This is a genomic window from Ruegeria sp. BA2, from assembly GCF_056539605.1.
In genome coordinates, this window is the sequence record NZ_JBQFVE010000004.1 from 1 (window position 1) to 113,070 (window position 113,070).

Here is a 113,070-nt window from a genome sequence, read left to right on the forward strand (position 1 = left end):
GGCTCATAACCTGAAAGTCAGAGGCTCAAATCCTCTCCCGAAACCAAGTTTAGGTTCAGAAAACAAAAGCTTACACGCCGCCTCTGGGCGGCTTTGTTCGTTCCGGGACACACCCAACGCAACAATCCCGCCAACTCCCCAATCAACTCAATCGCATACGTCCCATCTTCCGGAATCAATCGAATCCCCGACAATAGGCCGCGAATGATGGATGTCACTTCAGCTTGCGATGATGGATCGCGCAATGCCGTCGTCAAATTGGCGACCCGTTCTCGGTAGAGGTCGGACAAACCGGGGTGCAGCAAAACCGGTGGTTCATCAGAGGCGGACGCGGTCAAGGATGCGAGTTCGGCCTTGCGCGCTTCTAACGCTGTCAGCTTATCCTTCATGCTGGCGTGAAACATGCCATCGCTGATGGCGTCGATGAGATGTGCGATCTTACGCTCGACCTGCGCCAGATCACGTGTCGCCTTACTCCACTCCTGTTGAATGGACCCGGCAAGGCGGTTGTGTTCCTCTTGATAGGCTTTGGTGAATTCCGCGATCAGATCAGGGTGCAGCAACTGTTCCTTGAGGCCGGAGAGAACACGATCCTCCAATTCCGCGTGTTTGATCGCCAACCGGTTGTTGCAGGTGCCTTCGGGCAGATTGCCCTTGGGATTGGTATTCGAACACGTCAAAGCAGTGGTCCTTCTGAAGGAACCTCACGAGGCAATGATAGTGTTGCTTGGCAGGGGAGCGCACTCAACACGGCAAAACACTGACCGCAAAAGGGGTCAGGATCATTGCCATCGAGTGCTCTCATGACGAAGAGCCGCCCTGTTTTCTCCCAATGATTGCGGCCCAGCCTCTAAGGCTGGTGGGTTACAAGTGGCGTCAGTTTATCTACGTTGGGCTTTGATGAAAAATCCACATCCGTGCGCTAACACTCTCGTAACACATTCAAAAACAGCCTGACGAATTACGCTGTGCAACCGGTTCAATCCCAACCTGGTTTTATTACGCACTGCAGCGTAACTGTGATCGGGTCAACTGCCACGCCATCTTCCACCGCGAACATGAAGACCTTTGTGAAACCATTCCGGATTTTTGGCTGAACGGCTTTCGCCGTATCGTTATTTTTTTGGTCTAGGTGCAAGGACGTTATTTTCACCGCACTTCAAGAGCCCAGAAAGCGAGCCTTTTTCGCACCTAGTATCGAACACGCTGAGAAATCTATTTCTCATGTGAAACATGAGCTAAGCTGGATGATGCATGGAGACTTATTTTTTGAGCAAAGCACCGCGCATTATTTCGACATAGTGTACACAGAATGTTTGGCCGAGCGACGGGATTGTCGTCTCGCCGGCTTTGCGAAAAATGACTGGATTAAAAACCCGGTTATACGTGGATTTTTCAATAAGCGTCCTTAGTGGCCCCACTCATCGCGAATCGCGCCATCCAATAAAGTCTTGAAGTCGGTTGTTTTATGCAAATGCCAAAAACCGAATGCGGCCAGACGCTTTCCAGCCTCGCTGTCCGTAGGGTAATGAACACCTAAGACCTCTCGGTTTCGCGCGATGCGGCGTGCAACGTCAAGGATTGGGTTACGTACGACTTCCACATGGGGTGCCCCAGATTTGTGCAAATGGGCCCGACTCATTCTTTGAACAAAGGGAATACAGGAAAGGACGAGTGCGGCCATGTACGCCTCTGTTGCATGCGCACTGGGAAATGCCGCGTGTCCTGGGTTCGGTATCGGCGGCATTAAGGCCGGAGCCAGTTGTGCGGGACGGGGTCTTTCGTATCTTTCCTTGTAATGCATGGCTAGGAATTGTGCGACTCTCATGGCCCCGGCCAGGGCTAGCGTTGTTTTTGGATGCGTCGTCCTGCTGAACGGAACAACGCCGCGAAAGAAAATTCCGATGCCCTGCCGTTGCGCAAGCGCCTCGCTTAGCGCGCCGCCACGATATTCAATCAAGGATACTAGCTCGGTCAGTTCGTCGTCCAACGACACGGGCGTGTGTCCGCTGTAGTCAATGTCATCCAGGTCCGTCCAATTTTCAAACTCGTATTTCTCGTCATCAAATGTAGTACTTTTCGTCAGATTGTCCCAGGCTATGTCGGGATCTGGCCAGTTCAGCCAGCTCTTCTTTTCATGATCAACTTCGCCAGAAACATTGGTTCGTTCAGCAGCAAATTTGGTGACAATTACATCGGCGTATTTGTCTGTTGACCAATGGCTCTGATCGTAGCGTCGGCCAGTGACGAAATTATAAATCTTATGTAACGGGACATAACTCATTTCGCTTGTCGCAGGGTCTTTCTGCCAGGCCTCCGGGTTAACAGCAGGCCATAGGTTTCCGTTCCACCACTCCTGATGTTTCACAAACCCGCTCTCGGCAGGTTCGAGATGGGGGGAAACTCCGATTGGCCGCATGCCGTTTCCAGCGGCCGGTCCCGATCCTCCGCTCAGCGCGTCAAGTGCATCAAGTGCATCAAGTGCATCAAGTGCGTCCAGGGCGTCAAGTCCATCAGCGGTGCCGGGCATAGTCATCTCCTTAAATTGGTCGTTTCAGATTAAAGTAGTTTATCGATTTGGAATTCCCGCAAGGCGATAGTGTTCCAGCAACTTTTCGGAACGCCAAGCTTCCTTAAACGGCAACGGCCCCTTTTGGTATTGTTCGAGTGAAAACTTGGGTTCTTTTTGAAGCAACATCGCAGCGCTAAGCTTAGCGCCTTCGAAGTCGCCAACCGCCACTTTCGAAATAGTAATAATTTTCAAAGTGTTAGTATAATTTGGGTTCTCCGCCATGCTACGTTGCGCCCAAGAAATGGCACTCTCGAAATTTCCGTCTGCATAATGGGCCAGCGCTAAAAAGGAGAAAAACTGAAAGAGTTGCTCATCAAAGGGGGACAATCGTATTGCCTTTTCCGCTGCAGCAATTGCTTCCGTTGTCCTGCCGAGGAAGCTCAATGTAACACTGCGCAAGGAATGTGCTATTGCATTGTTTGGTCCCGCAGAGACTGCCCGGTCCAGGTAGTTTATTGCGGTGTCGTAGTCGCGAATGGTATAGGCAAGAACGTGGCCATAGCTGGCAAGTGCGAGTGCATTTCGACGGTTCAAGCGGATTGCTTTTTGTGCTGCTTCTAGAGCCATCTTACTCTCGCACATTGGATCGGTTGACCAGCCTTGACCTGCGTTGATAGTGTGCCAGCGCGCCAACCAAGCGTAGGGATTTGCAAAGTCGGGGTCTGCTGTGATGGCCGCGTCGAGTTGTAGCTTAGCTTCTTCGAAGCGGGCTCTGTCGAAACTGGAGACCTTGTCCAGTGCGCGTAGCATGTGTTCGTATGCCGTGTAGTTTCCCGGTGGCTTGCGAAGAGCGCGCTCAAGCGTGGCACGTTTCACCTCGGGCGCAACGAGAGCCACGATCTTTTCGATGTATTTGTCTTGAACCAAAAACAATTCGTCGATCTTGAAGACTGACCTGTCAGTCGAGATGATTTCGCCCGTCAGGGCATCCAACAGTTTGGTCTCCGCTCGCATTGCCACGCGAGATTTCTGGATCGCTCCGCTCACAATGAAGTCGACACCGAGATTTTCGCCGATCTCGCGCGGATCGATATGTTTGTGTTCACCTAATGCTCTGACCGAGGACTGCGCGATCACGTTCAGTTCCTGAACACCGCCAAGGGAAACGATGATGTCATCAACGACGCCGTTCGAAAAGTAGGCCTCTTCTTCCTTCGATTCGAACGGCAGGATCGCGATCGACGGTAGGCGCCCAACTCGCGGTATGTGCGCGAAACTTCTACCATCAAGCAGCACGTGAAAGGCATGCACGTCTTTGGAAATGTTGTGCAATTTAAGAGGCCCCGTCGCGTGCAGCTTGTGGTTGACGTTTTCGGTCAACGCGTCACGCAACTGTTTGGTGATAATGACCCCGCCAGCCTTTGACCGCTGCTCAAGCCGTGCAGTGGTGTTCACGCAGTCGCCCGCTAGATCACCATCGGATTCACGTATTACTTCGCCAAATCCAAGCGCGATGCGCATTGTCATGCTCTGCCCTCGGGTGCGCGCCTTCTTTTGCAGGTCAACCGCCCAAGCCAATGCCTGATCTGGCGATTGGAACGCGGCAAGAACACCGTCACCCAGGGATTTGATAAAATCGCCACCGTTTTGAAGAATGGAAGGTACGATCAAATCATTCTTTAGACCGATCCAGCGATTGAAAGTCGCTTGCTCATCCGCGCTCATCTGCGCGGAGAATCCAACAACGTCAAGGAACGCTACGGCGCATCGTACATAATTGATGGCAGGAGCTGGAGCCTCAAAAAGTTGAACTTGTTTTCCCGCAGCCACGCAATACCCCATATCCCAACTACTCAACAGTCGCGAAAAATAGATCAAATTAGTGTATACTGTTTTGGCATAGCACATTTCGTACAGCATTTCAGCATTTCAGAAGGGACGATCATGGAAAGGGCAGCGTTTTCGCTTTTGCATGTCGACGCACCGGCATTGGTTAAGAAATTCGTTAAGGATCTAGAAGTAGACATACCAACTCTATTTTCGGGCGATAATTCCCTTTTTGAATACTTGACTGAAGATGCGCTTGTTCGACTGAGAAACAGAATTGGGACGCAGGACGAAATTCGGGCCTTGGTCAGAGATGAGGCTACATTGATCCAATTCGTCGATGTTGCCGTTCGCCGTAACCCTTACCGCTTCTTCAACTACGCCAGTGACAAAGGCTATATGCTCGACGAAGCCGAACCACCCGGAGTAATGCTGCCCTTCCGCCGAGATCCCAAGGAGATCGGAATATCGACAGCGTCCCCCGCTGTGAACTTCCGGATCGGATTTGCAGAGAACGAGGCACCGGCACAACAACACAGGGCACCTGGCCTTCATGGCAGCGCGACGTTTATGCGCCGTGCCGATGCACTGCGCTTAATGGAGTGCGAGGGTCCACCCAAGCTCCGAAAGAAAAAGCTGCATGTATTCGTTGTTGATCAAGGAATGAGTCGAGAGTATGTGGAGGCGCTCGGCGGGCCGGGCACCTATGGCGGCATGATTTGGTGGGACCTGAGCAATTGGCCTTTTCCAGGCCCTCCACGCTTTCCCCCTAAGCCTGGGCAAGGTGAATTACCCAGAGAGCAGCGGCACCGCTACCGCACTTTGCCACACTGGCATGCCCACATGACGGTGCGCAACGTACTGTCGATTGCCGGCCACAACAGAGGGCTCAGCGCAGGTGAGCAACCCATTGTTTTCTATGATATCCCTGTTATTCCTGACCGCGTTGGGGCGGTGCTAGACACTGCAACCGACATAGCTTTCCAGCAACTCTCTGTACTGATCGCTTCGCCCAAAATTCCGCCTGATGAACCACGCATCATAGTAAACGCTTGGGGTGTCAAGGACCGGTTGCGTGAGCAACCACAAGGAAAACTAACAGAAGACAGCGACCACGGGTTGAACTCTATCATCAACTATTTGGCATCCGACAAGAAAATCCCGGTCGTCTTCGCTGCAGGCAATACCGGTAGCTTCTCGCCAGACCCCGAGGCCGGACCTTACGATCGTGGGCCTGGACGTAGTATATGGCATCCCAATCAATTGGAATTCGTGCTGAGCACTGCAGCTTGTGACTGCACGGGCAAATGGATTGGATCCTCTTCGCAGGGCTCTCCTGGCCCAGGCCTTCTCAATAGGAACCCCAAGCTAAGCACCCCCAGCTTTTTTCGCGAAGATTTAGACGACCATGTCGCCAACACCGGAAGTTCTGCAAGTTGTGGAATGCTGGCTGGCTTAATAGCGAAGATGTTGCGTATGGATCTGGGCCCTGTGGTTCAACAGGAATTGTTTAGTTCGGCAAAGCAGATCGGGCACACAGACCATAGTGAACGACTAGGCTATGGTGTGGCCGTCGACACTTCATAAGGACAATTCGATTTGCTGTTCTTTCCAGATGTCATGGCTCCCGCTAGGCTGTTAAGTCGAACTCGAGGACACGGTGTTTTCGCAGGAGGCAACGTAATTAGGAGAAGAAGAATGCTGTGAAAATGAAACCTAAGGCCTCAATTTTTGCATTTTCACTCTGTCCGACAACGGTGGCTGCGTCCTCCCGCAACCAGCGTCAGAAAATCTCAGAACAGCCCGTGCGATCGAAAAACAGCCCATTGGACAGTTGAATTGTAAGCGCTACATCGCGCCTCCTAGATACCACCTCATCAGCCAAAACCTAGAAGTCTATGATGCCTCCAAAAGATATAGGCATCATGAAATCGTCACTGTGGTTCCAAGAATTGAGAAACAGCTTTCTATCGGCATGTTGCGTCGTTTTGTCGATCATCCCGTAATAATGTCAAAAATATCAGTCGTATCGTCAAGATAGCCCCTGCGAACCGAACAGACCGCGCGCCATACTTAAGAAAATCGAGTAAGGAGGCACGTTTTGAGCTGGAATATTTGCGTAGTCGGTGCAGGTAAGATCGGTCAGATGATCGCAACGATGCTGAAAACATCGGCACATTACTCAGTAACAGTGGCTGATCACGATCTATCGGCGCTCGCTGTGTTCAAACAACGAGGCATCGCGACTCGACAAATTGATGCGCGTGATAATGCCAATTTAGAACAGGGGCTTAGAGGGTTCGATGCGGTGATCTCTGCCGCTCCATTCTTTCTAACACCAGCGATTGCAAGCGCGGCCAAGGTTGTAGGGGCGCATTACTTTGATCTCACAGAAGATGTGGCTGCGACCAACGCAGTGCGTGAGCTCTCGCAAAACAGCAACACAGCTTTCATGCCGCAATGTGGCCTGGCGCCCGGGTTTGTCGGGATTGCAGGTGCTGCGCTGGCAGCCGAATTCGATGAGATAGACAGCTTGCATATGCGGGTCGGAGCGCTACCGCTCTATCCGACGAATGCGCTGAAATACAATCTGACTTGGTCCACGGACGGGTTGATCAATGAATACTGCAATCCCTGTGATGCGATTGTGAACAGCGAAAGAACTAAAACTGCACCGCTCGAAGACTATGAACTGATCGGCCATGATGGGGTGGAATACGAGTGTTTCAATACCTCGGGTGGGCTTGGTACGTTGCCCGAAACGCTTGAGGGTAAGGCGCGGGCCGTGTCATATCGCTCGATCCGGTATCCGGGGCATCGCGACATACTGCGTCTATTGCTGAATGATCTGGGGCTGGAGCGCCGCCGCGATCTACTGAAAGAGATCTTCGAGACCGCCCTGCCACGCACCGATCAGGATGTGGTTCTGGTCTATTGTACCGCCAAGGGGATGGTCGGTGGAACGCTGCGCGAGAAATCCCTGATCAACAAATCCTTCGCCCGCACCATCGATGGGCAGGTCTGGAGCGCAATTCAGATCACCACCGCAGCTGGTGTGCTGGGTGTGGTTGATCTGATGCGCACGGGTGTTCTGCCGTCACGTGGTTTTGTCCGGCAAGAGCAGGTGAAACTTGACGATTTCCTGAACACCGAATTCGGCCGGCTCTATCGCGCCGGCGATGTAACCGAACAAAATAAGGCGGCCTGAAATATGAAAGACGTTGTGATGACTGCTGACACGATTCTTGCGAAATTGGACCTGACGACCGCGGAACTGACAGGTGGGTCGCTGCGCGTGACTTCGCCGATTGATGGGAGCGCTCTGGCCGAGGTGCATGAGACCCCGATGGCCGAGATGGAGGCGATATTTGCCCGTTCGAAAGCGGCGTTCGAGGCATGGCGCGTTGTGCCTGCGCCGCGCCGGGGTGAGTTGATCCGACTGCTGGGTGAAGAACTGCGTGCCGCCAAAGAAGACCTTGGCGCGCTTGTCAGTTGGGAAGCGGGCAAGATTACGTCCGAAGGTCTGGGCGAAGTGCAGGAGATGATTGATATCTGTGACTTTGCCGTGGGCCTGTCGCGGCAGCTATATGGCCTGACGATAGCATCCGAACGCCCCGGCCACCGAATGATGGAAACATGGCACCCGGCGGGGCCCGTGGGTGTGATCTCGGCTTTCAATTTCCCTGTGGCGGTGTGGTCGTGGAACGCGGCGCTGGCGCTGGTCTGCGGTGATCCGGTGATTTGGAAGCCGTCCGAAAAAACACCGCTTACTGCGATGGCCTGCCAGAAGATATTCGAGCGAGCACTCGCCAAATTCGGGGATGCACCCGAAGGTTTGTTGCATACCCTGATCGGAGGTGCCGCATTGGGTGAGGCACTGGTTGCAAGCGAGGATGTGCCGGTGATCTCCGCCACCGGGTCCACTCGGATGGGACGCGCGGTCGCGCCGGTTGTGGCGCAGCGCTTCGGCAAGTGCATTCTGGAGCTTGGGGGCAATAACGCAATGATCGTCGGTCCTTCGGCGGATCTGGAAATGGCTGTGCGTGCAATCGTGTTCTCGGCGGTTGGAACGGCCGGGCAGCGCTGTACCACCCTGCGCCGTTTGATCGTGCATAACTCGATCCGAGAGGAACTGGTGGCACGGCTCAAGAAAGCCTATGCAGGCCTGCCGATCGGTGACCCGCTGTCTGAGGGGACGTTGATTGGACCGCTGGTGGATGAAGCTTCGGGTGCCGCCATGACCGCAGCGCTGGAGGCCGCAAAGGCCGAGGGCGGCACCGTGTTCGGCGGCAACCGCGTGACCGCAGATGTACCCGCTGGTGTCTATATGGAACCGGCTATCGTCGAAATGCCGGGCCAGACTGCGACGGTAAAAACCGAAACTTTTGCACCGATCCTATATGTCATGGGGTATGACGATTTTGCTGAGGCGGTTGAGATCCAGAACGACGTACCGCAAGGCCTGTCATCCTGTGTCTTTACATTGAACATGCGCGAGGCCGAGCAATTCCTGACTGCAGCAGGCTCGGACTGCGGGATTGCCAATGTGAACATTGGTCCCTCAGGCGCCGAGATCGGTGGGGCATTCGGCGGTGAAAAGGAAACTGGCGGCGGACGTGAAAGTGGTTCGGACGCGTGGAAATCCTATATGCGGCGTCAAACCAATACGGTGAACTATTCGGCTGAGCTACCGCTGGCGCAAGGCGTCAAGTTCGATATCTAAGGTACCAGACCCGGCGGTGCCGATACGCACCGCCGGGTCCTAGTCGGCAAACAAGTAATCCAGATTCAGTATCGCCCTGGCTTGATCGGCACCGATTCCCAAGAACTCAGAAATAACCGTTTCGTTCTCTGAAACCTCTGCGGTTTCGCGTAGATGAAACAGACCATCATTCTGAGTGTTTCGGATCAATTCGGATTCGTAAGCCAGCGCGTTGCGTAGGGTGGGCAACAAGCGTGCAAGCGAGGCGTCCGAGCTGTTCTGCCCAGCCAAGCCAACCCGATGCGCATGGCCGGTCAGATAATCGTCAGAATATGTGCACTCGATCTCCAGAACATGTGTGCGGGCCTGATCAGCGCAGAAATCCTGAATGACGTCCAGATTTGACGGATCAACGCACAGCACCAGTTTGTCGCTTTGAAAATGATCAAACAGCATCCGAACAACCGCTCTCCGGTGACGAGATCGCTTTGTCAGAGTCGTTTGAATCCCACCCAAATCGGGCAAAGCCGTATCCGCTTCATCAAATAGGTATTCTATGCAAGGCAAGTTGGTCTCGGACGCGATCTGATCGACCAAACGCTTGGCTACATGCCATTTCTTGCACACGATCAGAAATAGCTCGCGATCTGGTCCCAAAGTATTTCCGGCTTCCCAAAACCGTTGTGTAAAACGTCGCCCGACACGTCCGCGTGTGGTCAGAAAGTGATAGAGATTGCGCCCTTCGTCCGAAATGTGAAACGTGATCCCTTCACTTGCGTAGAGCTGACCCAATCGATCCTTCAGCTCATGCGCTTCGGGGCTGATCTTACGAGCGAACAGGTAACGCTGGCCCAACAGCATATCATAGTGATCATTGTAGAAGGTAACCGGCATGCCGTAGTCGGAAAACATCAGGAATGTCAGCGTACGGTTCTCAATCTCTTGCTTTGGGATCAGATGGCGGACAAGGGTTTGAAAGAACGTCTCGTCCGGAATCCACGTGGTGGAGAAGAAGCGGACCACATCGCGCCTTTGACGCAGGAACTCAAGGATCATCTCGACCGTGCGGCGACGCAAGCACCACCATTGGCTGCCGATCATAACCTGTAGGTCCGCCGGAATCTCGCGGGTCAGGCCAAATCGCTTTTGCATCTCATAAGCGGAATAGAACAGGCGTGGCTGATTGCGTTCGTTGAAGAAGTGGCGATAAACCAGCCGGTCTTCTTTCATACCGGTCTTGATCCAGTTGCTCTCGAAGAAATCATGGCTCTCGATGAAATCCATATCGTTCTCATCGAGAAATTTGTGCACGTATTCGGCGGTTTTGATTGCCATGCAATCGCCGGACAGCATGTAAAAATGCGTGACCCTTGGAAACTGATCCACCGCTGCTTGCAGCGCGTGAAGCGTGGCCTGAACCAGAGACCATTCACCCCATCCGCATTTGATCCGTTTCTTCGCAAATGCAACGTTTGGGTTGTCTTTTAGGGAATCGCGTATGCGCGCGTAGTCGGCGTCACTTGCGCGCGCATCGAAGTGTATTGCCATGCAATCACCGGCAGCCGTCAGCTGGCCGGCCTGAGCGATGATCGCGTCAGGGTCTTTGTGACATAGCAAGATATAGGCAATCGTTGCCATTTGTGTTTCGGAATTCCCGGTTTTTGCTGTTCGCAATCGTGATACTTAGGATGAGCGATTGAATAAACAGAATAATTTTGGTTCTTTGAGCCAATATTACCCGAGTATCGTACTGATATCCGGCCAAGGAGGCGCAGCAGATGGGTTTTCCCGGTACATGGATGACCGAAAGTCAAAGCATGGTCTATCGTGTCGTGCCAAAATGCGCCTGTTCGACGATTGGCCAGATCATGTATTTTTCCGATCATGGCAGGTTCTTTGATGGCGATATCCACGATGCCCAGGACGGGATGCACAAATGGGCCTTCGGCTCCAGCCAGGACCCGATAGCCAGAAACGTGAGGTCACACGAATCTTACACATTCACCTGCGTGCGTAATCCGTACACGCGCATCCTCAGTTCCTTCTTTGACAAAATCTGTGGCATCCAGCGCAACGGCAAACGCTATCGCGGCAATCTAGTGCCGACGCTGATCTACAACTACGGGATCGAAGTCGGAGGCGAGGACGGTAAGGGTGAGTTTGATCAGATCGCCAGCTTCCGCCGGTTCCTGCTATTTGCCCGGGATACGATCCGTTGGCGGCGTCCGATGGACCCTGATATTCACTGGTCGGCCATGTCGGGCCATGTCTCGACCCTGATTTCCAATGGCGGCAGGTACGATCGGATTTTCTGGACTGAGAAATTCAATGACGGCATGCAGGGGGTGCTGGAGCATCTGGAAACGGCGCATCCTGTAAATCTTGCCGAAATCCCGCGCTTTAATGAATCCGAAGGCCATGGCCCCAAACGGGCGCATCCGGTCGAGGATTATTTCGACGATCTGTCGATGCATCTGGTTTATGAAATCTACAAACAGGATTTCGAACTGTTCAAATACGATTTCGAAAATCCCGCGAACAAGATGCCGACGGGTGAGATCGATTTAGACGAGATTCACGCAAAACTCGGTGACTGACGCCAACGCAGAGGCTCCCGCCCCAAAATCCGCGAAGGGTATCGGCGTAGCCGAAGCCATGAAGCGGGTGCGGGAGTTCTCCGCGCCCGCTGGAATTACACCTGGCGGACCGCACCTTTTGCAGCACTGGTTGTCAGCTTTGCATAGGCTTTGAGTGCAGTTGACACTTTGCGCTTGCGCGGTGCAGCTGGCTGCCAGCCTTTTTCATCCTGCTCTTCACGTCGCGCTGCCAGTTCCTCGTCAGAGACAGCCAGATGGATGGTCCGATTGGGGATGTCGATTTCGATCGTGTCACCAGTATTCACCAATCCGATCTCACCGCCTTCGGCCGCTTCAGGCGAGACGTGACCGATCGACAGACCCGATGTGCCGCCCGAGAACCGTCCGTCGGTTAGCAGGGCGCAGGCTTTACCCAGACCTTTGGATTTCAGGTAAGACGTCGGGTATAGCATTTCTTGCATACCCGGGCCTCCGCGAGGTCCCTCATAACGGATCACCACCACATCGCCTTCTTTCACTTTGCCCGTCAGGATGTCATTCACCGCCTGATCCTGGCTTTCGCAAACATAGGCCGAGCCGGTGAATTTCAGGATATTCTCATCAACCCCGGCAGTTTTCACGATACAGCCATCGCGCGCGATGTTGCCAAACAGAACAGCTAGACCGCCATCTTGGCTAAATGCGTGCTCTTTCGAGCGGATCACGCCGCCTTCGCGGTCTGTGTCCAGCTCTTTGTAGCGGTTCGACTGGCTGAATGCTTGCGTCGTCCGGACACCACCGGGGGCGGCTTTGAACAGATCCTGCGCCTGCGGGTTGTTGGCGACCTTGATGTCCCAATTAGCAATCGCTTCGCCCATCGTGGCCGAATGCACGGTCGAGCAGTGGTTATGCAACAGGCCCGCGCGGCTGAGTTCACCGAGGATTGAGAAGATGCCGCCAGCGCGGTGCACGTCTTCCATATGCACATTTTCAGTGTTCGGCGCGACCTTGCAGAGGCAGGGCACCTGTCGGCTCAGGCGGTCCATGTCGGACATGGTGAAATGCACTTCACCTTCGTGCGCGATGGCCAGCAAGTGAAGCACCGTATTGGTCGATCCACCCATTGCGATATCCAGGCTCATGGCATTCTCGAACGCGTCGAACGTGGCGATTTCACGCGGCAGGAAGCCTTTCTCGTCCAGATCATAGTGGCGCTTGGTGATCTCGACGATGCGGCGACCGGCTTCCAGGAACAGCTCTTTGCGGTCGGCATGTGTGGCCAGGGTCGAGCCATTACCCGGCAGCGCCAGACCCAGTGCTTCGGCAAGACAGTTCATCGAGTTCGCAGTGAACATGCCCGAGCATGACCCACAGGTCGGGCAGGCGTTTTCTTCGATGTGCTGAACTTGCTCATCGGTGAAGCGGTCATCCGCTGCAGCAACCATCGCATCCACAAGGTCAATCTTCTTGGCGTCCAGATCGGCGATGTCGATCTTGCCCGCTTCCATCGGTCCGCCCGAGACAAAGATCGCAGGGATGTTCAGACGCATGGCGGCCATAAGCATACCCGGCGTGATCTTGTCGCAATTCGAGATACAGACCATCGCATCAGCACAATGCGCATTGACCATGTATTCGACCGAATCCGCAATGACCTCGCGCGAGGGCAGGGAATACAGCATCCCATCATGGCCCATCGCGATGCCGTCATCCACGGCGATCGTGTTGAACTCTTTGGCAACACCACCCGCTTTCTCGACCTCGCGCGCGACCATCTGGCCAAGGTCCTTCAGGTGGACGTGACCGGGCACAAATTGGGTAAATGAATTCACGATGGCGATGATCGGTTTGCCAAAATCATCATCACCCATTCCGGTGGCGCGCCACAGGCCACGGGCACCGGCCATGTTACGGCCATGGGTGGATGTTCTGGATCGGTACAATGGCATGATGCTGTTTCCCTATTGCCCAAGCTGAGATATTGGGTGTGTACGTTATAGCGCACGTAGCATATGTACGTTATAACGCACAAGACAAATCGCAAGGCACGGCTATGGAATCGGACGAAGTAACGCTGAAATTAAGGGATGTGCGCGCGGCTTCGGGGTTAAGCCTGTCGAAAGTCGCCGAAATGACCGGGGTCAGCAAAGCGATGCTAGGTCAGATCGAGCGCGGAGAATCAAGCCCGACGATTGCGACGCTCTGGAAGATTGCCAAGGGGTTTCAAATGCCGCTCAGCGCGTTGATCGGCACTGCTGCGGGGCGTGACCCGTCTGCCGAGGTGTTTCAGACGGTGACATTTCCCGGCAGTATCTCGGTCAAGATTGTGTTTCCGTTTGATCCGGCTCTTGGGGCAGAGACCTTTCACGTCACCCTGAAACCGGATCAAAGCCATAGCTCTCCGGCCCATGCTCCTGGTGTCACCGAAGAGGTCTTTGTTTTGAACGGCCCCCTTGAAGTCCAGCGGGATGGAGAGTGGGTGACGTTGCAAAATGGACAGGGCTTGCGCTTTGCCGCTGATCTGCCGCATGGCTACCGCGCGGGCCCCGAGGGGGCTGTGTTTCTGAACATGCACCACTATGGGCAACAGGCGGCGGGTTAATCATGACAACATTTCTGAACTCATTGACCATAGCTGATGCAATTGGCTCGTTTGGAGCCTTAATGGTCGTTGCAGCCTATTTTGCGACCCAGATGCGTCTAACGAACTCGGAAGATCTGGCTTTTCCTGTGGTGAACCTGATCGGATCGGTTCTGATCGTGTTTTCGCTGATGCATAACTTCAATCTGGCATCCATGCTGATCGAAGGGTTTTGGATCATCATCAGTGTGATTGGCATCATTCAGCATTTCAGGTTGCGCCGCACAGGATAACGCGGCGCAGGATGTTTAAGCCGCGCTGTGAAGGCGCGGGGTAAACAGGCCGAGCTTGTCCAAACCTTTCATGGACTTGGCTGCCGCAAGCACGGCGAGATCAGCCAGAGGTTCGATCAAGACAACCAGCATGTATGCGCCGCCAAAGCTGACAACGGCGGTCATGTTTTCAGCACCGAATCCTTGACCGTAGAACGCCCAGAATGCCACCCAAAGGACAACGCCACCCTGATAGGCGGTCGAAAGCGCCAGAGCCTGTGAATATTTGAGGTCAACATAAGCTGTATTCGGCGCAATGATGCGGCTTGCCAATGCCTGCAAGGCAAACAACGGCACCAGCAATGTCGTCATGTTCATTCCGAACTGAGGCAGATCGAATGGTGCAAGGAAGAAACCTTGAACAAACAGGCCCAGGATCAGCCCGATCGCGGCCGGAGCGGCCCCGAACAAAAGAAACAGCGTCGAGCCCAGAATAAAGTGAACTTCTGACACTCCAACAGGGAAATGAGGCAGAACTTCGAAGAAAGCAAACACAAGGCCGGTTGTCAGGGCGGACCGCGCGGCTAGGCTTGCGATACCGCTGTTCTTAACGCTCTCCCATGCCAGCTTTAGACTATAGACCCCTGCGCCAGCTGCGGTTGCGTAGCTCAGGACAAGTTTGGCGCCGTGTACGACGCCCGGTTCGATATGCATAGTTTGTTCTCCTTACCGTCACACCCGACGGCAGAAACGTGTTGAAATTGGGCAAGGCCCGGTTTGTGCATGGCAGGTCTCCTGACTCGCGGATTAGGATCGATCCCGGCCTTCCCAACCGATCCTGTCGGTCAGTGGCCTTGATGGGGCGATACTCCGCTTACAGTTGCGGGGGCAGTTCCGGAATTGGCAGTGAATGTCGCACCGGATTCCCTTTTCATCCCGCCGGGAACAACCCTTTGGGAACCATACCGCGCAGATTTCTACCGCAGAATGCTCGGTGTCAAGCACGCCGTGCGTTTGATCGCAAAAAATCGTTGCCTGCCAGCACTCTGACCTGCGGCGTGACTTGAACGTAGCGCCAAGCCCCTATAGGGACAAACCAAGCTCGCTTAGGGGAGGTATTGATGCAGGACGATCCTAAAACCCTCGTTTCCACCGAATGGTTGGTCGCACATCTCAAGGATCCCGATCTTCGGATACTGGATGGGTCGTGGTACCTGCCGCAGCAAAAGCGCGATGCCAAGGCCGAGTATGACGCAGGCCATATCCCAGGTGCGCGGTTCTTTGACATCGACGAGATTTCTGACCACCGGTCAGAGCTGCCGCACATGGCACCTCCGGTCGAGAAATTCATGTCTCGTCTGCGCGCAATGGGCGTCGGAGATGGCCATCAGGTTGTTGTTTACGATGGTGCCGGTCTGATGTCGGCCGCGCGGGTGTGGTGGCTATTCCGGCTTATGGGACAGGAAAATATTGCCGTGCTGGACGGCGGTCTGCCAAAATGGCAAGCCGAAGGTCATGAGATCGAGGACTTGCCCCCGGTGATCCGCGACCGCCACATGACCGTGCGTGTACAGAATCGTCTTGTTCGGAACGTCACGCAGGTCTCGTCTGCTGCGAAATTGGCGGATCACGAGATCATTGATGCGCGCTCGGCCGCGCGCTTTGCCGGGACCGAGGCTGAACCGCGCGAGGGTTTACGCTCGGGCCATATTCCCGGTTCGCGCAACGTGCCATTTGGTCTGCTGATGAACAAGAATGGCACCATGAAATCGCCCGAGGAATGCCGCGCGATATTTGAAAACGCCGGCGTCGATCTGTCGAAGCCTGCAATCACATCTTGTGGGTCTGGCGTGACCGCTGCGATCCTCAGCCTTGCGTTGGAACGCATGGGCAAGAAAGACCACGCGCTTTATGACGGCTCATGGGCGGAATGGGGTGCATTCCCGACCCTTCCTGTCGCAACCGGAGAGAACTGATGTTCGAGAACCTCAAACCGCAGCCAGCAGACAAGATTCTGGCGCTGATGCAGATGTATCGCGACGACCCGCGTGATCAGAAGATCGATCTGGGCGTTGGTGTCTACAAGAATGTCGAGGGCATCACCCCGGTCATGCGTGCCGTAAAAGCGGCTGAAAAGCGCATTTTGGAAGAGCAGGAAACCAAGGCCTATACCGGCTTAGCGGGCGATCCGGCCTATGCTGATGCGATGATCGGTCTGATCTTGGGTGCATCGGTGCCGCGCGCCAATATCGCCGCTGTGGCAACTCCGGGGGGCACTGGCGCCTGCCGCCAAGCGTTTGAGATGATCCGCATGGCCAACCCCTCGGCACGCGTATTTGTGTCGAACCCGACATGGCCGAACCATTTGTCGATCCTGAATTATCTGGGGATCGAAACCGTCCAATACCGGTATTTCGACAGCGAAACCCGAGGTGTCGACTTCGACGGCATGATCGAAGACCTGAAATCTGCCAAGGCAGGCGATGTGGTTCTGCTACACGGCTGCTGCCACAACCCGACTGGCGCCAACCTGAACATGGTGCAATGGCAAGAGGTTGTGAACCTGATCAACGAGCGTGGCCTCGTGGCGATGATCGATATCGCTTATCAGGGCTTTGGCGATGGTCTGGAAGAAGATGCGCAAGCGACTCGTCTGGTGGCCTCATCCGTCAAGTGCTGCCTGATCGCGGCATCTTGTTCCAAAAACTTTGGCGTTTATCGCGAGCGTACCGGCCTGCTAATGGCGATCAGCGATGATCCGGCGCAAACTGCGCTGAACCAATCCACGCTGGCTTTCCTGAATCGTCAGAACTACTCCTTCCCGCCCGATCACGGCGCGCGAGTCGTGACGACAATCCTCAATGATGAGGCTCTGCGTGCCGATTGGGCCACCGAACTTGAAGAGGTTAGGCTGTCTATGCTGGGCTTGCGTCAGCAACTGGCAGATGAATTGCAACGCCTCAGCGGGTCGGACCGGTTTGGCTTTGTCGCTCAGCACCGTGGTATGTTCTCACGCTTGGGCGCGGCGCCCGAACTGGTTGAAAAGCTGCGGGCAGATCACGGTATCTATATGGTTGGCGACAGCCGCCTGAATATCGCTGGGTTGAATGCGACCACCGTGCCAATTCTGGCGCAGGCGATAATTGATGTCGGCGTCTGAACAGCGTCCTTAAAAAAGGAAAACCCGGGCACGACGCCCGGGTTTTTTGTTTGAATATCGGTGGCTGGTTAGCCTTTGGAGAACTCTGGATAAGCTTCCATGCCCAGCTCTGCCATGTCGAGACCGTTGATCTCATCTTCTTCGCTGACGCGGATGCCGATGGTGGCCTTCAGGATTGACCACAGGACCAGCGCGGCGACAAAGGTGAACACGCCGTATGCGATGATACCGGTCAACTGAGTGATCAAGCTGGCCTCACCGTAGAAGATCACGGCGATGGTGCCCCAGATACCGGCGAACAGGTGAACCGGGATCGCACCGACAACATCGTCGATCTTGAACTTGTCCAGCATCGGAACCGCGAAGACCACGATGATACCACCCACAGCACCGATCCACAGAGCGCCGAACAGGGTCGGGGCCAGCGGTTCAGCTGTGATCGAAACCAGACCGGCCAGCGCGCCGTTCAGTACCATGGTCAGGTCGGGCTTCTTGTACATCAGCTGCGTCATGATCAGGGCTGCAACGGCACCGGATGCAGCGGCCATGTTGGTGTTGGCGAAGATGCGCGATACGTCCGACACATCTCCGACGGTGCCCATCGCCAGTTGCGAGCCGCCGTTGAAGCCGAACCAGCCCAGCCACAGGATAAAGGTCCCCAAGGTGGCCAAGGCCAGGTTCGAACCGGGCATCGGGTGCACTTTGCCGTCCTTGTACTTGCCAATACGCGGCCCAAGGATGATGGCACCTGCCAGCGCTGCCCAGCCACCGACCGAGTGTACAATGGTCGAACCCGCGAAGTCCGAGAAGCCAGCCTCGGACAGCCAGCCGCCGCCCCACTGCCATGAGCCCGAGATCGGGTACATAATACCGGTCAGAACAACCACGAAGGCTAGGAACGGCCACAGTTTGATCCGTTCAGCCACTGCACCGGACACGATCGATGCGGTTGCCGCGACAAAAACCAGCTGGAAGAAGAAGTCCGAGCCGACCGAGGCATAGTCCAGCGCAGCTGCATCCGCGCCAACACCTACCGGATCAAGAACGGTCGTCGAGAAGAAGGGGCCCAGCCAACCCGAAATGGTCCAGCCATCACCTGGATACATCAGGTTGAAGCCGATCAGCCAGTACATGATCGCTGCGATCGAAAACAATGCGATGTTCTTGATCATCTGCATGGCAACGTTCTTGGACCGCACCAGCCCGCCTTCGAGCATGGCAAAGCCTGCTGCCATGAAGAACACCAGGAAGCCACCCATCAGGAATAGCAGCGTGGTGAAGATATATTGAGTGTGAAGCGCAGGCTCGCCGCTGGCGGCCTCTTGCGCAAAGCCCATCTGCGGCAACGCGACGATCGCGGCGGCAGGGATGAGAGATTTCATCAGGTTCATTGTCAATCCTCGAATGATGTTGGGTGGGGGCGCCTTACAGCGCCTCTTCGTTGGTTTCCCCGGTCCGCACGCGCAGGGCCTGCTCGACATCGAGGACGAAAATCTTGCCGTCACCGATCTTGCCGGTTTTGGCGGTGGTGGTGATGGTCTCAACGATCTGGTCGGCCATGGTGGCGGGCACCACGATCTCAAGCTTGATCTTGGGCACGAAATTCACGGCGTATTCGGCACCGCGATAAATCTCGGTGTGGCCCGATTGTGAGCCAAAGCCCTTGATCTCGGTCACCATCATGCCGCGCACGCCTGCATTGGTCAGTGCCTCACGCACCTCCTCAAGCTTGAACGGTTTGATTGTCGCAATGATCAGTTTCACGTCTTTCCCCTCTACTACTCCGGCAGTCTGGTATTTTGCACCTGCAGAAAAATGCGCGACCGGGTTTCAGATGGAACATTTTCCGAGGGTAAAAACGGGCAGAAAATCAGCAATTATGCACATTTTTTGCACAAACCGTGCAACATGATTAATAATTGGGCAAACTTGTAAGGGGAAATACCGGAATTTCACACCTCTACATGGTCGATCTGGCGGGGTATGGTGCCTCAAAAGCATAATCGGGCAGAGTTTGAGCATGGCTGAGTCCAACCGCCGCAAACCGCGACTGGTCGCGGACAAAAGGTACCCGTCCAAAGGTCGAAAACCTGCGGCGACCAAGCGGTCTGCGAAACCCGCGGGCAAGAAATCGACGGCCCGAAAACCCGCTGTACGCAAAACAGCACGCAAGAAAACACGCCGCAGTTCCGGTGGAAAAGGGGGCGGTATCTTCCGCCGCATGTTCCGCTGGCTCTGGAGCCTGTTCTGGGGCATCACATGGCGGGTCGGCGCGGTTGCCGGGCTTCTCTTGGCGCTGGCGGTGGGAGTCGTCTACACCTCACTGCCGGATGTGGATGCCTTGCTGGATGGGCGGGCCAAGGGTTCGGTGACCTTGCTGGATCGAGATGGCAAGGTCTTTGCCTGGCGCGGGGATCAGTTTGGTGGCGTGATCACGGCAGATACGGTTTCTCCGCATCTGAAGAACGCCGTGATTGCGACCGAGGATAAACGATTCTATCGCCATTTCGGCGTCAGCCCGCGCGGCGTGGCGAGTGCGGTGCGCATCAACTTGAGCGAAGGGCGCGGGCCATTGTCGGGCCATGGCGGTTCGACCATCACGCAGCAGACGGCCAAGCTGCTGTGTTTGGGCGTGCCTTATGATCCCAGTGCATGGGAATCCGAGGCCGCGTATGAGGCGGATTGCCGACAGGGTTCGCTTTGGCGCAAAGCGAAAGAGGCAGTTTACGCAATCGCGATGGAGGTCAAATACTCCAAGGATGAGATTCTGACGATCTATCTGAACCGCGCCTTCCTCGGCGCAGGAGCGCGTGGTTTCGAAGCCGCCAGCCAGCGCTATTTCGGTATTTCGGCTGCCGAAGTGTCTCCGGCTGAGGCCGCAATGTTGGCGGGGCTTCTGGTGGCACCTTCTCGCTATGCGCCCACGAACAACCTGCAACGCTCACAGGATCGCGCGCGGTTGGTGGTTGGGCTTATGGAGGCTCAGGGCTATCTGAGCAGCGCCCAAGCGAGTGAGGCGCGTAGCCGTCCGGCGCAATTGTCCGAAGCTGCGGCTGCGCGCGCAGGGGGGTATTTTGCCGATTGGGTCATGGCCAGCGGTCCCGAGTTTTTTACCCGCAATACAACCGAAGACGTGGTGATCCGGACCACGTTGGATCAGCGCATCCAGACATCGGCGGAAGAGGCGCTGAAGTTCATTTTCCAGGAAAAAGTGCGCGAAGGCTCCAAAGCACAGGCCGCCATTGTCGTTATGTCCGCAGACGGTGCTGTCCGAGGTATGGTCGGCGGACGCAAGACCCGCGTGTCTGGTGCGTTCAACCGGGCCACACAGGCTCTGCGACAGACCGGTTCGTCGTTCAAACCGTTTGTCTATGCGACCGCGTTAGAACTTGGGTATTCGCCGCTCGACACGGTGATGGACGAGCCGACCTGCTGGAACATCGCGGGATCAGGTCAGTGGTGTCCGAAGAACTACACCAATAAGTTCTATGGCCGCGTGACGCTGGCGGACGCTCTGAAAAACTCTTTGAACATTCCTGCGGTCAAAGTGGCGGATATTTCGGGCCTGGATAACGTCCGCACGGTTGCTAGTGGTTTTGGCCTGTCCAGCGATCTAGCAGAAGGCCTCGCGCTGGCGCTGGGCGCATCGGAAAGCACACTGATCGAGATGACGGGGGCCTATGCAGGCATCCTGAACGGCGGCTCGGCAGTTGAGCCTTATGGCCTGACCGAATTGAAGCTGCTGGGTGAGACCGAGCCTGTCATGGTCACAACAACCGGTATTGGTGAGCGTGTGATAAACGACAAGGCCGCCAAGCAACTGACTTGGATGATGGAGCGCGTGGTTTCAGAAGGCACAGGCGGTCGTGCGAAACTGCCGGGCTGGCAGGTGGCCGGCAAGACCGGCACAACTCAGGCCGCGCGGGATGCTTGGTTCATTGGTTTCACGGCGGATTATGTGGCAGGTGTCTGGATGGGCTATGACGACAATACGCCGTTGTCAGGTGTCACTGGTGGAGGCCTGCCGGCAGAGATCTGGAAAGAAACTATGGTGCGTGTGACCGAAGGTATGACGCCCACGCCACTGCCGATGCTGGCGCCGGATCCACCTGTCAGAACCGCTCAGCCACAACAACCACGTCGCCAGAAAGAAACCGGGCTGGATCGGGCAATCAACAATCTGTTGAAAAATATCTTTGGCAACTAACAAAAAAAGGCGGCGCGCTGGGCACCGCCTTTGGAAACTGATGGATTGTGTAATCAGACGCTTTCGTCCAGCGCCGCCAGAATTGCATCACCCATTTCACTGGTCGAAACCGGCTGAACACCTTCTTCGGCCAGCAGGTCAGCCGTGCGAACACCATCGGCCAGAACCTTTTCGATCGCCGCTTCCAGACGATCTGCTTCGGCGCCCTGATCAAAGCTGTAACGCAGCGCCATGGCGAAGCTGAGGATACAGGCAATCGGGTTGGCTTTGCCCTGACCCGTGATATCGGGGGCAGACCCGTGGACCGGTTCGTACATCGCCTTGGGGCGGCCATTGGCCATAGGGGCACCCAGTGAGGCCGACGGCAGCATGCCCAGCGACCCGGTCAGCATCGCGGCACAATCGGACAGGACATCGCCAAACAGGTTGTCTGTGACGATCACGTCAAACTGCTTGGGTGCGCGCACCAGCTGCATCGCACCGTTGTCTGCATACATATGTGTCAGCTCGACCTCGGGGTATTCCTGGCCCACGCGGGTCACGACTTCGCGCCACAGGATGCCCGATTCCATTACATTGGCTTTTTCCATCGAGCACAGTTTCTTGTTCCGGCGCATCGCCAGCTCAAAAGCGGAACGCGCGGCGCGTTCGATCTCGGATTCGGTGTAACGTTGGGTGTTAATGCCCACACGCTCGTTACCTTCCCCAAAAATGCCGCGCGGCTCACCGAAATAAACGCCCGAGGTCAGCTCGCGCACGATCATGATGTCGAGGCCCGCCACCACGTCTTTCTTCAGCGACGAGAAATCGGCCAGCGCGTCAAAGCACTGAGCGGGACGCAGGTTGGAATATAGGTCCATTTCCTTGCGCAGACGCAGCAGACCGCGTTCGGGCTTCAGGCTGAAATCCAGATCGTCATATTTGGGGCCGCCAACAGCCCCCAGCAGCACGGCGTCGACGTCTTGCGCCTTGGCCATGGTTTCGTCCGACAGGGGCTTGCCGTGCGCATCATAGGCAGCGCCGCCGACCAGATCCTCGCTCACGTCAAAGTGAAGGTCGCGATTGGTGCCGAACCAATCGATGATTCTGCGCACTTCGGCCATAACTTCGGGGCCAATACCGTCTCCGGGCAGGATGAGGAGCGAGGGGTTGGACATCGACAGTCTCCTTGCGTTTTGTCGCACACGCCCTAGCGTTTGCAGCGCATCGGGTCAATGAGACGAACCCGTCAAATCATGAGGAAAACACAGGCTGACACCCGGAAATCCGGCCCCATCGCTGAAAATCGAAACTGTAGGCCATGGCACCTTTGATCTGGAACGTCACACAGGCGAAAACGGAACGCTGGTGATTCAGTATCGCGGCCTGCACTGTCCAATCTGCATTCGCCAGATGGGTGAGGTCGAAGCGGCACTGGATGATTTCGCCGAATTGGGGATCGAGGTGATCATGATCACCACGGATACCGGCGAACGTGCGGCGGAAACGGTTGAAAAAGCCGGGGTGTCGAAGCTACGCGTAGGGTACGGCCTACCTATGGCTGATGCGCGCGACGTCTGGGGGCTGAATATCTCGGTGGCTCGCGAAGGCAGTGCCGAGCCTGCGTTATTCGCCGAGCCGGGGCATTTTTATATCAAACCCGATCAGACGTTGTATTACGTCTGGCAGCAAACGACGCCGTTTGCCCGGCCACCCATTTCGGATATCGTTGGTGGTTTGAAATTCACCCTGGCCAACAATTATCCGGCGCGCGGAACCTATACCGGCGCGTTGTAGTCGGAATTACAATCGGGCCTTCAACCCTTCAGCCAGCAAATCCCAGACCCTGCGAATACGTGGGGTCTGTCGCATCGCCTGAGGCGCGGCCAACCAGACGGGCAGCACCGGAATCTCGACATCAATGTCCAACACCTCGACCTGTGGATCAGCCTGCACAATGCTGAGCTGACTGAACCCCACGCCACAACCTGCGCGGATCAATTCCCAGTAAGCCGTCTGGTTATCGCACCGCGTGGCAAAGCTGTCCCGGCTGGCAGGCCAGCCCTTGTTACGCATCGCGGTAATAATGTCTTCGTTAGTGTCAAATCCCACAAGATCATGCTGCATCAGCTCTGTCGGCGTATTTGGCCGTCCGGCGCGGTCTAAATAGGATCGGGCGGCGCAGAAACACAGCGGAACCTCTCCGATATGTTTGGCAACAATATCGACCTGTTCAGGGCGGTACATTCGTACGGCGATGTCAGCTTCGCGAAACAACAGGTTTTCACTGGCGTCTGAGGCGACCAGATCAAGCTGAATGGCCGGTTCCGCCTGCCGGATTGAGGCGATGATCGGTGGCAGCAGATGGTGCGAGACAAAGACCGAGGCGGTGATCCTGACCGAGCCTTCCAACTGTTGCGCCTGCCCGGCCGCCGTCAGCCCAAGCGCATTGACAGCGCCGTGCATCTGCTGCGCCATCGGCAACACTTGCTGCCCCACATCGCTGAGCGTCAGACCGCGTGCGTGGCGATCAAACAGGGATACGCCGAGCTCCTGTTCCAGCGCATGCACCTGTCGCCCCAGCGTTGGCTGGCTGCGCCCCAGTTGCTTTGCGGCTGCGGACAAGGAACCCGTTTCCGCAACAGCGAGAAAGCTTTGGATCAAGGACCAGTCGGAAAGTCGAAGAGGATTAGCCATTCAAAAACGAATACATAATCTGCAGTTTTTGGCAATTTCCAAAAGCAAGTGAATGACTAGGTTGGTGATGAATGGAGGGACAGATGCCACAGACAGCACTTATTCTCGGGGCTAACGGCCGATTTGGTCGCAATGCTGCCCAAGCCTTTTCCAGCGCTGGTTGGGTCGTGCGCCGGTTTGATCGCCGTAACGAGCATTTACAGACGGCGGCGCGAGGAGCAGATGTTATTGTAAATGCCTGGAACCCACCGTATCCCGATTGGGCAAAACAGGTGCCAGGACTGCATCGTCAGGTGATCGAAGTCGCCTCAGAATATGACCTCACGGTGATTGTACCAGGGAATGTTTATGTATTTGGCGCGGACACGCCCGGCCCATGGTCGACCGATACGCCGCATCTAGCACAGAACCCTCTGGGGCGCATTCGGGTCGAAATGGAAGAGGCGTATCGCGCCTCATCCGTACGAACCATTGTTCTGCGAGCGGGTGATTTCATTGACACCGAGGCTTCGGGAAACTGGTTCGATCAGATATTGATCAAGCACTTGCAGCGCGGTCGCTTTGTGTACCCCGGGAATCCTGATATTCCGCATGCTTGGGCCTATCTGCCCGACCTGACACGCGCTGCCGTTGCACTGGCTGAAATGCGCGATGAACTGCCACGCTTCTGTGACATTCCCTTTGCCGGGTACACTCTGACCGGCAATGAAATGGTGCAAGCATTGTCGCAGTTAGTTGGACAGGAGGTGGTGCTCAGACAGATGGCGTGGTGGCCTTTGAATCTGGCCCGACCATTCTGGCGCTTGGCACCTCACTTGATCGAGATGAAGTATCTGTGGAATACGCCGCACCGGCTGGATGGGCAATTCTTTGATCAGCTCTTACCAGAATTTGCGCAGACCGACCTGATTGAGGCGCTGAAAACGGCGATCCCTGATCGCTCTGCTGATGCGCACCAAGAACAACAAGGGGCGGCTTTGCAGTCATGAATGCTCGCCGATCAGTCTCAGTTCTATCTGTCGAGTAGATCGACCCAAACAAGCCGGTGGCGGCTTGCGCTTGCAGCCACTTCGCGCTCAGCGGTATCAGGCCAATAAATGCCTGCGTTTTGCACTTGCCAATCGGATGACGGCAATACGTAATCCACTCTCATCTCACCAACGCCTTTCCAGAACACGGTTGTGGTGGACCCGGTTGGATCAACAGGTAGGGGATCCTGGATTAGAGGGTCGGACAGAAGGCCTGTGATTGCGGCCTTGCGACCCTCTCCCCTGTTTGGGTCCAGATTGGCGTCGCCTGCAATGATGAAGCGACCAGTGGGTTTGGAACCCAAGTCGCCGTTCAGCAAAAGTGACCAGAGCCGAATTTCATCCTTGTTGCGCAGCCCATTCCGGTCTTCCGTCCCATCAAAGACTGGGGGGCTGGCGTGGAAGGTCATCAGATCTAGACGACCACCTGGGGCCTCAATAGGAACGACCCAATGCGCTGTTGAAGACAGTCTTTGGATGGACTGCGCCTGATCAGAGGGGAATGGCATTCCATCGACAACCGGTAACTGAGACCCGGGCAGATCGCGCCATAGCAGTTCTGTATAGGAAAGGACCTCATCTTTCACGATGGGATAGCGAGACAGCACCGCCAAACCGTTCTGACCTGTAAACCGGCCCCAGCCTTGTGCATCACCCGGGCCTCCGGTCTCACCATCTCCATCCAAATCCAATGTGGTTTCGAACCCAGAATTGGGTTGTTCGGTGAAGCTGTAGGCGTAGACCACCCCCACGTCTTTCATCGCATCTGACAGAGCCGTCAGGGTATGCCCATCGGAATCCCAATCGATTCCTTGTAGGGCAACAATATCAGGGCGTGTTGCCCGCAGCACCTCAATCACCGCGACAACTTGCGAATCTTCGCGCCCGATGTCACGCAACAACAGCCCGGGGCCATCGCGGCTGAGCTCGGTGTTATAGCTTGCAACACGCAGAGTCTCTGCCTGCGCCGCAAACGGCAGCAACAGCAGGGCCAAGGCGCGGATCATGCGACTTGAGTGGACTCGGACGTTGAGTAGGCGCGACGCTTTTCGACGATCAGGCTGGCAATGCGCAGTGTCGCCATGCCGCGCATGATCATACTGGCAGGCAGGAAGGCCCACGCGCAAAGCGTCCAGATCATTGTCTGCGGATTGCTGAGCGCAATCGGGGTGATAAATGCCGCTGTCAGCTTGATCAGAGCGGGAATCAGGAAAGGCAACAATGCCCCAATCGCAATGTTCAAACGCCCGTCGCGTTGCAGGCGCGTGACGACATCGCCGCCTTTGGTCGGATCAAACAGGGGTAGATTTGTCCAAACATTGAAGGCCCCGTTGCCCGTTGGCCATCCTCGAAACTTCACCGTATAGGCGAAGCTGGCGATCGTAACGAGCGCAGCAATGTATGCAGTGCTGGCTGATACGCGTACCAATTCCACAAGGGATTGGCTGGCATCGGCAGGCAGCATTAAAACCACGAGGCGAACAGGGGAATAGGGGAAATCCACCACATTCGCGATCTTCAGGCCAACTGAATAAGCCAGGCCCGTCAGTTCCGAGGGGGCATAGGCGTTTTTGCAGATCAATGTCAGAAAAGTGATCATCGACATCAGGCCAACAAAGCGCAGCCGGTTCACAGGGGGCGCGTCACGAAATTCAATAAAGCTGGGAAAGGCCGAGTTGTATTCTGAGAAGGTTAGGATGAACGCAAGGATCGCCAGAAAGACGACAATCTCAGTCCCATTTGACGTCGATGAAGGCAGGTACAACGCAGGTGTTAGCACCATAAGTGCTACAAGCAATCCACGTATCGCCGCCCCCGTAGTGCGTGCAATCACAATCCGAACCCTTTTTCAAACCGGACTAGTCGATTCTGTGCCGACCTTTCGTCCAACTTGCTCTTACCGCTCGTTCGCCTTCGGCTACCTCTTAGAGGTCAACATGGCTGACAAGCGGTATTTCGCTCAAGTCGGAGTGCAGAAAACACGAGATTTCGGGCAAAATGATGGCGCAACTGGTGCGGGATTGCATCATTTAGGACGCAAATCCGACGTGTATCTCAAAATGATACCTAGATGTAGTGGTTTAGTAATTCTCAACCCCAAGAACGCGAACGGGGCCGCCTCGGCGACCCCGTCAGGTTGAGTATCAACAGATTCGCCCCCAGAATCATACCCAGGGGCGGGCCTGACTGGCGTGATCCTCGAATTTGTCGATGTGATGGTCTTTTTCCATTGTCAGTCCGATATCGTCCAGACCGTTCAGCAAGCAGTGCTTGCGGTGCGGGTCGATATCAAAGCTGATCTCGACACCGTCCGATGTCGTGATCGTCTGATCTTCCAGATGTACAGTCATGCGGGCGTTCTCACCCTTATGCGCGTCATCCATCAGAATCGCATGATGCTCTTCTTCGACTACGATGGGCAGGATGCCGTTTTTGAAGCAGTTGTTGAAAAAGATGTCTGCGAAGCTGGTCGAGATCACGACCTTGATGCCGAAATCCTTGATCGCCCAAGGCGCATGTTCGCGCGACGAGCCGCAGCCGAAGTTGTCGCCAGCCACCAGAATCTCGGTCTGACGATAGGCGGGTTTGTTCAGAACGAATTCCTCGTTCTCGCCGCCATGGTCGTGATAACGCATCTCATCAAACAGAACGACGCCAAGGCCGGACCGCTTGATGGTTTTCAGGTGCACCTTGGGGATGATCATATCGGTGTCGATATTAATCAGCGGCATTGGGGCGGCCACCCCGTGGACTTTTTCGAACTTTTCCATGTCTACACTCCTGCGAGAGAGGGCCGCGCCCGTTTCCCGCGTTTAAGCTTCTTTCGCTTCTGTTGTTTCGTCCTTGGGTGCGTTCTTGACGAAGAACGCCATGAAGACCAATCCGAACCCGTTGAACAGCATCTCAACGCCAAGGAAGATCCCCAGAATGCTCAGCAGCGCCTGAGGTTCCTGCCCGACATAGCTCCAAATGATGCCTGCCAGGATGATCGACAAGATGCCCGAGATCATCGTGGGCCAGAAAAACTGTGTTCCTTTCATCTGGAACGACAGGATGATCCGCGCGATGCCACCTGCCATGAACAGGATCAGCACAACAGTCGCAAGTGTCAGTGTGCCCTGCAGCGGATGGCCCAGAAAAGACCAGCCCAGAAACACCATGACCGCACCCATAATGAGTGACAGAATCTTGTTGCCGGTGCCTTCAACCGTGAAGCCACCAACGATCTGCAATCCGCCCGCGATCAACAGCAACACGCCGGTCACTACCGTCACGGCAACGGATGCCACGACCGGAGCGCCCAGTACGAACACCCCGAATGCTATGGACAAAAGTCCCAGCAGCAGCCATTTGACCCAATCACTCATGTTAGTCTCTCCATCAAATATCTATATATGAGAGACTCTTACATCAATTCACGCACGTCTGTCAGCCGTCCTGTGATTGCCGCTGCGGCAGCCATCGCCGGGCTTAGCAGGTGGGTGCGTCCGCCCCGACCCTGTCGACCTTCGAAGTTGCGGTTCGAGGTCGCGGCACATCGCTCGCCCGGCTGCAGTTGATCCGGGTTCATCGCCAGACACATTGAGCATCCTGCCAGGCGCCATTCGAACCCGGCATCCTTAAAGATCTCGGCCAGACCTTCTTCTTCGGCCTGAGCGCGAACAAGGCCTGAGCCGGGCACGACCATGGCGCGCATGCCGTCCTTGATCTTCTTGCCCTTCAGGATTTCCGCCGCAGCACGCAGGTCTTCGATCCGGCCGTTGGTGCAGGACCCGATAAAGACGGTGTCGATTTCCACATCGCTCAGCTTTTGACCGGCTTCCAGACCCATGTACTCGATCGAGCGGCGGGCCGCATCGACCTTGCCGCCTTCAAAATCCTCGGGATGCGGCACGGATGCAGTGATCGGCAGAACGTCCTCGGGGCTGGTGCCCCAGGTCACGACCGGAGCGATATCTTCGCCGCGCAGGGTCACGACCTTGTCAAAATGTGCGCCTTCGTCGGTGTAAAGCGTCTTCCACCAGTCCATCGCGGCTTCCCACTGGGCACCTTTCGGCGCATGGGGCCGGCCTTTGACATACTCGAACGTGGTCTCATCCGGTGCGATCAAACCAGCGCGCGCGCCACCTTCGATCGCCATGTTGCAGACGGTCATGCGGCCTTCCATCGAAAGTTCCCGGATCGCTTCGCCGCAATATTCGATGACATAGCCTGTGCCACCAGCAGTACCGGTCTCGCCGATAACGGCCAGAGTGATGTCCTTGGCGGTCACGCCCGGCTGCAAATTGCCGGTGATCTCCACCTTCATGTTTTTGGATTTCTTCTGGATCAGGGTCTGCGTGGCCAGAACGTGCTCAACCTCAGACGTGCCTATACCATGCGCCAGCGCACCAAACGCGCCGTGGGTGGCGGTGTGGCTGTCGCCGCAAACAACGGTCATGCCAGGGAGGGTCCAGCCCTGTTCGGGGCCGACGATGTGCACGATGCCCTGACGCACGTCATGCACAGGATAGTAGTGAATGCCGAAATCCTTGGCATTCTTGTCCAGCGCTTCGACCTGAATACGGCTCTCCGGGTTCTCGATCCCGTTTACACGGTCAGGCGTCGTCGGCACGTTGTGGTCCGGAACGGCGATGGTCTTTTCCGGTGCGCGCACCTTGCGACCCGCCATACGCAGGCCTTCGAACGCTTGCGGGCTGGTGACTTCGTGCACCAGATGGCGGTCGATATAAAGCAGGCAGGTGCCATCATCGGCTTCATGCGCGACATGGGCATCCCAGATTTTGTCATAGAGTGTTTTGGGGGACATCGGTCCTCTCCCCGTATGTAATGAGAAATAGCTGGCGAGGTGGCTTAGGCCGCGGATAGGCAGGCCAGAACCGTGCGGGCGGCCCCAAAGAACCGTTCACGCAAGCGTGCGCGGTCTTCCAGATTCTGTTCTTGGGCCACATTGAGTCTCATGCGCCTCAGATATATCGGGGTTTGCTGTCAATCAAGGTGCAATCCGGCTGCGGGCTTGCATCCCTTCACGTGGATGGCCAAGCTGGCAGGCATGAACCAGGATCTGCTACCGGAAACGCTGTCCGAGCTTTATGCCAACATGACGGCAGCCTTTTCAGCACAGTTTGCGACCCTGATCGAGCTGATCGTCACACCCGGATGGCGCCAATATCAGTTGGTGATCATCCTGTTTTTGTGGGCGCTGGCGTTTCTGCTGAAGCTTTTGACGCAAAAGCGATGGGATGCATGGGCCCGTGCCCGCACCGGTTGGCCGAAATGGCGATTGCGCATTCTAATTCAGTTCATGCGGCGTCTAACACTGGTTTACTTCGTCTTGCTGTCCTGGGGGCTCTATTGGGTCATGCAGCAGACAACATGGCCTTCGCGCAGCTATATCATCGGTGTTTTTGCAACGCTTGCGCTGGCCTGGCTGGCGATCGCGCTGGTCTCACGGTTGGTGCGCAACCGGACACTGCGGCAGATCTTCAAGTGGTCGATGTGGGTCTATGCAACGCTGATTGCGCTGGGATTGACGGATGACGTGGCCGAATTCCTTGACGGTGTGGCGATCTCGATCGGCGATCTGCATATCTCGGCCTTGGGGATCATCAAGGCTGTTCTGCTGATCGGCGTCCTGCTGACACTTGCACGGATCGGGACCCGCGCGGCCGAGCGCGGATTGAAGGGCAATGATGACATCACACCTTCGATGCAGGTGCTGCTGGCCAAGGGCATTCAGGTGCTGCTTTATGGTGCGGTGTTCATGGCCGCGATCCGGACGCTTGGCTTTGACCTGACGGGGATTGCGCTGTTGTCTGGTGCAATCGGTGTGGGGATCGGGTTCGGACTGCAGAAAGTGGTCTCGAATCTCATATCAGGCATCATCATCCTGATGGATCGGTCGATCAAACCGGGCGATGTGATCTCGCTGGGCGACACGTTCGGCTGGATCAATGCGCTGGGCGCGCGATATGTCTCGGTCGTTACCCGCGACGGGCGTGAATACCTGATCCCGAACGAGGATTTAATCACCAATCAGGTGGTGAACTGGTCACACTCGGATAAGTTCGTTCGGTTGGATCTGGAATTTGGAACCAGCTACAGTGACGACCCGCACAAGGTGCGCGCAACGGCGATCCGGTCAGTTAAGTTGGTCAAACGGGTGTTAAGCGGCGGCAAGCATGAACCGGTTTGTCACATCACCGGTTTTGGCGACAGCAGCGTAGACTATGTTCTGCGGTTCTGGATCAGTGATCCGACCAAGGGGCTGACCAATATCCGGGGCAATGTCTACCTTGCGTTATGGGACGCGTTTCAGGCCGAAGATATCTCGTTGCCCTTCCCGCAGCGCGAAGTGCGCCTGCTGCCCGACGACGCAGAGGCGCAACAGCTCGCCAAAGAGTGAGGGGATGTCACAGCGCAAACCAGCCCTTTCATTGAAATGTTGCAATCCCCTTGTTACCTTATTAGTACCCCGGCGCCGGGGTTTGGCGGCGCGCAGCAAAGGAGGACTATGTCCTGTCTCTACATACACAGGCGGGTTTGCCCGCCGATGATGGGGCCAGTGTAATGGCCCACTCTCAGTCAATCAGCGATAAGCTGCTTGAGCGTATCCTTTCCTCACTTTCTGATGACAAGGCCGAAGACGTCGTGCAGATCAACCTGCAAGGTAAGTCTTCTGTTGCGGATCACATGGTGATTGCCTCGGGCCGGTCGACTCGACAGGTTTCGGCCATGGCGGAAAAGCTGACGGATCGCATCAAGCAGGAATTCGGTTTCACCTCGAAGGTCGAAGGCAAAGATGCCGGCGACTGGGTGCTGATCGATACGGGCGACGTGGTCGTTCATATCTTCCGCCCCGAAGTGCGTGAGTTCTATCAGCTGGAAAAGATGTGGCTGCCTCAGGGCGGCAGCGCCTCGGCGAATTGAGGCGCCATCCCGGTCTGCATTAACAGGCCGGAGGCGAGAGAAATATGCGTATCAGCATAGTTGCGGTCGGGCGATTGCGTGCCGGACCGGAGAAGTCCCTGCTTGATGATTACCTGACCCGATTTGACCGGACCGGCCGAAGCTTGGGCCTTGGTCTGGCACGGGTGATCGAGGTCGAGGATAAGAAAAACGCTGGCATGGGGGCAGAAGCCGCGCTGTTGCGTAAGGCGCTGCCCAAAGGCGCTGTGATCTGCACGCTGGACGAGCGCGGGCGGGTCATGTCGTCTCCTGATTTTGCGAAAAAACTGGGTGGGTGGCGTGATGCAGGACGTCAGGATTTGGCGTTGATCATCGGTGGAGCGGACGGAATAGACCCTAATCTGCGGGCTGAGGCCGATTTTTCCATCTCATTCGGATCGATGGTCTGGCCTCATATGTTGGTCCGTGTGATGCTGGCCGAGCAACTGTATCGGGCCGCAACGATCCTGTCGGGCGGCCCTTATCACCGGGTCTGACATGGCGCAGCTTTTGATCGTTTATCATTCCCGTACGGGCGGCGCGCGCCAGATGGCCGAGGCTGCCGCCGCGGCCGCGCGCGATGAGGCTGATACAATTCTAAAAACCGCCGATCAGGCCGAACCTGAGGATATGTTGGCGGCTGACGGTTATATCTTTTGCGCGCCCGAAAATCTGGCGGCGATTTCTGGTCTGATGAAAGAATTTTTCGACCGCTGCTATTATCCGGTGCTTGGTCGAATCGAAGGGCGCCCCTACGCGCAGATGATATGCGCCGGATCAGATGGCGAAAATGCCGCGCGCCAGATGGCACGAATCGCAACGGGGTGGCGTCTGAAAGAGGTACAACCGCCACTGATCATCTGCACGCATGCGCAAACGCCCGCAGCTATCCTGGCCAAAAAGACCATACCACAGCAGCAACTTGAAACCTGCCGCGAGATCGGTGCTGCCCTGGCGGCCGGTCTCAGCCTTGGGGTGTTCTGAGCGTTAGTTCAGATCGACCACGGTCGTGTCTTCGCTCCAGCCCCCGACATTGTCGCGGGCCTGAATTTGCACCTGCGTGGTCCCGTCAGGGATAACTACACCGCCCAGTGACCGGGTAAAGGGCTGCTCATTGACATGAGGGTGATGCAGCACACGCATCCCCAATTCGTTACCCTGCATGTCCAGCACCCGCCAGCCATCGGCATAGTCATCCCATCCTGTATCAGGATGACGAATCGTGACGTCGAACCGCCAGGTATCTCCGCTTGAGCGCGCCGAGACCTGTTCGATCGTCGGAGGGTCGGCAAAAGCGGGGCTGGCCAGTAGGGTGCTGAGAATCAGATAGCGCATGGAGCTAAACTATGCGCTCGGGCGCTGCATTGCGATCACGACTCTGTGTTTGGTGGTGCTGTCATCATGACGGTTCGCGACTGCGAGGCAAATTCGCGCCGATAGAGTACGCCGAATGTGACTACAGAGCTCAGTATCAACGCTGCTGGCCCCAATATCCAGGCAATAGAAGCCAACGCAAAGTAGGTGGCCCGTAAGGCACGATTAAAACTGCGTGCCGCCGTGATGCAGATATCGGCTGCCTGAGCGGCACGGGCATAGGCCTGTGGATGATCGGGATCGTTTGGGACGGCGGCCATCAGGATGGCGCAGTATCCAAATAGGCGATGAGACCAAACAAATTTCAGAAACGCGTTCGACAGAAAAAGAAGAATAACTAGTATCTTGACTTCCCACACCATCGCTGGCGCGCGTCCAATCGCAAGATCTTCGGCAACACCGGCAAGGCGTTCAGTATTGCCAAGCAGCGCCAGACCGCCACCAATTGCAATCATGATTGTTGATGCAAAGAACGTACTGCCCTGACGCATGGCCGAGATCACTTGTGCATCAAAAACACGCGGCTGGCGGGTAACCATTTCGCGCATCCAGGCCTTGCGATAATCATCCATCATCAATGAGACAGACGGTTTCTGAGGGGACGGATTCTCGATCTTCCACCCAATCCCAAGCCAGGCGGCGAACAGCAGCAAAACAGCTGCATAGTCTAGTGGAGAAAACAGCAATGCGCGGTCGATCCAAGTCATAGCGCGACACTATTGTTGGATTCAGAAACTTGCCAGCCGATATAATTGGTAATATAATTTTACCAGATGGGAGATCAGCGATGGAAATGCCGATACCAAATCCGGATGTCTTGGCGCGTAAGCAAGCATTGGTCACGCGGCTACAGCAGGTGCTGCCAAAGGATGCTGTGATCCATGACGAGGCCGAGACCCGGGCCTATGAATGCGATGCGCTTACCGCCTATAAATGCCCACCGATGCTGGCAGTATTGCCTTCGACCACGCAACAGGTTTCCGATGTTTTGCGCATTTGCCATGAACTAGGTGTGCCGGTCGTGCCGCGCGGGGCGGGCACGTCATTGGCGGGTGGCGCGCTGCCGACTGCAGATTGTGTTATTCTCGGCGTTGCACGGATGAATGAAGTGCTGGAAGTCGATTACGACAATCGGTTCATCAAGGTGCAATCCGGCCGAACTAATTTGAGTGTGACCGGCGCCGTCGAAGAAGAGGATTTCTTTTACGCCCCCGACCCCTCGTCTCAGCTTGCCTGCGCCATTGCCGGGAATATCGCGATGAATTCGGGCGGGGCACATTGTCTTAAATACGGGGTGACGACCAACAATCTGATGGGAGTGACCATGGTCATGATGGATGGCAGCGTAGTTGAAATTGGCGGCGCTTATCTGGATTCAGGCGGATTAGATCTGTTGGGTGTTATCTGCGGGTCCGAAGGACAGCTGGGTATCGTAACCGAAGCGACGTTGCGCATCCTGCGCAAACCCGAAGGGGCGCGGCCCGTGCTGATGGGCTTTGACGACAATGAAGTGGCAGGCCAATGTGTCTCTGACATTATCAAATCGGGCATTTTACCCGTCGCGATCGAGTTTATGGACCGACTGTGCATCCGGGCTTGCGAGAATTTCGCCCATGCGGGCTATCCCGATTGTGAGGCATTGTTGATCGTCGAGGTTGAAGGATCGGACGCTGAAATCGACAGTCAGCTGACAAAGATCATCGAGATCGCCAAGCGACATAATCCGGTTGAGCTGCGCGAAAGCCAATCAGCTGACGAAAGCGCGCGTATCTGGCTGGGGCGGAAATCGGCCTTTGGCGCAATGGGTCAGATCAACGATTATATGTGCTTGGACGGGACGATCCCGGTCTCATCGCTGCCTTTCGTCCTGCGCCGGATTGGGGAGCTGAGCAAAGACTATGGTCTGCCCGTTGGCAATGTGTTCCACGCTGGTGACGGGAATATGCATCCCTTGATCCTGTTTGATGCCAATAAGCCTGGTGATCTTGAGAAATGTGAGGCGTTTGGCGCGGATATCTTGAAGCTTTGTGTCGATGCTGGGGGCTGCCTGACCGGTGAGCATGGCGTGGGCATCGAAAAGCGTGATCTGATGACCCACCAATATGCGCCTGAGGATCTCGAGGCACAGATGGCGGTGAAAGATGTGTTCGATCCGAACTGGCTGCTGAACCCGGCTAAGGTGTTCCCGCTTGAGACATCTGCCGCGCGCCGGATGGCGGCTGAGTAAGCGGGATCGACTCCTTACTCCTGAGTATTTTTGAAAAGATGAAGTATATGAAACCGAAAACTGAGGCTGAACTTGCAGAGATCGTCGCAGGGCTAAACGGCCCCGTGCGCGTCACCGGTGGCAGCACACGCGGTGTGGATGGGCCTGAGGCCGTACTGAACGTATCGGGTCTTAGTGGAATAACATTGTATGAGCCGGGCGCTTTGACCCTGGTCGCGCATGCCGGAACCTCTGTCGCCGAGATCGAGGCAGCGCTGGAAGCCGAGGGCCAGCAATTGGCGTTCGAGCCTATGGATCATCGCGGGTTACTGGGCACCTCAGGTGAGCCGACGATTGGCGGCGTTGTTGCGGCCAACATTTCGGGGCCGCGCAGAATTCAAGCTGGAGCGTGCAGAGATTTCCTGCTGGGCGTTCGCTATGTCGATGGGCTGGGGCAGGTGATCAAGAATGGCGGTCGGGTGATGAAAAATGTCACCGGATACGATCTGGTCAAGCTGATGGCCGGATCCTGGGGCACATTGGGCGTGTTGTCTGAGGTTTCGTTGAAAGTACTGCCCAAGCCTGAAACCGAGACCACTTTGGCGGTTAGGGCCCCCGATGCGGAAACCGCAGTTGGCCTTATGTCTGCTGCTCTGAAATCCCCCTTCGAAGTGAGCGGCGCGGCGTATGATCCGCAGGTTTCCCAGGTATTGCTGCGGATCGAGGGATTCGCCGACTCGGTTGCCTATCGGACAGGCCGATTGCGCGAAACCCTTGGGTGCGAATGCACCGAGTTGGAGGACTCAGAGACCTGTTGGGCCAATCTTCGCGATGTACGTGGATTTCAGAATCTGGAAGGCGATGTATGGCGTGTTTCGATGAAACCTGGCGATGCGCCGGGTATAGCTGAACGGATCCACGCGGATCGAACGCTCTTTGACTGGGGCGGTGGATTGATCTGGGCTCTGGTACCCAAGGGCACCGATCTGCGCGCGCGACTGGGTCACTTTGGCGGACATGCTACGCTGGTACGTGCAGAGGCTGAAACGTTCAGCGCATTGGGGCGTTTCCAGCCCGACATCAAGCAAGTACAGGCTCTAGCAAAGGCAATTCGTCAAAAATTTGACCCACGAAGCGTGTTCAATCCAGGGCTGATGGGGTAAGCGATGCAGACGAAATTTACCGAGAAACAGTTGCAGGACCCCGCGATTCAGCGGTCGAATGAGATACTCCGGAATTGTGTTCACTGCGGATTTTGCACTGCAACCTGCCCGACATATCAGGTGCTGGGCGATGAGTTGGATAGCCCCCGAGGGCGCATCTATTTGATCAAGGACATGTTGGAGAATGAACGTGTTCCGGACGAAAAGACCGTCAGGCACATCGACCGCTGCCTGTCTTGCCTTGCCTGTATGACCACATGCCCTTCGGGTGTGCATTATATGCATCTCGTGGATCACGCGCGGGAGTATATCGAAGACAAACATAAACGCCCGTTCTCGGACCGGGCGCTGCGTTGGATATTGGCCAAAATTCTACCTTATCCCATGCGCTTTCGATGGGCGTTAATTGGCGCAAAGCTGGGCCGTCCGTTTCGGTTTCTGATGCCGGATGCACGGCTGAAGGCGATGTTGGATATGGCGCCAAGGCATATTCCACCCGTCAGCCGCAACGATGACCCGCAGAGCTTCGCGCCGAAAGGGGCCAAGATTAAACGCGTGGCGCTAATGACGGGCTGTGCGCAAAAGGCGCTTAACACCGAAATCAACAACGCCACGATTCGACTGTTGACTCGATTGGGATGCGAGGTCGTTGTGGCCGAAGGGGCCGGTTGTTGTGGGGCATTGACCCATCACATGGGCAAAACCAACGAAAGCCATGCTTCTGCCGCGGAAAATATCCGGGCCTGGACGCGTGAAATGGATGGTGATGGCTTGGACGCAATCGTCATCAACACTTCGGGCTGCGGAACCACCGTCAAAGACTATGGGCATATGTTCCGCAACGAGCCGTTGGCTTCGGATGCCGAGCGGGTATCGGCCATAGCATTGGATATCAGCGAGCTGTTGGTGCAGTTGGATATGCCTTTCGCTGAGAAGAAAGAACTAGTCGTCGCCTACCACGCAGCCTGCTCGCTTCAGCACGGACAGAAGGTGACGGTACATCCCAAAAACCTGCTAAAAGCTGCGGGTTTTACTGTGTTAGAGCCTGCTGATAGCCATTTATGTTGCGGAAGCGCGGGCACCTACAATCTGATGCAGCCCGAGATTTCCGGTCAGCTAAAGCGGCGCAAGGTGCGCACGCTTGAGGCCAGAAATCCTCATGTGATCGCGGCGGGCAACATCGGGTGCATGATGCAGATCGGATCCGGAACCGATACTCCGGTTGTCCACACGGTCGAACTGTTGGACTGGGCTACGGGTGGTCCTGAGCCGCGCGCACTGCGCGCTGTTGCCAGCGGCATACCCCAATTGCGCTAGCAAATCGCGACATGCGTGCATCAGATTGATGAGAATATTGCGCAGATCCCATTTGCCCTATTTTCGCCCCACCCACAGCATACGAGTCTTGGTCAGACCCCATGACCGGAGACCTGTGTGCGCAACTGGATCACGGCTATTGTATTAGGCTTGTTCCCTTTGTCGGGCCAAGCGCAAGATACCGGGCTGAAACGCCTTGAGACCACCGATGCCGGGCGCGAGTGGATGGCGGTTGGTCGTCTGGATATCGACGGCACCGGGTTTTGCACCGGTTCACTGATCTCGCCCACGCTGGTTTTGACCGCGGCGCATTGTCTGTTCGACAAGGCCACGAAAGAGCGCATCAATCCGGCGCGGATCGAGTTTCTAGCCGGTTGGCGTCTGGGGCGGGCCTCGGCCTATCGTCCGGCGCGGCGCACGGTTGTTCATCCCGAATATGTGTACGGGGGCAATTCATCCGCCACGCGGGTACGCCACGATATTGCGCTGATCGAGCTCTGGCAGCCAATCCGCAATACATCTGTAATTCCGTTTGAAACCGGACGCCGCCCCGCCCGGGGCGAAGAGGTTGGCGTCGTCTCATATGCCCATGACCGCGCCGAAGCGCCATCACTTCAAGAGGTCTGCTCCGTCATCGGGCGGCAGGCCGGAATTCTGGTCATGTCCTGCAACGTCGATTTTGGGGCCTCGGGTGCACCGATCTTTTCGTTTGCGGGCGAACGGCCCCGCATTGTGTCGGTCGTCGCGGCAAAGGCTGAATTACAAGGCCAACGCGTCGCGCTGGGCACTGCCTTGGATGAATCATTGGAGTTGTTGCAGGCCGAGCTTTCGCAAGGTCGGGGCATGAATGCGTCATTGGACAACAACACCAAAAACCTCGGAGCTAAATTCATTAAACCATGACCAGACTATTTCTCAGCATTGTATTGCTATTTTCAATTCTTGCTACGGAATCGCAGGCCCAAACCAGCAACAAACGGCGCCTGACAGATCGCGATGATCTTTACGGATGGGAGGCGGTTGGGCGTCTGGACATTGGTAATCGGGGCTTTTGCACCGGTACATTGATCGCGCGGGATATCGTTCTTACAGCCGCGCATTGTGCTGTGAGCAAAGCCACCGGAAAGCCCTATGCCCCGGGCGAGGTCACATTCCGCGCCGGGCTGAGTGATGGTGAGGCTCTGGCCGAGCGCAAAGTTATCCAGATTGCGACTCATCCCGATTTTGTCGCCAACGCGCCTGTTTCGGCCCCGCGTGTTCGAATTGATGTGGCTCTAATGCGGCTAGAAGAGCCGATTCCTTATTCGATAGCGGATCCGTTCGCCCTTCACAGTGGTCGTATCAGTGACAGTGAGATCAGCGTTGCCTCGTATGGGCAGGGCAGGGCCGACGCGATCATGCGCCAGCGCTCTTGCCGCATTCTTCAGCGTGGGCAGGGTCTGATCAGCTTTGATTGCGACATCACTTTCGGGTCGTCGGGCTCTGCTATTCTGGCGAAAAAGGGCCCGCGTTGGCAAATCTTGTCAGTCGTGTCTGCTGGTGCGTCAGATGGGCGGCGCAAAATCGGGTATGGGATGGAGCTTGCGGATATCGTCTCGGATCTGAAAGCGATTTTGCGCCGTGACGCGCCCAGACCCACAGCGACGATCCGCAGATTGCAGCCCGGGTCGGCCAAGTCCAGTTCAGGGGCAAAGTTCCTAAGCGCCGGCGGGTCTTGAACCGGCTTCAATTACTTCCCATCTGAGTTTTACCGGATCGCCAAAGCTGGGGTCCGGATTGCAACACTGCCCGTCCATACCGGAGGGCAAATTCGTAAATCGCTCAATGATGAGGATATGACATGCGTACGTTTGATTTTGCACCACTTCACCGCGCAACCATCGGTTTCGACCAGATCGCAGACATGATGGACCGGGTGCTGACCAATGATGTGGCTCAGCCCAGCTATCCCCCGTACAACATCGAAAAGACCGATGCTGATACCTATCGCATCTCGGTTGCTGTTGCCGGGTTTTCCGAGGCCGACCTGACGGTTGAAGTGAAAGAGAATTCTCTTGTCGTCGCAGGCAAGAAAGCCGCCGAGGACAAAGACCGCAGCTATCTGCACCGTGGCATCGCCACCCGCGCGTTCGAACGCCGCTTTGCGCTGGCGGATCACGTTCGTGTCACCGGCGCGAGCCATGAAAACGGCATGCTGAACATTGATCTCAAGCGTGAAGTGCCCGAAGCGCTGAAACCGCGCCGGATCGAGATTTCTTCGGCCAATGCCATCGAAAAGGACGTGGTTGACGCCAAAGCCGTGAACTGAGGCTGTTAACCATTTTGCGATAATCTCCTCCTCTCTGGATTATCGCTTCACACGCCCCGCGTTCCTCCAGACGCGGGGCGAAGTGTTTTAGCGCCGCCCAAAGCAAGCACCTCCCACAAAAAATCTGGCAATGGGCGCAACGGTCACGTTAGTCTTTTTCGGGCAAAGGTCCTTGGAGGGCCTGTTCATCGATAGGCCAGAAGGAAACCGTGACCAATGTGCTCGAAACTTGTCTCTGCCGGACTCTTTTGTACTGTAATTGCTATTACTTCGGTAAACACCACGCCTGCGAAAGCAGACGATGCGGGCGCGCTGATTGCTGGCGTCGCGCTTGGTGTTCTGGGGGCCTCGATCGCGAAGCACCATCATCACCATGGCTCGCATTATCAAAAGCACCCCCACCTCTCGCCCGAGGAAAATGCGGTGGGTCTTTGTATGCACCGCACCCATACAGCGATGTCCAATCAGGGGTATTACGCCGTGGATTTCGAGCGCACGCTGTCTTACACGACCAATGCGGATGGTATTGACCTGATCGATCTTGAGGTCGCCCGCTCAAGCGATAGCACCGATGCGCGCAGCTATATCAAGGCGCATTGCGCGATACAGAACGATGAAGTGGTGAACTTCCGGTATTCGAATTACTGAGCTATCGTAGCACCAGACACAAAAAGCCCCACGCAGCACTTGCGCGGGGCCTCTTGTTGATGGGGTCGAGCTTAGTTTCCAGCTGTCACTGACCCGATGGACCAGAACATCGTCTCGCCCGAGGCGTCGTCGACGCCGTCATTGTCGGTCATTACAAATGCCTCGCCCGAGGGCAGAATGGCCAGGCATTCGATCTTGTCCAGAACGTAACCGCCAGTTGAGGTCAGGTCGGGCAGCAGGTCGCGGACCTCTTGCTTGCTGACCACGGGCAGCGCGCCGCCCAGCGGGGCAGGTACCATCTCAGACAGCGGAATGCGGTAGACCTTTTTGGTCACAGCGCGATGGTCATGCTGGTTGTCGCGTTCGATGACATAGACATGATCCCCGAAGGCCACGATTTCCGATAGTCCAACCCAGCCGGTTTCCGGATTCGCCTTGGGATAATGTACGGCACCCCATTTCTTGGTATCGAGATTGTAAGAAACCAGTTTCACGTGGTTCTCAGGGTCGTCCTTCCATTCGCGCTGCACGGCCATCCAAAGGGTGTCTCCAACCTTGGTGATACCTTCAAAGCCAAACCGCTTCTCAACTGCCATGAGTTCTGGCGGCAGGCCAATCTCACCCTTGCGGTCCTTGATCAGGCCATCGGCGCTGACGTGATAGATCGCGTGCGGGATAACGCGGTCGGTGCGGCCTTCGGAGGCGACGTAGAATCCGCCCTCACCGTCCAGCGTGATGCCTTCCAGATCCAGCTTTTGCGCCGGGTTGCCGTCCTGACGGTGGATGCGGATCACGTCCACGATGCGTGCGGGCTGCTGACTGGGGTCGATCTTGAAGATCGACGGCTGGAAGCCGTAGAAGCTGTCATTGACCGCATAGATCATGCCGTCCTCATCAGCGACCAGACCTGACAGAGCACCCCATCCGATCAGTTCATCCGCGCCTTCCGAGGTCAGATGTGGATAGCTGGCGGGGGCGTCCTGATATTCGAAGATGCTGACATGCGCACGTGGGCCACCATCTTCGATCAGGTCTTTTTCGTTGGCCGAGATCAGCAGGTTGCGCTCCGGGATCGCCACATAACCTTCCGGTCCAACCCCCGAAGGCAGCAGCTGTTTCAGCACTGGGTTCGCCGGATCGGTAGCGTCATAGACACCCACGACCGAGGCACGCTCGGCCCCTACAAAGATCATCGGTGTGCCGCCGAAAGTGGCTGCTGTCACGCTTTCCGGCTCTACGCCCTTGCTGTCGGACCGTTTGTCGGGATAGTGGCCGATCTGGATGATGGCTTTCTCGAATTCGGTGCCGTTCTCGTAAACAACGGTGCCGTCCTTGTGGAAGATGGTCCAGCCACGCGAGCCGCCTTCGTAGTCACCCTCGTTGGCAGTGGCGAAATGGTTGTCGTCAATCCATTTCACGGCATCAGGTTCGCGCAGGCGGCCTGGTTGGCTTTCGGTGAAGATCAGCGCGCCGCGTTCGTCGGTGGCGTCGATGCCTTCCAGATCCACGCTGCCGGCCGAGAAATGGCTGACCACTTTGCCATCTTTGTCGACAACCGCGATGTGGTTGTTCTCCTGCAAGGTTATGACGGTTTCGCCAAGGCTGTTGATGTCAACGAATTCCGGCTCGGGGTCGGTGGGTGCGACCTCTGCCAGACCAGTCAGCGAGGCCATTTTCATGCCCGCGCAATCCAGAGCACCGTCTTTCAGCGGCACCAGCGCCAGCGACCCGGCGGGCAGTTGAGGGATGATGCCGTCATTCAGGTCTTCGTCACGCTCGTTTTCGATCGCAACGGCAACAAACTTGCCATCAGGCGCGATTGCGACGCTGTCCGGCTGACCACCCAGATCACACGCACCGGTTTCGGCCTTGCCCGCGATGTCGACCGAGATCAACTTGCCCGACGGGGCAGTGTAGCTCTCGGATGTGTTCACACCCACAAAAGCTGTCGCACCAACTATCCCAACGGATGTCGGCTCACCGCCCACCTCCATCGCACCCAATGGCGCCGGGTTCGCGGGGTCGGTGATATCGACCATCCCGATCACACCCAGTGGGCTATCAGTGTAGACCAGCGTCATGCCATCGGCAGTGGCGGCAATGATCTCGGGCGAGGTTTCGCGGGTGGTATCCGCCCCTTCGGCCATGTTTTTCACAACGGGAAATGACGCAATTCGGTTAAAATTCATCTCTGCCGCAGCCTGACCGGCGGTCAGGGCAAGGGCAGAGGTTAGGCATGCAATGCGCAAAGACATCGGTTGCTATCCTCTCTCACTTGGACGCAAGTGGGATGAACCGGGTTTGTTGCGCGATGATAACAGTTTTACCTCAGTTTCATGACAAACCGAACCGCGGCGTTGCATCAGAGACGCGGCTTGTACCGTAAGCTCGCGCCTGAGTTGTCCTGTCTTTCAATTCATGATCGAATTTGCCAATCTTTGCGGGAATTTAGCATCCAAAGGGATGTAAACAGTCGTAACATTGCCTATATTATTGGGTACATAAGAAAAACAGGAATAGGACAGATGTCGAACCAGCAATTCGAAGCGCTCATTCAGGAAACCCAAGCCAAGGTCCGCGAAAGCCAATCGCAGATCGAAGGGCTGACCTCGCGGATCGAAGCAGCCCGTGCCAAGATCGGCACGGCCGAGGCCGATATCGACATCGAAAATGCCACGCTTGAAGACGTGCACGCCCATACCGAGGTGATGAACGCCAATATCGCTGAACTCATCATGGGGCTGGACGATGTCACAAACGCGTTTTCCAAAGATTTCGACGAGATGCGCTCGAAAACCGGGTGGGAGTCGTTTGTCGGCATCTTCGCCAAGGCCAAATCCGAGTCGATGCGGCAAGAGCGCATGCGTACCGCCAATATCGATGACAAGCTGCAGGACCTGATTGCCAAATCCGACGTGATCGTGAAGCTGCTGGAAGGGCAACTGTCAGTGCTGGAAGAACAGCGCGTGAAGGTCGAGGACAACCTGACCGTTACGCTGGATGACCGCGAGGCCACGGTGGCCGAGCTGGAAGCCTTGCGCGCTGAGATTCAGGGTATGGATCCGACCATCATCACGCTGGAAAACAAGATCAGCGTCGAACAGGATGCTGCCGCCCGCACCCAGTTAGAGACTGAATTGGCCGAATTGAACAAGCAATACAACGCCAAGGTTCAGGAAGAGCAGGTCAAACTGGCCAAGTCGCAGACGCTGGAGCGCTATATCGAAAAGGGCAAAACCTGGGTTGACTCACTGCAAAACCAGGCGGCGACGCAGATGGTGCTGATCAACAAGCTGCAGACAGACACGCAACAGCGCGTAGTGCTGTATGACGCCCTGACCAAATCGCTGAAAACAGCACAACAGCAGGACGTGGCCCACCGTATAAACGAGATCGGCGTACAAACCGACCAAGAAGCGCAAACCGCGATGGCCGCCATCGGCACCGCGACCAACCAGAAAATGGCCGACATGCTTGAGGCGCACGAAGACCACATGGTCTTCGCCCGCGACGTGCTGGAGAAAAAAGCCAAGGCGGACGAACGGTTTGCCCGCCGGTTTGCGTCGATTGTCGAGAAGCATGATAAGAATTTGTATGGTGGCTAAGTGCGTTTCGCTTACCAGCAATTAGTATTGATGGTCTTGAGCCTTGGTCCACTTATGGTTCCAGAGTTTTTGGAAAAGTTGGGTGTATTAGAACATAAGCCGATCTATCCCGAGACTATCCAGATACTGCTTTCGATGGCTTTTGGCGCTTGGCTCATTCGGTTTTTGTGCTGGCTGAGTTGGGGTAGCGAGAGGGGGCTTCGTTTTCAGCGCTTAGTTGGGATTAATCCCGAGGTTGTGCTGCATAGTATTGGCTCGCCGCTATATCGGTGGTGGTTTCACATCGACAAAAACGGGAAGGACTTGGACGCTCCAAGATGACCGATAGAAGCCCCACCCAAGACCATGTCGGCCTGACCGACACCTTCGCCTCGCGCCGATATTTCCGCAAATTCGAGGTGATTACTGTCCACCTCCTACGTGTGGCCGCGACGATGGAGGCAGAGGGGGCGATCAGCAAACAAGAGGTGCGGATCGTGTCGCGCTACCTCTCGGGGCTGCTCTACACCTTCCGCGCGCTCTCCATGAAGTACCTGCTGGTCGGGCGCGATACGGGGCGGTTCTTTGGCAGCCTCGCCATGGACAAGCGCGACAGCGGGTTTCCGGTGGCGGCCGAGCTGCTGACCATGGCTAATGACGCGCAGCAGGCGCAGGTGCATCTGGCGAACATGCCCTCGGAAGATGACCTGAAAACCGACATGGTGCGGACGATCATTGGCGATCAGGAAATCCCGACCAAGCTGCAATTTGCGCTGTCCCAAAGGCTCTATTACGAGGAATTGCTGAAAGGTCAGCTGTTCTGGGCCCGTAATGATCCCGAATGTCACTGGATCGGGAACGAGGGCGAGCGGCGCAAGTTCATGATCCACTGGGCGGTCTATGACAGCCAGATCAACCTGCCGGTCATCTACCTGATGCAGTTGGAGGACAGTGGCAAAACTGCCCTGCCCAAGGATCAACGCCGCTGGCCCGAGGTTCAGGCGCATCTGATGGCGCAGTCTTTGGGTGGGTTGAAACTGGTGACCATCGCGAAAGGCTTTGATCAGGATTTCGACGATCTACACCCCAAACACTTGCGCCGCATCCACGTCGGGCCGATGTATTCCTCGGCCTATACCGAGCAATCCGGCCCTCTGCGGCAGGTGCTGGAGGACGCGCAGTCTCCGCAAGGTGAGGATTGGGCGCTGGCCTGGACCACCGAGGAACTTGAAAGCGAGGAGGTGATCGAAGAGCGCGCAGGGTGGTTCTCGACCGTCGAGCGTGAGATCTTCGCGCTGGACCCGTTTGGTGGCCAGGGGGCTGAGACCGGGGCAACGCGCACACAAAGGTCGATCATCCTGCCTCAGCGACCGTTTCAAGTCTTGGCCGAACGAAACCCGCCGGGCTTTGCTGATGTGCGCAAGTTTGTGGTCAGCAAGGCCGGGCAGGTTTTGAGGTATTGAAGTTTTCGCCTTCGACGAGAGTATTTTTGAAAAGATGAAGCAAGGACGGTTTTGAGATGAGTTTGACGTCAGATCAGATGGAATTGCGTGAGGACGACATTCGCAAGCACTATCCCGCCGCGACCGCCTTGCTGAACGGGTTCGAACACGCTCCGCGAATTGCCAAAGCGGTTGATACGGCTGCTGAACGCTCTCCGGGGGTGTCTACTGGCCGGCGGTTCAGATCGACGACGCCAGGGTTGGTGACACGTCGAACAGTGCGCGCTGATGGAGTGCATCTGGTCGAAAGGATTGAGGCGTCGGATGATGGTGATACGCTGGTCTCGCCACCGCAGGCCACCGCACAGCAGGCTATTCGGCGCGCGATTTCTATCGCTTTGGCCGTGGCTGAGGCATATGCGGACCAAACCCCGCTGGCCGATCTGAAGCGTGCCAATTTGGCGGGGGATTTACCCGCCGCGCGCAAAACCGAGTTCTCGGAATTGCTGACGGCTGAGGCGCTGATCACGTCCCACACATTCGGCAATGCGCTGGCCTATCTGGTGTCCTCGCATCTTGGTGAAACGACCGTCGATCTTGGTGAAATCGAGGAAGTTCTGACCGACAATGGCCAGCTTGCCCTGCATGGCGCGCTGTGGGAGCTGGACCAGACCCTTGCCAAACACGCGCCCGATGATGCGCATCTAATCGCTGCGGCCAGCGCTTATGCTGAGCAGCTGATGGACAAGGTCGCACTGCGCGCGCAATCCGCTGGTCATCTGGCCCCGTTCCAGAACGCCGCCTGGCATATCGAGGCCGATGACCTGACGATCCGAGGGTTCGAGCCCGCGTCCAAAGCGAAATCCACCACCCTGACCATGACGTTCAAGAAGCCGAATGAGGTGGTGGGCAACCATATCGCCAAATATCAGGCCATGAAGCTGGCCAAGATGGTGATGGCCTATGACTTCGACCGCCGCCTAAATCCGTTTGCCGAGCTTGGCGGGTTTATCTTTACCTTTATGGGGGATGGCAAACCGGGTACCGGTAAGACCACCCTGATCCAGATGATGGCCGGGCTGATCAACGACTATTGCCAGAACGCGGGCTATCCGTTCCGCTATCAGAACCTAAGCACAGACAATATCGACAGCTATCAGGGTAAATCCGGCCAGAACGCCAAGGCATTCATAAATACGATCATCGACCCTTCGGTCATCGGGTTCGGCACCATAGACGACATCGACCAACTGGCGGGCAAACGCGGCGACCGGCAGTCGTCAGCCGGTCAACTGGAAATCACCGCCGTTCTAATGGAGAGCTTTGCGGGTGCCAACACCGTCGTGCGCGGCAACTGCACCTTTGGCATGTTCTCGAACTACCCTGAGAATGTGGACGACGCCCTGCGCCAGCGGGCCGGTGCGCGGTTCCTCGTGGACGGGCCGCAAACGCGCGAGGACTATATCGACATCCTGCACCTGCTGATGGGCCGCAACCACGACATCCCGCTGGGCGAACACGAAGCCTTTGCCGCGCAGGAGATCAAAAAGGCCGTCGCCGCCAGTTTCGAAAGCCACTCCCGCCCGCATGAGGACGCGCTGATGCAGGTCTATGATCGGGTTTCGGCTCAGATCGGTCAGATGGACACCATTGCCAAGCTGGGCACCTACCTCAAGGCGATCCAGGCCGCGGATGAGCGGTTCACTGGCCGCGCGATCAAGAACATCACCGACGCGGTCAAGGTCCGCGCGATGGATTTCGAACTGCCCGACGAATGGATGGAAAGTCCCGACCTGTTCCTGTTCCGCGACTACGACACCAAGAAAGCCATGATCGAGGATCTGCGCCAGCCCATCACGGTCGAGATGGTGATGCAAGAGATCAACCGCTACGCCGACAGCGAGTTCCGCTATGCCGACAAGAGCGACGAGGTCGCCATCGAGAACGCAGTCCGCGAGATGAGCCGGATGGAAGAGGCCAAGCGGCGGTATTTGGAGGGGAAAGATCAAGGAACAAACTCATGACAGTGTTCGTAATGGCAACATTTCCGTTGATGTTAATTCTCGGCATTGTGTCAGGCTGCCTTTCGACGAAGCTCCTGCTCAGCCTTGTGTTGCCCGTTGAACCAGGAGAGTACACGGCTCCGATAGTTTTGTTTTGGAGTTTCCTGAGCGTGGCCATTGGTGTTCTGGCCGGGATGTTGCCTTGGTATTTCGGCTTTAATTGGTTCTGGACAGAAGTGGACTTCCGATTTTTCACTGGAGCGTTTCCTTGGACAGAGAACGCTTGGATTGCAATGACGGCACCTATTTGGTTCGGAATTTTTTGGACCTTAAAGTTGCAACGAGTTAGCGGCGAGCGTGCATGATCCGCCTCATCGAAAAAGGCCTGATGTTTGGCAATCTCGTCCACATCTCCAGCCCGGCTCTGGTCGAGCGGTATAACCGCGCACTGCAGCATCTGGCGGGCAAGACTACGGCGTTAACGGATTTCCATGTCGATATTTCGGGCTATTCGCCGGAGGTGGGGATTGAGCTGGAGGATGAGCTCTACCTCAACCCCAACGGGGTTAACCGGCAGTTCATCCTGCTGACGACCGAGCAGAAACGCGCGCCTTTGCTGAACGTCAAATTCTCAACCTCGCGCGATATCCTGCGCGAATTTATAGAGGTGAACGAGGCGCAGCTGTTTGCCCTGACCGCCACCGATGCTGTGGCCGGAGAGCTTGTGAACTCGGTCATCAAACTCAACACTCCGCGCGACCTGTTGAACCTGAGCAAGATCGAGATCGAGGCCGACACCGCGGGCGGCACCCTGCGCAAGGCCCAGCAACTGGCGGGCATGGTCGAACAGTTCAAAACCGAAGAGGATGCTTGGTTCGACGAAGTTCTGATCGCCAAGATGATCGAAACGGCCAAGGAAACCGGCGATGTCACCCGCAACCCGGTTCGCCTGCGCCACACGGCCTTTGAGCAGCGTAATTTCTGGACTGCGCATTTCGGCGGGCTCTATTTGTTTCCCGATCTGGATCATCCGGCGGCGATCTGCATGGGCGCAAGGCCGGATGATCTGAAGATCAAATACACGTTTGATCCATCGCAGCGAAACCAGATTGCCAAGTTTCTCGATTATAACGATTTGGTCGAGCCGATTGTAAAAGCGCGTGGCGTGGATGCGGCCGCGATCCTGCAGCAGAAGATGGATTTCCTGACCATTGACGCCGCTGCCGATGCGGATGTTGATCTTACCGGGCTTGACCGCAGCGATATGCGCCGCCTCGCCCGCAGTCACTCGGACCGTCTGTCCGAGGCCTATCACGGCCTTGCGCAGCTCTTGCGCTGGGCGACGGATGGCGGGCCATGGCCTCGGATCACCTCGGACCACCCGGCCTATTTCTATACCTTGCGCGCCTCGGCTACGCCACATCGTGATCTGGTGAATATGCTACTGGCCGAGCTGGCTCCGCTGGACCCACGGCAGATGTTCATCTGCCACAAAGAGTTGTTTTATAGCACGTACAAGACCTGGCCCGAGGTCAAGAAAGCCTATGTTGCCGATTTCCTCGCGCGCGAGTATCAGGTGGACAAGGCCGGTGCGCGGGCGGCCCTGTTTGGTCATGAACCGGATATGAGCGGTCATGACCGGGTTACCGAGGATGTGATCGCGCGGGTCGGCCCCTGGGGCGCAATCAGGAGGGATTGAGATGTTCGGAGCGATGCGCCTGTTCCTGATCCTGCTGGTGGTCCAGACGATCGCCTATTTCGCGCTGTCCTTCTATTCGCGCGGTGTCAGGCGGCGAAAGCTTGAGAACTGGTGGGATGAAAAAGGCAAAACCGGCAACAAAGAAGCGTTTGTCGCGCGCGGTTTGCACGTCTATGACAATTCGTTCCGGCGCAAATTGATTTTGGGTGTCTATATTGTGCCTTGGGTGGCGATTGGCGCACTGATCTACATCGTGAATTACATGTGAGGGTAACGGCATGGCCTATGTGAAATGGGCATTTATCATCATCTTCTGGGGCACGATCGCCACGATCCTGCAGTATTCATTGCCGCAGCATGACATCGTGCGGATCGTCAACACCTATGAAGAACGTCAGGACCTAAATGACTGGACCCGAATATTCTGGTCCGAGCCTGAGGATCAATCCGCCAGCCTGTCAAACCGCGATGTGCAGTTCATTCAGGCCGTGCGCGCCAACGGCAAACCAATAGTTTATCGCAACGAGGACACCGGCTGGGGCTGGCCGCCTTACTTCAAGTTCGACACGGCGAACCTTTATACGGAAGCGAATGATGCAAAATCGACGAAGGATAACCCCGATTGGGTTGTCGTGACGCATTACGGCTGGCGGAATGAGTTCATGTCGATCTTTCCCAATGCCGTGTTCATCCGCCATGTCGAAGGACCGGATGTTCGAATTATACCCTGGTTCAACATCATTTTCCTGACGCTGTTTGCTGCGCTGGTCTGGGCCATCTGGGTTCGGTGGCGCCGGTTCCGGCAAAAGAAGATCGACCCCGTTCTTGAGAACATGGAAGATGGCCTCTATGCCGCCGGGGACGCAATCGATGAAAAACGCAAAGGATTCCGTCGCTGGCTGGACAGTTGGAAAACTAAGTAGACCGATTTATTGTTCATCGCACAATGAATTCAGCGTGTAACGCCCCGGCGGCTTTGATGGTTTTCAATATGTCAATCATGTCGCGAGGCGACACGCCTAGTGCGTTCAACCCGGCGACCACCTCGGACAAAGTGGTCGCTTCGGGGATTTCCGCAAGGCCGGTTCCTTCTTCTTCCTCGATCCCGGCAATGGTGCGCGGAACCACCACCGTTTCCCCCTGTGCAAACGGGTTGGGCTGAACTGCGATCGGAGCTTCTTCGACCGTGAGGATCAGATTGCCCTGCGATACCGCGACGCGTGAAATTCTGACATCCCGGCCCATGACAATCGTACCTGATCTCTGGTCCACCACGACACGGGCCTTGCTCTCTGGTTCGACCAGAATGTTCTCGATCCGGCCAATGGCATGGGCGGTTGAAACAGCTCGCGTTGCGTCGATGCTTAGCTCGACAGTGCCGGAATCGCGCATGAGTGCGACGGCGCGATTAAACTCAGTGTTGATGGCGGCCTCGATACGGCTTGCGGTGGTGAAATCCGGTTCGCGCAATGCTAGTCTAAGCTGGTTCAGATCGGAAAGCTCAAAATCAATTTCACGCTCCACGCGCGCGCCCGAGGGTATGACACCTGATGTCGGCACTCCGCTGACGACCGAGGCAGCGTCACCCTCGACCGCTGCGCCGCCAGCCAGTACCGTTCCTTGTGCCACCGCATAGATTTGCCCATCCGCTGCGTTCAGCGGGGTCATGATCAATGTACCGCCTAATAGGCCCTTGGAGTCGCCAATGGCGGAAACCGTCACATCAATCTGACCACCGACGCGTGCGAATGGCGGCAAGGTGGCCGTAACCAGCACGGCGGCGACGTTTTTCGGGCGAAAGTCTTCGCCGTTTACGTTTACGCCCAACCGCTCAAGAATATTGGACATAATCTCTTCGGTGAAGGGAGAGTTGCGCAGCCCATCACCGGTCCCGTTCAAGCCCACAACTAGGCCATATCCGACCAGATCATTTCCACGAACACCGTCAAAATCCACCAGGTCTTTCAAGCGGATAGCGCCGGCATTGGCGATACAGGGCAGAATGATCAAAAGAAATGCGAGAATTTTCATCTGAGGAAATTCACCAGCGATAGATTGGAGTTGCGTACGGTCACGGAATAGAGGCTTTCCAGCTGGAACTGCACAGTTTGCAACCTTGCTGCAGTTTCGTACGGGTCTGCAGCGATCAATTCATTCCGCGCATATCCCGCACTGGTTTTAGCGGCTGCGTTACGCGTCGCTGCCTGCTCGATTCGCGCCTCTGCTGCACCAACCCCCGCGCGCAAATTTACTGTCGCATCCTGCGCATTTGCCAAATCCACACCGAGTTGAGTGAACACGGCTGTTCGCAATTCGGGTACCCATCCCAATGTTTCATCCGTAGCTAATGCGGCAACAGCCACGTCGCGCATCGCAGCCTTCAACGCGGGATTAGTGGCAGTGATTGGCAGTGTGACGTGTTCGTTCTCGGTTATCTGCATCGGAGCAAGGGTATTGGCACCACCCTGGTATATGACCGCATCAAACCCTGCCGGATCGTCGAACCAATCTTCTGCAGCCTGTCGAATGTCTGTTACGCCAACCAGGCCAACCAACTCGGCTTGCAAGGCCCCAAGAAGCGCTTCAGCAGAAGGCAGCGGAGTATTGTCGGTCATTGTTCCGGAATAGAGGCTGCGCCCTCCGGCACGCGTATTCAACGCTGAGATCATGGTATCAAGCTCATTCCGGGCTTGAACCGAAGCCTGTTCATGCGTCACGGTTTGGTTGGCTGTACCAAATGACAGCAGCGAAGCTGACATTTCGGCCACCGAGTTGCTGAAAGTGGTCAGGCTTAATTGCATCGCTTCCGTGAACAGTTTTGCCTCGGCAGTCGCGATCGAAAACGCGTCAAGTCGTTCAAGGCTGCGATCCAGATCCAGAAGATGTGAGTAATCACCGGCCAATCGGCCCGAGATATCCTGCACTTGGCCAGTAGACATTTCATAGGACAGGGATTCGATCTGAGATTTTATCTCGGTGCTGCGGGTCCTGAGCGTGAGGCCGCGGGCCAGATCGCCTATAGAGTTCAGTGTCATGTTTATAACCTCAACAGGGTATCCATAAGCTCATCAACTACGGCCACGATGCGGGCGTTTGCGGCGTAGGCTTGTTCGATCTGCATCAGGCGCTGCAGTTCAGCATCGCTGTCTACGCCTTGCTCAGCGACGATTTTTTGCATCTCCAGTTGGGCTTTTGCGGCAAAGCTGCTGCGTTGATCTGCTGCGTGGGCATCTGCCCCAGCCTTTGAGAGCAAGGCCTCGGCGATTTCTGCGGCGCGCATCGATCCTGTGCCGAACCCGCTCGCGGCGAACGGACGCGCTTCGGTCAGAATTGCGCCAAAGGCTTGCAACTGGGTTGCGTCCCCAGGGGCGCCAGGGGTCAGGGCACCAAGTCCGGCACGCAATTTCCAACTGTCACCTCCGGTATCTGGATCCACGGCTGCATTAATTGAAATGCGCGATGCCAACCCGGTTTCCAGTGCGGGATCAAAGCGATTGCCTTCATCGGTGAACAATCCCGAGTTGGTGGCCGCTGAGGTTGGGTCAAGCTCTGGGGTTTCGAAACGCTCGATCAGGTCGCGGGCAACCGCATCGAGATCGGTTTGCGCGTCGACGGCAAGTTCATCCCGAACCGCGAACTGTGCCATCAGCGCACCGCCCTTGATCTGCGCAAAATCGCCGCTTACACGAACAGGTCGGCCATTAACCTCAAGCCCGGATAGCAGACCGTTGGCAACCGTCATATGTGGCATCGTATCGCCGGTTGTCGAGAACGCGAATTGAGCAGCGGTTCCTTCCAGCAGAATAAGCCTACCTTCGGCATAAAGTGAAACCTGATCATTGTCGCGCGCGATCGCGTTAACCGGTACCAGTTCATTGACATGATCAATCAATATCTGACGTTGGTCGAGAAGCGCACCAATGTCTCCACCCGAATTCCGGATCGCTGGAATGCGAGCGTTGAGTTTCTCGATGTCTTTCAGTGCCTGATTCAGCGTATCGACCTGTTTTCCGATCATGCGATCGGCATCAGATCGCACGTTCCGCAATCCTTCAGACGCCTTGTTGAGTGCTAAGCTCAGATCGCGACCTGCGCGCGCGGCTTGATCCAACCGCTGCGCTGAATCGGGCAGGCTGGCTGCTGTGATCAGGCTACTTTCGAATTGAGCAAGCCGTGCTGCAATCGAAGTAGCGTCATCGGCAGTGCCCACGAGTTTTTCATAATCTGAATGAAACTGAGATATTGTCCTGGCTGCCGCGAAATCTGCGTCTGTCTCGCGACGGTTTGCGATGAGCACCGGGTCCTGATGCCGCGTGATGCCGACAACACGGACGCCGTTGCCCGATATTGGGCTGGTCGCCAGCTCCAGCGATCTGCGGGCATAGCCTGGGGTCAGCGCATTTGCGATATTGCCCGAAACAACCGCCGCCCCTCGGCTTGCCGCGCTTAATCCACCCAAAGCGTTGTTCAGTGCTGTCGACATATTCATTGGGCGCACCCCTTTTGTTGTTCAATCACCTGATCAGCGTTTGATATTAGTGGTTTCCTGCAACATCTCGTCCACAGTCTGGATGACCTTGGCGCTGGAAGAATAAGCACGTTGGGTCTGGATCATCGAAGTCAGTTCAGTAGCCACATCTGTGGTTGATTCCTCACGTGCGAATGACACGAGATCGCCTGTCGGCCCTTCCCCGGCGTTCCATAAGAAGAAGGTGCCACTGTCGCGCGAGGGCGCGTAGGTCTGGCTATCCAATGCGGTTAGACCGTTCGGATTAGGAACGTCCGCCAGTGGAATCTGGAACATCCGGCGGCTGACCCCGGTGTCATAGAAGGCGTAAACATAGCCGTTTTCATCGACCTGCACGCTTGTCATGGTGCCAACGGCCGAGCCATCCCGGGTGATCGATACCGGCGCAAATGTATCGGACAGCTGGGTAATGCCATCGGAATCACCCAATTGACCGATATTGATCTCCATCGGGCCACCAGCAACGTTGATGACCATGCTGCCGCTGACCGGATCATACGCCCCGCCAGATATAGCAGTGACGCTGGCCAGCGTACCGCCGGCTGTACGGCTGTCGGTGAAGGTCAGCGTGTATTCCCCGATCACTGCGCCACCTGATGCCGAATCGCGCAAGGTCATCGTCCATTCGTTGCTGCTGCCGACTGCGGGAACTGTCGGCACCAACTCGATATCTACACTTTCGGATTTGCCCAGATTGTCAAAATATTCGACCGACAGCGGTTGGGTGTCACCGGGAGCCCCCGCATCAGTCGCAGTCGCAGGCAGGTTCATGCGCAGATTCATCGATGTTGTCGGGGCACCTGACAGTTGATTGACGCTTAGCTGAATGGGTTCCAGAGCCGCCGGAGTATCGCGCGGGACACTGGGGATTGATCCGTCCGCTGCTGCACGCCAGCCCAACAGTACAAGGCCGGATTGGGTAACCAGATACCCTTCTTCATTCGTGCGGAACGAGCCGGTTGTGGTCAACAGCATCTCATTCGAGCCCGAGGCGATCTGAGAGCTAGGTCTCACGGGCAACATTCCCCTGCCACGCACAGCCAGATCAGTTGAGTTGTTTGTCGTGACCAACGAACCGCGCTGATCAATCAGGCGTTGGCTGGTGGTTCTGACTCCGCCTGCGGAATAGCTGCCGCCCTGGCCGGAGGTAACCATGGAATGAAAATCGGTCTCGACCCTCTTGTAGCCAAATGTTGAAGAGTTGGCGATGTTGTCGGAAATCGTGGCCAACCTGTTGGCGTTGGCCTTCAACGCCGCGACACCGGCATTCAGCGAAGAGGAAATGGTCATCGGCACGCCCTTTTGTTGCGTCTTTCGTCGATGCAACAGGTAACGCACTGGCCCTTAACAGCGGGCTAACAGCTAAAATGCTGTATATCCTTTGATCTCAGGGATTGCGCAGGAAGATGATTTCGATCCGATCGTTGCGCATCGCCATCGGGTTATTGACCGACAGCTCTCGGTCCGCATGCCCGGTTACGCGATCCAACCGATCTGCCCGAAGACCCTTGTTCTGCAGCAGTTGGCGGGTGCTTTGTGCCCGCGCGGTCGAGAGGTCCCAAACCGGGTTTAGCGCCAGCACCACGGGGGCGGACCGGACATGCCCCTCCACTGCGACGGAGTTTGTTACCAGGTCTGACGACCGCGCCACCAATAATGTGAGTGCGCGCATTAATTGCGTCGGCTTGTCCGTATCTGATTCGAACAGCGGCTGATCTGCGGTGGCAAATAGTTCGACCACCAGGCCTTCATCGGTGACGCGGGTTACAATGTGCTTGAGCAGTTTATCGGACACCAGACTTTCCCCGGTTCGTCCCAGTAACTGTGCCTCAAGTGACGAAAAATCCTCGAACGCGCCTTTGCCGCCACCTTTCGCGTCTACGCCGGTGGATCCGCGCGCCTTTTTCGCCTCAGTCGGGTTTCGATTGCTGGCGCCCGAGCCATCCATCACCATGGTCTGTTCCGAGAACATGTTGTCGCCACCAAACGCCCCATCGCCCCCGCCCGAGACCGGATTGACGGGAATCGTCGGCGAAAAGTAATCCGCCAAACCTTTGCGTTGTGTCTCGGTCGTTGCGTTCAGCAGCCACATCAACATGAAGAACGCCATCATGGCAGTGACAAAGTCCGCATACGCGACTTTCCACGCACCGCCGTGGTGACCATCGCCACCCGATACACGTTTCTTCTTGATGATGATTGGCGCCGCATTGGATTGCGCACCCATCTCCACCACCTTCTATTCACCCGTCTTCTGGCGTAGCAGCGTAGGTCTTAAAGTGGGCTTAACACTTAAAACTGTTCCGAATTCTAGACCCGTTGGACCGGATTTGCCCCAGCGCGGCGCAAGATTAAGGATAGCCGATCAAAGCTGTTCTCGATCCCACCCGGATCGGATTTTGCAAAGAAATCATCCAGCTCCTCATGGACTCGAATCGCGCGATCCAGCATCGGATCAGCCCCTTCGGCGTAAAGCCCCGCTTTGATCATGACTTCCGACTGCTCATAGCTTCCGACCAGTTTCCGCGTCTCCGCGATCATTTGATTCTCATCCGCTGTTGCTGCTTTGGGCAAGCTGCGTGACACGGATCGGCTGAGGTCGATTGCCGGAAAGCGCCCACGTTCCGCGATTTCACGGCTGAGAACGATATGCCCGTCCAGTACACCACGCAGGATATCAGCGACGAGTTCGTCCATATCGGACCCGGCCACCAGCACGCTGAAGACGGCTGTGATATCACCTTGCTCGGCGGTACCCGGGCCTGCCCGTTCGCAAAGGTTTGCAATCAACGGGGTCACCGAGGGTGGGTAGCCGCGCAGCGATGGGGATTCACCCATTGCAGCAGCGATTTCCCGGTGGGCTTCGGCAAATCGCGTGACCGAATCGACCAGAAACAAAACGTTCATCCCCTGATCCCGCAGATATTCAGCCATTGACATGGCTGACCAGGCACACCGCCGACGCGCCAGTGCTGACTGATCCGACGTTGCCGCCACAACGACAGAGCGTTTCATGCCTTCCGGGCCTATTGCGTTTTCGACAAATTCATTCACCTCGCGCCCGCGTTCACCCACCAAAGCAACGACCACGGCGTCGGTCTGCACTGAGCGGGCAAGCGAAGCCAGCAAGGTCGATTTGCCAACTCCGGATCCGGCGAACAGCCCGATTCTCTGACCTTGAACAATGGGCAGCATGGTGTTCAGGATCGCCAATCCGGTTTCCATACGTGCACCCAAAGGTTTGCGCGAAACAGCCGTTGGCGGGGCTTGCATAAGATCGCATTCCTGCGTTCCCTGCATCAGCGGTTTGCCATCCAGAGGCTTACCAAACGGGTCAATCACACGCCCAAGCCAGTGCAGCCCGGGCGCGAAGCAAGGCATCTGCTCCAATTTCACAGGGTCCCCAAGGCTGACCCCATCCGGCGCACCTGCAGGCAGCATATGAATATGATCTGTTTCAACATGCAGGACCTCGCCCGGCAAGTCCGGACCATTTTGCCGGCATAAGGTCAGGTGATCTCCGATTCGGGCCTGTGCTGTTAGCCCGCCGATTTCAATCACCCCGCGCGCGACACTTGTCACACGACCGATGTGACGTACCGCCGACATCCTGTCGAATTCACATTTCAGACGCATCGGATCGAGATCAGCCATCAAGGGGTCCTCCAAAGTGATTTGTTGAAAACGGTTTCTAAAGGAATCGGGGTTAAGCCTTGATTGAAATTTATCGAGGGAGAAGCCCCGATGTTCTCTGACCTGAACGTCTTTAAGACAGCGTACGCTATGGCAACCCATGCCGGACAACGACAAGCCGTCATCTCGCGCAACATGGCCAATGCGGATACGCCGGGATACAAGCCTCGCGATATCGAGGCCTTTAAAACAGCATTCGAAAAGACCGGCAGTGAGGTTGCGATGACCGCAACCCGCGCCAGCCACCTGCACGGCGATGCGCGCCCTCAGCCTTGGGCAGAATACACAGCCGCCGAAACAGGTGATCCAAACGGCAATGGCGTTTCTTTGGAAGAAGAGATGTTGAAAGCTGTTGAGGTCAAGCGGCAGCATGACCGTGCATTGGCAATCTACAAATCATCGATCGGCATACTGCGCACCAGTCTGGGCCGGGCATAAGGGGTAAGGTGGATGAGCGACTTTTCCCACTCTCTGAGCGCGTCAGCCAGCGCCTTGCGTGCCCAAGCTTCGCGGCTACGGCATGTTTCCGAGAACATTTCCAATGCGGACACTCCGGGCTATCGGCGCAAGACTGTACCGTTCGAGACGGTTGCGGTTGATGGCAAAGAAATGGTGCAGACAGGGCGTGTCAAACTGGACCGCCGTGATCTGACACAGATTTACGACCCCGGTCATCCGATGGCGGACGCGACCGGCCACTATCGCGGCTCTAATGTCGATTTGATGATCGAGATCGCGGACGCGCGTGAAGCCCAGCGCAGCTATGAAGCCAATCTAAAAATGTTCGACCAGACCCGGCAGATGTCGTCGAGTCTGATGGATCTACTTCGGAAATAAAGGAAAGCCAGAATGGATATCCGCTCACTCACCGCGGCGCAAAGCTATGCGGGCGCACGCCCCGCAACACAGGTTGATCCCGATCATCAGGGCGCTGCGAAAGGGTTGCGAACCGGTTTTCAGGATTTTGCGGCAACGCTGAAACATAGCGAGCAGGTCGCACAATCCTCGATGGTCGGGCAGGCCGATCCGCACGCGCTAGTACAAGCGTTGGCACAGACCGAGCTGGCGGTGGAAACCGCCGTGATCGTTCGGAACAAGGTCGTCGAAGCCTATCAGGAAATCCTGAGGATGCCGGTCTGAACCATGCTGAGCGAAGGTCTGTTCTACGACATCGTGCGCCAGGCGCTTTGGGTTGCGGTCATTACCTCGGTGCCGGTCCTGGTGGTCGCGCTGGTGTCCGGTCTTGCCGTTGGCCTGTTTCAGGCTCTGACCTCGGTTCAGGAAATGACGCTGACCTTCGTGCCCAAATTGATTGCCATCGTCATCGTCTTTTGGATGTCGATGGGATTCATGACCCAGACACTGGTTACCTTTTTCACCGGGACACTGATCCCGCTCATCGCCGGAGGTCGCTGATGGACACCGCTTATACCACCTTGTCTCGCCAAACCGGTCTGATGAATGAGATGCGGATGGTCGCCAATAATATCGCCAACGCGAACACAACCGGCTACCGCCAGCAAGGGTTGGTCTTTTCTGAGTTCGTCCGGGATATGCCCGGTAATCCCTCGCTCTCGCTTAGTCGGGCGCAGGTGCGGAATACGTCGTTGCAACAGGGTGTTCTGACCGAAACAGGCGGTTCCTTCGACTTCGCCATCGATGGCGACGGGTTCTTTATGATCGAGACGCCTTCGGGGAATCGTCTGACCCGGGCTGGCAGCTTCTCGCCCAATGCCGAAGGTGATCTGGTCACCATGGACGGGCACCGGGTTCTCGACAGCAATGGCGCACCGGTCTTTGTCCCGCCCGATGCGGCGACGATTGATGTTGGCAGTGATGGCAGCATGAGCGTCAATGGCCAGTTTCTGGGTCAGATTGGCGTCTACACTGTTGCTAATCCCGAGAATCTGGTGCGCGAGGGCAGTACCCATTTCCGCCCCAGCGGGCAGGTTGATCCCATAGACGAACCGGTCGTACTGCACCGTTTCCTTGAAGGATCGAATGTCAACGCTATCGGCCAGGTAACCCGAATGATTGAGATCCAGCGAGCTTACGAGCTGGGGCAGAGCTTTCTTGAGGCTGAAGACGAACGTGTGCGCGGTGCACTTAAGGCGCTGATGCGCTGATCACCTAAGGAGAAAAACATGCGTGCTTTGAAGATCGCTGCAACCGGCATGACCGCGCAGCAGATGCGGGTTGAGACCATTTCCAACAATCTCGCAAATATGAACACGACGGGCTACAACGCCCGCCGGGCCGAGTTCGCAGATTTGCACTATCAGCAGATGGCGCGCGCCGGGGCGGTCAATGCCTCGGACGGAAGCATGCTGCCTACCGGGGTTCAATTGGGGCTCGGCGTGCGCCCTGCTGCTGTCACTGTCCAACTAGAGCAGGGTGGGCTTTCAGCCACCGGCAGTGATCTGGATATCGCCATCGAAGGGCGCGGATATCTCGAAGTCACAATGCCCAATGGGCAGTCCGCCTTTACTCGCGACGGAAGCCTGAAACGCTCGGCCGAGGGTCTGATCGTGACGTCAGATGGGTTCGCCGTTACGCCCGAAATAACCATCCCGGATGATGCCAGATCGATTTCGATCAACGCTGCAGGCGAGGTCTATGCCTATTTCGACGACACGGCTGAAGGGCAGTTACTGGGTGAGTTTACGTTGGCAAGCTTCTCGAATGCCAAAGGTCTCGAGGCCATCGGCAGCAATCTGTTCAAAGAGACCGAGGCTTCGGGTGCGCCAGTTGTCGGCACTCCGGGCGAGGATGGTCTGGGAACATTGCGCCAGGGCTATCTGGAAGACAGCTCAGTCGATGCGGTGCGTGAAGTCACCGAACTGATCGAAGCCCAGCGCGGCTATGAGATGAACGCCAAGGTTATTTCCGCCGTCGACCAGATGATGGGCGCGACCACGCAGGTACGCTGATGCGGTTATGGACCTTGGTTCTTTGCCTGATGCCATTGACGGGCGCGGCCGAGATCGTGGTACCGAACCGCACGATCCGCGCCAAAGAGGTCATCGCCGCCTCTGATTTGGAAACCAAAGCTGGTGAGGTCGACGGGGCGATCAGCAGCTCTGAGTTCCTGATTGGTCAGGAGGCACGCATAGCCCTCTATCCCGGTCGGCCCATCCGCCCTGCCGATGTTGGCCCGCCCGCGATTGTAGATCGAAACGATCTGGTGACGCTGATTTTCGATCGCGTTGCGCTGTCGATCACCGCCGAGGGTCGGGCGCTGGGGCGCGGGGCTGTGGGCGAGCGTATCCGGGTCATGAATCTGGCCTCCCGCACAACAGTTACCGGCGTAATCCGACCGGACGGACAAATTGAGGTTAAATGATGCCGCGACTTTCAAAACCCCTGATCTTAGTTGTTCTAAGTCTTGCCGCCTGTGGTCGTTTGGATCACCTTGGAAAACCGCCCAGCCTGACGCCGAACACGGAATCGCCTGAACATGTTGCCATGCTTTGGCCCGGGCTTCCGCTGCACAGCCAGCCGCAACGCACCGTCGACCAATCCTCGTTGTGGAGTGGCGGGCAGCATTCGCTGCTGGGCGATCAACGTGCGATGAAGAAAGGTGACATTCTGACGGTTGTGATCGAGCTGGATGAAAAGGCCGAAATATCGAACGACACCAATCGATCGCGTGCTGGGTCAGAAAGCCTTGCCGTGCCCGAACTTTTCGGCCTGCCACAGCGCGCAGGAGAGCGGTTGCCGGAAGGGGCTTCGCTTGATGAGGCTGTATCGATTGACTCGGCTTCGGTCAGCAAAGGAAAAGGGTCTGTCAAACGCAAAGAAAAGTTGACCCTGCGCGTAGCCGCTACGGTCATCGACGTGCTGCCCAACGGTGTCCTTTCGATCAGTGGGTCGCAAGAGTTGCGAGTGAATTTTGAGCTTCGGGAGCTGCTGGTCTCGGGCTACGTACGCCCCGAAGATATCTCGCGCCAGAACGAGATCACCTATGACAAAATCGCCTCTGCGCGCGTGTCTTACGGTGGGCGCGGGCAGATCACCGATGTGCAGCAACCGCGCTATGGACAGCAGATTCTTGATACGCTGCTACCGTTCTGAGGGTCGGTTTGATGGGAAATTTCTTACCAATCATATTCCTGATTGTTGGCCTGGGTGCCGGAGTGGGCGCCGGGATTGCTCTGGCACCTACAAAGAAAACGGATGATTATTCTGAATCTGAGCAGAAACCGAAGGATGACAAAAAGAAACCGTCCAAAGATGAGCCGAGCACTCATGAGTATCTGAAACTCACCAAACAGTTTGTCGTCCCTGTGGTCGCCGACGAGGAGATATCGGCACTGGTGACAATGTCTCTGAGCCTTGAGGTGCGGCCGGGAATTGCGGAAGCCTTCTATGAAATCGAACCGAAGCTCAGGGATCGATTTCTGCAGGTCCTGTTTGATCACGCCAACATCGGCGGGTTTGACGGGGCGTTTACACGGTCGGACAACCTTACAACTTTGCGCAAGGCACTGCTGGAGGTGGCGAGAAAGGATCTGGGTGATGATGTCTCGCAGGTTTTGATCATGAGCGTAAGCCGTCAGGATACTTGAAACTTGTCATGAGCATCCGGGTAATGAACCCGGTTCACTCGAACTGAGGTCTGGCTTGAACCTCGCGTCGTTTGGTCTCGGCCGAGCGACGGTCCAGTTCAGCGATGGCCTGCTTGCGGCCGAACGCGTCCCGTAAATTCTCCATGGCCTCAAGCTTCTGCGATCGCAACCGGGCCAGTTCAATGTTCAGATTTCGTCGCGAAGCCGATCCCCAACCACGCCACAACAAGTCCACACCAGTGACCTGATAACCAACTGCCTGTGCGCTGGATGATTTGACTTCTGCCAACTGTGAATCAAGACGCGTCAATTGTCGAAGCAGCTGGGCTTCGCGCTGCAACAATGGCCGAAGCTTTTGATGCTCTCGTTGGAAAACAGCATCGGCAACAGTTGCAAGCTCACGGATACGGTTTTGTTTCATCAAATCTGAGCCTTTGCTTTCTTGCGCATTGCTTCGGCAAATCGAATAGCGGCGGCGACAGGCCGGAAGTGTTCTTCCGCGATTTCCTGGCCGATCTCGACGGTCGCGTGCAGAGCACGAGCAGTTGGAGGATCCGAATGAATGGGAACATCGGCGACCCCGGCCTTTTCCCGGATCACCGCTGCGATTTCATCGACACCCTTGGCAACACAGACCGGCGCACTGCCCGCTGCGCGCGACCATTTAAGAGCCACCGCGTAGTGCGTTGGATTGACGATCACCACATCAGCTTTGGGCACATCGGCCATCATTTGACTGGTTGCGATATCTTGCGCACGCTGCCGTCGTTGTTGTTTGACATGCGGGTCGCCTTCGGATTCCTTGGTTTCATCCTGGATTTCCTTACGCGACATCCTGTTCTTGCGCAGATGCTCCGCGTGTTGCCAAAGATAGTCGACAACCCCGATTGCCAGGGCAATCGTGATGACGATGAACAGAAATTGCGTGAGCAAATTCATCATCAGCAGGATCGAAGATCGTGCGGGCGCTGCGCTGGCCGTCAGTATCTCAGGCAGGTGGGCGTGCAAAAACAGCGTCAGGCACGTGCCGTAAATCAGCAGCTTCACAAAGCTTTTGGCAAATTCGAACAATCCGCCCCGACCAAATTTGTTCTTCGCATTCGAGATGACCGAGATTCGCGAAGCCCGCGGCTTCAGCTTGTCAGGTGCAAAGATCAGCGCGCGTTGTGCAATCAGGCTCAGCAGCACCGCAGCAGCGGGTACCATGAACAGAGCGGCGACCGGAACCGACGCCGATTTCAGAAGGCCGGCAACGGTAGAGGTCGCTGGGCCGGTGGTCAGCACATCTGCGAATTGATCGGACTGGTCAATCAGCACCACAAAAAGCGTTCCGAGATGTTCGGCCGTGTACTGACCGGCAACCAGCAACGCGACCAGCAGGCCAGAGTATGCTGCCACCACTGACAGATCATTGGATTTTGCCACCTCGCCTTTTTTGCGGGCTTTCTCAAGCTTTTGTGGCGTGGCTTCAAAGGACTTGTCGCTATCGTCGTCTGGTCCGCTCATGGTGTTCCCCCGATGGGATTTTGCAGAAAGGTAAACAGGGCGTCCGACCAGGTGGACAGGATCAGCGGTGTACCCGCGAATAACAAAAACAGCCCAGCGAAGGTGATTGCAGGCGCGCCTACAAAGGCGACCATGAGCTGCGGCATCGCCCGATTGATAACACCCAGTGCAAGATTGTAGATCAATGAGGCAATTACAAACGGCATCGCCAGCGAAAAGGCCAGCGCAAAGCTGCGCGCTATGCGCGTAACGCCCCAGTGCGACAGGTCGGGTGCGGTGGGCAGCACACCCATCGGAAACAGTGTGTAGCTGTTAATCAAGAATTGCGCTGCGCGAACATGAAGGCCCAGCAACACTGCCAGCGCCAAACCAGCCAGTGTCAGCAGGTATCCCATGGCCGGCACGGGCTCGGCTGCGGCTCCGCCTAGAATTTGCGACAAGGATGTGGCTTGTGCTGCGATGGAGCCTGCTGTTTGCAGGGCAAGCACAAAGAGGCGCAAACCAATGCCGAGCATCAAGCCAATCAGGATTTCAACCGCGATCATGCCTGCCATATTGGGAAAAGCCGATGCTGCATCCGTATTGGGGATGGCAGGGACAATGATCATCGTGAACGCAAATGCGACGGCCAGTTTGACCCGTGCGGGGATACTGCGTTCGCCAAATGCGGGCAATAATGACACCATGGCGGATACGCGCAGAAACACCACAAACAGATGCCACAGGTTTTGCCCGACAAGCGGAAACAGCTCTGTCGGAACCGAGATCACGCGGGCACTGTCCCGACCAAAGCTGGGCGTGCCTCAAGCCCTATCTCTTCGAAGGACAGAACAGGGTTGGCGATGCCGCGCGCGTGCATGATTGTGCGCAGTAACCGGCGCCTGCGGGTCGAGGTAACAACGGCTGGAAACAGCCCGTGATCAGCAGACTTGGTCACACTGTCCACAACGCCATCGCCCAGTTTGTTGAATAGGTTTGGCGGCAGGGCCACGTCCATACCTGCGTTTGGGGCATCGATCTGGTAGGTGGCAAATGTATCCTCCCACTCGGGTGCGAGCTGTATCAGGGGGATCGAGCCATCTTCACGCTTCATTTCCGCGACCAGCTGAAAACCCAGCCGCTGGCGGACCAGTTCACAAATCCCCTCGGGTTGAGTGGTGGTCAGTCGCGCTTCGGCGACGCTTTCTAGGATTAGCGCCATATTGCGGATCGAGACCCGCTCATCCAGCAGCAGACGCAGGACCGCGTGCAGCGTATCGATCGGCACTTTGTCGGGGATCAACTCGTCCAGCAGTTTGCGATTGGCTTCGGCCCTTGTCGGATCGCTGAGGCGTGTCATCTCGGATAGCAGGCGGCGCAGGGATTTGAGCGTAAGCAGGCGCGAGAAATTCTGTTTGATGATCTCAAGCAGATGGGTCGCCAAAATCTCGGGTGGTGAGACGATGGTGGCCCCGTTCAATGCTGCGGTCTCTTGGTCCTTGGGCAATATCCAGCGAGCGGGGGCCCCGTAGACGGGCTCGGTCACGTCGGTACCGTCGGGTAGAAAATCGTGCCCGTCTTGCACCAGTGCCAGCACCAGTTCCGAATTCAAAACGCCGCGCGCCTGCTCAACCCCGTGCACTTTGATTACGTACGTTCCGGTTGGCAAATCGGCGCGGTCGGTCAGGCGGATTTCGGGCAGGATCAGGCCAAAGCTTGACGCGACATAGGTCCGCATATTGGCGATACGCGCATCAAGCCCGGTGCCGGGGTTGAGCACCATGCTGACCAGATCGGGAGCGAATTCCAGATGTACGTCATCCAGGTCGAGAATATCACCGATGGCCTGCGAAACAGGGGTGTCAGCCTCGTCCTCCGGTGCCAGCGCTTCGGCCTCGCTTGCATCGCGCTTCCTGATGCCGGAATAGGCGGCATAGCCAAGTACACCGGCCCCTAAAATGAAGGGCAAGAACGGCAGGCCGGGCACGAGGGCGAACAGCACCATCAGGACCGCAACAGTTCCCAACGCTGCGGGGTGCCGACCGAGTTGCGAGAATATCGCGTTGTCAGTCGCCCCCTGTGTACCGCCTCGTGCCAGCAGCAAAGCGGACGCAATCGAGATGATCACCGCAGGTATCTGCGAGACCAGCCCGTCCCCGACGGTAAGGATGGCATAGGTCTCGAACGCAGATGACACCGGCATCCCGTGCACGATGACCCCCATGACCAACCCCATCACGAGGTTGAGCAACGTGATCAGCAGCCCTGCAATTGCATCGCCCTTGACGAATTTAGACGCCCCATCAAGTGAGCCGAAAAAGGTTGTTTCCTGCTGCTCGCGCTCACGCCGTTCTTTGGCTTGCTGGTGGTCGATGGCCCCGGCGGACATGTCACTGTCGATGGCAAGCTGCTTGCCCGGCATCCCATCCAGAGCGAACCGGGCCCCCACTTCGGCCATGCGCGCGGCGCCTTTGGTAATGACCATGAAGTTCACGATTAGCAGGACGCCGAACACCACGAGGCCTAGGAAGATGCTGCCGCCCATAACAAACTGGGCGAAGCCCTCGATCACGTCGCCTGCGGCGTTGGTTCCGGTGTGTCCTTGTCCGATGATCAGCTTGGTCGATGACACGTTCAACGACAGGCGCAGCATCAGTGAGGCCAGCAGGATGGTCGGGAAAGATGAGAAATCCAGCGGCCGTTCAATAAACAGGGTCAGCGTAAAGATCAGGATTGCCAGAGCGAATGACGCCGCCAGCCCCACATCCAACACCCATGCAGGCATCGGCAGGATCATCATTACGATGACCGCCATCAGCGCCAGTGCCAGCAGTATTGTCGGAGAGAACAAGGTGCGGGGATCGATACGAGGCACGAACTGCTCCTAATTAAAAGTGATGAAAGCGGTGGTGGCGCTGGGTTCCGGCACCAGCGAGCCTAGCGCTGTCTGGCCAGTCGGCTGCGTGTTCAGTGGTATGAGCGGGAGGGCTGAAGCGGTGAACGGATCACGCGGGTTACCGATCTGGGAGCCGTCCAACTGTGCCAAAACGGTCTGAAAACGATCAGTATACGCTGTTGCGTGATGCTGCGTGCGTGAGTGGTATGCGCCGGCAGCGGCAGGCCATGTCCCGAGCTCCGCGTAAAGCTGGGCCAGAAATCGCGCGGCATAGGCTGCGTTTTCATCTGGATCGAACATCGCGTCTATCGATCGGAAAGCCTTACCGTGCCAGCGATAGTTGATCTGAAAACACCCGACGTCGAAGCTGCGTACGCCAGATTTGAAGATATCAAACACGTAAGATTTCGCCTCTAACTCAGAGGCGAACCAATATCCCTGACCTTCACGATTGACGGTCCACGGCCATGGCTCCAGCTGTCCGTCCAGTGTGCGGCCTGTTTCCACGCGGGCGATTGCCCTGAGAACATCTAGCGGCACGCCTTCGGCTTGTGCGGCACGCCGAGCAGCACGATCACACAAAGCAGCCACCGATGCTGCAAGCGCGGTTTGCACCAGAAAGGTCTGCGCCAAGAGCGTGGCAATAAAGAGTTTTTGAGTTGGCATTCTGCCGGTCCGGGATTCTGATCAATCCGGGCCAAGCTAGCCACTCACTCGTTTACAGAGGGTTAGCGCGCTTTAGTTTCGATCAATCTTTCGGCCAAAAACGACACTGGTATTGGTGCGTAACACGCCGGGAATGCGCGCGAGTTCATCGACCAGAATGTCGAGGTCTTCAATATGTGGCGCTTCGGCTGAAAGCAGCAGGTCAAACTCGCCGTTGATCGACAGGCACAGTTTCACCTCGGGATAGGCTTCAAGCCGCTTGATGATGCGCGTGGTCTCTTTCTGCTGAACCTCAAGCAGAACGACGATCTGAACGCGTGGTGTGTCTTCGGAGTCGCGCAGGACAACCGAGTATCCTGCGATGACACCTCGCTTTTCCATCCGATTGATGCGTTCATGCACCGTGGTTCGGGCGACGCCAAGTTTTGAGGCGATGTGGGTGGTCGAGTCCCGTGCATTGTGCTGCAAAGCGGCGATGATGCGTCGATCAAGCTGGTCCATTGCGGCTCCGGTTTCAGGCGGCTTTGCCCCGGTTTAGGTTAGTTTGGTGTTCGGGCTCAAGGCTGGTGCGGATATCGGGGATGCAGATCATCAATGATGATCGGATGGGCGTGAGGTTTTGGCCCGGAAAGGTGTGGGTGCTCATCAGGAAGATCGGGGTGGTCGTGGATGATCGCGTCAGTGGCGGGTCGCGGCCACGCCCTGAGCACAAGAACAAGACCCAGAATCGCTGCGGTCGCCGTGCTTGCCATTGCGACAGTTGCGCCATACCGGGTCATCAACCACCCGGCCAATGGATACAGCACCAGCCAGCAGGCGTGGGACAGGGTGAACTGCGCGGCAAACACAGCGGGCCGATCCTCGGGATGGGCCGATCGGGTCAGCAGACGGCCCGAAGGCGTCAGCGTGCTGGAATACCCAAAGCCCACCAACAGCCACGTCGCTGTCAGCAAGCCCAGCGTCATCGGAAGGCTGGCAGAAAGCAGCGCAGCCACCGCCATGGTCCCAGTCGCCAGTGACGCACCGCTAAGCATAACGCGACGGTCGGATATTTGATCCAGCAGCCTAGGCAGAACAAAGGCCGCCAGCATCGATCCCCCACCGAACCCGGCCAGCGCGATGGCAACGGCGCTTTCGGAAAGACCAAGATCGCCGCGCACGATCACGACCGTGTTGACGATGACCATCGAGCTGAGCGCAGCAGCACTCCAACTCAGCGCCAGCAAACCGCGCAGGCGCGGTGTCCTGAGGTAGATTTTGATGCCACGGGTGGTGCGATCATAGATGCCCCGCGGTTCAGTGGGTTTAGGTGAGGGCAGGGTCGCAGACACCACAAGCAGGGCCGAGGCGACAAAGCCGACGCAGGTGCCAAGAAATAGACTGTCAAAGCTGACAAATAGCAGCAAGGCAGCGGCCAGCATCGGGCTCAGCAGGCTTTCCAGATCGTATGCAAGCCGCGACAGAGACAGGGCTTTGGTATAATCCTGCTCGTCTGTCAGCACGTCTGGGATAGTGGCCTGAAATGCGGGTGTAAATCCGGCCGAAGCGGATTGCAGCACAAAGATCAGCACATAGACCTGCCAGATTTCCGTCACGAAGGGCAGGCAGAGCGCGACAACTGCACGCACCAGATCAAGCGCAACCAGCATTCGGCGACGATCGAAACGCTCGGCGAAGGCAGCGGCCAGCGGGGCCACGGTGACATAAGCGATCATTTTGATTGTGAGTGCGGTACCAAGCACCATTCCGGCGGCCTGTCCGGCCAGATCAAAGGCCAACAGACCCAGCGCCACCGTCGCCAGCCCGGTTCCGGTCAGCGCCACAATCTGCGCGGCCAGCAGATGTCTGTAGGTTCGGTTTCTCAGGACGCTAAGCATTTTCGGCAATTCTCATTCGCGACGTTGCCCGAGTAGTTCCTGTGTTGCCCATAAGGTCAAGAGGACGCTTTTCTAAGGACGGCGTTGAGTTTGCGGGCCAAACCGCCTATCTCGGGGCCGAAAGCGCACAAAGGACAATTCCGTGGCGAACCATCTGTATAATAATGACCTGCCGGACGGGTTGGATCTGGGCCCAATAGTGGCCATTGATTGTGAAACCATGGGGCTGAACCCGCATCGGGATCGCCTGTGCGTGATCCAGATGTCCGGAGGTGATGGCAACAGCCATATCGTTCAGGTTGAAAAAGGGCAGACCGAGGCTCCGAACCTTTGCGCGATGCTAGAAAACCAAAATGTTTTGAAGCTATTCCACTTTGGCCGCTTTGATATCGCTGCGATGTATCACACCTTTGGCGCGTTGGCTGCGCCGGTCTATTGCACCAAAATTGCCAGCCGATTGGTGCGCACCTATACAGATCGGCACGGGTTAAAAAACTTATGTCAGGAACTGATCGGCGTCGATATCTCGAAGCAACAACAGATGAGCGATTGGGGTGCAGAAACGCTGACCGATGCGCAACTGGACTATGCAGCATCGGATGTGTTGTACCTGCACCGTCTCAGAGAGGCGCTGGACGGACGATTGGCCCGCGAAGGCCGGACCGAGATGGCGCAGGCCTGTTTTGATTTCCTGCCGATGCGTGCAAAGCTGGACCTCGCAGGCTGGCCCGAAACGGATATCTTTGCGCACTCATGACCGATACCGAAGCATTCCTGAGAACCGCCCGGCAGGTTGTAACCGACGAAGCCCGCGCGCTGGACGTTCTGGCTGAAGGCTTGGATGAGCATTTTGCCGAGGCCGTGCAACTGATCCTGCAGGCCACGGGGCGTATCATCGTCAGCGGCATCGGGAAATCGGGCCATATTGGTCACAAGATCGCGGCCACATTGGCCAGCACTGGCACGCCCGCCTATTTCGTCCACCCGGCCGAGGCCAGCCATGGCGATCTGGGCATGGTGTCGAAAGGTGATGTGGTTCTGGCGATCTCGAACTCGGGCGAAGCGCCCGAGCTGGCTAACCTGCTGGCCTTTACTCGCCGGTTCGGTATTCCCCTGATCGGTCTGTCCAGCAAGCCCGAAAGCACGCTGATGAAGCAGGCCGACGTGCATCTGCTGATTCCGTCGCTAGGCGAGGCTTGTGGTTTTGGCATGGTGCCATCGATCTCGACAACGCTGACGCTTGCCATGGGTGATGCGCTGGCGATTGCGCTGATGAAGTATCGCGATTTTAAGCCCGAAGATTTTCGCGCGTATCATCCCGGCGGCAAATTGGGGGCGCAACTCTCGACCGCACAGGACCTGATGCACAAGGACTTGCCATTGGTAGCCGCTGGCACCCCGATGAGCGAGGCCTTGTTGGTCATGAGCCAGAAGAGTTTTGGCGTCGTTGGTGTCACGGATGATACAGGCCGTCTTTTGGGAATTGTGACTGATGGCGACCTGCGCCGAAACATGGACGGTCTCTTGGAGAAAAACACCGAAGAAGTTATGACCAGCGACCCACTGACTATCGCTCCGAATGCTATGGCGGAAGAAGCGGTTGCGATCATGAATGATCGTAAGATCACATCTTTGTTTGTTGTTGATCCTGATAGTAATGGACAGGCCCTTGGTCTGTTGCACATCCATGACTGCCTGCGCGTTGGTCTGGGTTAAGACCATGGCGGAGGTTGATCGCCATTCCCGATGGGTGCAGTTCCTTAAGGTGCTGCTGCCATTGGTGGCGATTTTGCTGCTGTCATCGGTTTTTCTTCTGTCGCGTAGCATCGACACCAATGTCTCGGTGCCGTTTAGCGATCAGGATATCGATGAACGACTGACAGATCAGGTGGTTACGCTGCCCGACTATAAAGGCGTCACGCGCAAAGGCGAGGAAATCCGTGTTGAGGCCCGTCGTGCCAGTCAGGGCGGGGATGGTGAGACGCCCACAGCCGCCGAAGTTCAGGGCCGTTTTGGGCTGAGCAACGGGGGCGAGATCACGCTTGAATCCAACACCGGCATTATCCGGCCTGATAAAGGCACTGCGACCTTTGTCGGGGATGTGGTCATCACAACACGGGATGGCATTCAGGTCACCACCGAACTGCTGAACACATCGCTTGACGAAATACGTGGAGACAGCCCCGGCCAGATTGACGGAACCGGTCCAATTGGCGACTTTACTGCAGGTCAAATGTCCTTTGGAACGGAAAAAACGGATGGTCCGGTTCATATTCTTTTTACAGGCGGCGTGAAGCTGATATACGAGCCGCAAAAAGCAGAAAGATAACTTGTGTTCGATTTACGTGTCGCCGTTTTGTGTTTTGCCGCAGCAGTGGGTACTGCGCCTGCTTCTGCGCAAGAGGCTCAGGTGGCATTTGGCTCGGTCAACGCTGACCCAACCCTCCCGGTTGAAGTGACCTCCGAGACGCTGAACGTGAATCAGGCAGACGGATCGGCCGAATTTATCGGCAATGTCATCGTCATTCAGGGTGAGATGCGATTGACCGCAGACCGCGTCCTTGTCATCTACAACGAACAACGTTCAGCCATCGAGCGGATGGAAGCGACGGATAACGTTGTGCTGGTCAGCCCACCTGATGCGGCCGAGGGCGATTGGGCGGAATACACCATCGATTCCGGCGTGATCGAGATGAAAGGCAATGTGTTACTGACGCAGGGCCCTAGTATCATAAGCGGCGATGAGATGATCGCGAACCTCACGACCGGAACCGCGACGATGTCGGGGCGTGTTAAAACCATTCTGCAACAGGGTGGCAACTGATGAACCGGCCTGAACTTTCGATCGCCGAAGGCTCTTCCGGTCTGAAGATCGAAAAGCTGCGCAAATCATATCGCAAGAAAACCGTCATCCGTGATGTGTCCATGGAATTGAACCGGTCCGAGGTTGTGGCTTTGCTGGGCCCGAACGGATCGGGCAAAACCACCACATTCTATTCCGTTGCGGGGCTGGTGTTTCCCGAGGCCGGGACTGTCACAATTGACGGTCAGACTGTGACGACCCTGCCGATGTATCGCCGCGCCCGGTTGGGGATCGGATATCTGCCGCAGGAGATGTCGATTTTTCGGGGCATGAGCGTTGAGGATAATATCGCCTCGGTTCTGGATATCACCGTCAAACACGCGCATCGCAGAAAAGAACGGCTTGAAGAGCTGCTGTCGGATTTCTCGATCGAACACCTGCGCCGCGCGCCAGCATTGGCGCTTTCAGGCGGAGAACGCCGACGGGTCGAGATTGCGCGCTGTCTTGCCGCTGATCCGAAATATCTGCTGTTGGACGAACCTTTCGCAGGTGTCGACCCGATCAGCGTTGGCGATATCCGGCACCTTGTGGCCGATCTGAAAAAGCGGGGCATTGGCGTTCTGATCACGGATCACAACGTCCGGGAAACGCTGGAGATTGTGGATCGGGCCTATATTCTGCATGACGGTCAGGTCCTGATGTCCGGCACGCCTGACGAAGTGGTCGAGAACGAAAATGTTCGTCGGGTTTATTTGGGCGAAAACTTCCGTATTTCATAGGCTTGCGCGGAAATGCGCCGGGTGCATGGCGGAAATCACGTATATACACACCTGTTTTGATTGACTCTTCCCTCACCTCTTGGCTCAATTGGCCTATGGCATTTCTTCGGTTCCAGGCTGGATCTCGATCTCCCTTCATTGAAGGGCCGGGCCAACGGCAACCGCAGAACATGCCGATACCCCCCACCCGATAAAAACAAGTCAGTCGCGTAACGCGACGTCAGAATGGGTGTGAATTGTGAAGGAGATCACATGCGTTACCAAATCAGCGGAAAACAGATCGACATCGGTGCGGCCCTGCAGACCCATGTGCAGACCGAACTGGGCGAGGTCGTGGGCAAATATGCTCAGCGGCCAACAGACGCCAACGTCGTCTTTTCCCGTTCGGCGCATGAATATGTATGCGAAACCACTGTCCACTTGTCGACTGGTCTGACCGCTCAGGCCAAGGCGCACGCGACCGAGATTTATGCGGCGTTCGAAGGCTGCTGTGACAAGATGGAGACACAACTGCGCCGCTATAAGCGCCGTTTGAAGGACCACCATAAGGATCGATCCGAGCCGGTTGAACTCTTTGGCGCGTCCTCTTATATCCTCGCCTCTGACGAATCGGAGACAGCTGACGAGCCTGATTCACTGCAGCCTATGATTGTGGCTGAGATGGAAACCAAGATCCCATCGCTCAGTGTTGGTGAAGCCGTTATGCAGATGGAACTTGCCGGTGCGCCGGTTTTGGTGTTCCGGAATGAGAACAAGGACGGGTTGAACGTCGTATATCGCCGTGAAGACGGCAATATCGGCTGGATCGATCCTTAACAGGCAAGAACTAGATGGCCCGCCCCTTAACACAAGGGGCAGGGGCTAGGAGCAAAATGATGGAGCTTTCGAGCATTCTTAAGCCCGAAGCGGTGCGCGTCCTTTCGGCTGCGTCCAGCAAGAAGCGTCTGTTTCAGGAAATTGGCGACGTAGGTGCCGCCACTCTCGGGCTGGATGCGCAGGCGATTGTTGACAGCCTGCTTGAGCGTGAAAGCCTTGGTCCAACTGGCGTTGGCCATGGTGTAGCGCTTCCACATGCGCGTCTGTCCGAACTGGAATCGGTCTCCGGCGTGTTCGTGATGTTGGAAAAGCCCATCGATTTTGGATCGGTCGACCGTCAGCCTGTTGATCTTGCATTTTCGCTGTTTGCGCCGGAAGATGCGGGTGTGGAACACCTCAAGGCGCTGGCGTTGGTCTCGCGTACTCTGCGAGAGCAGTCGGTCTGCGCAAAACTGCGCGCCAATCCTGATCCGGTAAAGCTCTATGCAATTCTAACCGAAGCACAATCGATGCAAGCGGCCTGAATGCCCCTTCTGTAACAAAAAAGCCCCCGACAATCGGGGGCTTTTTTGTCGCGTATATGGCGACGATTAACCGCCAGTTCCCATTTCCAGCGTCCACCAGATTTTGCCGCCATTTTCCTGATGCCACGCAAACCCCATCTGCGAGGCTTTGGGATCCATAATCACTGCGCGGGGGCCGGGTTCCTGCATCCACGCCGCCAGTGTCTCGGTCTCGGTTTCATAGGTTTCCGAGATCGCTTCACCCAGGAATGTACCAAAATACCCAGCCCGTGATGCACGATCCAACGGAGAAGAGCCATCAGACCCGAAATGCCAGGGCCGATTCTGACGGGCCATGTCTTTCGAATGAGTCGCTGCCGCCGCATTCAATTGCGAGTTCAATTGCACCTGTTGCAGACCAGACGCCTGACGCAGCGCATTCACCGAATCCAGCATTCTGAACTGCAGCTTTTCGGGATTGCCTCGGATTTTATAAACGGACGGCAGCGGTCTGCCATCCGCGCCAATAGCGGTCGTACCCGAATCGGTACATGCCGCCAGAGCAAAAAAACAAATCGCGAGAAGGGAAAGAATACGTGTCATGATCGGCCTGAATGTAGTGTTAACAAGGGAAATAGCCTGCCTGAGTGTCCGGGGCAAACCCACAATGGCCGATCCTCGCGTGAATCTGCCGGTTTGATTTGCGACTGAAGCATTCTGGCCATAAAATGCATCAGATTTTGCATTTTTGTTAGCAAAGGACCGCTCCTCATGGTCAAGAAACGCATTTACACTTCGACACGCCGCGGATTTCTGGCGGGTGCCACCGCCAGTTTGGCCTCGCCTGCGCTGGCCCAGTACATCCCCGGAGACCCTCTGCGCCCGGCGCCCGAGCCTGAACCTCAGGTGCGTCGCAACGTATCTGGCTTCCGTGCGCTGGATTGGCAGCCATACTTCTCGAACACAAGAAACGGTGCCATCCTTGTGGATACCGTTTCGCGGGCGCTGCATTATTGGTCAGATGATCAATCTGTATACAAACTGTACCCTTCGTCGGTGCCTCTGACCGAGGAATTGACCCGTCGGGGACGCACCAGTGTCATCCGCAAAGTGGAAGGCCCAAGCTGGTCGCCGACACCTTCAATGAAGAAGCGTAACCCCGAATGGCCGGATTATATTCCGCCAGGCCCAGATAACCCATTGGGAACGCACGCTTTATACCTTAGCTGGAAGTATTATCGCATCCACGGCACCCATGATACGCGCAAAATCGGTCGTCGGTCTTCGAACGGGTGCATTGGTTTGTTCAACGAGGACATTGCCGAGCTGTTTTCTATGGCCAAGGTTGGCACGCAAGTGTTGCTAATTTGACGACATTTTCGCGCACGAACCCGCCTGTGAGGCAAGTTGCAATTGCAATCCCCCTGCATTGCTGATTAGAAAAACTCACGAGGTAAGTCTTAGATGCGTGGTTTCGCTATTGGGAATCGCGCAAATTCTGGAGGTTAATATGAAGAAACTCGTTCTCGCTGCTGCTCTGACTGCTGCTGCTTCGACCGCATATGCTGGCAACCTGGAAGAGCCGGTTGTTGAAGCACCTGTTGTTGTCGAAGAAACCCAAGGTTCGTCGCAGGGCATCATCCTGCCGCTGATCCTGCTGGTTGTTGTTGCCGCAGCTGTTGCAGCAAGCTAAGTCGACGAGACTTTTTGCATTTAAAAGGCGGTGGTGCAAACCACCGCCTTTTTCTATGCCCGGACAAAGCGCGCGATCAATCCAACCAGCCGCGCAGATTGTCTTCGATCACCTTGCCCAACGCCGCGATATGCGAATCATCGTCATTGAGGCAGGGGATATAGGTGAAGGATTCACCACCCGCCTCTTCGAAGCTTTCTTTGATCTCTTCGTTGATCTCTTCCAGCGTCTCGATGCAATCGGCAGAAAACGCAGGTGCGATGACGGCGATGTTCTTCTTACCCTGACGCGCCAGATCAGCCACGTGATCAACGGTGTAGGGCTTCAGCCATTCCTCGGGACCAAAGCGAGACTGGAAGGTTGAGATCAGTTGATCATCCGCCCATCCCAAACGCTCTTTCAGTAGCCTTGATGTTTTAACGCACTGGCAGTGATAGGGATCCCCCTGCTGCAAATAGCGCTCGGGCATTCCGTGATACGAGCACACCAAGACATCCGGTTTTGTCTCCATCTCTGCATAGGCGCGCTCAACCGAGCTAGCCAACGCATCGATATAGGCAGGTTCGTCGAAATAGGCCGGAACAGTTCGGCTGGCTGGCTGCCATGTCTCTTTCATCAACGCGCGGAAGAACTGATCGTTCGCGGTGGCAGTCGTCGCACCGGCATATTGCGGATAGAGGGGAAAGAACAGGATGCGGTCGCATCCTGCGGTCACCATCTCGCGCACTTTCGACATGGTCGACGGATTGCCGTAGCGCATGCAGAAATCAACCATCACCTGGTCGCCGTACCGGTCGTGCATTGCGAGGCGCAACTTGGCGGTCTGATCTTTGGTGATCGTCATCAGCGGGCTTTCACCCTTGTCATGGTTCCAGATCGATTTGTATGCCTCACCCGAGCTGAAGGGCCGTTTGCTCAGGATGATCCCCTGCAAGATCGGTTGCCACTTCCATGCCGGATAGTCGATCACCCGTCTATCTGACAGGAATTCATTCAGATACCGCCGCATCGGCCAGTAATCATAACTATCCGGTGTCCCCAAATTGGCCAGCAGGATACCAACGCGGCCCATCTTAACCTTGGGATGGTCTTCCGGGGCGTGTGCAGGACGGGTGGCATCAAACATTTAGGGCTTCCTGAATTATGGCGTCTGGCCTGAGATAACGGTAAAAGCCGGGTCGTCAATCGGGCAGATTGCCTTCTTCTGTACCCAGCGCATCAGCAAGGCGCATTTGGGCTGATCCTGGGCGCAAAGGTTTGGGCTGGCTTTCATCAGGCGCCCAACCTGTCAGGCAGATCAGTTCGAACGTTGCGATCAAGCGTCCTTCGGGGGTTGAGAAGTGCTCGGCATAGATGTCTTGCGCCCTGTCGAACACAGCGCGTCGTGTCGGTTGTTTCAGGCGACCTGATAGGGCGTTCGTTTCCCCCATAGCCCGCAGATCCTGCATTAGATGCGTGAGATCGCGATACTCGGCCGATAAGCTTGCTTTGTCGGCCACGGGCAGGGCTAGGCCTGCCCGCTGCAACAGTCCGCCCATATCGCGGAGCTCGGCCATGGGCGCAATCCGTGGGCTAAGACCGCCTGTTACTTCAATCTCAGCCTGACCCAATGCCGCGCGGAGTTCCTGCAGCGTGTCGCCTCCTAAGCAGACCGCTAGCAGCAAACCGTCGGGTTTCAAAGCGCGATGACACTGGATCAACTGGCCAACCGGGTCGTTGGCCCAGTGCAGGGCCATCGCATGTATGACCAGGTCATGCGTCCCCGGCATCAGGTCCAGAACCTCATCATCTGCGATGATCCGGGCATCGGGCCACACCTTCAGCCAGATATCGGGGTACGGCGTCACGACAGCTGGTGCTCTAAAGGTTTTGTTAACCATGGACAGACGATCCTGCACCTCGTCAACGGCGGCTCGGTGCAGGAAAAGCGCATCGTCCCGTGAGCGGCGGCGATGAAGGGCAAGCGCAGATCGGTCAATCAGAGAAGGTGCAGTGTCGGACGGAAGTTTCATAAGCCGCAAGTATCGCATTCGTCAGGGGATTCAAACCGTAGTCGAGATGATCTATCCCCCGCGCTGCCTGTCCTGCGGTGCATTGACCGAGTCGGACTTTGGCCTTTGCGGCCCGTGCTGGCGCGACACGCCTTTCATCGGCGGCGCGGTTTGCGATTGCTGCGGCGTTCCGGTTCCTGGTGCACGGGACGGGCATCGGATCGAATGTGACGATTGCCTGAGAACGCCGCGCGCGTGGCAAGATGGCCGGGCAGCGCTGTTGTATCAGGGTGCCGCCAAATCACTGGTGCTGGCGTTGAAACACGGCGACCGTCCAGAACTGGCCCGCCCGGCTGCGCGCTGGATGGCGCACGCTGGGCAAGAGCTGTTCCGCCCAAACATGCTGATTGCACCGGTACCCTTGCATTGGACCCGATTGATCCGCCGTCGTTACAACCAGTCAGCCCAACTTGCGCATCATCTGGGTCGGGAAACGGGTCTGGCAGTTTGTCCTGATCTTCTGGTGCGTACAATCCGCACGCCTGTACTGGATGGCAAAACAGCCGCTGAGCGCTCCCTAACGCTCGCCAATGTCATCGAGGCTCACTGCAAACGCGCGCACCTGATGCGGGGAAAAGACGTTCTGCTGGTAGATGATGTCATGACCTCGGGCGCGACGCTTGAAGCTTGCGCGCGTGTCTGCCAGGCGTCAGGGGCAAATCATATTTTCGTGTTGGTACTGGCACGCGTTGCCAAGGATGCCTAATTCGCCCAAGAATGTGCGAAACCCAAAGGGACGGAATATGAAGCCGGTAGAAATCTACACCTCGCCGCTGTGCGGCTTTTGCCACGCCGCGAAACGCTTGTTGAAACAGAAAGGCGTCAAGTTTTCAGAAGTCGACGTGCTGGTGCATCCAAAACGTAAGCCCGAGATGATTCAGCGGGCCGGCGGCAAACGCACCGTGCCTCAAATCTTTATCGGCACCACACATGTCGGTGGATGCGATGATCTTTATGAGCTTGAGCGTCAGGGCAAGCTGGATCGTCTGCTCGCGGCCTGATGAAAACCGCGCTGCTGCAGATCACCTCGTCGGATGATCCGGCTGAAAATCTGGACATGGTGCGCGCCATGATGGCCGAGGCGGCCAATCAAGGCGCGCAATTCATTCTGACACCAGAAGTCACGAATTGCGTGTCCACCAGCACCACGCGGCAGCGCGAGGTTCTGCAGCATGAAGAAGACGACATCACTCTGGCAGGCCTGCGCGAACAGGCCGCCGCATTGGGCGTCTGGCTGCTGATTGGGTCGCTCGCGATCAAGACCCACGATGCCGATGGGCGCTTTGCCAACCGCTCATTCATGATCAACCCGCAGGGGCAGATCGTGGCGCGTTATGACAAGATCCACATGTTCGACGTGCAGGTTACGGAAACCGAGACCTTCCGCGAATCAAAGAACTATCGACCCGGCGAACAGGCGGTGATTGCCGAGACAGATTTCGGTAAGGTCGGCCTGACCATATGCTACGACATCCGTTTCCCACATCTCTACGTCGCGCTGGCGCAGGCGGGGGCACATATCCTGACAGTGCCTGCCGCGTTTTCGCCGGTTACGGGCGCGGCGCATTGGGAATCGTTGCTGCGGGCGCGGGCGATTGAGACCGGCTGCTGGGTGATTGCCCCGGCGCAAACCGGTGAACACCCCAAAACCCGCGGTAAGACGCGGTACACGCACGGTCACAGCATGGTTGTGGCCCCTTGGGGAGAGGTGCTGATCGACGCAGGTACCGTTCCGGGCATTCACATTTTCGATTTGGATGATAGTTCTGTGTCCGAGGCGCGCCGCCGCGTGCCCTCGTTGACGCATGTTCGGCCTTTTGACGGGCCCTGATCCAGAACCGAGATATGACGGACGAAAAAAATGCCCTTGCGGTCACGCTGTTCAGCGAGATCCTGACCGCCGATCAGCTATTGCGCAACCGGCTGAGCCGGGTGCTGCCCAAAGGCATGGAAATCTCGCATTTCTCGGTGCTGAACCATCTAGTGTTTGTCGGCGACGAGCGCACACCGGCGCAACTGGCCAGCACGTTTCATGTGACCCGAGGCGCGATGACTAACACCTTGGCCAAGTTGGAATGGGCCGGATACATCCACATCCGCCCCGACTGGGACGACGCCCGCCGCAAGATGGTCGCCATCAGCCCCGCCGGTCGCCGCGCACGCGATCAGGCGATTTCGTCCATTGCCCCGCTGATCAACCGTGTCGTCGGAGAGCTGGGGCTGGAGCGGGTCCGCAGCACGCTGCCGGTGTTGAGGGATTTACGGTTGCAGTTGGAGGGAGAGTAGAGAGAGTTTGTGCGATTACGCCACATGATTGCGGAGATATAATGCTAAATGCTGAGGCTAATTCGATCTTCAAAGATACGCATCTACCAATGCGAACTCGATATCCAGCGACAGAAAATCAAAATCGGTGGAAAAGTGAAGACTATGCACTAACGATCCAAGCATACCTCTCAGATCAGACCGCTACAGCTTTTTTCGCACAAGTCGCTTTATGAGATGAACAATATGAAAATTTGCATAATCACAATGTGCTACAAAAACTATGAGCTTCTTGAAAAATGGTATCGTCATCATTCGGAGGTTGTGGGCGCTTCTAATCTTTTTGTTTTATCTCATGGCAATGATCCGTTGCACCGAGAAATTGCACCACTTGCATCAGTTATTGGTGTTCCCAGAGACACTTTGATCGATTTTGATAAACGCAGGAACAATGCGCTCAACAACCTCCAGTCTTCTCTGTCGTATTACTATGATTGGGTTTTTCGAACCGACGATGATGAGCTTTTGGTCTACGACCCATCTTTGTACTGAGGACTTGGGGACATCTGTCGAACATCAAAAACCGGAGTTCTGTTTGCTCTGGGTCTTCAATTGTTGCGTACCACAGACGAAGAAGAGCTTATTCAAAACGAGCCATTTTCTTTGCAGCGGAAGTTTGTTTATCCAGACGGCCATTATTCCAAAGCCTTCGGAACTTCTCATGGATGGGGGTATTGGGGGCATGGGGTAAGTGTTCCCAGGTCTCAAAGAAAGTCTTTTGTTCCAGAAATGCCAACCGGATTCTATATGGTACACACGAAATATGCGTCCCAGGCAATTTCAGGGTCCACTGATTTGATGAGAGAAGGTCTTGCCACTGAGAACAAAGCGGAGCACGGCCAACCAGGTGTTGTCAAGGCGTGGTCAGATGCTCGATCAATGAGTGCCAAAGCTCTGAAATCTATGCTTGCAGCCGATACGGCGGGCTCGGATTGGCTCAATACTTATCGCGAGAGATGCTTGATTTCTGTCAAACATGGACGCAGAGGTGCTGTGAGGTTTGGAAAAGTACCTGGTAAGAATTTCAAAACCGAAGTTCCCAAAGATCTTATGGGCTGCTTTTGAGGAACGCTTGACGCCCGAAATATCGTTGAATGTCCAGCCATCACCCAAACTCACCCCGGTTTCAAACTTGCCGTCACGTAGTTCACGCTCAAGTCCCGATCCGAGATCGACCAGCTCCATAGAAGCGGGTTGAAGACGAAGCCCTTGCGGTCGACCGGCTCCAGCCCGGCCTGGCGCAGCAGATCAAACAACTCATCGGGAGTGATGAACTTGTTCCATTCATGCGTGCCGCGGGGTAGCCAGCGCATGACGACCTCGGCCCCAAAAATGGCCATCGCATAGGATTTAGGGTTGCGATTGATGGTCGAACACACCTTCAATCCGCCGGGTTTCAACAATTGCTGCGTGGCGGTCAGATAGCCAAGCGGTTCGGCCACATGCTCGACCACCTCCATGTTCAGCACCACGTCGAACTGTTCACCTGCGGCGGCCATATCCTCGGCGGTGGTGTGGCGATAGTCGATCTCTAGTCCCGATTGTTCCGCGTGGATGCGGGCGACGGGCAGGTTGCCCTCGGCGGCGTCCGCGCCAACGACTGTCGCGCCCAAACGCGCCATGGGTTCGCTTAACAACCCTCCGCCACAGCCAATATCCAGCAGGCGCAGCCCCTCGAACGGGCGCGAATCCTTGAGATCGCGGTCAAATTCCCCGGCAATTTGCTGCGTGATATAATCCAGACGGCACGGATTCAGCATGTGCAGAGGCTTGAATTTCCCGTGAGGATCCCACCATTCAGCCGCCATAGCCTCGAATTTTGCGATCTCGGACGGGTCCACCGTGTTCGGATGCGCTTGCATTCCTGTCTCCGTGTGCTCTTTTACGCTTAAGGACTATATAGGGCCATAATGGACAAGTACCCGGACCAAAAGCGCGCAGTTCAATATCTTTACCCGCCGATCGATCCGTTCGATCAGCGCGTGGTCGATATGGGCGATGGGCACCGCATATATGTGGAACAATGCGGCAATCCCGAGGGGATGCCGGTGGTGATCCTGCATGGCGGGCCGGGCGGCGGGTGCAGCCCAGCGATGCGGCGCTATTTCGATCCTGACGTCTATCGGGTGATTCTGTTTGATCAGCGCGGATGTGGCCGCTCACGACCCACAGCCTCGGTCGAGGACAACACGACCTGGCATTTGGTGGCGGATATCGAGCGGTTGCGAACCCTATTCGACATCGACGATTGGATCGTCTTTGGCGGCAGTTGGGGTGCAACACTGGCACTGATCTACGCGCAGACGCATCCTGATCGTGTCACGCGCCTTGTGCTGCGCGGCGTGTTTCTGGCCACGCAGGCCGAATTGGATTGGTTCTATGGCGGCGGTGCAGGCAAGTTCTGGCCCGAGCAATGGGCTAAGTTCACGTCTCTTTTGCCCGAGCAAGAGCTTGGAGACGCCATCGCCGCCTATCACAAGCGCCTGTTTTCTGGCGACCGCGCGACCGAGATTCTCTATGCGCGCGCTTGGTCGCATTGGGAAAACGCGCTGGCCTCGATCCACACAAACGGGTCGGTGGGTGAAAGCCCGGGTGAATATGCGCGCACCTTTGCGCGGCTGGAGAACCACTATTTCACCAACAAGGCATTTCTGGAATATGACGGTCAGATTCTGGATCAGATAGATCGGATCGCTCATATCCCCGGCCATATCGTTCAGGGACGCTATGATATGATCTGCCCGCCGCAGGCCGCTTGGACCCTGTCAGAGCGTTGGCCCAATGCCGAGCTGAAGATGGTACGCCAAGCCGGACACGCCTTGTCAGAACCCGGGATCAGCGCGGAACTGGTCCGGATCATGGATCGCGTGGCGGAGGGGGCGGTATGACCCGAATCGATCGCCGCGCGTTATTTGCCTCGGGTGCCGCTGCTGCGTTGCTGGCCGCGACGGGAGCGTCATTGGCTGATACACCTAAGCAGGGCGGTACGCTCCGGTTGGCGGTGCCGCGCGACAATAGTTTGGAACAGGTGGCGCGCGGTGCAGTTTTCGACACTCTGACCGAGATCGCGCCCGATGGCACGCTACGCGGAGAGCTGGCGAGCAGTTGGCAGACCGACGCTGATGCTCGGGTCTGGAGCTTTGATCTGCGCGATGATGTAATGTTCCACGATGGTACCAAGTTGGACGTGAAAGATGCTCTGTCCGTTCTGATCCAGATCGGACAGGCCGAGGCCATCGCCCCTAAACGTGTGCGACTGCAACTGGCCGAAAGCAATCCAGGTCTACCATTCCTGCTGGCGGATTCCCGTTTTGTGGTCGCCCGAGATGGGGTGACGCCACTGGCGCAAGCCAATGGCACCGGTTGTTACCGAGTAGAACGGGCCGAGGACGAGCGCCATTTTCTGGCGAGCCGGGTGGCCGAACACTACAAAATCGGTGCCGCAGGTTGGGCCGATGCGATTGAGATCATCGTGATCCCGGATGCCAAGGTGCGGGCAGAGGCGCTGCGCGATGGATATGTGGATGTTGCTGCAATGCCTGCGGGCGAAGGCCTGATTTCACAGCGCGGTCTGCGCTATCATCCATCCGAAGCTGAAATGGCGCTGGCCGTTGCTGCGCATGTCGGCATGCCCCGGCAGATAGGCAAGGCTGCACTGGACGATGGGCGCATTGCTGAACGGTGGTGGTTGGCGTAATTCTGATCACGATTTGCGCCGGGGGTTGCAGACTCGGAAACTCCTGCGTATATGCAGTTGCAACAGCGGCGCGTTGGACTTCGGTCCGGGGCTCCACCGGAAAAGATCGACGGGCCGCGCGCCCGTTTTTTTGTGCCCGATGACAGGGTAGAGAACCTGAATGACAAACGACCTGATAGCCAAAGCTGCCATTGACCGGCGACTGGCCGAGATCATCACCCCGGTGATCGAGGATCTGGGGTATGAGCTGGTGCGCATCCGCCTGATGAGCGGCAAGCAGACCACGCTGCAAATCATGGCCGACAAGCCCGATGGCGGCATCGAAGTGGATGACTGCGCCGAGATTTCGAACGCGGTTAGCGCCACGCTGGATGTCGAGGACCCGATTTTGGATGCCTATACACTTGAAGTGTCCAGCCCCGGCATCGACCGCCCGCTAACCCGTCTCAAGGATTTTGAGACCTTTGAGGGGTATGAAGCCAAGATCGAGACTGCTGAACTGATCGATGGCCGCCGCCGCTTTAAGGGTGAGCTGGCCGGGATCGAAGGGGATGAGGTTTTGATCAACATCCCTGAGGGCGATGAGACCATCACCATCGGTCTGCAATTCGACTGGCTTAGCGATGCCAAGCTGGTCTTGACCGATGACCTGATCAAGGAAATGCTGCGCCAGCGCAAAGACGCGGACGCCCTGAACGAAAACGCTTTCGACGAGATTGAGACCGAAGGGTCCGAAGAGGAGACGAACTGATGGCAATCACCTCAGCCAACCAGCTGGAGCTGCTGCAGACCGCCGAGGCCGTGGCCCGCGAAAAGATGATCGACCCCAGCCTGGTTGTCGAAGCGATGGAGGAATCGCTCGCCCGTGCCGCAAAAAGCCGCTATGGCGCGGAAATGGACATTCGCGTGTCCATCGACCGCAAAACTGGCCGTGCGACCTTTACCCGGGTGCGCACCGTGGTCGAGGATGAAGAGCTTGAGAATTATCAGGCCGAGTTCACCGTCGAGCAGGCCAAACAGTACATGGAAAACCCTGAGGTCGGTGACGTCTTCGTGGAAGAAGTGCCGCCGGTTGAAATGGGCCGTATCGCGGCACAGTCCGCTAAGCAGGTGATCTTGCAGAAGGTCCGCGAAGCTGAGCGTGACCGTCAGTACGAAGAGTTCAAGGACCGCGCCGGCACCATCATCAACGGTGCCGTCAAACGCGAAGAATTCGGCAACGTCATCGTCGATCTGGGTGGGGCCGAGGCCGTTCTGCGCCGCAATGATAAGATCGGCCGCGAAAGCTATCGCCCGAACGACCGTGTGCGTGCGTACATCAAAGAGGTTCGCCGCGAAGTTCGTGGCCACCAGATATTCCTGTCGCGCACCGCGCCTGAATTCATGGCCGAGCTGTTCAAAATGGAAGTGCCGGAAATCTATGACGGCATCATCGAGGTCAAGGCCGTGGCCCGCGACCCCGGTTCGCGCGCCAAGATTGCTGTGATCTCTTACGATGGGTCCATTGACCCCGTCGGTGCCTGCGTTGGTATGCGCGGCAGCCGCGTGCAGGCCGTCGTGAACGAGCTGCAAGGTGAAAAGATCGACATCATCCCGTGGAACGAAGATCAGCCGACCTTCCTGGTGAATGCGCTTCAGCCTGCCGAGGTTTCCAAGGTGGTTCTGGACGAAGAAGCGGGCAAGATCGAAGTTGTTGTGCCAGAAGAACAGCTGTCCCTCGCCATCGGTCGCCGCGGTCAGAACGTGCGTCTGGCCAGCCAGCTGACCAATCTGGATATCGACATCATGACCGAGGCCGAAGAATCGGCGCGTCGTCAGAAGGAATTCGAGGCCCGCACCCAGCTGTTCATGGAAAGCCTCGATCTGGACGAGTTCTTTGCTCAGCTGCTGGTGTCCGAAGGTTTCACCAATCTGGAAGAAGTGGCCTATGTCGAGATCGACGAACTGCTGGTCATCGACGGTGTTGACGAAGGTACGGCGCAGGAACTGCAGACCCGTGCGCGCGAATTCCTAGAGGCACAGGCCAAGGCGGCGTTGGATGCAGCCCGTGCGCTGGGTGCCGAGGACAGCCTTATTGAATTCGAAGGCCTGACACCCCAAATGGTAGAGGCGCTGGCCAAGGACGATGTGAAGACTTTGGAAGACTTCGCAACCTGCGCTGACTGGGAGCTGGCCGGTGGCTGGACCACAGTCGATGGCGAACGCATCAAGGATGATGGGGTACTTGAGCCTTTCGGCGTGACGCTGGAAGAAGCACAGGATCTGGTCATGACCGCGCGCATCATGCTGGGCTGGGTTGACCCGGCCGAGCTGGAGCCTGCCGAAGAAGAAGACGGCGAAGCATCCGACGAGGAGGTCGAGGCCTGATCTCAGGCCTCGGGTGGCTGACATGGGTCGCGGTGGCGTCCATAAGGATCGGTCGGATGGGCCAGAGCGTAAGTGCATCGCCACGGGCGAGGTTCAGCCTAAATATGGCTTGATCCGCTTTGTGACGGGGCCGGACGGTCAGGTCTTTCCCGATGTCGCGGCGAAATTGCCGGGGCGCGGGGTTTACGTCGCGGCGGATCGCGCGGCGCTGGACAAGGCGATCGGCAAGAAACTGTTCTCGCGCGGGTTCAAGGCGCAAGTGAGCGCGGCCAAGGATCTGACCGATGAGGTTGAGAAACAGGTCGCGCGTCGGGTGATCGAGCTGATCAGTCTGGCGCGTAAGTCCGGGGATGCGGTCGCGGGCTATGAAAAAGTCAAGTCGTGGCTGGACCGGGAAGAGGCTCAGGTACTGATTCAGGCCTCGGATGGATCGGGGCGCGGCAAGTCGAAACTCAGCACGCCGCACTTCGGCAAATACATCGGCTGGCTGACTGCGGACGAGCTTGGGGCGGCATTTGGGCGCCAAACCGTGATTCATGCGGCCTTGGCCTCTGGCGGACTCGCCAAACGTGTTGTAGAGGAAGCGCAGCGCCTGCGTGGCTTGCGCGAAAAGGATGACGGCGGCAAGGGCCGCTCGGAAGGGTAAGAAGCTTTATGAGCGATAGTGACGGCAAAAAGACATTGGGTCTTCGTGGCGGGGCACGCCCCGGAAATGTGAAACAGAGTTTCAGCCACGGACGCACCAAGAATGTCGTGGTGGAGACCAAACGCAAACGCGTGGTCGTACCCAAGCCGGGCGCGACCAAACCTAGTGGTGGTGCAACACCCTCGGGTGATCCTTCGCGCCGTCCTGCGGGCATTTCCGATGCGGAAATGGCGCGCCGGATGAAGGCGCTGCAGGCCGCCAAGGCGCGCGAAGCCGAAGAGGCTGCAGCCCGTGAGGCACAGGAAAAGGCGCGCGAAGAAGAACGCGCACGCCGCCGGGCCGAGCAAGAAGCCAAGGACCGCGAACAGCGTGAGGCTGAAGAGCGTGCACGTGCCAAGGCCGAAGAAGAAGAGCGCAAGCGCAAAGAGGCTGAAGAAGCCGCCCAGCGAGCTGCTGCCGCTCCGGCCCCTGCCGAGCCTAAAGCCGCGCGCAGTCCTGCCAACAAGCCTGCACCTGCAGCAGCGCCGCGTAAACAGGATCGTGAGCGCGAACAACGCGGTCGTGGCAAAGGCCGTGACGATAATCGTCGTTCGGGCAAGCTGACACTGGGTCAGGCCACCGGTGGCGAAGGCAACCGCCAACGCTCGATGGCTGCGATGAAGCGCAAGCAAGAGCGGGCGCGCCAGAAAGCCATGGGCGGTACGGTCGAGCGGGAAAAGGTGATCCGCGATGTGCAGTTGCCCGAGGCGATCATGGTCTCGGAACTGGCCAACCGTATGGCCGAGCGTGTGGCTGACGTTGTCAAATCGCTGATGCAGATGGGCATGATGGTTACGCAAAACCAGACCATCGACGCCGACACGGCTGAACTGATCATCGAAGAATTTGGCCACAAGGTCACGCGTGTCTCTGATTCGGATGTTGAAGACGTCATTAAAGAGGTCGAAGACAGCGATGACGACCTGCAGCCGCGTCCGCCGGTTATCACCATCATGGGCCACGTTGACCACGGTAAGACCTCGCTGCTGGATGCGATCCGCGACGCGCGTGTTGTTGCCGGCGAAGCTGGTGGCATCACCCAGCATATCGGTGCCTATCAGGTGAAAACCGACGGCGGCACCACGCTGACCTTCCTGGATACGCCTGGCCACGCGGCCTTTACCTCGATGCGCTCTCGCGGTGCTCAGGTCACGGATATCGTGGTTCTGGTTGTTGCCGCCGACGACGCGGTGATGCCGCAGACGATCGAGGCGATCAACCACGCCAAAGCGGCCGAAGTGCCGATGATCGTGGCGATCAACAAGATCGACAAGCCCGACGCGAACCCCGACAAAGTCCGCACTGACTTGCTGCAGCACGAAGTGATCGTCGAGAAGATGTCGGGTGAGGTTCAGGACGTTGAGGTCTCGGCCATGACTGGTCAGGGTCTGGACGAATTGCTGGAAGCCATTGCGCTGCAGGCCGAGATTCTGGAACTGAAAGCCAACCCAGATCGCGCCGCCCAAGGTGCCGTGATTGAGGCGCAGCTGGATGTGGGCCGTGGCCCCGTCGCTACCGTTCTGGTTCAGAACGGCACGCTGCGTCAGGGCGATATCTTTGTCGTGGGTGAGCAGTACGGTAAGGTGCGTGCGCTGATCAACGACAAGGGCGACCGCGTCAAAGAAGCTGGCCCCTCGGTTCCGGTCGAGGTTCTGGGGCTCAACGGCACGCCCGAAGCAGGTGACGTTCTGAACGTGACCGAGACCGAAGCGCAGGCCCGTGAGATCGCTGCTTATCGTGAGCAAGCCGCCAAGGACAAACGCGCCGCCGCCGGTGCCGCGACCACCCTTGAACAGCTGATGCAGAAGGCGAAGGAAGACGAAAACGTCACCGAGCTGCCTATTCTGATGAAAGCGGATGTGCAGGGCTCTGCCGAAGCCATCGTTCAGGCGATGGAGAAGATCGGCAATGACGAAGTGCGCGTACGTGTTCTACACTCGGGCGTTGGTGCGATCACCGAGACGGATGTCGGCCTGGCCGAAGCCTCCGGCGCTCCGATCTTTGGTTTCAATGTCCGTGCCAACGCATCGGCGCGGAATACTGCGAACCAGAAGGGCGTCGAGATCCGGTATTACTCGGTGATCTACGATCTGGTTGATGACGTGAAAGCAGCCGCATCGGGCCTGCTGAGCGCCGAGATTCGAGAAAAGTTCATCGGTTACGCCGAGATCAAAGAGGTCTTCAAGGTTACCGGTGTTGGCAAAGTTGCCGGCTGTCTGGTCACCGAAGGTGTTGCCCGCCGCTCGGCTGGCGTACGCCTGCTGCGCGACAACGTGGTGATCCACGAAGGTACGCTGAAGACCCTCAAGCGCTTCAAGGATGAAGTGGCCGAGGTTCAGTCGGGTCAGGAATGCGGTATGGCGTTCGAGAATTACGACGATATTCGCGCCGGCGACGTGATCGAGATTTTCGAACGCGAAGAGGTCACGCGTACGCTGGACTGATCCGGTTCAGAGAAGAAACTTGAAGCAGCGGCCCCACGAGGCCGCTGTTTTCTTTTGCCGGTTACTCGCCGCGCGACGACAGAAACGTGCCCGATGGCATGATGATGTCGAAGTGGTGTTTACCCTTCTGCAGATCAAAACTGACCGAATGCCCGGCCTTGCGCAGTAATTCCGCGTAGTCACGGCTTTGGCGGATGAACTCGGGCGTATCCCGCTCGGCGACGGTTACCCTGTAACGCGGTCCCGGTGCGGGCAGGTTTAGGCAGGGTGAGAGATCGTGAACCTCGACCTTGGTCAGTTGCAGCGGATCATTCACCGAGGTCAGGCTGATCGGAACAAGGTCATAGATCCCGCTAATCAGGATCACATTGCGCACCCGCAGGCAAGCCTGCGCAAATGCCTTCGAAGACGTCGCCATCACCATCGCAACCAGATGGGCACCTGCACTATGACCCGATAGCGTGATGTTTGATGGATCAAAACCCAGTGTTTCGGCCTGTGACGCGAGCCACAACAAGGCGGTACGGCATTCGTCGACCATCTGCCCCAATCTGGCATCGGGGGCGAGCGTATAATTCAGCGTGGCAAAGGCTTGCCCGTTCTCATGCAATACCGGTGCCATCGGGGCCGACTCGCGCTGGCTGAGTGCCTGCCAATAGCCACCGTGTATGAAGACATGTAGCGGAGCGTTGGCGCCAGGGGCGGGGAAGAAATCCAGAACATGTGCCGAGCTATCGCCGTAACAGAGGTTTTCTCGCACCTTTAGGTCAGACCGCGCCTGCGTGCTGAGGGCTGAATAGCTGGCCAGATAGGGCGTCAGATCGCCACCAACCATCGAGCTGGGGGAATATTCCTGCTCAAGCTCACTTTGGGTGAAACCGCGATACAGCATCACTCAGTCCCCCGCGTACATCAATTCGGTTCGCACGTCGTAGAGGTCGTGGAAGAACCGCAACTCCAGCGCTTTACGCAGAAAGGCCACGCCGCTGGACCCACCCGTTCCCGGCTGCATACCGATCACGCGCTCAACCGCTGTTGCATGGTCAAACCGCCACCGCTGGAATAGGGATTCCACATCCATAAGCTTTTCTGCCAGCGCATAGAGATCCCAATATTTGTCCGTATCACGGAATACTTCGACCCAGATCTTTACGACGCGCGGATCACCGGAATAGGGCTTTGCATAGTCGCGCTCTATCAATTCCTGTGGCACGTCAAACCCTTGCCGGTCCAACATATGCAGAACTTCGTCATAGAGCGACGGCTTGCTGAGGGCCGCGTTCAGCATCTCCACGACCTCTGGGTCATGCATGTGTACTTTCAGGGTCGAGGGATCCTTGTTGCCCAGAATAAACTCGATCTGGCGATAGCCGTAGCTTTGAAAGCCAGACGAGCTGCCCAAGGCGTCGCGGAACGTCATATAGTCGGCGGGCGTCATGGTCAGCAGTGTTTCCCATGCCGCGATCAATTGCCGTTGGATCGCCTTGATCCTGTCAAGATTTTTCATCGCCGGGCCAAATTGATCCTGCTGTAGAAACCTACGCACTTCGACCAATTGATGGTGCATCAGCTTTAGCCACAACTCGCTGACCTGATGGATGATGATGAAGAGCATCTCATCGGGTTGGGCTGGGTCCTGAAAAGTCTTTTGCAGGTTCAGCAGGGTCTTGAGTTGTAGGAAATCGCCATAGCTTTTGCGGTGAGTCTCTGCGAAATCTGTGACCAAGGACTCTTCGATCCCTCGTTCCAGATACCTGTCATTGTCGCCCATGTGCTCCTCCAAACGCGCGGGGTTATCCCTGTTTAGGGACAAAACCCGCGCGGTGCCAGAGCGTTAGGTCCAGTCCAGAACCACCTTGCCCGACTGACCGGATTTCATCGCTGCAAAACCTTGGGCAAAGTCATCAACCGCGAAGCGGTGGGTGATCACCCGGCTGACATCCAGCCCGTTCTGCAACATGGCAATCATCTTGTACCAGGTCTCGAACATTTCGCGGCCATAGACGCCTTTGATAGTGATGGCCTTGAACACGATCCGCGACCAGTCGACCGGGGATTTCCCCGGCGGAATCCCCAGCAATGCGATCTTACCACCCATCACCAGAGCCTCGACCATCTGGTCCAGCGCAGCTTGTGAACCAGACATCTCGAGCCCGACGTCAAATCCTTGGGACATGCCAAGCTCAGCGATCACATCCTGCAAATCCTCTTTCGAAACGTCCACAGTGCGCACGGTCGGAACAACATGTTCAGCCAGTTTCAGGCGATCGGTGTTGATATCCGTGATGACCACATGCCGCGCGCCAGCATGCCGCGCGACGGCGGCGGTCATGATGCCAATAGGGCCCGCGCCGGTGATCAGCACGTCCTCGCCCAGCAGATCGAAGCTGAGCGCTGTGTGCACGGCATTGCCCAGCGGGTCGAGAATGGCTCCGATCTCATCCGGCACATCATCGGGCAGGGGCACTATGTTGAAAGCAGGCAATTTCAGGTATTGCGCAAAGGCACCCTGTTCGTTCACCCCGATGCCCCGCGTGCCGGGATCGAGATGAAACTTGCCTGCGCGGCTTTGACGGCTATCGGGGGTAATCAGATGGCCTTCGCCCGAGCAACGTTGGCCGACCTCCAGCCCGGTTACATTTCGCCCGATCTCGACGATTTCCCCGGCAAATTCATGGCCCGTGATCATCGGAACCGGCACCGTGTGCGACGCCCATTCGTCCCAGTTCCAGATATGAATATCCGTGCCACAGATGCCGGTCTTGTTGATGCGGATTAGAACCTCGTCGGGACCGATCTCGGGCACTGGGGCCTGCACCATCCAGAGACCTTCCTCTGGCTTGGATTTCTCCAAAGCTTTCATGGTGTTGGGGCGCATCAGATCACCCCCAGTTCTTTGCCGACCTTGCCAAACGCAGTGAGCGCTCGGTCTAGTTCACCCCGAGTCAGAGCCGCGTTCATCTGCGTCCTGATCCGCGCCTGTCCCCGCGGGACGACCGGAAAGAAAAAGCCTGAGACATATACGCCCTCATCAAACAGCCGCGATGCCATGTCTTGTGCCAGTGTCGCCTCACCCAGCATGACTGGAATGATCGGGTGTTCACCGGGCAGCAGGTCGAAGCCCAATTGCTCTAACCCCTGTCGCCAGTATTGCGCATTGCCGAACAGTTGCGCGCGCAGCATGTCGCCTTCTTCAACCAAACGGATCGCCTCCAAACCAGCGGCGACGATGGAAGGCGGCAGCGAATTTGAGAACAGATAGGGCCGCGCCCGCTGCCGCAACAGGTCGATCACTGGCTGCGGCCCGGCGATATAACCGCCGATAGCCCCGCCCAGCGCCTTACCCAGAGTTCCCGTCAGAATGTCCACATCCACGCCGAAATGATCCGGCGTTCCAGCACCGTTTGGCCCCATGAATCCCGTTGCATGGCAATCGTCGACCATGACGACGGCATCATATTTGTCGGCCAATTCACGGATTTTCGGCAGGTTGGCCAGATAGCCATCCATTGAGAATACGCCATCGGTAGCAATCATGATATGCCGCGCCCCGTCTTCACGCGCCTGTTTCAGCCAGGCTTCGAGGTCATTCATGTCGTTGTTCATGTACCGGTAGCGTTTCGCCTTGCACAGGCGCACCCCGTCGATGATAGAGGCGTGGTTCAGACTGTCCGAGATGATGGCGTCTTCAGGCCCTAACAAAGGCTCAAACAGCCCTCCATTGGCGTCGAAACAGGCGGCGAACAGGATTGCGTCGTCCTTGTTCAGAAACTTCGCCAGCTTCTGTTCCAACTCACGGTGAATATCCTGCGTCCCGCAGATAAAACGGACTGAGGCCATGCCGAACCCCTTGGGGTCCATTGCGCCTTTGGCCGCTTCAATAAGGGCGGGATGATCCGCGAGACCCAGATAATTGTTGGCGCACAGGTTGATGACCCGCTTGTCGCCCACCGTAATCTCGCCGCCCTGAGGCGAGGTGATCATTCGTTCGCGCTTGTAGAGGCCCTCGGCCTCAATCTGTGCGAGTGTATCCGAAATATGGGACAGGAATGCATCAGCCATGGCGACCTCCGTTAATCTGAGTCGCACGTCTAACATAGCGGATGAAATTCCCAAATAGGGGATATGCAATATTTAGGAAAAATATCCGTGAAGGCGGAATATTGCCAAATCAGGCGTTTTTCACGATCAAAAATACGCGTGCAGGTCGGTCGGCGGAAATAGAATGCACGATATCGGCAGCGTACCGGGCGGTATCCCCTTGTTGCAAATCGCTGACCGCAGTGCCCGACGTAACGCGAACTGCACCCTCCAGAACGGTCAACTGCTCGTTCGCACCCCGCGCGTGGGGCTGGCTGTTCAGGCTTCCACCGGCCTGGAGTTGAATTTCATATACCTCATGCTTGCCTGCCTCTTCCGGGGGCGAGAGGATGCGAATTCGGCATTTTTCACCCATGTTGTCGATGCTTGGCACCTCGGATTTCCTGAGGGTCTCGATCTGGTCCGATGTATTGGACTCTTCCAACAACCCTGCAAAGTCCACCTGCAATGCGCGAGTCAGGTTCCATAGGGTCGAGATCGTGGGGCTGCTTTCACCGCGTTCGATCTGGCTGACCATGGATCGGGATACGCCGCTGAGGTTGGCGACCGCTTCGAGCGACAGGCCTTTGACCCGGCGCGCCTCTTTCAAGCGGGCGGGCAAGCGTATCAGGATATCGTCTGTATTTTCCGTCATGACGGAATTTCATGCGTGTTGCGCAACGTAATGTCAATTCCGGGCGTGACAGTACGTCTAATTTGAAGACCATGCTGCAAGTGCATAATTCGTACGGGATTTGGAGGAGAGAACATGACTGACATAGTGATTTTGGATGGCGCGCGAACTGCCATCGGAACATTCGGTGGCGCATTGGCGTCGACGGCTCCGATAGATCTGGCGACTGTGGCGACCGAGGCAGCGCTTGAGCGATCGGGGGTTGAGGGTGGCCAGATCGGGCATGTTGTCTTTGGTCATGTGATCAATACTGAGCCGCGAGACATGTATCTGTCGCGGGTTGCTGCGATGCAGGCGGGTATTCCGAACGGGACCCCTGCAATGAATGTGAACCGTTTGTGCGGTTCGGGCGCGCAGGCGATTGTGTCGGCGGTGCAGTCTCTGATGCTGGATGATGCCGAGTTTGCAGTGGCAGGCGGCGCTGAAAGCATGTCGCGCAGCCCCTACATCGTTCCGCAGGCGCGATGGGGCGCGAAGATGGGGGACGTTTCGTCGCTTGATATGATGCTGGGCGCACTGAACTGTCCTTTCGGGACGGGTCACATGGGGGTCACGGCTGAAAACGTGGCGGATGAACATCAGATCAGTCGAGAGCAGATGGATGCGTTTGCAATGACCAGTCAGACCCGTGCGGCGGCTGCGATTGAGGCGGGGTATTTCGAAAGCCAGATCGCTCCGGTGCAGGTCAAGGTCAAGCGCGAGATGGTTGATTTTATGGTCGACGAGCACCCTAAAGCCACAACAGCGGAGGCGCTGGCAGGGTTGCGTCCGGTCTTCAAGAAAGATGGCCGGGTTACGGCGGGAAATGCGTCAGGTATCAATGATGGCGCCGCCGCGATGGTTCTGGCAACGGCAGGTGCGGCTGAGAAGGCTGGATTGAAGCCAAAGGCCCGTGTGCTGGGATATGCGCATGCCGGGGTCCGCCCGGAAGTCATGGGGATTGGTCCTGTTCCGGCGGTTCAGAACCTGTTCAAAAAGACAGGTCTGTCGGCAGGCGATTTTGATGTGATCGAAAGCAACGAGGCTTTCGCCGCGCAGGCTCTGGCGGTCAATCAAGAGCTCGCGCTGGACGCTTCGAAGGTAAACCCAAACGGGGGAGCTATTGCATTGGGTCATCCTGTTGGAGCGACCGGGGCGATCATCACACTCAAAGCTCTGTACGAGCTGGAGCGCATCGGTGGATCCAAAGCGTTGATCACCATGTGCATTGGTGGCGGTCAGGGTATTGCGCTGGCAATCGAGCGGCTCTGATATCGAACCGTTTAGGGGGGCTGTCTGCCCCCCATCGCGCTTGGGCGCGATTCCCCCCGAGGATATTTATAGCCAGATGAAGCTGCGGGATCTGGTTTAGCCGAGCGAAGTAACGAGCAATGTGATCGCTGCCCCAGCCAGCGCGCCGATGGTCGCAGGCAGGATCATCCGTGACAAGCCAGAGCCTTGAGATTCGTCTTGTTGGGTTTGGGCGATCAATGCGTTTTCCACCAGCGTGGGCAGGCGCGGGCCAAAGCGTGCAAGGACTAAGGCGGTTTTGCCAAAATCACGCAGCGCTGCGCGCGGACCGATTGACTTTTTGATATAGTCTTCGACCACGGGGCGGGCGACTTCCCAGATGTTCATATGTGGGTCGAGGGAACGGGCGACGCCTTCGACGACCACCATTGTGCGCTGCAGTAGGATCAACTCGGTCCGGGTTTCCATGCCAAAGCGTTCGGTGACCTCGAACAGGTAGTTCAGCAGGCGGCCCATCGAGATGTGCGAGGCATCCATACCGAAGATGGGTTCTCCAACAGCACGCAGGGCGCGAGCAAACTCGTCGACATCTTGATTGGCCGGGACGTAACCGGCCTCGAAATGCACCTCGGCGACGCGTTTATAGTCGCGACGGATGAAGCCAAACAGGATCTCGGCATAGACGCGGCGGGTGTATTCGTCGATATGACCCATGATACCGTAATCATAGGCAATGATATCGCCGTTGGCGGCGACCTTCAGATTGCCCTGATGCATGTCGGCGTGGAAATAGCCGTCGCGTAGGGCGTGGAGCAGGAACAGGCGCAAAACCCGCTCGGCCAGATCGCTTCGGTTGTGACCTGCGGCGTCCAGCGCTTCATTTTCACCCAATGGTATTCCATCTGCCCAGCTGAGTGTCATCACGCGGCGTGCTGACAATGACCAAACCACCGGTGGCAACCAGAAGCCCGCATCGTCTTTGGTGTTGGCGGCATATTCCGATGCGGCGGCGCTTTCCAGACGCAGGTCAAGTTCGCCGCGCACGACGCCATCGAAATGCTCGATCACTTCCATCGGGCGGAGGCGGCGTGCACCAGGCGCAAAAAGTTGCACGATGCGGGCGGCAAAATAGAACGCGTCGACGTCTTTACGGAACGCGCGTTCGATATTGGGGCGGAGGACTTTGACGGCAACGTCTTCCCCGGTGCTGACCAGTTTGGCCTTGTGAACCTGCGCGATCGAGGCTGCGGCAATGGGCTCGCTGAATTCGGTGAAGATTTCTGCTACCGGCTGGCCAAGTTCTCTTTCGACCTCAGCCATGGCTTCGGCTTTGGAAAATGGCGGGAGCTTGTCTTGCAGAACGCGCAACTGTGCGGCCAGCTCGTCACCGACCACATCAGGGCGTGTCGAAAGCACCTGACCGAACTTGATATAGGCCGGACCCAGTGCTGTAAGGGCGCGTGTGGCGGGCGGCATTTCGGGGTCGCCTTTATAGCCCAGCCATTGGAACGGTTTCCCCAACGTATGGGCCAAGATGCGAAGCGCACGCGGGGCCTCAAAAGCGTCGAGGACCACATTCATGGCGCCGGTGCGCTCGAGCGTGGCGCCTGTGCGGATCAGGCGAATGATGTTGTGAGGGCCGCGCATCTAGATTTTCCAGCCGGAATGCAGCGCGGCAATGCCCATGCTCAGGTTGCGGTATTTGGCGTTTTCGAACCCGGCGGTGCGGACCATGTTCAGGAACGTCTCCTGCTCTGGGAATTTGCGGATCGATTCCACAAGGTACTGATAGCTGTCATAGTCATTGGCGATCAGCTTACCCATGCGCGGGATGACATTGAAACTGTAGAGGTCATAAAGCTTCTGCAACCCGTCATTGGGCAGCTGGCTGAATTCCAGAACCATCAGACGGCCACCGGGTTTCAGAACGCGGTAGGCCTCGTTTAATGCCTCTTGTGGGCGTGTCACATTCCGAATGCCGAAGGAAATTGTGTAGACATCAAAGGTGTTGTCCTCGAAAGGCAACGCCATTGCATCGCCCACCACCCAGTTTAGACTGTCGGACATCTGGTCGGCCTCGGCGCGCTGGCGGCCCTCTATCAGCATAGGCTCGGTCAGGTCCAGAACGGTGGCGTGGCCATGGCCCGCGCGTTTGAGGAAGCGAAAGGAAATGTCCCCAGTACCGCCTGCCACGTCCAGCAACCGCTGACCGGGGCGCGGAGCCAGCCAATCCATCATCGCGTCTTTCCAGACCCGGTGGATGCCCATCGACATGACATCGTTCATTACGTCATATTTCGAGGCGACCGAGTTGAACACGCCCTGTACGCGCCCGGCCTTGTCAGCCTCGCGCACGGTTTCGAACCCGAAATGAGTGGTCTTGTCGCTGTTGTCGGACATTTGCCTTGCCGTTCGTCGAATTTCGTCTCTGTTATAGGGCGATAAGAGGCGGGCACAATGCGGCCCTTTGGAAAAGGAGCCATCTAATGCCCGAATTGCCCGAGGTCGAGACAGTAAGACGCGGCCTGTCCCCTGCGATGGAAGGTGTGGTGATCGAGCAGGCAGATGTAAACCGCCCCGACCTGCGCTGGCCGTTTCCGGATCGGATGGCCGAACGGCTGACCGGGCAGCGGGTGGATCGCCTGCGGCGACGGTCTAAGTACATTCTGGCCGATCTCAGCAGCGGAGAAACGCTGTTGATCCATTTGGGCATGTCGGGACGAATGACAGTTTCGGGCGATCCATTGGGGCAGTTCGCGCACAAACATCCGATGCCAGAAAAACACGATCATGTGGTGTTTCACATGGCCAATGGCGCGCGCATCACCTTCAATGATCCGCGCCGGTTCGGGGCAATGGACCTGTTGCCGACCGCCACGGCGGAAAGCCACAAGTTGCTGGCGGTTCTGGGGCCGGAACCGCTGGGCAATGATTTTCACGAACAGCATCTGATTGATGCGTTCAAGGGGAAGAACACCCCGGTCAAATCCGCACTTCTGGATCAGGGAATCGTTGCCGGTTTGGGTAATATCTACGTTTGCGAGGCACTTTATCGCGGCAAGGTGTCGCCACGTCGCAAAGCCGGGCAGATTTCAACGCCAAGGGTTGCGGCTTTGGTTCCGATCATTCGACAGGTACTGCAGGAGGCCATTGAGGCCGGTGGCTCATCCCTTCGCGATTTCCGGCAAGCCGATGGAGAACTTGGATATTTTCAGCACAGCTTTGATGTTTATGGACGCGAAGGCGAACCCTGCAGAACGGACGGATGTAGCGGTGAGATCAAGAGAATCACCCAGTCCGGTCGCTCATCCTTCTATTGCGCGCAATGCCAAAGATAACTTGATCCAGCGAACTCGCGTGATAATGAATCGTATCTGAACGGAACAACCGGAAGCTTACACCTCATGGCTTTTGAGACGATCATCGTCGAAATCGAAGACCACGTCGCCCTCATTAAACTCGACAGACCCGACGCAATGAACGCACTGAACACCCAGTTGCTGGGTGAGCTTTGTGAGGCGCTTGAAGATGCCGACAAGAATGACAAAGTGCGCTGCATCGTGATCACCGGCTCGGAAAAGGCTTTTGCCGCCGGTGCGGACATCAAAGAGATGTCCGAGATGAGCTATGTTGATGTATTCAACGTCAATCTATTTGCGGATGCGAATGACCGGATCACGGCAATTCGCAAACCGATTATCGCTGCTGTATGCGGGTATGCGCTGGGCGGTGGATGTGAACTGGCAATGCTGTGCGATTTCATCATTGCTGCCGACACCGCAAAGTTCGGCCAGCCCGAGATCAATTTGGGCGTTATCGCAGGTTTGGGTGGCAGCCAGCGCCTGACTCGTTTTGTCGGAAAGTCCAAATCGATGGATATGAACCTGACCGGACGTTTCATGGATGCTGAAGAGGCCGAGCGCGCCGGATTGGTCAGCCGTGTCGTGCCTGCCAAGAAGCTGATCGAAGAAGCAACCAGTGCAGCGCAAAAGATCGCGGAGAAATCGCAAATCTCGGCCCTTGCTGCAAAAGAGGCTGTGAATCGCAGCTATGAAATGCCGCTCAGCGAAGGCATGCTGTTTGAGCGTCGCGTATTCCACTCGATGTTTGCGACCGAAGATCAGAAAGAGGGGATGGCTGCGTTTTTGGAGAAACGTGCGGCCCAGTTCCGGGACAAGTGATCCCTCGATCTTGTGGCGAAAGCAGGCGGGCCATTGCCCGCCTTTTTCATACCTGCCTTGCGTGTTCAAGAATCCACTTGGCAAACCCAGACAACTTGGATAGTAAGCGCCGCTATACATGCGCGTGCGGCCCGCTTGGCCCGACTCACACTCGTGATTTCTGATCCGGTGCGGATATGTCCGTGGCGCGCAACCCAAGACAACCGAACCGAACAAAAGGTCAGAGACACATGGCAAATTCGCCCCAGGCAAAGAAACGCGCCCGTCAGAACGAAAAGCGCTTTGCTGTAAACAAAGCACGTCGTTCGCGCATTCGTACCTATCTGCGCAAAGTTGAAGAAGCGATCGCATCCGGCGACAAGGACGCGGCTACCGCAGCCCTGCGCGCCGCTCAGCCAGAGCTGATGCGCGGCGTCACCAAAGGCGTCTTCCACAAGAACACCGCATCCCGCAAAATGTCGCGCCTGTCGGCTCGCGTCAAAGCGCTGGGCTGATTCTTCGGGAAAGCGCGTCAAGCGTTGATCTCTATAAAGGCGTCGCACAGTGCGGCGCCTTTTTCATTGTTGCCGGAAAGCCGCGTCTTCACGAACTCGAGAGATTCTTTCGGCCTTAGACCCGAGTCAACATCAGAGTTTCGTTGCCCGCGCCTATCGCCTGTTGCTACGACTGTATCAGCGATTCACTCGCTTGGGGGGACAGGCTGTTCCAGTGATCTGACCGACGGGCATCGGAAATGATTCTGGAACGAATGTTCGAAAACCGGCTTCGGCCGGGTGGACGATCTGCTCTGGGCCTCGGGTTATCCGAAGGTCCTGGCCCTGTCAAAAATTGGAACGTCATGCGCATCCCGGCATCCGGGTGTGCCCCCGTTTTGGGGCCGTGCTGCATTGGACTGCGATGATGTTCGACGCGACCCGCCAAACCAACCGGTTTGGTGATGGTACCCTTGTGTGTGAGCGCCATAAAGACCCGGAAACCGGGACATATCGATAAGGCCGCAGGGCCAATAATGATGGGATGCGTGAGGCGCCGAATGACACAAGAGAAATGGGGACAACTGCGTAGCAAATTGATGAAGGCGGTTGGGAAGAACAACTTTACCACCTGGATTGAACCTCTGGAGTTTCAGGAGTTGCAGGATGGTGTGGCTGTGTTCTCGGTACCGACCAACTTCATGGGCAACTATGTCAGTCAGAATTTTGCAGATCTCATTCTCTATGAACTGAACACTTCGGGCGAACAGGTTCAGCGATTGGCTTTTCGCACAGCGGCAAATTCGTCAGCTCGCCCCACTTTGGTGGAAGACACCAAGACCGCGCCGGTATCAGAAGTCAGACCTGCCGCAACGGATACAGCAAATGATCCACTCGAGGCGCTGCAGGCTGCGCCTCTGGACGCTCGCTTTACGTTTGACCGCTTCGTTGTCGGCAAACCCAACGAACTGGCCCATGCTGCTGCGCGCCGCGTGTCTGAAGGCGGTCCGGTGACATTTAATCCGCTGGTTCTGTATGGCGGCGTTGGCCTTGGTAAGACCCATCTGATGCACGCGATTGCGTGGGAGTTGAAGACCAAGCACCCCGAGTTGAACGTGCTTTACCTGTCGGCCGAACAGTTCATGTATCGTTTTGTGCAGGCCCTGCGCGAACGCCGCATGATGGATTTCAAGCACCTGTTCCGCTCGGTCGATGTACTGATGGTCGATGACGTGCAGTTCATCGCGGGCAAGGACTCAACGCAGGAAGAGTTCTTTCACACATTCAACGCGCTCGTGGATCAGAACAAACAGATCATCATTTCGGCAGATCGTGCGCCCGGTGAGATCAAGGACCTTGAAGACCGTGTAAAGTCGCGCCTGCAATGTGGTCTGGTGGTTGATCTGCACCCCACTGACTACGAATTGCGTCTGGGCATCCTGCAAAACAAGGTTCAGCAATACAGCAGCACCTACCCTGATCTGACCATCGCGGATGGTGTTCTGGAATTCCTTGCACACCGCATCTCGACCAATGTGCGCGTTCTCGAAGGGGCGCTGACCCGCCTTTTTGCCTTCGCTTCGCTTGTGGGGCGCGAGATTGATATGGAACTGACGCAGGATTGCCTGGCCGATGTACTGCGTATGTCCGAGCGCAAGATTACCGTCGAAGAAATCCAGCGCAAAGTTTCGGAATACTACAACATCCGTCTCAGCGACATCATAGGCCCCAAGCGTTTGCGGTCGTATGCCCGCCCGCGTCAGGTGGCGATGTATCTTTGCAAGCAACTCACAAGTCGCTCGCTGCCTGAGATTGGGCGCCGTTTTGGCGGACGCGATCACACCACGGTCATGCACGGCGTCAAGCGTATCGAAGAGCTGAAGCTGACCGATGGTCAGATCGCTGAAGACGTTGAAATGCTGCGCCGGGCTCTGGAAGCTTAAGCCGTATCCAATTCGCGGAAAATGCCCCGGCCAATTGCGTTCGGGGCATTTTCTTGTGCGCTATTGTCCACGATCAAGAATGTTCTGGAACGTTTCACGCGGGCTCCCCTTGACCGCCAGGGCAATCCGACCCAGAAATCGGTAAAAAATCCTTGTGCCTGAGGGCTGAGCCGCTAACGTGCCAGTCCCGCCTATTTCGGCACGCAAGTCAAAGGAACAGAGGGTATGAAGATCAGCATCGAACGCGGCACCCTTCTCAAGGCCGTTTCGCAGGCCCAGTCAGTTGTCGAACGTCGCAACACCATTCCCATACTTGCTAACGTGCTGATCGAGGCCGAAGGCGATCAGGCCCTGTTCCGGGCCACCGATCTGGATATCGAGGTGGTCGACAAAGCCCCTGCGCAGGTCGAAAAAGCGGGTGCGACGACCGTAGCCGCAACAACGCTGCATGAGATCGTGCGCAAGCTGCCCGATGGAGCGCTGGTGACCCTGACTGCGGATAGTGCGGCTGGGCGGCTGACCGTAGAAGCGGGGCGTTCGAATTTCTCGCTGGCGACCTTGCCGAAAGAAGATTTCCCGGTCATGGCGTCTTCGGAGTATCAGTCGAACTTTACGGCCTCTGCGGCCCTGTTGCGGCGGCTGTTTGATAAGTCAAAATTTGCGATTTCGACTGAAGAAACGCGATACTACCTAAACGGTGTGTACATGCATGTGGCTGACGGCGCAGAGGGCGGCAAGGTGCTGCGTTGTGTAGCCACCGATGGTCACCGTCTGGCGCGGATCGATGCGGATTTGCCGGATGGCGCGGCCGATATGCCGGGCGTGATTGTGCCCCGCAAGACCGTGGGCGAGTTGCGGAAACTGCTGGACGATGATGAAATGGACATCGCAGTCTCGGTCAGTGAAACCAAGGTGCGGTTTGCAACGCCGGATATCACTCTGACTTCGAAGGTGATCGACGGAACCTTCCCGGATTACACGCGGGTCATTCCTCAAGGCAATACGCGCAAACTGGAGGTGGATGCCGCCGAATTCGCGCAGGCCGTGGATCGTGTGGCAACTGTTTCCTCCGAACGGTCACGGGCGGTAAAATTGCAGCTGGATGCGGATAAGCTGGTTCTGTCGGTGAATGCACCCGATAGTGGGGCGGCCGAGGAAGAGCTGGCAGTCGCTTATGGCGATGAGCGGCTGGAGATCGGGTTCAACGCCAAATATCTGCTGGAAATTGCGTCTCAGGTGGATCGCGAAAATGCGGTGTTCATGTTCAACTCGGCAGGTGATCCGACACTGATGCGTGAAGGCAATGATCAAAGCGCGGTTTATGTTGTCATGCCGATGCGCGTCTGATCGCGCTGGTGCGCGATGCCTCCGGCGGGAGTATTTTTGAAAAGATGAAGGGAGGGGTCATGGGATTGGCCCTGACCGAGCTTACGGTCTCGCATTTTCGGTCTCACAAGTTGGCCCGATTGTCTTTGGACGGGCGGCCAGTGGCGATCCATGGTCCAAACGGGGCCGGTAAGACCAACATTCTGGAAGCGGTTTCTCTGTTCTCGCCTGGCCGCGGTATGCGTCGGGCGAGCGCGGCTGAGATGACACGGCGGCCTGAAGCACTGGGTTGGAAGCTGTCCGGTCTGTTGAACGCGCAAGGACAGAATTTCGAGATTGAGACCTGGTCCGAAGGCGGCGCGGCGCGGCAGGTGCGGATTGATGAGAAAGCGTCAAGCCAAATCGAGCTGGGAAAGCTGGCGCGGGTCGTTTGGTTGATCCCGTCGATGGACCGCCTCTGGATTGAGGGGGCCGAAGGGCGGCGGCGTTTTCTGGACCGGATTGCGTTGAGTTTCGATCCGTCGCATGCCGAGGCATCGCTGGCCTATGAAAAAGCCATGCGCGAGCGGAACCGGTTGCTGAAAGATCAGGTGCGGGATGCCCATTGGTACGCGGCGCTGGAGGGGCAGATGGCCGATACCGGGTTTCGCATCCATCGGGCGCGTCTGACCGCGTTGGAACACCTGCGGACGGCGCAGGAGAAGGCGGAAACGGCCTTCCCGTCTGCAGAACTGGAACTGGTGCAAACCGAAGGAGCGATGCCTGAAACGGCAGAGGAGTTGCGTGACGCCTTGGATGAAAGCCGGTTTCGCGATCTGGCCGCTGGACGGACATTGGTTGGTCCGCACCGATCAGACCTGTATGGCGTGTTTACCACAAAGGGAGTTCCTGCCAAAGATTGCTCGACCGGTGAGCAAAAAGCACTACTGGTGTCGCTGATCTTATCGAATGCACGGGCATTGGCGGGGATGGTTGGCGCGCCACCCATTGTGCTGTTGGATGAGGTTGCGGCGCATCTGGATGCTGGGCGGCGCGCTGCGCTCTATGACGAGATTTGCGCACTGGGTGCGCAGGCCTGGATGACGGGCACCGGGCCTGAGCTGTTTGCGGAACTGGGGGACCGAGCCCAAACTCTGATCGTAACCGAAGGCGATGAGGGCTCGGTCGTGAGTTCTTAGGCGGGTTCGCTGACTTTACGTTCCCACAGGAAGCCACGCATCACTTCGTCTACCGGCGTTTGTGCCATGTGGTTGACGTAGTTCGACATGGTTTTCTGCGCCAGACCCAGCACAACGTCCAGAACCGCGCGGTGTGAATAACCGGCATCAAAGAACGCCTGCAGTTGCTCTTCGGTCGGGTTTCCGCGGGTTTCCATGATTTGCAGCGTGAAAGTGCGCAGTGCCTCAAGCTTGGCCGACGGCAGCGGAGTTTCATTGCGCAGCGCCTCGGTGATGTCGTCCGAGACCTTCATCATCTTTGCGATGCCGGTATGTGCAGGCACGCAGTAGTGGCATTCGTTTTCTACGTTAATCGTCTGCCAGACGACTGTTTTCTCGTCATTGTCGAAATCGGTTTGCAGGAACAACCCGTGCAGCACTTGATAACCCTCCAGATGCTGTGGGCTTTCCGCCATCACCTTGTGCAGGCCGGGCAGGCGCCCGAATGCGGCTTGAGATTTTTCCAGCAGTGGCTTGGACCCTTCGGGGGCGGATTCAAGGTCGTGGGATGGGAATTTGGCCATATCAAAACTCCTGTTTCTGGCGCGATGAGTCGTATTTAGGGTTTCTTGAGTGATCACTCAAGTATATATTTGAGCGAACGTTCAAGAATTGGTGAAGCCATGCCCCGCAAACCATCATATGACCGCGACGCGTTGATCGCGCAGGCGCGCGACATTTTCTGGCGACACGGCTGGGCCGGGACGTCGCTGAAAGATCTTGAGCGTGAGCTGAAGCTGAAACCGGGCAGCTTTTATGCGGCCTTCGGGTCAAAAGATGCGCTCTATGCCATGGCACTTGAGCGTTACACGCAAGATGGTGTCGCCAACATGATGGCCTTGGCGCAGGAACTGGGCCCGCTGGGTGCACTCAAGGCGCAGCCGCGCCGTGTAATCACGGCTTCGCCAACCAAAGCCTGCATGCTGGCCAAGACCTTTGCCGAGTTGCAAGCCAAAGATCACGAACTGGCCGAGCAGGCGCGCACCCACATGGTCGAAATGAAGGCTTGCTTCGCGGACCTGTTTCGTCGCGCGCAAAAGGCTCGAGAAATCAGTCCGGACCATGATCCTGACCGGTTGGCGGCGCGCTATCAATCCGACCTTCTGGGTCTGCGGCTATCGGCCGAACGGGATGATGTAAACGCCGCTGAAATCGCCGAGGATATCACGTCAGATCTCGATCGGCTTTGATCTGCAAGAAAAGCGGTTCAGAACCACAAAATGTTGGGGGATCGCGTGACATTCCCCACCAGAAAACGTATAAGTTACCAAAATAATATAGGTACTAACGGCATGTCCGAAGACGCACAGGCACCGCAGGAATACGGCGCGGATTCTATCAAGGTTCTCAAAGGCTTAGAGGCGGTTCGCAAGCGCCCGGGCATGTATATCGGGGATACCGATGATGGCTCGGGCCTGCACCACATGGTGTATGAGGTCGTGGACAACGGAATTGATGAAGCCTTGGCCGGTCATGCCGACCATGTGACGGTGAAAATTCATGCCGATTCCAGCGTTTCCGTCAGCGATAACGGGCGCGGAATTCCAGTGGATATTCACCCGGAAGAGGGCGTTTCGGCGGCTGAGGTCATCATGACCCAACTGCACGCAGGCGGTAAGTTTGACAGTAACTCTTACAAGGTATCGGGCGGTCTGCACGGTGTGGGAGTCTCAGTCGTGAACGCGCTGTCCGATTGGCTGGAATTGCGCATCTGGCGAGCTGGCAAAGAACATGTCGCGCGGTTTGAGGGCGGTGAGACGGCAGAGCACCTGAAAGTCGTAGGCGAATGCGGTGATCGCACCGGGACCGAAGTGCGCTTTCTGGCCTCGACCGATACATTCTCGAACCTCGAATACTCGTTTGAGACATTAGAAAAACGCCTGCGTGAACTGGCCTTTCTGAATTCCGGCGTACGGATCATCCTGATCGATGAGCGCCCGGCGGAGCGTCTGGAAACCGAGCTGTTTTATGAAGGCGGCGTCAAAGAGTTCGTCAAATACCTTGACCGATCCAAGACGCCTTCGATGCCCGAGCCGATCTATATCAAGGGCGAACGGGACGAAATCGGTGTCGAGATCGCCATGTGGTGGAATGATAGCTATCACGAGACGGTTCTACCCTTCACCAACAACATCCCACAGAGGGACGGCGGTACCCACGTGGCTGGATTCCGGGGCGCTCTGACCCGAACAATCAACAACTATGCGCAATCCAGCGGGATCGCGAAGAAGGAGAAGGTGAGCTTTACCGGGGATGACGCGCGTGAGGGCCTGACCTGTGTGTTGTCGGTGAAAGTACCCGACCCGAAATTCTCATCCCAGACCAAAGACAAGTTGGTATCGTCTGAGGTGCGCCCGGCGGTTGAAGGTCTGATGAACGAAAAACTGGCCGAGTGGTTCGAGGAAAACCCGAACGAGGCCAAGGGAATTGTCGACAAGATCATCGAGGCCGCCTTGGCCCGCGAAGCTGCCCGTAAAGCCCGTGAGCTAACCCGCCGCAAGACGGCGATGGATGTAAACTATCTGGCCGGTAAGCTGAAAGACTGTTCCGAGAAAGACCCGTCCAAGACCGAAGTGTTCCTCGTTGAGGGAGACTCGGCCGGTGGGTCCGCTCAGACGGGCCGGGACCGTCTGACTCAGGCCGTTTTGCCCCTGCGCGGGAAAATCCTGAACGTCGAACGCGCCCGGTTTGACCGGATGCTGTCATCTCAGGAAATCGGCAATCTCGTGATGGCGCTGGGTACCGGTATTGGACGCGATGAGTTCAATATCGAAAAGCTGCGCTACCACAAAATCGTTATCATGACGGATGCGGACGTGGACGGTGCACACATCCGGACGCTGCTGCTGACCTTCTTCTACCGTCAGATGCCCGAGCTGATCGAAGGCGGATATCTTTATATCGCGCAACCTCCGCTCTATAAGGTTTCTCGTGGTAAATCAGAAGTTTACTTGAAGGATCAAGCTGCTCTGGACGACTACCTGATCAATCAGGGCGTTGAAGGTGCGGTGCTGAAACTGGGCTCGGGCGAAGAGATTATTGGCCAGGATCTGACCCGCGTCGTGGACGAAGCCCGCCAATTGAAGCGCGTGCTGGACGCCTTCCCAACGCATTACCCGCGCCACATTCTGGAACAGGCGGCTGTTGCTGGCGCCTTTGTTCCGGGTGCTGTCGATGCCGATCTTCAAGGCGTTGCCGACAAGGTCGCCGCGCGCCTCGACCTGATCGCGCTTGAATATGAACGCGGCTGGCAAGGTCGGATCACACAGGATCACGGCATCCGCCTCGCCCGCATCCTGCGCGGGGTCGAGGAAGTCCGGACACTGGACGGACCCATGCTCCGTTCGGGCGAAGCACGCAAGACCGGCAGCTTTACCCAAAGCCTGCAAGAGGTCTACAACACGCCTGCCACCCTGATCCGTCGCGACCGATCCCAGATGATCCACGGTCCGCTGGATCTGCTTCGAGCGATTCTTGAAGAAGGCGAAAAGGGTCTCTCACTGCAGCGCTACAAAGGCTTGGGCGAGATGAACCCGGATCAGCTGTGGGAAACCACACTGGATCCGGATGCACGAACGCTGTTGCAGGTGCGCGTGGACGATATGGTCGAAGCCGATGATCTGTTTACCAAACTGATGGGCGATGTAGTTGAGCCGCGTCGAGAGTTCATTCAGCAGAATGCACTCAGCGTGGAGAACTTGGATTTTTGATCAGTTGTAGGTTTGCGCATAACACTTCGCGCACCCCATAAGTTTGCGTAGTTCGCCCATAGTTTTGCGCTACGCGTTTGTCTGCATCAGCGACGAATTCAATCAGTTTATGGCTTAGTCGTCGCGGTTATGGCCCTTTGCATTGCTCAATCCCACAAAGGGCCTCCCTAAGGAACCTTGGATTCTCGCGAAGGTCTGCGATGCGCAGAAAGCTGACTTCGCAAAGTACAGTGAGTAGTCCAAGATTGTTGGTTAATTTAGGAAGTATCCTAAGCAATCATTTCTACAACTAGGCGCCCCAACATAGGTCGCAGTAGCGAACCGGCGACAGTAAGATTCAGAGTGTAGTCGTCCCTGCATCCAAGCTCGAATGGCTCTGGTTGGATACGGCCACAAGAACTTCGACCGGGCCAATATCTTTCTCGATTTGTGATTTCATTTGAAAACTAATTCGGTCAATATCCTCGGCAGTCACTGGACTTCTAGGACGATAGTAAACAACTGCGTCTAGCTTTCGACCAACTCTTACCAGTGCGACGTCCAGTACCTCTCCGCCGTTGTCTTTCGCAATAGGTTTTATGGCGTGACGTACTGCCAATTGGTCCTTTGCATTTGCTGGAACACCAGCCAACTGTGCAACGCCTTTCCAGAAGGCTCGCAGGTAGCCGAAAACCGCAATGCTACACAAAACGAGCACGACGATAGAATCCATTACCGGCGTTAAGGGTTCAAATACTGTGTCGACTAGAAGTGGTGTCGACAATAGTGCTACGCCTGCGAATAATGTGATGACACCGTCGTAGATAGAAGCCGTTGCTTCCAGCTTCAGCATATCACTTTGTTTTCCCGTTCGGATCCAAGCGCGTTTGTGGACATAGGCCAGCCAGAAGCACGCGACGGTCACTATCACGGCGTAAATGGCGACTGGTAAGAGGCGAACCTCTTCCACATCACCTCCAAGCACATAATCGGCTATTCCCAAAACGGCTTGAAAGACACCGAATACCACCAGGCCAATCAAAGTGAGGGAACGGAAGGTTGCGTACAATGCTTCATCGCTTGCATGTCCGAATGGTCGTAACCTATCCGGACCTAGATGAGCGGTTTGGCTTATACGCATAGCAAAGACCGCTGAGATGTATCCGATCAGTGAGAACAATCCATCGATCAAAAGTGCTTGAGAATTCGAAGCCCATGCCGCTAGCGCACCAGCCAACCCCATTCCGAGGTTTGCCCATCGCGTTAGATCCATCGCCCGATGCTCCAACGCGATGTCGGCGTCTAATTCTTTGGCCTGTTCAGACATGGGTCAACGAAATTTAGACTGGATGCCTTAACAACGCCGCGAGGGGTTCACTCTCCGGCAAGTCGTCCTGCCTAACGCTGAGCACGCGGCCACCCGTTTGAAGCGTCCTACAAGCTAGTTCTGACAGGATGTCGTACGTTTCAGGCCCTTCTGCATCATAGGTTACGGTCCCGTCCTCTTCATCGATCCGTCCAGGCAAGGTCGCATCCATGTTGACAAGCAAAGTGTCAACGCCGCCAAATGTGCTGGCCTTCGCAATATCTGTGACCCTGTTGGTTGCGCGGCGAACACCTGCTCGGGCTCGGTAAAGGCCAAGCAAATCTTGGATCTCTATCGCGTAGTGTTCGTCGATCAAAAGCCTAGCAGCCTTTGCGATTTCATTGTCGGAGCTTTCTTCGGCGACACCAACTGGTTGACCATCGATCACGTCTTCAAAGCTACAGATCGAAAGATAGATCGAGCGCAATGGTTCATTGGCAACGACGATCATAGGCGTATCGCGACCCGTCAAATACGGACGCATGGCTTCGTCTACTCGGCGAGAATAGGCAAGTAGGTGAACTTTCTGGCCTTCGCTTCCTTGCAGCCTTCCTTTCGGTGCGCGCCCACTGATGCTCGCTTTGCCGGCCACGGAAGCAGCGTCTTTCGGCATTTCGTGAAGCTTCACCTCTCCAACAGGTCGGTTTCCGGTGATTTCCAGAACTCGCACCCCACCTTGCCCGAGTACCAAAACAGTCGCGCTATGTGGGAACGCCAAAGCCCGCAAAAGTGGCGGCAAGTGGAAACGGTCGGATACTTGGAAATCGTCAGTCAAATGATTTGGAAGTCGAAAAGTGCGTGTTCGTTCTGGTGTCGCAAAGACAACTAGGCTTTCGGACTGATGCTGCCAGAAATCATCGTCATCGTGTATATCCGCAAGGTTCGCCTCAAGTTCGAGTTTTACCTTTTTATGCAAGATGTCGTCGCTGATTTCTGCCAGCGCATCATGGGCAAGGTTTCCAAATGCCGTGCGGGATTGTTGTACCTCCTGTGTCACAGGCGTGGTTCTCAACGAAATACTCACGCAAGCCGGGCCACGGTATTTGGCTAGGCTACGAACATCGCGAATTGTCGGAATATCGACGTGTTGCATAGAGTATCTCCTTACTGGGTTCTGCTTTTCGCAAAAAAGATGAGAGCTTTAACTGAGTCGGGTTTCACGAGATCTGACTGTGCAGCAAGGTGTCTGATGCCGACGTAGCTGCTGGATCGCAACACGGCACTAGACGTTCTGGAACCCAGATACATCTCAGCGGATCGCCCAGAGACTGTTGAGCTTCCCCGAGTTTAGAGCGGAGTGAGCAGATAGAATGATGCGGCGCGTGACGCCAATTTGTTTCCTCCCGACCCGGAGCGGGCAGGGATTGGCTCAAGGCAGTTCCAGGAAGGGTCAAGATAGACGCAGAAAAAATGGCTGAACAGAGTTCTGGACTGTGACATAGATGATCTTCGCCGAGGTTGGGTTTGGGTGAATTAGTAGTTGAAACGCAAACCTAAACCGGCACCTTTATCGTAGGGGTGGTCGGAACCTATACCGATGAGGAAATCAGCATAAATTGCGATGCCAGGACTGAGGTTCTTGCCAATCTGGAACTCAGCGGTCGCTGGCCAAGCATCATTCTCCCAGTCATATGGTGCTTTGATATCAGCCTTGGCCCAGTACCCATCGCCAAACGGTTGTAGCGCAATCAACCGCATCGCGGTTTGGTTTATGTCCGTCGGGCCATTGTATGAAGCAAAATGCTGGAGCAGTGGGATCAGCGTCAGCCCTGATTTTGTGTTTGCAAAGGCGAACCCGCCAAAAGGCGCAATTTGATCGGACCCGGTTCCGATCCCTTTTTCCGGGTCGCCAAAGTCCAGTATCCACTCCAGACCAATGGCCGACTTGATGGCCCACGTTTCGTTGAGCGGTCTCTGAGAAGGGAAATAGATCGCTTTGAGGCTCAATTTCTCAAAGTCAGTGAACCGAGTTCCAGTCACATCCGTTGAGTTGTAGTGTAACTCATATTTCAGTTTCAGATCAGGCCGCAGCATGTATGCGCCATCTATAAAGGCGTCCTGCTTGTCAGCACCGTTGCCCAAATCAAAATACTGATACCGGATGTCCGTGTTATTGACTGCGGCCAAAGGGTTTGAAGCGTTTCCATCGGCGATTGCTGGGGCCGCAACAATGCCAGTCGCCAATGCAAGGACAAGCGCTTGGATTTTCATATTGTTTCCAGAATTTTTGTTGTGGATGCCAAGCCCCATATCAATCATATCATTATCTGATGCGGGGCTTGCATTACTCTTATCAGCTTCACCTTTTAGTCGGGCTGAATGTCCCGCTTGGCGACAAAGGCATCCACCGCTGCGACGGTTTCAGGACGAAGGTTCACGATACCTTCATAGGGACGTCCAGTCGCGGCCGGTTGATCGGGGTACATTTCCTTGAATTTCAGGTGGCGGGCAATAATGCGATTAAACTCATGTCCAGCCCATGCTCCGATCTCGGTCGATACGCTCTGTTCTTCGCGGGGGTCGCGGAATAGGTTGTAGAACTTGGCCACGATAGCATTTTCACCTTTGGCCGGAACTTTGAGTTTGATGTGTTCTTTTACCACCTCTTTCAGCGAATTGATCGAGTAGATCAGTACATGATCCCTGCGCCCATGCGTATCGCCAATAAACATCAAGGACGTCTGATCGACACCGTCAATGATCCGGTCGCGGGGGATGGCATCCATCGCTCCGCCGATACGCGCAATTGACGTGAACAAATC

Annotated in this window: 116 protein-coding genes and 1 riboswitch (1 of these 117 only partly in view); of the genes, 68 read left to right on the forward strand and 48 right to left on the reverse strand. The window is 56.6% G+C overall.

Annotated elements, in window-relative coordinates; all coding sequences use genetic code 11:
* Window positions 1–17: 17 nt before the first annotated feature.
* From ACR0NN_RS09985 to ACR0NN_RS09995, 3 genes are all read right to left on the reverse strand, one after another.
* Entirely contained in the window at window positions 18–680 is a 663-nt protein-coding gene (locus tag ACR0NN_RS09985) for a hypothetical protein (RefSeq protein WP_170725394.1), read from the reverse strand.
* A gap of 728 nt (window positions 681–1,408) precedes the next feature.
* The gene (locus tag ACR0NN_RS09990; RefSeq protein ID WP_480684570.1) at window positions 1,409–2,530 is read right to left on the reverse strand and encodes a phosphatase PAP2 family protein; all 1,122 of its coding nucleotides are present in this window, start codon (window positions 2,528–2,530) and stop codon (window positions 1,409–1,411) included.
* Between the two features lie 39 nt (window positions 2,531–2,569).
* A complete protein-coding gene (locus ACR0NN_RS09995) occupies window positions 2,570–4,237 on the reverse strand; it encodes an adenylate/guanylate cyclase domain-containing protein (protein WP_480684571.1) in 1,668 nt (555 codons plus the stop codon).
* Between ACR0NN_RS09995 and ACR0NN_RS10000 the strand changes: the two genes are divergently transcribed.
* From ACR0NN_RS10000 to amaB, 3 genes are all read left to right on the forward strand, one after another.
* A complete protein-coding gene (locus tag ACR0NN_RS10000; RefSeq protein ID WP_480684573.1) occupies window positions 4,220–5,926 on the forward strand; it encodes a S8 family serine peptidase in 1,707 nt (568 codons plus the stop codon). The two genes, ACR0NN_RS09995 and ACR0NN_RS10000, sit on opposite strands and share 18 nt — an antisense overlap.
* Window positions 5,927–6,440: 514 nt before the next feature.
* The gene (locus ACR0NN_RS10005) at window positions 6,441–7,547 is read left to right on the forward strand and encodes a saccharopine dehydrogenase NADP-binding domain-containing protein (RefSeq protein ID WP_170725390.1); all 1,107 of its coding nucleotides are present in this window, start codon (window positions 6,441–6,443) and stop codon (window positions 7,545–7,547) included.
* 3 nt (window positions 7,548–7,550) lie between these two features.
* Window positions 7,551–9,062 (forward strand): L-piperidine-6-carboxylate dehydrogenase, encoded by a 1,512-nt coding sequence (amaB, locus tag ACR0NN_RS10010; RefSeq protein WP_480684575.1) that lies wholly within the window; start codon window positions 7,551–7,553, stop codon window positions 9,060–9,062.
* A gap of 39 nt (window positions 9,063–9,101) precedes the next feature.
* Here the strand turns inward: amaB and ACR0NN_RS10015 are convergent, their stop codons facing one another.
* The gene (locus ACR0NN_RS10015; RefSeq protein WP_480684577.1) at window positions 9,102–10,679 is read right to left on the reverse strand and encodes a DUF5928 domain-containing protein; all 1,578 of its coding nucleotides are present in this window, start codon (window positions 10,677–10,679) and stop codon (window positions 9,102–9,104) included.
* 140 nt (window positions 10,680–10,819) lie between these two features.
* Between ACR0NN_RS10015 and ACR0NN_RS10020 the strand changes: the two genes are divergently transcribed.
* The gene (locus ACR0NN_RS10020; RefSeq protein ID WP_170725388.1) at window positions 10,820–11,638 is read left to right on the forward strand and encodes a sulfotransferase family protein; all 819 of its coding nucleotides are present in this window, start codon (window positions 10,820–10,822) and stop codon (window positions 11,636–11,638) included.
* 95 nt (window positions 11,639–11,733) lie between these two features.
* Here ACR0NN_RS10020 and ilvD read toward each other — a convergent pair whose 3' ends face one another.
* Window positions 11,734–13,566, reverse strand: coding sequence for a dihydroxy-acid dehydratase (gene ilvD / locus ACR0NN_RS10025; protein ID WP_170725387.1), 1,833 nt, complete (start codon window positions 13,564–13,566; stop codon window positions 11,734–11,736).
* 104 nt (window positions 13,567–13,670) lie between these two features.
* On the opposite strand from ilvD, the gene ACR0NN_RS10030 reads away from it, so the two are divergent.
* The gene (locus tag ACR0NN_RS10030; RefSeq protein WP_170725386.1) at window positions 13,671–14,219 is read left to right on the forward strand and encodes an XRE family transcriptional regulator; all 549 of its coding nucleotides are present in this window, start codon (window positions 13,671–13,673) and stop codon (window positions 14,217–14,219) included.
* A 2-nt stretch (window positions 14,220–14,221) separates the two neighbouring features.
* Complete coding sequence (locus tag ACR0NN_RS10035) at window positions 14,222–14,491, forward strand: CBU_0592 family membrane protein (protein WP_170725385.1); 270 nt, start codon at window positions 14,222–14,224, stop codon at window positions 14,489–14,491.
* 15 nt (window positions 14,492–14,506) lie between these two features.
* Here ACR0NN_RS10035 and ACR0NN_RS10040 read toward each other — a convergent pair whose 3' ends face one another.
* Complete coding sequence (locus ACR0NN_RS10040) at window positions 14,507–15,184, reverse strand: energy-coupling factor ABC transporter permease (protein ID WP_170725384.1); 678 nt, start codon at window positions 15,182–15,184, stop codon at window positions 14,507–14,509.
* Window positions 15,185–15,238: 54 nt separating this feature from the next.
* Window positions 15,239–15,450: riboswitch (cobalamin riboswitch) on the reverse strand.
* Window positions 15,451–15,591: 141 nt separating this feature from the next.
* Between ACR0NN_RS10040 and sseA the strand changes: the two genes are divergently transcribed.
* Window positions 15,592–16,446 (forward strand): 3-mercaptopyruvate sulfurtransferase, encoded by an 855-nt coding sequence (sseA, locus tag ACR0NN_RS10045; RefSeq protein ID WP_170725383.1) that lies wholly within the window; start codon window positions 15,592–15,594, stop codon window positions 16,444–16,446.
* Window positions 16,446–17,630 (forward strand): amino acid aminotransferase, encoded by a 1,185-nt coding sequence (locus ACR0NN_RS10050; RefSeq protein ID WP_170725382.1) that lies wholly within the window; start codon window positions 16,446–16,448, stop codon window positions 17,628–17,630. The genes sseA and ACR0NN_RS10050 overlap by 1 nt, the downstream gene beginning before the upstream one ends.
* 68 nt (window positions 17,631–17,698) lie before the next feature.
* Here the strand turns inward: ACR0NN_RS10050 and ACR0NN_RS10055 are convergent, their stop codons facing one another.
* A complete protein-coding gene (locus ACR0NN_RS10055; protein ID WP_170725381.1) occupies window positions 17,699–19,021 on the reverse strand; it encodes an ammonium transporter in 1,323 nt (440 codons plus the stop codon).
* 34 nt (window positions 19,022–19,055) lie between these two features.
* On the reverse strand, window positions 19,056–19,394 hold the full coding sequence (locus ACR0NN_RS10060; RefSeq protein WP_039541190.1) for a P-II family nitrogen regulator: 339 nt from the start codon (window positions 19,392–19,394) through the stop codon (window positions 19,056–19,058).
* Between the two features lie 256 nt (window positions 19,395–19,650).
* Here ACR0NN_RS10060 and ACR0NN_RS10065 point away from each other — a divergent pair, with 256 nt between their 5' ends.
* On the forward strand, window positions 19,651–21,837 hold the full coding sequence (locus ACR0NN_RS10065; protein WP_170725380.1) for a PBP1A family penicillin-binding protein: 2,187 nt from the start codon (window positions 19,651–19,653) through the stop codon (window positions 21,835–21,837).
* Between the two features lie 53 nt (window positions 21,838–21,890).
* Here the strand turns inward: ACR0NN_RS10065 and leuB are convergent, their stop codons facing one another.
* Entirely contained in the window at window positions 21,891–22,994 is a 1,104-nt protein-coding gene (gene leuB / locus ACR0NN_RS10070; protein WP_170725379.1) for a 3-isopropylmalate dehydrogenase, read from the reverse strand.
* A 94-nt stretch (window positions 22,995–23,088) separates the two neighbouring features.
* On the opposite strand from leuB, the gene ACR0NN_RS10075 reads away from it, so the two are divergent.
* Complete coding sequence (locus ACR0NN_RS10075; RefSeq protein WP_170725397.1) at window positions 23,089–23,613, forward strand: redoxin domain-containing protein; 525 nt, start codon at window positions 23,089–23,091, stop codon at window positions 23,611–23,613.
* A 6-nt stretch (window positions 23,614–23,619) separates the two neighbouring features.
* On the opposite strand, the gene ACR0NN_RS10080 is transcribed toward ACR0NN_RS10075, so the two are convergent.
* Window positions 23,620–24,513: a LysR family transcriptional regulator gene (locus ACR0NN_RS10080; RefSeq protein WP_170725378.1), complete on the reverse strand. Its 894-nt coding sequence runs from the start codon at window positions 24,511–24,513 to the stop codon at window positions 23,620–23,622.
* Between the two features lie 83 nt (window positions 24,514–24,596).
* Here ACR0NN_RS10080 and ACR0NN_RS10085 point away from each other — a divergent pair, with 83 nt between their 5' ends.
* Window positions 24,597–25,502 (forward strand): Rossmann-fold NAD(P)-binding domain-containing protein, encoded by a 906-nt coding sequence (locus ACR0NN_RS10085; protein ID WP_170725377.1) that lies wholly within the window; start codon window positions 24,597–24,599, stop codon window positions 25,500–25,502.
* A gap of 23 nt (window positions 25,503–25,525) precedes the next feature.
* Here the strand turns inward: ACR0NN_RS10085 and ACR0NN_RS10090 are convergent, their stop codons facing one another.
* From ACR0NN_RS10090 to ACR0NN_RS10115, 6 genes are all read right to left on the reverse strand, one after another.
* Complete coding sequence (locus ACR0NN_RS10090; RefSeq protein WP_170725376.1) at window positions 25,526–26,548, reverse strand: endonuclease/exonuclease/phosphatase family protein; 1,023 nt, start codon at window positions 26,546–26,548, stop codon at window positions 25,526–25,528.
* Complete coding sequence (locus ACR0NN_RS10095) at window positions 26,545–27,375, reverse strand: hypothetical protein (protein WP_480684583.1); 831 nt, start codon at window positions 27,373–27,375, stop codon at window positions 26,545–26,547. The genes ACR0NN_RS10090 and ACR0NN_RS10095 overlap by 4 nt, the downstream gene beginning before the upstream one ends.
* 331 nt (window positions 27,376–27,706) lie before the next feature.
* Complete coding sequence (leuD, locus tag ACR0NN_RS10100) at window positions 27,707–28,312, reverse strand: 3-isopropylmalate dehydratase small subunit (RefSeq protein ID WP_170725374.1); 606 nt, start codon at window positions 28,310–28,312, stop codon at window positions 27,707–27,709.
* Between the two features lie 42 nt (window positions 28,313–28,354).
* A complete protein-coding gene (locus ACR0NN_RS10105; RefSeq protein WP_170725373.1) occupies window positions 28,355–28,909 on the reverse strand; it encodes a DUF308 domain-containing protein in 555 nt (184 codons plus the stop codon).
* 38 nt (window positions 28,910–28,947) lie between these two features.
* The gene (gene leuC / locus ACR0NN_RS10110) at window positions 28,948–30,351 is read right to left on the reverse strand and encodes a 3-isopropylmalate dehydratase large subunit (protein ID WP_170725372.1); all 1,404 of its coding nucleotides are present in this window, start codon (window positions 30,349–30,351) and stop codon (window positions 28,948–28,950) included.
* Between the two features lie 44 nt (window positions 30,352–30,395).
* Window positions 30,396–30,503: an isopropylmalate isomerase gene (locus tag ACR0NN_RS10115; protein WP_170725371.1), complete on the reverse strand. Its 108-nt coding sequence runs from the start codon at window positions 30,501–30,503 to the stop codon at window positions 30,396–30,398.
* Window positions 30,504–30,594: 91 nt separating this feature from the next.
* Here ACR0NN_RS10115 and ACR0NN_RS10120 point away from each other — a divergent pair, with 91 nt between their 5' ends.
* From ACR0NN_RS10120 to ACR0NN_RS10135, 4 genes are all read left to right on the forward strand, one after another.
* Entirely contained in the window at window positions 30,595–31,947 is a 1,353-nt protein-coding gene (locus tag ACR0NN_RS10120; RefSeq protein WP_480684586.1) for a mechanosensitive ion channel family protein, read from the forward strand.
* Between the two features lie 164 nt (window positions 31,948–32,111).
* Window positions 32,112–32,471, forward strand: coding sequence for a ribosome silencing factor (rsfS, locus tag ACR0NN_RS10125; RefSeq protein ID WP_039541351.1), 360 nt, complete (start codon window positions 32,112–32,114; stop codon window positions 32,469–32,471).
* Between the two features lie 44 nt (window positions 32,472–32,515).
* Window positions 32,516–32,986, forward strand: a complete 471-nt coding sequence (rlmH, locus tag ACR0NN_RS10130; protein WP_170725369.1) for a 23S rRNA (pseudouridine(1915)-N(3))-methyltransferase RlmH — start codon at window positions 32,516–32,518, stop codon at window positions 32,984–32,986.
* 1 nt (window position 32,987) lies between these two features.
* Window positions 32,988–33,473 carry an NAD(P)H-dependent oxidoreductase gene (locus tag ACR0NN_RS10135; RefSeq protein WP_170725368.1) on the forward strand — a complete coding sequence of 162 codons (486 nt, stop codon included), beginning with the start codon at window positions 32,988–32,990 and terminating at the stop codon, window positions 33,471–33,473.
* A 3-nt stretch (window positions 33,474–33,476) separates the two neighbouring features.
* Here the strand turns inward: ACR0NN_RS10135 and ACR0NN_RS10140 are convergent, their stop codons facing one another.
* The gene (locus ACR0NN_RS10140; RefSeq protein ID WP_170725367.1) at window positions 33,477–33,824 is read right to left on the reverse strand and encodes a hypothetical protein; all 348 of its coding nucleotides are present in this window, start codon (window positions 33,822–33,824) and stop codon (window positions 33,477–33,479) included.
* 35 nt (window positions 33,825–33,859) lie between these two features.
* Window positions 33,860–34,570, reverse strand: a complete 711-nt coding sequence (locus ACR0NN_RS10145; RefSeq protein ID WP_170725366.1) for a DUF599 domain-containing protein — start codon at window positions 34,568–34,570, stop codon at window positions 33,860–33,862.
* An 80-nt stretch (window positions 34,571–34,650) separates the two neighbouring features.
* Between ACR0NN_RS10145 and ACR0NN_RS10150 the strand changes: the two genes are divergently transcribed.
* From ACR0NN_RS10150 to ACR0NN_RS10180, 7 genes are all read left to right on the forward strand, one after another.
* A complete protein-coding gene (locus ACR0NN_RS10150) occupies window positions 34,651–36,090 on the forward strand; it encodes an FAD-linked oxidase C-terminal domain-containing protein (RefSeq protein ID WP_170725365.1) in 1,440 nt (479 codons plus the stop codon).
* Window positions 36,091–36,137: 47 nt separating this feature from the next.
* A complete protein-coding gene (locus tag ACR0NN_RS10155; protein WP_170725364.1) occupies window positions 36,138–37,232 on the forward strand; it encodes an FAD-binding protein in 1,095 nt (364 codons plus the stop codon).
* A 3-nt stretch (window positions 37,233–37,235) separates the two neighbouring features.
* Complete coding sequence (glcF, locus tag ACR0NN_RS10160; RefSeq protein ID WP_170725363.1) at window positions 37,236–38,549, forward strand: glycolate oxidase subunit GlcF; 1,314 nt, start codon at window positions 37,236–37,238, stop codon at window positions 38,547–38,549.
* A gap of 117 nt (window positions 38,550–38,666) precedes the next feature.
* On the forward strand, window positions 38,667–39,452 hold the full coding sequence (locus ACR0NN_RS10165) for a trypsin-like serine protease (protein ID WP_170725362.1): 786 nt from the start codon (window positions 38,667–38,669) through the stop codon (window positions 39,450–39,452).
* A complete protein-coding gene (locus tag ACR0NN_RS10170; RefSeq protein WP_170725361.1) occupies window positions 39,449–40,267 on the forward strand; it encodes a trypsin-like serine protease in 819 nt (272 codons plus the stop codon). The genes ACR0NN_RS10165 and ACR0NN_RS10170 overlap by 4 nt, the downstream gene beginning before the upstream one ends.
* Window positions 40,268–40,389: 122 nt before the next feature.
* Window positions 40,390–40,857, forward strand: coding sequence for an Hsp20 family protein (locus ACR0NN_RS10175; protein WP_170685048.1), 468 nt, complete (start codon window positions 40,390–40,392; stop codon window positions 40,855–40,857).
* 216 nt (window positions 40,858–41,073) lie between these two features.
* Entirely contained in the window at window positions 41,074–41,505 is a 432-nt protein-coding gene (locus tag ACR0NN_RS10180) for a hypothetical protein (RefSeq protein WP_170725360.1), read from the forward strand.
* Window positions 41,506–41,576: 71 nt separating this feature from the next.
* Here ACR0NN_RS10180 and ACR0NN_RS10185 read toward each other — a convergent pair whose 3' ends face one another.
* Window positions 41,577–43,760: an esterase-like activity of phytase family protein gene (locus ACR0NN_RS10185; protein ID WP_170725359.1), complete on the reverse strand. Its 2,184-nt coding sequence runs from the start codon at window positions 43,758–43,760 to the stop codon at window positions 41,577–41,579.
* A gap of 270 nt (window positions 43,761–44,030) precedes the next feature.
* On the opposite strand from ACR0NN_RS10185, the gene ACR0NN_RS10190 reads away from it, so the two are divergent.
* From ACR0NN_RS10190 to ACR0NN_RS10220, 7 genes are all read left to right on the forward strand, one after another.
* Entirely contained in the window at window positions 44,031–45,110 is a 1,080-nt protein-coding gene (locus ACR0NN_RS10190) for a coiled-coil domain-containing protein (RefSeq protein WP_170725358.1), read from the forward strand.
* A gap of 317 nt (window positions 45,111–45,427) precedes the next feature.
* A complete protein-coding gene (locus ACR0NN_RS10195; RefSeq protein ID WP_170725357.1) occupies window positions 45,428–46,552 on the forward strand; it encodes a hypothetical protein in 1,125 nt (374 codons plus the stop codon).
* A gap of 56 nt (window positions 46,553–46,608) precedes the next feature.
* Window positions 46,609–48,555: an ATP-binding protein gene (locus ACR0NN_RS10200; protein ID WP_170725356.1), complete on the forward strand. Its 1,947-nt coding sequence runs from the start codon at window positions 46,609–46,611 to the stop codon at window positions 48,553–48,555.
* Window positions 48,552–48,899 carry a hypothetical protein gene (locus tag ACR0NN_RS10205; RefSeq protein WP_170725355.1) on the forward strand — a complete coding sequence of 116 codons (348 nt, stop codon included), beginning with the start codon at window positions 48,552–48,554 and terminating at the stop codon, window positions 48,897–48,899. The genes ACR0NN_RS10200 and ACR0NN_RS10205 overlap by 4 nt, the downstream gene beginning before the upstream one ends.
* Entirely contained in the window at window positions 48,896–50,233 is a 1,338-nt protein-coding gene (locus tag ACR0NN_RS10210; RefSeq protein WP_170725354.1) for a DUF6638 family protein, read from the forward strand. The genes ACR0NN_RS10205 and ACR0NN_RS10210 overlap by 4 nt, the downstream gene beginning before the upstream one ends.
* A 1-nt stretch (window position 50,234) precedes the next feature.
* Window positions 50,235–50,501 (forward strand): hypothetical protein, encoded by a 267-nt coding sequence (locus tag ACR0NN_RS10215; protein ID WP_170725353.1) that lies wholly within the window; start codon window positions 50,235–50,237, stop codon window positions 50,499–50,501.
* A gap of 10 nt (window positions 50,502–50,511) precedes the next feature.
* Entirely contained in the window at window positions 50,512–51,156 is a 645-nt protein-coding gene (locus ACR0NN_RS10220; RefSeq protein WP_170725352.1) for a DUF1523 family protein, read from the forward strand.
* Between the two features lie 13 nt (window positions 51,157–51,169).
* Here ACR0NN_RS10220 and ACR0NN_RS10225 read toward each other — a convergent pair whose 3' ends face one another.
* The 6 genes from ACR0NN_RS10225 to ACR0NN_RS10250 all read right to left on the reverse strand — a co-directional run bounded on the left by ACR0NN_RS10225 (window position 51,170) and on the right by ACR0NN_RS10250 (window position 58,415).
* On the reverse strand, window positions 51,170–52,264 hold the full coding sequence (locus tag ACR0NN_RS10225) for a flagellar basal body P-ring protein FlgI (protein ID WP_170725351.1): 1,095 nt from the start codon (window positions 52,262–52,264) through the stop codon (window positions 51,170–51,172).
* Complete coding sequence (locus ACR0NN_RS10230; protein ID WP_170725350.1) at window positions 52,261–53,268, reverse strand: flagellin; 1,008 nt, start codon at window positions 53,266–53,268, stop codon at window positions 52,261–52,263. The genes ACR0NN_RS10225 and ACR0NN_RS10230 overlap by 4 nt, the downstream gene beginning before the upstream one ends.
* A 2-nt stretch (window positions 53,269–53,270) precedes the next feature.
* Window positions 53,271–54,716 (reverse strand): flagellar hook-associated protein FlgK, encoded by a 1,446-nt coding sequence (flgK, locus tag ACR0NN_RS10235; RefSeq protein ID WP_480684590.1) that lies wholly within the window; start codon window positions 54,714–54,716, stop codon window positions 53,271–53,273.
* 39 nt (window positions 54,717–54,755) lie between these two features.
* Complete coding sequence (locus ACR0NN_RS10240; RefSeq protein ID WP_170685074.1) at window positions 54,756–56,051, reverse strand: flagellar hook-basal body complex protein; 1,296 nt, start codon at window positions 56,049–56,051, stop codon at window positions 54,756–54,758.
* 97 nt (window positions 56,052–56,148) lie between these two features.
* The gene (locus ACR0NN_RS10245) at window positions 56,149–56,988 is read right to left on the reverse strand and encodes a flagellar motor protein MotB (RefSeq protein WP_170725348.1); all 840 of its coding nucleotides are present in this window, start codon (window positions 56,986–56,988) and stop codon (window positions 56,149–56,151) included.
* A gap of 83 nt (window positions 56,989–57,071) precedes the next feature.
* On the reverse strand, window positions 57,072–58,415 hold the full coding sequence (locus ACR0NN_RS10250) for a FliI/YscN family ATPase (RefSeq protein ID WP_170725347.1): 1,344 nt from the start codon (window positions 58,413–58,415) through the stop codon (window positions 57,072–57,074).
* Window positions 58,416–58,505: 90 nt separating this feature from the next.
* On the opposite strand from ACR0NN_RS10250, the gene ACR0NN_RS10255 reads away from it, so the two are divergent.
* From ACR0NN_RS10255 to ACR0NN_RS10295, 9 genes are read left to right on the forward strand one after another with little or no spacing between them, the layout of a single operon-like run.
* Complete coding sequence (locus ACR0NN_RS10255; RefSeq protein WP_170725346.1) at window positions 58,506–58,892, forward strand: FlgB family protein; 387 nt, start codon at window positions 58,506–58,508, stop codon at window positions 58,890–58,892.
* A gap of 12 nt (window positions 58,893–58,904) precedes the next feature.
* Entirely contained in the window at window positions 58,905–59,291 is a 387-nt protein-coding gene (gene flgC, locus ACR0NN_RS10260) for a flagellar basal body rod protein FlgC (RefSeq protein WP_170725345.1), read from the forward strand.
* A gap of 12 nt (window positions 59,292–59,303) precedes the next feature.
* Window positions 59,304–59,594, forward strand: coding sequence for a flagellar hook-basal body complex protein FliE (gene fliE / locus ACR0NN_RS10265; RefSeq protein WP_170725344.1), 291 nt, complete (start codon window positions 59,304–59,306; stop codon window positions 59,592–59,594).
* Between the two features lie 3 nt (window positions 59,595–59,597).
* Entirely contained in the window at window positions 59,598–59,870 is a 273-nt protein-coding gene (locus tag ACR0NN_RS10270) for a flagellar biosynthetic protein FliQ (RefSeq protein ID WP_170725343.1), read from the forward strand.
* On the forward strand, window positions 59,870–60,580 hold the full coding sequence (locus ACR0NN_RS10275) for a flagellar hook-basal body complex protein (protein ID WP_170725342.1): 711 nt from the start codon (window positions 59,870–59,872) through the stop codon (window positions 60,578–60,580). The genes ACR0NN_RS10270 and ACR0NN_RS10275 overlap by 1 nt, the downstream gene beginning before the upstream one ends.
* Before the next feature lie 18 nt (window positions 60,581–60,598).
* The gene (gene flgG, locus ACR0NN_RS10280; RefSeq protein ID WP_170725341.1) at window positions 60,599–61,384 is read left to right on the forward strand and encodes a flagellar basal-body rod protein FlgG; all 786 of its coding nucleotides are present in this window, start codon (window positions 60,599–60,601) and stop codon (window positions 61,382–61,384) included.
* Complete coding sequence (flgA, locus tag ACR0NN_RS10285) at window positions 61,384–61,797, forward strand: flagellar basal body P-ring formation chaperone FlgA (RefSeq protein WP_170725340.1); 414 nt, start codon at window positions 61,384–61,386, stop codon at window positions 61,795–61,797. The genes flgG and flgA overlap by 1 nt, the downstream gene beginning before the upstream one ends.
* The gene (gene flgH, locus ACR0NN_RS10290; protein ID WP_480684594.1) at window positions 61,797–62,528 is read left to right on the forward strand and encodes a flagellar basal body L-ring protein FlgH; all 732 of its coding nucleotides are present in this window, start codon (window positions 61,797–61,799) and stop codon (window positions 62,526–62,528) included. Before flgA ends, flgH begins: the two co-directional genes overlap by 1 nt.
* 11 nt (window positions 62,529–62,539) lie before the next feature.
* Window positions 62,540–63,022, forward strand: coding sequence for a flagellar basal body-associated FliL family protein (locus tag ACR0NN_RS10295; protein ID WP_170725338.1), 483 nt, complete (start codon window positions 62,540–62,542; stop codon window positions 63,020–63,022).
* Window positions 63,023–63,056: 34 nt separating this feature from the next.
* On the opposite strand, the gene ACR0NN_RS10300 is transcribed toward ACR0NN_RS10295, so the two are convergent.
* From ACR0NN_RS10300 to ACR0NN_RS10330, 7 genes are all read right to left on the reverse strand, one after another.
* Window positions 63,057–63,443: a hypothetical protein gene (locus tag ACR0NN_RS10300; protein ID WP_170725337.1), complete on the reverse strand. Its 387-nt coding sequence runs from the start codon at window positions 63,441–63,443 to the stop codon at window positions 63,057–63,059.
* Window positions 63,443–64,528, reverse strand: a complete 1,086-nt coding sequence (flhB, locus tag ACR0NN_RS10305) for a flagellar type III secretion system protein FlhB (RefSeq protein WP_170725336.1) — start codon at window positions 64,526–64,528, stop codon at window positions 63,443–63,445. The genes ACR0NN_RS10300 and flhB overlap by 1 nt, the downstream gene beginning before the upstream one ends.
* The gene (locus tag ACR0NN_RS10310) at window positions 64,525–65,298 is read right to left on the reverse strand and encodes a flagellar biosynthetic protein FliR (protein ID WP_170725335.1); all 774 of its coding nucleotides are present in this window, start codon (window positions 65,296–65,298) and stop codon (window positions 64,525–64,527) included. Before ACR0NN_RS10310 ends, flhB begins: the two co-directional genes overlap by 4 nt.
* The gene (gene flhA / locus ACR0NN_RS10315; RefSeq protein WP_480684767.1) at window positions 65,295–67,322 is read right to left on the reverse strand and encodes a flagellar biosynthesis protein FlhA; all 2,028 of its coding nucleotides are present in this window, start codon (window positions 67,320–67,322) and stop codon (window positions 65,295–65,297) included. Before flhA ends, ACR0NN_RS10310 begins: the two co-directional genes overlap by 4 nt.
* Before the next feature lie 69 nt (window positions 67,323–67,391).
* The gene (locus ACR0NN_RS10320) at window positions 67,392–68,069 is read right to left on the reverse strand and encodes a lytic transglycosylase domain-containing protein (protein ID WP_170725333.1); all 678 of its coding nucleotides are present in this window, start codon (window positions 68,067–68,069) and stop codon (window positions 67,392–67,394) included.
* A 72-nt stretch (window positions 68,070–68,141) separates the two neighbouring features.
* On the reverse strand, window positions 68,142–68,570 hold the full coding sequence (locus tag ACR0NN_RS10325; RefSeq protein ID WP_480684598.1) for an Lrp/AsnC family transcriptional regulator: 429 nt from the start codon (window positions 68,568–68,570) through the stop codon (window positions 68,142–68,144).
* Window positions 68,571–68,626: 56 nt separating this feature from the next.
* Window positions 68,627–69,946, reverse strand: a complete 1,320-nt coding sequence (locus ACR0NN_RS10330) for an MFS transporter (protein ID WP_170725332.1) — start codon at window positions 69,944–69,946, stop codon at window positions 68,627–68,629.
* 142 nt (window positions 69,947–70,088) lie between these two features.
* Here ACR0NN_RS10330 and ACR0NN_RS10335 point away from each other — a divergent pair, with 142 nt between their 5' ends.
* The 7 genes from ACR0NN_RS10335 to ACR0NN_RS10365 all read left to right on the forward strand — a co-directional run bounded on the left by ACR0NN_RS10335 (window position 70,089) and on the right by ACR0NN_RS10365 (window position 74,868).
* Window positions 70,089–70,703, forward strand: coding sequence for a ribonuclease D (locus ACR0NN_RS10335; RefSeq protein WP_170725331.1), 615 nt, complete (start codon window positions 70,089–70,091; stop codon window positions 70,701–70,703).
* A complete protein-coding gene (locus ACR0NN_RS10340; protein ID WP_170725330.1) occupies window positions 70,700–71,662 on the forward strand; it encodes a KpsF/GutQ family sugar-phosphate isomerase in 963 nt (320 codons plus the stop codon). The genes ACR0NN_RS10335 and ACR0NN_RS10340 overlap by 4 nt, the downstream gene beginning before the upstream one ends.
* A gap of 4 nt (window positions 71,663–71,666) precedes the next feature.
* Complete coding sequence (locus tag ACR0NN_RS10345) at window positions 71,667–72,275, forward strand: LptA/OstA family protein (protein ID WP_170685086.1); 609 nt, start codon at window positions 71,667–71,669, stop codon at window positions 72,273–72,275.
* A gap of 3 nt (window positions 72,276–72,278) precedes the next feature.
* The gene (locus ACR0NN_RS10350) at window positions 72,279–72,770 is read left to right on the forward strand and encodes an LptA/OstA family protein (protein ID WP_170725329.1); all 492 of its coding nucleotides are present in this window, start codon (window positions 72,279–72,281) and stop codon (window positions 72,768–72,770) included.
* Window positions 72,770–73,528: an LPS export ABC transporter ATP-binding protein gene (lptB, locus tag ACR0NN_RS10355; RefSeq protein WP_170685090.1), complete on the forward strand. Its 759-nt coding sequence runs from the start codon at window positions 72,770–72,772 to the stop codon at window positions 73,526–73,528. The genes ACR0NN_RS10350 and lptB overlap by 1 nt, the downstream gene beginning before the upstream one ends.
* A gap of 252 nt (window positions 73,529–73,780) precedes the next feature.
* Window positions 73,781–74,344, forward strand: a complete 564-nt coding sequence (gene hpf, locus ACR0NN_RS10360; protein WP_170685092.1) for a ribosome hibernation-promoting factor, HPF/YfiA family — start codon at window positions 73,781–73,783, stop codon at window positions 74,342–74,344.
* 59 nt (window positions 74,345–74,403) lie between these two features.
* Entirely contained in the window at window positions 74,404–74,868 is a 465-nt protein-coding gene (locus ACR0NN_RS10365; RefSeq protein WP_170725328.1) for a PTS sugar transporter subunit IIA, read from the forward strand.
* 66 nt (window positions 74,869–74,934) lie between these two features.
* Here the strand turns inward: ACR0NN_RS10365 and dalA are convergent, their stop codons facing one another.
* Entirely contained in the window at window positions 74,935–75,450 is a 516-nt protein-coding gene (gene dalA, locus ACR0NN_RS10370) for a divisome-associated lipoprotein DalA (RefSeq protein ID WP_170685096.1), read from the reverse strand.
* Window positions 75,451–75,618: 168 nt separating this feature from the next.
* Between dalA and ACR0NN_RS10375 the strand changes: the two genes are divergently transcribed.
* Both ACR0NN_RS10375 and ACR0NN_RS10380 read left to right on the forward strand, forming a co-directional pair.
* Window positions 75,619–76,218 (forward strand): L,D-transpeptidase, encoded by a 600-nt coding sequence (locus ACR0NN_RS10375; RefSeq protein ID WP_170725327.1) that lies wholly within the window; start codon window positions 75,619–75,621, stop codon window positions 76,216–76,218.
* A gap of 139 nt (window positions 76,219–76,357) precedes the next feature.
* A complete protein-coding gene (locus tag ACR0NN_RS10380) occupies window positions 76,358–76,540 on the forward strand; it encodes a hypothetical protein (protein ID WP_010442520.1) in 183 nt (60 codons plus the stop codon).
* 76 nt (window positions 76,541–76,616) lie between these two features.
* Here ACR0NN_RS10380 and hemH read toward each other — a convergent pair whose 3' ends face one another.
* Both hemH and ACR0NN_RS10390 read right to left on the reverse strand, forming a co-directional pair.
* The gene (hemH, locus tag ACR0NN_RS10385; protein ID WP_170725326.1) at window positions 76,617–77,666 is read right to left on the reverse strand and encodes a ferrochelatase; all 1,050 of its coding nucleotides are present in this window, start codon (window positions 77,664–77,666) and stop codon (window positions 76,617–76,619) included.
* Window positions 77,667–77,721: 55 nt separating this feature from the next.
* Complete coding sequence (locus ACR0NN_RS10390) at window positions 77,722–78,552, reverse strand: methyltransferase domain-containing protein (protein ID WP_170725325.1); 831 nt, start codon at window positions 78,550–78,552, stop codon at window positions 77,722–77,724.
* Between the two features lie 46 nt (window positions 78,553–78,598).
* Here ACR0NN_RS10390 and ACR0NN_RS10395 point away from each other — a divergent pair, with 46 nt between their 5' ends.
* From ACR0NN_RS10395 to ACR0NN_RS10420, 6 genes are all read left to right on the forward strand, one after another.
* Window positions 78,599–79,297 carry a ComF family protein gene (locus ACR0NN_RS10395; protein ID WP_170725324.1) on the forward strand — a complete coding sequence of 233 codons (699 nt, stop codon included), beginning with the start codon at window positions 78,599–78,601 and terminating at the stop codon, window positions 79,295–79,297.
* A 37-nt stretch (window positions 79,298–79,334) separates the two neighbouring features.
* Window positions 79,335–79,592, forward strand: coding sequence for a glutaredoxin 3 (gene grxC / locus ACR0NN_RS10400; RefSeq protein WP_170685105.1), 258 nt, complete (start codon window positions 79,335–79,337; stop codon window positions 79,590–79,592).
* On the forward strand, window positions 79,592–80,422 hold the full coding sequence (locus ACR0NN_RS10405) for a carbon-nitrogen hydrolase family protein (protein ID WP_170725323.1): 831 nt from the start codon (window positions 79,592–79,594) through the stop codon (window positions 80,420–80,422). Before grxC ends, ACR0NN_RS10405 begins: the two co-directional genes overlap by 1 nt.
* Before the next feature lie 14 nt (window positions 80,423–80,436).
* The gene (locus ACR0NN_RS10410) at window positions 80,437–80,877 is read left to right on the forward strand and encodes a MarR family winged helix-turn-helix transcriptional regulator (protein WP_170334681.1); all 441 of its coding nucleotides are present in this window, start codon (window positions 80,437–80,439) and stop codon (window positions 80,875–80,877) included.
* A gap of 246 nt (window positions 80,878–81,123) precedes the next feature.
* A complete protein-coding gene (locus ACR0NN_RS10415) occupies window positions 81,124–81,408 on the forward strand; it encodes a glycosyltransferase family 2 protein (RefSeq protein ID WP_170725322.1) in 285 nt (94 codons plus the stop codon).
* A gap of 63 nt (window positions 81,409–81,471) precedes the next feature.
* Entirely contained in the window at window positions 81,472–81,981 is a 510-nt protein-coding gene (locus ACR0NN_RS10420) for a hypothetical protein (RefSeq protein WP_480684603.1), read from the forward strand.
* 50 nt (window positions 81,982–82,031) lie between these two features.
* Here the strand turns inward: ACR0NN_RS10420 and ubiG are convergent, their stop codons facing one another.
* Window positions 82,032–82,778, reverse strand: a complete 747-nt coding sequence (gene ubiG, locus ACR0NN_RS10425) for a bifunctional 2-polyprenyl-6-hydroxyphenol methylase/3-demethylubiquinol 3-O-methyltransferase UbiG (protein WP_170725320.1) — start codon at window positions 82,776–82,778, stop codon at window positions 82,032–82,034.
* Window positions 82,779–82,826: 48 nt separating this feature from the next.
* On the opposite strand from ubiG, the gene pip reads away from it, so the two are divergent.
* The 6 genes from pip (at window position 82,827) to infB (ending at window position 90,109) form a co-directional block, all read left to right on the forward strand.
* Window positions 82,827–83,804, forward strand: a complete 978-nt coding sequence (pip, locus tag ACR0NN_RS10430) for a prolyl aminopeptidase (protein WP_170725319.1) — start codon at window positions 82,827–82,829, stop codon at window positions 83,802–83,804.
* A complete protein-coding gene (locus ACR0NN_RS10435; protein ID WP_170725318.1) occupies window positions 83,801–84,613 on the forward strand; it encodes an ABC transporter substrate-binding protein in 813 nt (270 codons plus the stop codon). The genes pip and ACR0NN_RS10435 overlap by 4 nt, the downstream gene beginning before the upstream one ends.
* 160 nt (window positions 84,614–84,773) lie before the next feature.
* Window positions 84,774–85,364, forward strand: coding sequence for a ribosome maturation factor RimP (gene rimP / locus ACR0NN_RS10440; RefSeq protein WP_170725317.1), 591 nt, complete (start codon window positions 84,774–84,776; stop codon window positions 85,362–85,364).
* Window positions 85,364–86,980 carry a transcription termination factor NusA gene (gene nusA / locus ACR0NN_RS10445; protein WP_480684606.1) on the forward strand — a complete coding sequence of 539 codons (1,617 nt, stop codon included), beginning with the start codon at window positions 85,364–85,366 and terminating at the stop codon, window positions 86,978–86,980. The genes rimP and nusA overlap by 1 nt, the downstream gene beginning before the upstream one ends.
* Window positions 86,981–87,002: 22 nt before the next feature.
* Window positions 87,003–87,626, forward strand: coding sequence for an RNA-binding protein (locus ACR0NN_RS10450; protein WP_170725315.1), 624 nt, complete (start codon window positions 87,003–87,005; stop codon window positions 87,624–87,626).
* A gap of 8 nt (window positions 87,627–87,634) precedes the next feature.
* Entirely contained in the window at window positions 87,635–90,109 is a 2,475-nt protein-coding gene (gene infB / locus ACR0NN_RS10455) for a translation initiation factor IF-2 (RefSeq protein ID WP_170725314.1), read from the forward strand.
* Between the two features lie 61 nt (window positions 90,110–90,170).
* Here infB and ACR0NN_RS10460 read toward each other — a convergent pair whose 3' ends face one another.
* From ACR0NN_RS10460 to ACR0NN_RS10480, 5 genes are all read right to left on the reverse strand, one after another.
* The gene (locus ACR0NN_RS10460) at window positions 90,171–91,001 is read right to left on the reverse strand and encodes an alpha/beta hydrolase (protein WP_170725313.1); all 831 of its coding nucleotides are present in this window, start codon (window positions 90,999–91,001) and stop codon (window positions 90,171–90,173) included.
* A 3-nt stretch (window positions 91,002–91,004) separates the two neighbouring features.
* Window positions 91,005–91,880, reverse strand: a complete 876-nt coding sequence (locus ACR0NN_RS10465) for a tryptophan 2,3-dioxygenase (RefSeq protein ID WP_480684609.1) — start codon at window positions 91,878–91,880, stop codon at window positions 91,005–91,007.
* Between the two features lie 63 nt (window positions 91,881–91,943).
* A complete protein-coding gene (tdh, locus tag ACR0NN_RS10470; protein WP_170725396.1) occupies window positions 91,944–92,972 on the reverse strand; it encodes an L-threonine 3-dehydrogenase in 1,029 nt (342 codons plus the stop codon).
* Window positions 92,973–92,986: 14 nt separating this feature from the next.
* Window positions 92,987–94,171: a glycine C-acetyltransferase gene (locus ACR0NN_RS10475; protein ID WP_170725311.1), complete on the reverse strand. Its 1,185-nt coding sequence runs from the start codon at window positions 94,169–94,171 to the stop codon at window positions 92,987–92,989.
* A gap of 109 nt (window positions 94,172–94,280) precedes the next feature.
* Window positions 94,281–94,844, reverse strand: a complete 564-nt coding sequence (locus ACR0NN_RS10480) for an XRE family transcriptional regulator (protein ID WP_170685126.1) — start codon at window positions 94,842–94,844, stop codon at window positions 94,281–94,283.
* Window positions 94,845–94,958: 114 nt separating this feature from the next.
* Between ACR0NN_RS10480 and ACR0NN_RS10485 the strand changes: the two genes are divergently transcribed.
* The gene (locus ACR0NN_RS10485) at window positions 94,959–96,134 is read left to right on the forward strand and encodes an acetyl-CoA C-acyltransferase family protein (RefSeq protein ID WP_480684612.1); all 1,176 of its coding nucleotides are present in this window, start codon (window positions 94,959–94,961) and stop codon (window positions 96,132–96,134) included.
* A gap of 96 nt (window positions 96,135–96,230) precedes the next feature.
* Here ACR0NN_RS10485 and ubiB read toward each other — a convergent pair whose 3' ends face one another.
* Together ubiB and ubiE are read right to left on the reverse strand one after the other, a co-directional pair.
* Complete coding sequence (ubiB, locus tag ACR0NN_RS10490; RefSeq protein WP_170725309.1) at window positions 96,231–97,760, reverse strand: 2-polyprenylphenol 6-hydroxylase; 1,530 nt, start codon at window positions 97,758–97,760, stop codon at window positions 96,231–96,233.
* Window positions 97,761–98,513 (reverse strand): bifunctional demethylmenaquinone methyltransferase/2-methoxy-6-polyprenyl-1,4-benzoquinol methylase UbiE, encoded by a 753-nt coding sequence (gene ubiE, locus ACR0NN_RS10495; RefSeq protein WP_170725308.1) that lies wholly within the window; start codon window positions 98,511–98,513, stop codon window positions 97,761–97,763.
* Between the two features lie 86 nt (window positions 98,514–98,599).
* Here ubiE and mutM point away from each other — a divergent pair, with 86 nt between their 5' ends.
* From mutM to recF, 6 genes are all read left to right on the forward strand, one after another.
* On the forward strand, window positions 98,600–99,451 hold the full coding sequence (gene mutM, locus ACR0NN_RS10500; protein ID WP_170725307.1) for a bifunctional DNA-formamidopyrimidine glycosylase/DNA-(apurinic or apyrimidinic site) lyase: 852 nt from the start codon (window positions 98,600–98,602) through the stop codon (window positions 99,449–99,451).
* Between the two features lie 66 nt (window positions 99,452–99,517).
* Entirely contained in the window at window positions 99,518–100,294 is a 777-nt protein-coding gene (locus ACR0NN_RS10505) for an enoyl-CoA hydratase (protein WP_170725306.1), read from the forward strand.
* Between the two features lie 230 nt (window positions 100,295–100,524).
* Window positions 100,525–100,788: a 30S ribosomal protein S20 gene (rpsT, locus tag ACR0NN_RS10510; protein ID WP_142638226.1), complete on the forward strand. Its 264-nt coding sequence runs from the start codon at window positions 100,525–100,527 to the stop codon at window positions 100,786–100,788.
* A 539-nt stretch (window positions 100,789–101,327) separates the two neighbouring features.
* Window positions 101,328–102,710, forward strand: a complete 1,383-nt coding sequence (gene dnaA, locus ACR0NN_RS10515; RefSeq protein ID WP_170725305.1) for a chromosomal replication initiator protein DnaA — start codon at window positions 101,328–101,330, stop codon at window positions 102,708–102,710.
* A gap of 225 nt (window positions 102,711–102,935) precedes the next feature.
* On the forward strand, window positions 102,936–104,057 hold the full coding sequence (dnaN, locus tag ACR0NN_RS10520; protein ID WP_170725304.1) for a DNA polymerase III subunit beta: 1,122 nt from the start codon (window positions 102,936–102,938) through the stop codon (window positions 104,055–104,057).
* A 59-nt stretch (window positions 104,058–104,116) separates the two neighbouring features.
* A complete protein-coding gene (recF, locus tag ACR0NN_RS10525; protein WP_170725303.1) occupies window positions 104,117–105,214 on the forward strand; it encodes a DNA replication/repair protein RecF in 1,098 nt (365 codons plus the stop codon).
* Here recF and ACR0NN_RS10530 read toward each other — a convergent pair.
* On the reverse strand, window positions 105,211–105,777 hold the full coding sequence (locus ACR0NN_RS10530) for a carboxymuconolactone decarboxylase family protein (protein ID WP_170725302.1): 567 nt from the start codon (window positions 105,775–105,777) through the stop codon (window positions 105,211–105,213). The genes recF and ACR0NN_RS10530 overlap by 4 nt on opposite strands.
* 99 nt (window positions 105,778–105,876) lie before the next feature.
* Here ACR0NN_RS10530 and ACR0NN_RS10535 point away from each other — a divergent pair, with 99 nt between their 5' ends.
* Together ACR0NN_RS10535 and gyrB are read left to right on the forward strand one after the other, a co-directional pair.
* Complete coding sequence (locus ACR0NN_RS10535) at window positions 105,877–106,443, forward strand: TetR/AcrR family transcriptional regulator (RefSeq protein WP_170725301.1); 567 nt, start codon at window positions 105,877–105,879, stop codon at window positions 106,441–106,443.
* Between the two features lie 102 nt (window positions 106,444–106,545).
* Entirely contained in the window at window positions 106,546–108,963 is a 2,418-nt protein-coding gene (gene gyrB, locus ACR0NN_RS10540) for a DNA topoisomerase (ATP-hydrolyzing) subunit B (protein WP_480684616.1), read from the forward strand.
* Window positions 108,964–109,300: 337 nt separating this feature from the next.
* Here the strand turns inward: gyrB and ACR0NN_RS10545 are convergent, their stop codons facing one another.
* The 4 genes from ACR0NN_RS10545 to ACR0NN_RS10560 all read right to left on the reverse strand — a co-directional run.
* Window positions 109,301–110,269, reverse strand: a complete 969-nt coding sequence (locus ACR0NN_RS10545; protein ID WP_170725299.1) for a cation efflux transmembrane domain-containing protein — start codon at window positions 110,267–110,269, stop codon at window positions 109,301–109,303.
* Between the two features lie 13 nt (window positions 110,270–110,282).
* A complete protein-coding gene (locus tag ACR0NN_RS10550) occupies window positions 110,283–111,401 on the reverse strand; it encodes a baeRF11 domain-containing protein (RefSeq protein ID WP_170725298.1) in 1,119 nt (372 codons plus the stop codon).
* A 380-nt stretch (window positions 111,402–111,781) separates the two neighbouring features.
* Complete coding sequence (locus tag ACR0NN_RS10555; RefSeq protein ID WP_170725297.1) at window positions 111,782–112,519, reverse strand: hypothetical protein; 738 nt, start codon at window positions 112,517–112,519, stop codon at window positions 111,782–111,784.
* Between the two features lie 95 nt (window positions 112,520–112,614).
* Window positions 112,615–113,070, reverse strand: the final stretch of a protein-coding gene (locus ACR0NN_RS10560; RefSeq protein WP_170725296.1) for a sulfatase-like hydrolase/transferase. 1,218 nt of this gene lie beyond the right edge of the window; only the last 456 of its 1,674 coding nucleotides appear in the window; its start codon lies off the right edge, out of view; the stop codon is at window positions 112,615–112,617.

Coding starts and splice junctions, on each gene's coding strand:
- ACR0NN_RS10205 (WP_170725355.1), top strand. CDS start 48,552: ATGACAGTGTTCGTAATGGCAACATTTCCGTTGATGTTAATTCTCGGC.
- ACR0NN_RS10375 (WP_170725327.1), top strand. CDS start 75,619: ATGGTCAAGAAACGCATTTACACTTCGACACGCCGCGGATTTCTGGCG.
- ACR0NN_RS10065 (WP_170725380.1), top strand. CDS start 19,651: ATGGCTGAGTCCAACCGCCGCAAACCGCGACTGGTCGCGGACAAAAGG.
- mutM (WP_170725307.1), top strand. CDS start 98,600: ATGCCCGAATTGCCCGAGGTCGAGACAGTAAGACGCGGCCTGTCCCCT.
- ACR0NN_RS10120 (WP_480684586.1), top strand. CDS start 30,595: ATGAACCAGGATCTGCTACCGGAAACGCTGTCCGAGCTTTATGCCAAC.
- ACR0NN_RS10200 (WP_170725356.1), top strand. CDS start 46,609: ATGAGTTTGACGTCAGATCAGATGGAATTGCGTGAGGACGACATTCGC.
- ACR0NN_RS10185 (WP_170725359.1), bottom strand. CDS start 43,760: ATGTCTTTGCGCATTGCATGCCTAACCTCTGCCCTTGCCCTGACCGCC.
- ACR0NN_RS10320 (WP_170725333.1), bottom strand. CDS start 68,069: ATGCCAACTCAAAAACTCTTTATTGCCACGCTCTTGGCGCAGACCTTT.
- ACR0NN_RS10155 (WP_170725364.1), top strand. CDS start 36,138: ATGAAACCGAAAACTGAGGCTGAACTTGCAGAGATCGTCGCAGGGCTA.
- tdh (WP_170725396.1), bottom strand. CDS start 92,972: ATGAAAGCTTTGGAGAAATCCAAGCCAGAGGAAGGTCTCTGGATGGTG.
- flhB (WP_170725336.1), bottom strand. CDS start 64,528: ATGAGCGGACCAGACGACGATAGCGACAAGTCCTTTGAAGCCACGCCA.
- hpf (WP_170685092.1), top strand. CDS start 73,781: ATGCGTTACCAAATCAGCGGAAAACAGATCGACATCGGTGCGGCCCTG.
- hemH (WP_170725326.1), bottom strand. CDS start 77,666: ATGTTTGATGCCACCCGTCCTGCACACGCCCCGGAAGACCATCCCAAG.
- ACR0NN_RS10300 (WP_170725337.1), bottom strand. CDS start 63,443: ATGAAACAAAACCGTATCCGTGAGCTTGCAACTGTTGCCGATGCTGTT.
- fliE (WP_170725344.1), top strand. CDS start 59,304: ATGGATATCCGCTCACTCACCGCGGCGCAAAGCTATGCGGGCGCACGC.
- ACR0NN_RS09995 (WP_480684571.1), bottom strand. CDS start 4,237: ATGAGCGCGGATGAGCAAGCGACTTTCAATCGCTGGATCGGTCTAAAG.
- dalA (WP_170685096.1), bottom strand. CDS start 75,450: ATGACACGTATTCTTTCCCTTCTCGCGATTTGTTTTTTTGCTCTGGCG.
- ACR0NN_RS10405 (WP_170725323.1), top strand. CDS start 79,592: ATGAAAACCGCGCTGCTGCAGATCACCTCGTCGGATGATCCGGCTGAA.
- ACR0NN_RS10090 (WP_170725376.1), bottom strand. CDS start 26,548: ATGATCCGCGCCTTGGCCCTGCTGTTGCTGCCGTTTGCGGCGCAGGCA.
- leuB (WP_170725379.1), bottom strand. CDS start 22,994: ATGTCCAACCCCTCGCTCCTCATCCTGCCCGGAGACGGTATTGGCCCC.
- ACR0NN_RS10340 (WP_170725330.1), top strand. CDS start 70,700: ATGACCGATACCGAAGCATTCCTGAGAACCGCCCGGCAGGTTGTAACC.
- grxC (WP_170685105.1), top strand. CDS start 79,335: ATGAAGCCGGTAGAAATCTACACCTCGCCGCTGTGCGGCTTTTGCCAC.
- ilvD (WP_170725387.1), bottom strand. CDS start 13,566: ATGCCATTGTACCGATCCAGAACATCCACCCATGGCCGTAACATGGCC.
- ACR0NN_RS10460 (WP_170725313.1), bottom strand. CDS start 91,001: ATGCTGTATCGCGGTTTCACCCAAAGTGAGCTTGAGCAGGAATATTCC.
- ACR0NN_RS10085 (WP_170725377.1), top strand. CDS start 24,597: ATGCCACAGACAGCACTTATTCTCGGGGCTAACGGCCGATTTGGTCGC.
- ACR0NN_RS10415 (WP_170725322.1), top strand. CDS start 81,124: ATGTGCTACAAAAACTATGAGCTTCTTGAAAAATGGTATCGTCATCAT.
- ACR0NN_RS10435 (WP_170725318.1), top strand. CDS start 83,801: ATGACCCGAATCGATCGCCGCGCGTTATTTGCCTCGGGTGCCGCTGCT.
- ACR0NN_RS10055 (WP_170725381.1), bottom strand. CDS start 19,021: ATGAACCTGATGAAATCTCTCATCCCTGCCGCCGCGATCGTCGCGTTG.
- ACR0NN_RS10145 (WP_170725366.1), bottom strand. CDS start 34,570: ATGACTTGGATCGACCGCGCATTGCTGTTTTCTCCACTAGACTATGCA.
- ACR0NN_RS10365 (WP_170725328.1), top strand. CDS start 74,404: ATGGAGCTTTCGAGCATTCTTAAGCCCGAAGCGGTGCGCGTCCTTTCG.
- ACR0NN_RS10230 (WP_170725350.1), bottom strand. CDS start 53,268: ATGACACTGAACTCTATAGGCGATCTGGCCCGCGGCCTCACGCTCAGG.
- rlmH (WP_170725369.1), top strand. CDS start 32,516: ATGCGTATCAGCATAGTTGCGGTCGGGCGATTGCGTGCCGGACCGGAG.
- ubiB (WP_170725309.1), bottom strand. CDS start 97,760: ATGCGCGGCCCTCACAACATCATTCGCCTGATCCGCACAGGCGCCACG.
- ACR0NN_RS10105 (WP_170725373.1), bottom strand. CDS start 28,909: ATGAGTGATTGGGTCAAATGGCTGCTGCTGGGACTTTTGTCCATAGCA.
- ACR0NN_RS10080 (WP_170725378.1), bottom strand. CDS start 24,513: ATGGCTAATCCTCTTCGACTTTCCGACTGGTCCTTGATCCAAAGCTTT.
- sseA (WP_170725383.1), top strand. CDS start 15,592: ATGCAGGACGATCCTAAAACCCTCGTTTCCACCGAATGGTTGGTCGCA.
- ACR0NN_RS10485 (WP_480684612.1), top strand. CDS start 94,959: ATGACTGACATAGTGATTTTGGATGGCGCGCGAACTGCCATCGGAACA.
- ACR0NN_RS10275 (WP_170725342.1), top strand. CDS start 59,870: ATGGACACCGCTTATACCACCTTGTCTCGCCAAACCGGTCTGATGAAT.
- ACR0NN_RS10195 (WP_170725357.1), top strand. CDS start 45,428: ATGACCGATAGAAGCCCCACCCAAGACCATGTCGGCCTGACCGACACC.
- ACR0NN_RS10170 (WP_170725361.1), top strand. CDS start 39,449: ATGACCAGACTATTTCTCAGCATTGTATTGCTATTTTCAATTCTTGCT.
- amaB (WP_480684575.1), top strand. CDS start 7,551: ATGAAAGACGTTGTGATGACTGCTGACACGATTCTTGCGAAATTGGAC.
- ubiG (WP_170725320.1), bottom strand. CDS start 82,778: ATGCAAGCGCATCCGAACACGGTGGACCCGTCCGAGATCGCAAAATTC.
- infB (WP_170725314.1), top strand. CDS start 87,635: ATGAGCGATAGTGACGGCAAAAAGACATTGGGTCTTCGTGGCGGGGCA.
- ACR0NN_RS10270 (WP_170725343.1), top strand. CDS start 59,598: ATGCTGAGCGAAGGTCTGTTCTACGACATCGTGCGCCAGGCGCTTTGG.
- ACR0NN_RS10345 (WP_170685086.1), top strand. CDS start 71,667: ATGGCGGAGGTTGATCGCCATTCCCGATGGGTGCAGTTCCTTAAGGTG.
- ACR0NN_RS10175 (WP_170685048.1), top strand. CDS start 40,390: ATGCGTACGTTTGATTTTGCACCACTTCACCGCGCAACCATCGGTTTC.
- ACR0NN_RS10015 (WP_480684577.1), bottom strand. CDS start 10,679: ATGGCAACGATTGCCTATATCTTGCTATGTCACAAAGACCCTGACGCG.
- ACR0NN_RS10395 (WP_170725324.1), top strand. CDS start 78,599: ATGATCTATCCCCCGCGCTGCCTGTCCTGCGGTGCATTGACCGAGTCG.
- ACR0NN_RS10040 (WP_170725384.1), bottom strand. CDS start 15,184: ATGCATATCGAACCGGGCGTCGTACACGGCGCCAAACTTGTCCTGAGC.
- ACR0NN_RS10545 (WP_170725299.1), bottom strand. CDS start 110,269: ATGTCTGAACAGGCCAAAGAATTAGACGCCGACATCGCGTTGGAGCAT.
- ACR0NN_RS10180 (WP_170725360.1), top strand. CDS start 41,074: ATGTGCTCGAAACTTGTCTCTGCCGGACTCTTTTGTACTGTAATTGCT.
- glcF (WP_170725363.1), top strand. CDS start 37,236: ATGCAGACGAAATTTACCGAGAAACAGTTGCAGGACCCCGCGATTCAG.
- rimP (WP_170725317.1), top strand. CDS start 84,774: ATGACAAACGACCTGATAGCCAAAGCTGCCATTGACCGGCGACTGGCC.
- gyrB (WP_480684616.1), top strand. CDS start 106,546: ATGTCCGAAGACGCACAGGCACCGCAGGAATACGGCGCGGATTCTATC.
- ACR0NN_RS10410 (WP_170334681.1), top strand. CDS start 80,437: ATGACGGACGAAAAAAATGCCCTTGCGGTCACGCTGTTCAGCGAGATC.
- rpsT (WP_142638226.1), top strand. CDS start 100,525: ATGGCAAATTCGCCCCAGGCAAAGAAACGCGCCCGTCAGAACGAAAAG.
- ACR0NN_RS10250 (WP_170725347.1), bottom strand. CDS start 58,415: ATGGCTGATCTCGATCCGATGCGTCTGAAATGTGAATTCGACAGGATG.
- ACR0NN_RS10050 (WP_170725382.1), top strand. CDS start 16,446: ATGTTCGAGAACCTCAAACCGCAGCCAGCAGACAAGATTCTGGCGCTG.
- ACR0NN_RS10255 (WP_170725346.1), top strand. CDS start 58,506: ATGTTCTCTGACCTGAACGTCTTTAAGACAGCGTACGCTATGGCAACC.
- ACR0NN_RS10115 (WP_170725371.1), bottom strand. CDS start 30,503: ATGAGACTCAATGTGGCCCAAGAACAGAATCTGGAAGACCGCGCACGC.
- ACR0NN_RS10475 (WP_170725311.1), bottom strand. CDS start 94,171: ATGGCTGATGCATTCCTGTCCCATATTTCGGATACACTCGCACAGATT.
- ACR0NN_RS10190 (WP_170725358.1), top strand. CDS start 44,031: ATGTCGAACCAGCAATTCGAAGCGCTCATTCAGGAAACCCAAGCCAAG.
- lptB (WP_170685090.1), top strand. CDS start 72,770: ATGAACCGGCCTGAACTTTCGATCGCCGAAGGCTCTTCCGGTCTGAAG.
- ACR0NN_RS10225 (WP_170725351.1), bottom strand. CDS start 52,264: ATGAAAATTCTCGCATTTCTTTTGATCATTCTGCCCTGTATCGCCAAT.
- pip (WP_170725319.1), top strand. CDS start 82,827: ATGGACAAGTACCCGGACCAAAAGCGCGCAGTTCAATATCTTTACCCG.
- ACR0NN_RS10035 (WP_170725385.1), top strand. CDS start 14,222: ATGACAACATTTCTGAACTCATTGACCATAGCTGATGCAATTGGCTCG.
- flgG (WP_170725341.1), top strand. CDS start 60,599: ATGCGTGCTTTGAAGATCGCTGCAACCGGCATGACCGCGCAGCAGATG.
- flgH (WP_480684594.1), top strand. CDS start 61,797: ATGCCGCGACTTTCAAAACCCCTGATCTTAGTTGTTCTAAGTCTTGCC.
- ACR0NN_RS10150 (WP_170725365.1), top strand. CDS start 34,651: ATGGAAATGCCGATACCAAATCCGGATGTCTTGGCGCGTAAGCAAGCA.
- ACR0NN_RS10325 (WP_480684598.1), bottom strand. CDS start 68,570: ATGGACCAGCTTGATCGACGCATCATCGCCGCTTTGCAGCACAATGCA.
- ACR0NN_RS10330 (WP_170725332.1), bottom strand. CDS start 69,946: ATGCTTAGCGTCCTGAGAAACCGAACCTACAGACATCTGCTGGCCGCG.
- ACR0NN_RS10465 (WP_480684609.1), bottom strand. CDS start 91,880: ATGGGCGACAATGACAGGTATCTGGAACGAGGGATCGAAGAGTCCTTG.
- ACR0NN_RS09990 (WP_480684570.1), bottom strand. CDS start 2,530: ATGCCCGGCACCGCTGATGGACTTGACGCCCTGGACGCACTTGATGCA.
- ACR0NN_RS10480 (WP_170685126.1), bottom strand. CDS start 94,844: ATGACGGAAAATACAGACGATATCCTGATACGCTTGCCCGCCCGCTTG.
- ACR0NN_RS10240 (WP_170685074.1), bottom strand. CDS start 56,051: ATGACCATTTCCTCTTCGCTGAATGCCGGTGTCGCGGCGTTGAAGGCC.
- ACR0NN_RS10450 (WP_170725315.1), top strand. CDS start 87,003: ATGGGTCGCGGTGGCGTCCATAAGGATCGGTCGGATGGGCCAGAGCGT.
- ubiE (WP_170725308.1), bottom strand. CDS start 98,513: ATGTCCGACAACAGCGACAAGACCACTCATTTCGGGTTCGAAACCGTG.
- ACR0NN_RS10530 (WP_170725302.1), bottom strand. CDS start 105,777: ATGGCCAAATTCCCATCCCACGACCTTGAATCCGCCCCCGAAGGGTCC.
- dnaA (WP_170725305.1), top strand. CDS start 101,328: ATGACACAAGAGAAATGGGGACAACTGCGTAGCAAATTGATGAAGGCG.
- ACR0NN_RS10215 (WP_170725353.1), top strand. CDS start 50,235: ATGTTCGGAGCGATGCGCCTGTTCCTGATCCTGCTGGTGGTCCAGACG.
- leuD (WP_170725374.1), bottom strand. CDS start 28,312: ATGGAAAAGTTCGAAAAAGTCCACGGGGTGGCCGCCCCAATGCCGCTG.
- rsfS (WP_039541351.1), top strand. CDS start 32,112: ATGGCCCACTCTCAGTCAATCAGCGATAAGCTGCTTGAGCGTATCCTT.
- flgK (WP_480684590.1), bottom strand. CDS start 54,716: ATGTCGACAGCACTGAACAACGCTTTGGGTGGATTAAGCGCGGCAAGC.
- flhA (WP_480684767.1), bottom strand. CDS start 67,322: ATGGCGGTCATCGTAATGATGATCCTGCCGATGCCTGCATGGGTGTTG.
- ACR0NN_RS10140 (WP_170725367.1), bottom strand. CDS start 33,824: ATGCGCTATCTGATTCTCAGCACCCTACTGGCCAGCCCCGCTTTTGCC.
- flgC (WP_170725345.1), top strand. CDS start 58,905: ATGAGCGACTTTTCCCACTCTCTGAGCGCGTCAGCCAGCGCCTTGCGT.
- flgA (WP_170725340.1), top strand. CDS start 61,384: ATGCGGTTATGGACCTTGGTTCTTTGCCTGATGCCATTGACGGGCGCG.
- nusA (WP_480684606.1), top strand. CDS start 85,364: ATGGCAATCACCTCAGCCAACCAGCTGGAGCTGCTGCAGACCGCCGAG.
- ACR0NN_RS10030 (WP_170725386.1), top strand. CDS start 13,671: ATGGAATCGGACGAAGTAACGCTGAAATTAAGGGATGTGCGCGCGGCT.
- ACR0NN_RS10210 (WP_170725354.1), top strand. CDS start 48,896: ATGATCCGCCTCATCGAAAAAGGCCTGATGTTTGGCAATCTCGTCCAC.
- ACR0NN_RS10135 (WP_170725368.1), top strand. CDS start 32,988: ATGGCGCAGCTTTTGATCGTTTATCATTCCCGTACGGGCGGCGCGCGC.
- ACR0NN_RS10220 (WP_170725352.1), top strand. CDS start 50,512: ATGGCCTATGTGAAATGGGCATTTATCATCATCTTCTGGGGCACGATC.
- ACR0NN_RS10505 (WP_170725306.1), top strand. CDS start 99,518: ATGGCTTTTGAGACGATCATCGTCGAAATCGAAGACCACGTCGCCCTC.
- ACR0NN_RS10380 (WP_010442520.1), top strand. CDS start 76,358: ATGAAGAAACTCGTTCTCGCTGCTGCTCTGACTGCTGCTGCTTCGACC.
- ACR0NN_RS10535 (WP_170725301.1), top strand. CDS start 105,877: ATGCCCCGCAAACCATCATATGACCGCGACGCGTTGATCGCGCAGGCG.
- dnaN (WP_170725304.1), top strand. CDS start 102,936: ATGAAGATCAGCATCGAACGCGGCACCCTTCTCAAGGCCGTTTCGCAG.
- ACR0NN_RS10550 (WP_170725298.1), bottom strand. CDS start 111,401: ATGCAACACGTCGATATTCCGACAATTCGCGATGTTCGTAGCCTAGCC.
- ACR0NN_RS10390 (WP_170725325.1), bottom strand. CDS start 78,552: ATGAAACTTCCGTCCGACACTGCACCTTCTCTGATTGACCGATCTGCG.
- recF (WP_170725303.1), top strand. CDS start 104,117: ATGGGATTGGCCCTGACCGAGCTTACGGTCTCGCATTTTCGGTCTCAC.
- ACR0NN_RS10245 (WP_170725348.1), bottom strand. CDS start 56,988: ATGGGTGCGCAATCCAATGCGGCGCCAATCATCATCAAGAAGAAACGT.
- ACR0NN_RS10020 (WP_170725388.1), top strand. CDS start 10,820: ATGGGTTTTCCCGGTACATGGATGACCGAAAGTCAAAGCATGGTCTAT.
- leuC (WP_170725372.1), bottom strand. CDS start 30,351: ATGTCCCCCAAAACACTCTATGACAAAATCTGGGATGCCCATGTCGCG.
- ACR0NN_RS10295 (WP_170725338.1), top strand. CDS start 62,540: ATGGGAAATTTCTTACCAATCATATTCCTGATTGTTGGCCTGGGTGCC.
- ACR0NN_RS10555 (WP_170725297.1), bottom strand. CDS start 112,519: ATGAAAATCCAAGCGCTTGTCCTTGCATTGGCGACTGGCATTGTTGCG.